Genomic DNA, 111,390 nt, shown 5'->3' with positions numbered 1-111,390 from the left:
CCGACCCCGACCGTCTCAATTAAAATCACGTCAAATCCAGCCGCTTCACATAACAGCATTGTTTCTCTTGTCTTCCGATGAACACCGCCGAGTGTACCACTGGAGGGAGACGGACGAATAAACGCGTTCGGATGCTTGGAAAGCTGCTCCATTCTCGTTTTATCCCCTAAAATTGAACCACCTGAAATCGACGAACTTGGATCGATCGCCAAAACGGCGACTCGGTGGCCATGCTCACATAACATCATTCCAAATGATTCGATGAACGTGCTTTTTCCCGCACCCGGTACACCGGTAATGCCGATCCGAATCGATTGTCCTGGTTGCTTCAGCAGCGATTGAAGCAGCTCCTGTCCATAGCGATAATGGGCTGGGGCATTGCTTTCAATATACGTAATGGCTTTTGCCAGCTCATTCACTGAACCATTCGTTATATCTCTGACAATTGCCGCTAAATCCGGCAGCTGTCCGGCTTTTTTCCGAAACGTCTTGCGGGGCGGCGCTGTCATCCCATCATGAGAAGCGCCCACACCTTTACGCACATGCATATGTTCATCGGTCATTCAACCACTTCCTCGTAGCCAAGGCGCTCATACACTTTTTCTAAAATGACTTGCGCAGATATCGGAATCACTGTGCCTGGACCAAAAATAGCGGCAGCACCATGTTTTCTTAAAAAGTCATAATCCTGTGCAGGGATCACACCGCCGACGAATACAACAATGTCTTCACGGCCGCGTTTTTGCAATTCTTCCACAAGAGCCGGCAGCAGCGTTTTATGCCCTGCGGCAAGTGAACTGAACCCGACAGCATGCACATCGTTTTCCACCGCCTGTTTCGCCGTTTCCTCCGGTGTTTGAAACAGCGGACCGATATCAACGTCAAAGCCGAGATCCGCATAAGCGGTCGAAATCACTTTTGCCCCCCGGTCATGTCCGTCCTGGCCCATTTTCGCCACTAAAATACGCGGCCTCCGTCCTTCCTGCTCTTCAAATTCAGCCGTCATTTGCTGAACGGTTTCAATTTGTTCCGCATCGGAAAAGTTCGCACTATATACACCACTCACGGATCGAATCACCGCCTTATGTCTGCCGCTGACTGCTTCTACGGCATCAGAAATTTCACCAAGAGTTGCCCGAAGTCTCGCTGCTTCGACTGCCAAGTCAAGCAAATTGCCTTCACCTGATTGAGCGGAAGCTGTGATTGCGTCAAGCACCGCTTTTACTTTTTCTTCATCCCGATTTTCACGAACACGCTGAATCCGTTCAATCTGCTTCAAACGAACAGCTGTGTTATCAATATCTAATATATCAATCGGATCTTCTTTTTCAAGACGGTACTGGTTCATGCCGATGATCACTTCTTCACCGGAATCGATTTTTGCCTGGCGGCGTGCGGCTGCTTCTTCAATTTTCATTTTCGGAAGACCTGTTTCAATCGCTTTTGTCATGCCGCCAAGTGATTCAATTTCTTCAATATGTGCCCAGGCACGTTCCATTAATTCATTCGTCAAAGCCTCAACGTAATAAGAGCCGCCCCACGGATCAATGACGTTTGTTATGCCGGTTTCCTCCTGCAAAAACAGCTGTGTATTCCGGGCAATCCGTGCCGAGAAATCGGTCGGCAGCGCAATCGCTTCATCGAGTGCATTCGTATGAAGCGACTGCGTGTGGCCCATTGCGGCAGCATGTGCTTCAATCAATGTCCGCGTCACATTGTTAAATGGGTCCTGCTCCGTCAAGCTCCATCCGGATGTTTGAGAATGGGTGCGCAGTGCCAAAGATTTCGGGTTTTTCGGTTCAAACGGCTTGATCAGCTGTGCCCAAATCCGGCGGGCAGCGCGCATCTTTGCAACTTCCATGAAATAATTCATTCCAATCGCCCAGAAAAACGACAGGCGCGGTGCAAACGAATCAATGTCAATCCCGGCTGCAAGACCCGTTCGGACATATTCAAGACCGTCAGCCAGCGTATACGCAAGTTCCAAATCGGCCGGTGCACCTGCTTCTTGCATATGATATCCGGAAATCGAAATAGAGTTAAATTTCGGCATATGTTTAGATGTGTATTCAAAAATATCGGCAATGATCCGCATCGATGTTTCCGGCGGATAAATATATGTGTTGCGGACCATGTATTCTTTTAAAATGTCATTTTGAATCGTACCGGCAAGCTGTTCTTTTGAAACACCCTGCTCTTCTGCAGACACGATGTAAAACGCCATGATTGGCAAAACTGCGCCATTCATCGTCATCGAAACCGACATTTGATCGAGCGGAATGCCATCAAATAAAATATTGGTATCTTCAACAGAGTCAATGGCCACGCCCGCTTTGCCAACATCACCGACAACACGAGGGTGATCCGAATCATAGCCGCGATGAGTCGGCAAATCAAATGCAACCGACAATCCTTTTTGCCCCATTGCTAAATTGCGGCGGTAAAAAGCATTACTTTCTTCCGCTGTGGAAAAGCCGGCATATTGACGAATCGTCCATGGACGTGATACATACATGGTCGGGTATGGTCCACGAGTGAACGGCGCAACGCCAGGAAAATCATCTATATGAGATAATCCTTCAATATCCTTTGCCGTATACAGCCCTTGCAGCCGGATTTTTTCATTTGTTTCAAAAGATAACGCCTCATAGGATTGCTTTACATCCCGTTCTGCTTTTTCCCGCTCTTTTCCCCCCGATGTTTCCGCTTGGTGTTTAAATGGATTCATGTCTTTTAACGTCATGTCACAGCACCTCCTTTATACAATGAAAGCACATCCATTAATTTTCGAACAATATCATCCCCTGCAGCGATCCGGCCGTCAGTTCCATCCATGCTCCACGTTCCAGCAATATCAATGACTGCACCATTTGCTGCTTCTCTCAGTTCAGCTGCTAATGATGACCCCAATTGATCATATAATTCATCCGGTCCGCAAATACAATAGTATGGAAGGGGATGACGTTGAATAAACTGCACGGCTTCTTGAATGGTTTTACAGCTTTCAGACCGAATGGGTTCAATTCCTGCAACGGCAAGCACGCCAGCGACATAATCGGCACGTGGTTTATACTTTTTCAACTCACCAAGACAAATTAATCCTGCTGCGACAGACTGTTCAGTTTGCGACAGCTGCACTGAAGCAAGACGAAGCGCCTCAAATGGTTCCGCCATTCTTTTTAATTCGAGCGGTTCAATCGGTTCTCCATCAAAAGCCGGTACAGCTTTTTCTTTTTTCATCGAATCAATCTGTTCTGTCGGATTCGCGTATACATTCGTTCCAATCATTTGCTGGTGCCGTACTGCCAAATTCCGTTCTTTTTTTGCTTGGACAGCCGCAATGTCTTTTTGAATCGTTCCCGCTATAAGCGCCTCCCGGATGCCACCCGCTTCTTCAATATCGGCAAATAATTCCCAAGCCAATAGACCTATTTCTTCCGTAAGCGATTCAACGTAATAAGAACCTCCAGCCGGATCAGTCACTTTATCGAGTAGTGCTTCATGCTTTAAAAGCCGTGGAATGTTGTGGGCAATTCGTTTTGAAAGGCCAGTTGTACAGCCGGTCACTTCATCAAATGGCTTGACAGTCAAATAATCAACGTTTCCAATGACAGCTGAAAAAGCAGTACTCCCTGTCCGTAAAATATTGACATGTGGGTCCAGCACAGACAGCATTGCTTCACTTGTTTCCACACTCAGCTTTGGCTTGGCCTTTTCATTTAGGTTATACGCGCTCATAAATGCAGACCAAAGGGTACGAAATGCGCGTATTTTAGCCAATTCGGTAAAAAAAACGGGTCCTGCAGCAAAATGAATAACACATTTTGCAGCGGCTTCATTTTTGTTTTCTGCCATTCCAATAAGGCAAACAGCTTCGGCAAGCGCCAGCGCCAGTTCCTGAACGGCATTTGCTCCCGCTAAATGATATGGAACGGTATTAACGGTGATGATTTCTTGATTATGTATTTCTTGAAGAACGGAATCTGCTGGAAAAATGCCGGCTGCCGCACCTGATGATATCGGATCCACTCCGATCTTCACGTCCGTTTCCGGGAAAGCCGGAACGCGGTTAAATCCTCTTGTAAAAGGCTTTTCGCCTGGCAAAGATAATACGGTCTTCCGATCTTCTTTCGTGTATAAAGGTTTCAGTTCAATTCCTTCTGGTGTTTTTGTTTTCAGCTTTGACAAAGGCTTCCCCTTTAATGATGCCTCTGCGGCCGATCTCCAGTCCGTAAATGAAACCGGCGGAAATGTCTGGTTTTTCAAGATTCTCCACCCCTTTTTCGTTGAAATCGGTTACAATTCAGAAATCCGCAAATAGATTTCTCCTTCATTGTAATATAAAGAGGCATGATGAATCAACGCACTTTGGCCAAAACGTGAAAAATTATTGGCCTCATGCTATTCTATTACTAGCTCATTTGAATGACTTGAGCCAATTTTAAATCAGGAGAGAGAACATGAGAAAACTACTTAGTCTGCTCGGAATTGCCGTTTTCAGCCTTGGTACGGTTGTGTCTGCGGACAGTACACCTGGTGACGTCATTGTAACGCTGGGCGAGAACTTAACACCAGCCCAAAAAGAGCAGCTGCTTGAAGAAATGGACGTGCCGGCGGATGTTGAATCGATTACGGTATCCAATGCGGAAGAACATCAATATTTAGGTGACTATATTCCAAAAGCACAAATTGGCACAAAGGCGCTTTCCTCAAGCAAAATCACAACGGCTGAATCAGGATCCGGATTAAATGTGGAAACGAAAAATATTACATGGGTATCAAAAGAAATGTATACAAATGCACTGACAACGGCTAGTGTAAAAGATGCGGATATTTACATTACTGCTCCATCTAATGTCTCTGGCACAGCAGCGTTAACAGGGATTATTAAAGCGTACGAAACGACAACTGGTGAAACAATTCCAGAAGAGCAAAAACAAGTCGCGAATGAAGAAATGGTCACAACTGCGCAACTCGGTGAAGACATTGGCCAGGAAGAAGCGACCAACTTAATTGAACGAATTAAAGAAGAAGTCGCCGCACAGAATCCGCAGACTGTTCAGGAAATTCAAGTGATTATTAACAACATTTCCAATGAATTAAACATTACGCTGACAGATGCGCAAGTGGACCAGCTTGCTGCGCTGTTTGATAAAATGCAAAACTTGAACATTAACTGGGATCAAGTCAATTCACAGATTGACAAAGCGAAAGAGCAATGGGACAGCTTCAAAGGTTCAGAAGAAGGACAGGGCATTTTACAGTCGATCATTAACTTTTTGCAATCGATTGTCGATACCATTGCCGGGTTATTTAAATAAAAAATGCCGCTTCTCTTTTTTAGAGAAGCGGCATTTTTAATAGACTGGCATTGTTTCTTCCGATGCCGATTCCAGTAATTCTTTCACCCGCTGCATGAACCGGCCGCAAATAAGCCCATCAAGCACCCTGTGATCGAGTGACAAGCATAAATTCACCATATCCCGCACTGCAATCATTCCATCGATAATAACCGGCCGTTTAACAATCGATTCCACTTGTAAAATAGCTGCCTGCGGATAATTAATAATACCCATTGACTGGACCGAACCGAACGAACCTGTATTGTTCACGGTAAATGTTCCGCCGCTTACGTCTTCTGTCGTAAGCGTGCCGGAGCGTGCTTTTTTCGCCAGATCGTTCACTTCTTTTGCGATGCCTTTAATCGACTTATCATCCGCCTGTTTAACAACCGGCACAAACAATTTATCATCTGCTGCAATGGCAATGGAAATGTGGATGTCTTTTTTACGGACGATATGATCACCCGCCCACATCGCATTCATTTCCGGAAATTCTTTCAGCGCCCGGGCAACAGCCTTGACGAAAAAAGCAAAATACGTGACGTTGTAGCCTTCCGCTTTTTTAAATGTGTCTTTAATTGAATCGCGGTAGCGGACGAGATTTGTCACATCTACTTCAATCATCATCCACGCATGCGGCACTTCCTGTTTTGTCTTTACCATATTGGCTGCAACGGTTTGCTTGATGCCATCGATTGGCACAATGATGTCACCGCTGTCTGTCTGGCGATTTTGCGATTTTTCAGCAGCCGGCATTAGAACAGGCTGTAACTGTGGGTTTCCCGATTCGATCAATGCCTGCACATCTTTCCGAGTAACCCGGCCTCCTTTTCCCGTTCCTTTTACAGCAGACAAATCAATTTGATGAAGCTGCGATAATTTCAAGACGGCCGGCGAATAACGCCCGCTTTGATCTCCTGGCGCTTTTTCAAAAAACGTTTTTTCTTTTGTTTTTTCTTTTGTTTTTTCTTTTGTTTCTGCAGCGCCTTCCGTTTCGATCGTACAAATGACATCTCCGACAGCCATTTTCTCATCTTCGTTTGCCCAAATTTCTTTTATAACACCGGTAAAAGAAGACGGAATATCCGCTGTTACTTTGTCTGTCAGCACTTCTGCGATCGGGTCGTATTTGTTGACATGATCACCCGGTGCGACAAGCCATTTCGTAATTGTTCCTTCCGTCACACTTTCGCCGAGTTTCGGCATTTTCACCTGTTGAATCGTCATGCTGCGCCTCCTTTTCCCAGTTAAAATTCAGCAAGATCGCGCATCGCTTTCTCCACTTTTTCAGGGTTCATCATAAAATATTTTTCCATTGGCAGTGCATACGGCATTGCCGGCACTTCCGGACCAGCAAGCCGCCCGATCGGTGCATCCAGATCAAACAAGCAATGCTCTGCAATAATCGCAGCGACTTCGCTCATCACGCTGCCTTCTTTGTTGTCTTCAGTGACAAGCAGCACTTTGCCCGTTTTTGAGGCCGATTCGATAATCGTTTCTTTATCAAGCGGGTAGACAGTCCGGAGATCAACTACTTCCGCATTTATTCCTTCCTGCGCAAGTTTTTCCGCGGCCTGCAGTGCAAAATGAACACAAAGCCCATACGTGATGACCGTAATGTCTTCTCCTTTGCGCTTTACATCCGCTTTGCCGATCGGCAGCACATAGTCATCATCCGGCACTTCTCCTTTAATGGATCGATACGCTTTTTTATGCTCGAAAAACAACACTGGATCTTCATCACGAATAGCTGCTTTCAAAAGTCCTTTTACATCATATGGCGTTGATGGCATGACAATTTTTAGACCCGGCTGATTGGCAAATATCGCTTCAACCGACTGAGAATGATACAGTGCCCCGTGAATGCCTCCTCCGTACGGAGCGCGAATGACAATCGGACAATGCCAATCGTTGTTTGACCGGTAGCGGATGCGGGCCGCCTCTGAAATAATTTGATTAACCGCCGGCATAATAAAATCCGCAAACTGCATTTCGGCGACCGGCCGCTTTCCGACCATCGCTGCACCGATGGCGACACCGGCAATTGCTGATTCGGCAAGCGGTGTATCAAGCACCCGGTCTTCGCCAAATTGCGCATAAAGTCCGTCTGTCGCTTTAAAAACACCGCCTTTTTTTCCGACATCTTCTCCAAGAATAAACACGTTCTGATCTCGTTCCATTTCCTCACGCAGCGCCATGGTAACTGCTTCGATATACGAAATAACTGCCATTATTCATCCACCTCCTGTTCTGCTTCGGCATACACAAACTGAAGGGATGATTCAGGGCTGGCATAAGGCGCTTGTTCCGCGTACTCCGTTGCATCATTAATTACCGTTGCTATTTCTTTCTCCAACTGCTCTTCCCGCTCATCTGAGAGCAGTCCCGCTTCTTTGACGTATGATCGAAAAGAATCAAGCGGGTCCCGCTCCTTTGCCCCACTCACTTCTTCCGCTGTCCGGTACGAACGGTCATCGTCATCGGATGTATGCGGTGTGAGCCGATAGGTCAACGTTTCAATCAGTGACGGCCCCTCGCCGCGCCGTGCCCGGTCAGCGGCTTCTTTTACACATTGATACACCGCAATCGGATTATTTCCATCGATCGTATAACCCGGCATGCCGTAGCCTGCCGCCCGATCAGAAACACGAGGTGAAGCAATTTGTTTATTCAATGGCACGGAAATCGCGTACTGGTTGTTTTCGCACATAAAAAGAACCGGCAGCTTATGCACACCCGCAAAGTTGGCTCCTTCATGAAAATCGCCTTGATTCGAGGAACCTTCCCCAAATGTAACAAGGGAGACAATCGATTTTTGATCCATTTTGGCAGCAAGCGCAATCCCAACCGCGTGGGGAACTTGCGTCGTGACAGGCGACGATCCGGTCACAATCCTGTTTTTCTTTTGTCCGAAATGCCCCGGCATTTGCCGGCCGCCTGAATTCGGGTCTTCTGCTTTTGCAAATGCGGCGAGCATTAAGTCTTTCACCGTCATACCAAAAGCGAGCACGACCCCAAAATCGCGATAATATGGCAATATGTAATCTTGTTCCCGATTCAATGCAAAAGCAGCGCCGATTTGTGCCGCTTCCTGTCCTTGTCCGGAAACGACAAACGGAATTTTACCCGATCGGTTTAACAGCCACATTCTTTCATCCAAACGGCGTGTCAGAAGCATTGTTTCATACATGCTGACGACCGCTTCATCCGTTAATCCTGCTTGTTTATGTTCCATCAAACTCGCTCCTTTCAAAAGTGAATCGCTTTTCCACTCATCATGAGAGCCGCTTCGCCGACGGCTTCCGATAAAGATGGGTGTGGGTGAATCATCGTTCCGAGCTCCCATCCTGATGCATTCAGCATGTGGGCAAGTGTCGCTTCCGAAATGAGCTCCGTCGCATGCGGACCGACAATATGAACCCCTAGTATATCATCCGTCCGGGCATCCGCCACTACTTTCACGAAGCCTTCCGTTTCGCCATATACAAGTGCCTTACCACTTGCTTGAAATGGGAATTCACCTGTTTTAATGTCAATCTTTTTAGAAGCGGCCTGCTGTTCAGTCATTCCGACACTTGCCGCTTCTGGATACGCGTAAATACAGCGTGGAACAGATGAATAATCAACCGGATCACTTGCCTGCCCTGCAATATGTTCAACTGCTGTCGTCCCTTCATAAGAAGCAACATGCGCCAGCTGCAGGCCCCCAACAACATCTCCAACCGCATAAATATGCGATTCACTCGTCTGCATCCATTCATTGACTTGGATAACACCATTTTCAACTTTAATTTCTGCATTTTCAAGTCCAATTCGTTCGATGTTCGCTGTGCGTCCAGCAGCGACAAGCATTTTTTCTGCCGAAAAAGTTTCTCCTGCTGCTGTTTTAATAGAGACAGCGCCGGATTCTTTTTGAAGCGAGTCGAGCTCAATTTCTGCATTCACAACAATTTGCACCCGTCTTTTTATAAGCTGGCGTGCCATTTCTTTTGATATTGCTTCATCTTCAGACGGCAAAATTCGATTCCCGTATTCAAGAACAGTGACGTCACTGCCGAAATCTGCAAGCATGGATGCCCATTCGACTCCGATGACACCGCCGCCCACAATGATAATAGACGCAGGAATTTTTTTCATTTCAAGTGCTTCGTTTGAAGATAAAATCATGTCTTCATCCGGTTCCAGGCCAGTAAGATTTTTTGGGCGCGAACCGGTAGCAATAATGACATGTTTCGGCACAAGCATGACATTTTCTGTGCCGTCGTTCATTTCCACAGAAATCGTGCCGGACATTGGTGAAAATAAAGAAGGACCCATCAACCGTCCGGTTCCTTCATATACAGCAATTTCCCCTTTTTTTATGAGCGATTGTACACCGTTATACAATGTATGTACTATGTTTTCTTTTCTTTCCTGAACACGGCAAAAATGAAGTGCTGTTTTGTTTGCTTCTATTCCAAATACTGACGATTCTTTCACCGTCCGGTACACTTCCGCACTTCTAAGCAGCGCTTTTGTCGGAATGCATCCTTTATGCAGGCATGTACCGCCCAATTTGTCTTGTTCAACAATTGCCGTTTTCAATCCAAGCTGCGATGCACGGATGGCTGCGGTGTAGCCGCCAATCCCACCGCCTAAAATGACAAGGTCATATGCTGTTGTCATATTTTTTCGCTCCCTTATTTATAATTCCCTTACCATTGTATACGGTTTTCAAAACTATGTCATGTGATAAGGTGTATGTTTTTATGTTTTTTATCTGTGCGTACTGTTCTTGACAAATAAAGCGATTACGCTATGATGTGTGGTAGAAGATTTTTTGAAAGAAGGGTTTAATGGATGATCCGGATTATCGCACTGCTTATTCTTGTCATTCCCGGTTTTTTGGCAGGGGTGGGGATTAAATTAATGCGCGATATGCTATTTGGCATCTTACAGCCGCCGTTTCCAGCGCTATGGATGCAGTTTATCGCCGGCTTGCTTCTATTTATTGGCGGCCTTGGATTTGTTGCCGGCTTTATTTTCAGGCGCGACCGTAAACAAAATAAAGTTCAGCCAAAATTTCAAGATAAGAAGTAAAAGCGATCTCACAACGAGATCGCTTTTTGTTTAAGATACCATACATATATTCAATTCGAAGCTTGTCCGCGGCCACGGCGATGAATCCCAAACTGATTGATTAATACTTACAAATGATGAAATAAGAATGTTGATTTATTTACAATGTTTCCAGCCATCTTCTTAAAGATGATCAAGAATTTATCGGTTTTTAAGTTGAGTTCAATGGCACTTTTCATCTTCGATTTTATCATCTTGATAAACAAAACGATAGCCCCTAGTCGGAAAATCTTTAGTCGCGCTCGTCTTTCTTCCAATACTTATATTGAATTTACAATGAATTTTTTGTTTTTAATACAGATACATAAAATAGATCAGACTCATCATTAGTTTATTGCTACACCCCTAGATATTTAATTAAGCGGCTCCTGCACAAGGGCCGCTTTTTTTAATATGGTTTATCTTTCCCGTTTGTTCGATCGCGATAAATGCCATACAGGCGGCTGATTATCGGCTGATCTTCGCCAATGATTGACATTACACGCGACTTAAATCGACGGTAAAACGGACGACATGGCGATTAACTGCTGTTCTTAATTCATTAATATATTTTTAATATATTTGAATTTTACATAATCTTACTTTTGTACTTTATCGAATATAATATCGATCATTTTAAACAGCTCCTTTATGGAACTGTCCAGGACATAGGTTCTTTACGCTAGATATACTAACAGAATTTTCCACAAAAAGACATTTTTGATAAACTGACGTTGGATAGGCGTCGTTCAGTACTTAAACAGCTTCGGCTAATGGGGGCTGGATGACCCTTTTTTTACTTAAAATTCCCAATTATTAAACGGCGAGTGTTGCTGATACTTCTTGACAATCTCATTATGTTGAAAGTCTAAATACGCCTTCATTGTTATATCATTGCCACAGGTGGTCGAAAACAGATATGCACTATCACTAAATCGATCACGGTAATGAAGCCAACGCCTTGATCTGTTGAAAGTCTTGTCCGAAAAGAAAACGTAACGGACACGATGATTCTTCGGATTCACAGTAAGGACAGAACGATTGTGAAAGTTGGCGGGATTCTCCTTTAATTCGTGCTCTCCTACGAGAAAATTCAGAAATACTTTACTGTTACGCAAGTAGTTCGGGATCGTCGTATCGCTTATCGGCTTGGTTCGGTCAGTGCGGCCGTCCGGATTATTTGTATGTTTGGATTGTTCGTCTGCAACGACGGTAATACTTACCCCTGTCGCGTAGATACTGAATGTAAGAACGGATCACCGGGTTTCGTGACGTTGTGGTTGTTGCTCAGGTAAGCGGCAAAGTGCCTTAACGATTGCTCGCAGTTTGGCTTCATTTTGCGCGTGTGAGGTTTTTTGAATCGCAGTACAGCATGTAGTTGTCGATTTGAAAGCCAATTTCGTTGAACAAAAAAAGCGCCCCCTCTACGATAAAGAGGGACGCTTTAATTACTGGGCAGCTTGCCGCATATTTATCGGCTCGCTTCGGCAGTTTATCGGTTATGAGTGTACGCTGTCTTGACGGTTAAAACCGCTCCATCACTGCGTTAAGAGGCCATATATTCGATCCGAAGCTTGTCCGCAACCATGGCGATGAATTCTGAATTTGTGGGTTTCGCTTTGGAAACAGAAACCGTATAGCCGAACAAAGCAGCAATGGATTCCATGTTTCCACGGCTCCAGGCGACTTCGATGGCGTGGCGAATGGCCCGCTCTACCCGGCTCGGGGTTGTGTTATATTTCCGGGCAATTTCCGGATAAAGTACTTTCGTAATCGAGCCAAGCAGTTCAATGTCATTAAATACCATTGTGATCGCTTCCCGTAAATACAAGTACCCTTTTATATGAGCCGGGACGCCGATTTCATGAATAACAGCCGTTATGCTGGCATCGATGTTTTTCTTTTTCTTTTTCGGTTCTTCTTTTCGTTCCATGTGGCGTTGAGGCTGCTCGGCGCCAGCTACCTGACGGATTTGGCCGACGAGGCTCTCCATATCAAACGGCTTTAGCATAAAGTATGAAGCACCAAGTTCAACCGCTTTTTTTGTCACGTCCTCCTGTCCGAAGGCGGTCAGCATAATAACGTGCGGCTGTTTTTGCCCGCTTGTCCGAAGCCGCTCCAGAACCGCCAGCCCATCCATATGAGGCATGATAATATCTAAAATTAACACATCTGCCTCTACTTCAGGCAGCATCGTCAAACATTCTTGTCCATTGAAAGCCGTTCCGACAATTGTCATATCTTCCTGGCTTGTCACTACTTCTTCAAGCAACTGCACGAGCTGCCGGTTATCATCCGCAATTGCTACCTTTATTTCGCTCAAATCATTTCCTCCTTATTCCTTACCCTTAAGGTTATTCTAATGGTTTTTTCGACAAAGAGAAATGAATTCCTTTAAAAAATTCAAAATATTTATTTTATCTGATTTTTTGTCATTTTTCGACTTTTTTCTTATAAATTTTCGTCAAAAAAAGAGCGCAATTGCGCTCTACAATAATCCTGCATCTTTTAGCATCCAATCGATATGCACGCCATATCCGGAGAGTGGGTCATTTACAAAGACATGAGTGACCGCTCCAATTACGCGTCCATTTTGTAAAATCGGACTGCCGCTCATCCCTTGGACGATTCCGCCCGTTTTATTAATGAGCCGGGGATCGGTCATTTTAATAATCATTCCTTTAATCGCAGGTTTCGTTTGCTGAATAGTCCGCGTAATGGAAATATTATACGTTTCAATTTGATTGTTTTTTGTTACCGTCCATATTTGCGCTGGTCCTTCCTCCACTTCATCCGGATGGGCTGCTGGATAAATTTTTGCTCCGTCCATATCATGCTCAAGCTGTCCAAACAAGCCGAACGGTGTATTCGACGTTACGTCTCCCCATTTTTTCTCTGTCGGAATATCAGCAGTTTTTTCTCCTGGAACGCCTTCCGCTGCTTTTTTAATACCGGTTACCCGCGCCGGATACAGTGTGCCTTTTACAGGTGCAAAAGGCTTGCCTGACTGCAGATCACTAATCACATGACCGAGCGCTCCGAATTTTTTTGATTTCGGCTCGTAAAAGGTTAGCGTCCCAATTCCAGCTGTTTTATTTTTAATATATAAGCCAAGTTTAGAAATATTTGTCCCTGAATCTTTAACCGGTTTTACGGAAAGATCCAGCATCTTTTTACCGCGCATCACGGTGAGCTTTACGGATTTTTGCTGGTCAGCCGCTTTCTGCACATACGGCCGGATCGCTTGAGGCTCGGTTACTTTATGGCCATTTACACGAGTTATCACATCTCCTGGCAGCAAGCCCGCCGCTTCCCCTGGTGAAATGCGATCTGTATCAGTTTCAATAAAATGAAATCCCACAACGTAAAGCCCTTTCGTCTCAAGCTGTACACCGACTGATTGACCGCTGGGCACCACAAAAACCCGTTCCCGCTTTTCCTGTACTGCCGGAAAGCCCGCTGACTGGAGCAGTTCTGTTTCCGTTTGTTCTGCTTGAATAGCCGATCCGCCTGCAGTCCATACAGTGAATAAAAGCAAAAATGAAAAAAACCCCCGATTCAATACCGCCATACCACTCCCTCCTTTTCATCTTGCTCTGTTACTTTGTCCGGAGGGGAGTGTTATTATAACGGTAATTAGGGGGCTAGATGGATGGCATTTCAAACAGCCGCATGTTTAATTTTTGCTGATAAGGATAGCAGCTCTCTGGCATGCTCTTTTGTCAAATCCGTCATTTCTGCACCGGAAATCATTCGGCCAATTTCTGCCGCTTTTTCTTCTTCGCTAAGAGGAGACACAGTTGTACTTGTCCGTGCGCCTTCAAGATTTTTTTGAATGTATAAATGTGTATCCGCCATGGCAGCTACTTGTGGCAAATGAGAAATACACATTACTTGCGAGTGGACGGCAATTTTATAAATTTTTTCACCAATTGCCTGAGCAACCCGTCCGCTGACACCTGTATCAACTTCATCAAAAATAATCGACGTCATACCTTGATGACGTGAAAAAATCGTTTTCATTGCCAGCATGACCCGTGACATTTCACCGCCGGATGCAATTTTCACAAGCGGCTTTAAGGGTTCACCTGGATTTGTTGTCATATAAAATTCAATTTGGTCCAAGCCGTCTTTTTTAAACTGCCCTGATTCATTTTTAACATACACATTGAAGACTGTCTTTTCCATATAAAGCTCTTTTAATTCACGGTGAATCGCTTCTTCAAGCTGGGCTGCCGCTTTACGGCGAAGAACAGACAGCTTTTTCCCTTCCACTTCCACGTCGGCTTCTGCTTCTGCTAATTCTTTCTGAAGCCGATTGACATGTGTATCACGATGTGTGAGCTGATCAATTTCTTCGGCAATCGACTCACCGTATTGCAAAATTTCATCAATCGTTGCTCCATATTTGCGCTTTAGCTGGCTGATTTCATTGAGGCGGCTTTGAATTTCATTGAGGCGTTCCGGATTAAATTCAAGTGTATCCAGCAAAGAACTTACATCCCGAACCGTATCTTCAAGCACATAAAAACTATTCGCGGCTGACTCATGAAGCGATTTATACTCTTCATTAATATCTGCTGCAGATTCGAGTCCATTTACACTCAAACCAAGCCAGTCTAATGCTCTTCCATCGCCTGACAATGCATTGTACGCTTCTGATAAAGCACCATACAATTTCTCAAAGTTCGCAAGCTGCTGGCGCTCCGCTTCAAGCTTTTCTTCTTCTCCAGACACCAATTCCGCTTTTTCAATTTCATTCAGCTGAAATTGAATTAAATCAAGCCTGTGGGCCAAATGCTGGTCATTTTCGCTTAAACGGCGGATTTCGGACTGCAAATAAGCGTAGCGGCCGTATACTTCTTCATATTGTCCTCTGGCTTTTAAAATCGGTGCGCCGCCAAAATCATCAAGCAGCCGGATATGACTTGCGGCGTTCATCAATTCCTGGTGTTCGTGCTGTCCATGAATATCCATGAGCCGGGCGCCAATTTCCCGCAAAATAGACAATGTGACCATTTTCCCATTTACCCGGCACACACTTTTGCCTGCTGCTGAAATTTCCCGGCGCAAAATGATCGCTTCCTCGTCCACATCGATGCCAAATTCTCGGCAGACAGGTGCACAGGGGTGATCGCTATGAATGGCAAACAGCCCTTCAATCTCAGCTTTTTTTTCGCCATGGCGGACAAATTCACCTGAGCCCCTTCCACCGGTTAACAGCTGGAGTGCATCAATAATAATCGATTTCCCTGCACCCGTTTCACCTGTCAATACGGTCAATCCCCGTTCAAATGAAAGGGCAAGCGAATCAATAATGGCAAAATGGCGAATTGATAATTCCTGAAGCACAATCGGTCACATCCTTATTAAAGCATTTCTAAAAAGCGGGTCGATACGACCTCTGTATGTTCCGGTGCTCGGCAAATAAGCAGGCACGTATCATCGCCGCAAATCGTTCCCATAATTTCTTCCCAGTCTAAATTGTCGATGAGTGCCCCAACTGCCTGCGCATTACCCGGCAGTGTTTTCATGACCACAAAATGACCAGCAGAGTCGATGCTGACAAAACAGTCTACAAGCGATCGTTTTAATTTTTGCAATGGATTAAAGCGTTGATCGGCGGGTAAGCTATATTTGTAACGCCCATCCATTAATGGCACTTTCACGAGATGGAGTTCTTTAATATCACGTGAAATGGTTGCTTGCGTCACATTGTATCCAGATTCGCGCAGCAAATCGACAAGCTCATCCTGTGTTTCAATTTCATTATTTGCAATCATTTCTCTAATTTTTATATGTCGCTGTCCTTTATTCATATCGTTCACCTCATAATGTATAATTATACTTGTTTATACATTATCATATTGTATATGCAATGAAAAGTATAGAAAAAGCGGCACGTTTCCATTTTATATAGACGGAATCGGCCGCTTTTTTAAGCAAAGATGGTTAGCTTTTTTGATTGAATTCTTCGTGAGCTGCTGCCACAGCCTGCTCTGATGTAACAGGCAGCTTGATGTTCCCGCCGTTTTCTTCACCCGGCCAGCGAATATGCAGCAAAAATTCAATGTTGCCATCACCGCCCGTAATAGGTGAATGCGATACATTCATCACATCATAACCAAGTGTAGATGCAAGCTGCACAATTTTTTCAATGACAGCCTGATGAACCGCACGATCACGCACAATCCCTTTTTTACCGACTTGGTCACGTCCCGCTTCAAACTGCGGCTTTATGAGTGCCATGACATCGGCTCCTGAAACAAGAAGCGTTTTTAAAACCGGCAGAATAAGTGATAGGGAAATAAACGATACATCGATTACAGCAAAATCAGGCATGCCACGCTCTAAATTCGCTGGCGTCACATATCGGAAATTAGTCCGCTCCATAACAACAACGCGCTCATCCTGGCGGAGCTTCCATGCCAGCTGATTATATCCAACATCCAGTGCATAGGACATTTTCGCGCCATTTTGAAGCGCGCAATCAGTGAATCCGCCCGTTGACGCACCAATATCAATTAATATTTTATCCTGAACTGTAAGATCAAATACACGCAGCGCTTTTTCAAGCTTTAATCCGCCACGGCTCACATACGGCATCGTTTTTCCTTTTATCTCGAGCGGCGCATCAACTGGAATTTTTTCTCCCGGCTTGTCGATCCGCTCTTCGTTGGAATAAACAATCCCGGCCATTACAGCACGCTTTGCTTTTTCACGTGTTTCAATTAAGCCTTTTTCAACGAGAAGTACATCAATTCGTTCCTTTTTAGCCATCGTTATGCACGTTCCTCTTGTTTTTCCCGAACGAGAGCTGTTAATTTACGAACCGCTTCTTCCCTCGTTAAGTGAATGTCTTCAAGCAGCATTGTCACACTGCCATGTTCAATAAACTGATCTGGAATCCCCATTCGGTCAATGACTACACCGTGATGACCTGATTCGTGCGCTTCTTCAAGAACCGCGCTGCCGAATCCGCCTTCAAGTATGGCTTCTTCAATCGTTAAAATCGGTATGTGTTGGGTAAATAGTTCGTTCAGCATCGTGTGATCAAGCGGCTTAATAAAACGGGCATTTACAACTTTGACACTCATGCCGCGGGCTTCCAGCTCTTCTGCTGCTTCAAGCGCCATCGAAATAGTTGTACCGAACGTTAAAACAGCCGCATCTGTTCCTTCTTTTAATACTTCCCATGAACCAATTGGAATAACACCAAGCTGAGGATCTATGTCAACACCAAGCCCGTTGCCCCGCGGAAAACGCATTGCGATTGGACCATCGTCATATTGAATCGCGGTGTTGACCATATGGCGCCCTTCATTTTCGTCTTTGGGCATCATTAAAATCATATTGGGCAAGTGGCGGAGAAACGCAATATCGAACACGCCTTGGTGCGTTTCACCATCTCCTCCAACAAGTCCGGAGCGGTCAATACCGATAAACACATTTAAATTTGGACGGCAAATATCGTGGACGACTTGGTCATAAGCACGCTGCAAAAATGTCGAATAAATAGCTAGAAACGGCTTCATGCCTTGTGTGGCAAGTCCGGCAGCAACTGTTGCAGCATGCTGTTCAGCGATGCCGACGTCAAACATCCGTTCAGGAAATTCACTGGCAAATCCAAGCAATTTAGAACCAACCGGCATCGCTGGTGTAATGGCAACGATACGCTCATCAGTCCGGGCAATTTCACGTACCGTCTCACTGACCACTGCACTCCAAGCGGGCGGTTCATTTTTCGCTTTAATCATGTCACCCGTGTCCATTTTATATGGACCTGTGCCATGCCAAGAACCGACTATATCTGTTTCAGCGGGCTTGTACCCTTTACCTTTTTTCGTAATAACATGAACAAGAACCGGTCCCTCTGTCCGCTTCGCCTGCTCCAGGCTTTTGATTAAATCAGCAAAATTATGTCCATCAATCGGACCGAGATACGTAAAGCCGAATTCTTCAAAAAACATGCCCGGAACAAACATATACTTTAAGCTGTCTTTCATCCGTTCTGCTGTTGAAGCTACTTTACCGCCCACGGCCGGAATCCGCTTTAATAAAAGCTCTAAATCATCTTTCAGCTTATTATATTTACCGCCTGTTCTCATTCTTCCAAGCATGTTATGCATCGCACCAACATTTGGGGCAATCGACATTTCATTGTCATTTAAAATGACGATCATATTCGTTTTTTCATGACCGATATGATTGAGTGCTTCCAATGCCATTCCGCCTGTGAGCGCACCGTCTCCAATTACCGGAACAATATGGTCGTCTGATTTTTTCAAGTCACGGGCAATTGCCATGCCCATTGCAGCGGATAACGACGTCGAGCTGTGTCCAGTCTCCCATACGTCGTGTTCGCTTTCATTCATTTTTGGAAATCCACACAGTCCTTTATACTGGCGCAGCGTGTCAAATCTATCCGCCCGGCCGGTTAAAATTTTATGGACATAGGATTGGTGCCCGACATCAAATAAAAATTTATCTTTTGGGCTTGTAAAACAGTGATGGAGAGCAACAGTCAACTCGACAACTCCAAGGTTGGGGCCAATATGCCCGCCTGTTACAGATAGTTTCTCAATGAGAAATCTGCGGATTTCCGAGCTTAGCTGCTCCATTTCATGCACATTCATTTTTTTCACAAAAGACGGGTCTTTAATGGATAATAGATCCAAGTGGATCAGCTCACTTTCCTGACTGTTTCAGTTTTAGTTAAATGTACCGCTATTATAGCACAGGCCGATTGGCGCTAACAATTTTCGTCATTTTACGATGTGCGTTTCGCAATTAAATCAGCAAATGCTTCTAAAAGAGGCGCCGGCCTTTTTAATAAAGCGATGGCTTTTAAAGCACCTTGCAGCTCTTCAGATAGTTTTTCTTTCGCGCCGTCCATGGTCAATAAAACCGGATATGTACTTTTTTCATTTGTTTCGTCACTGCCGACCGGCTTGCCGATTTCTTCTTCCGTCCCTTCTACATCTAAAATGTCATCACGGATTTGAAAAGCCAGCCCGATATGGCGCGCATACGTTTCAAGCAGCACTGTTTCTGCCTTATCTGCACCGCCAATAAGAGCACCAGCCATGACACTAAATTCAAGCAAGCGTCCTGTTTTTTGATGATGAATATATTCAAGTTCAGCAAGGGAAAGCATTTTTTGTTCCCCTTCCATATCGGCAACCTGCCCGCCTGCCATACCAGCCGGACCCGCCGCAAAGGACAGCATGCGGATTAATTGAACAGCCTGCTCCGGTGAATACACATCGGAACGGGCAATGATTTCAAACGCATACGTCAACAGCGCGTCACCTGCTAAAATGGCTGTTGCTTCACCAAACACTTTATGATTTGTCGGCTTTCCACGCCGCAAATCGTCGTCATCCATTGCAGGCAAATCATCATGAATTAACGAGTACGTATGGATCATTTCAAGTGCGCAGGCAACATCAAACCCTTGTTCCGCTTTTTGTCCATACGTTTCAAGCGCCGCAAATAGGAGCATCGGTCTAATCCGTTTTCCTCCCGCTTTTAATGAATACGCCATCGCTTCTTTCAGCACATCCGGTGCCTGTAATGTGTTAACGTACTCAAGCATATACGGTTCGAACAATTCCAGCTTTTCGTCCATATATTTTTTTAAATCCTTCACACGTCCTCACCATCCAAACGAAATGGCTGATCTCCATCGTTTGTTACCAGCTTAGCCAGTTCGGTTTCCGCTTTTTTCAGCTTGCTGTGGCATAAAGCAGACAATTCCATCCCGCGCTTATATTCTTCTAGCGCTTCTTCCAGGGGCACGTCCCCTTCTTCCAGACGCGCAGTGATTTTTTCCAGCTGCTCCATTGCCTGTTCAAAGCTTACATTTTCAAGTTTCATCTTTCTTCCCCCCGATTAAGTCGACATGTGCATGAATCGTGCCGTCAGTCATCTGCACACGAATGCGGTCTCCTTTTTCCACATCTTGGACTGTTTTTATCAATATTTCGTCATCACTGTATATAAGGCTGTACCCTCTTTCCATCACTTTTAGTGGACTGAGGGCATCGAGCATGGCAATATTTTGTTGAAAAGCTGATTTTTTTTCATTTACAGCTGATTGGGTCAGCCAGTGCAGCCGTTTTTTTATTTTTTCAAGCTGTACCGCTTCGAATTCAATACGCGGGCCGGGACCCATTCTTGAGAGACGGAACGATGCATGCTGCACAGCTGTTTTTTTTCGATCGACCAATAATTTTGCACGGTGGATGAGCTGTTCTTGCAGCCGGTCCGCCCGCTCAAATTGCTGTCTGTAAAGCGCTTGTGGGTTACGCATTACGTAGGCGTTTAAAATGGCTTGATGCCGGTTTCTTGAAGAACGGATTTTTTCTGAAGCAGCCCGCATGAGGCGATTTTCTTTCGCCTTAATTCGTTCCGATACTTCTTCAATGTGCGGAACCGCCATTTCTGCTGCTGCTGTTGGGGTCGGTGCCCGTAAATCGGCAACAAAATCAGCAATCGTAAAATCGGTTTCGTGGCCAACGGCAGAGATAACCGGAATCTTTGAGGAACGGATCGCCCGGGCGACTGCTTCTTCATTAAAGGCCCACAGTTCTTCGATTGAACCTCCGCCGCGCCCGGCAATCACAATATCCGCACGGCCATCTTCATTGGCTTTTTCAAGCTGGCTCACAATCGATGCCGCCGCGCGGTCTCCTTGGACAAGTGCCGGATAAATGAGCACTTCAGCAGAAGGATAACGACGGTTAATCGTCGTTAAAATGTCCCGAATCGCTGCACCGGTTGGCGAAGTTACCACAGCGATAGAAGAGGGATAAGCCGGTATCGAGCGCTTGACATCTGTGCGAAACAGCCCTTCCTGCTCAAGTTTCTTTTTGAGCAGCTCAAATGCAGCAAACAAATTACCGGCCCCATCCTGCTGCATTGTTTTTACATACATTTGATATTGACCGCTTGATTCATATATGGTCACGTCCCCCGTCAAAATAACTTCCATGCCGTTTTCAGGACGAAATGTTAACGACTTTGCAGAAGCGGCAAACATCACTGCCATGATGCGCGCACTGTCATCTTTCAGCGTGAAATACAGATGTCCGCTCGAATGGTGCTTCACGTTGGACAGCTCGCCTTTTACGGCCATATTTTTCAAATGCGGGTCCGCATCAAATTTTCTCTTTATGTATTTCGTTAACGCTTTAACGGTCAAATGCTGATTTGGCTCCATCTCTGTTCACCTTTTTCTTCACAAGAAATGCGCAAGGCGCTTTATATTCATAAAAAAACTGTCTTTCCGATTATAACACGATCGAAAAGACAGTTTCATTCATCTACTATGAATTTATTTCGCTGCGAATGCTTTTGCTGATTTCACTGTGTTGTAAAGAAGCATTGTAATGGTCATCGGACCAACACCACCTGGCACCGGTGTAATGGCACCCGCTGTTTCTTTCGCACTGTTAAAGTCAACATCGCCGCACAGCTTGCCTTCTGCGTTTCGGTTAATCCCGACATCAATAACAACTGCGCCCGGCTTTAAGTGGTCTGCTGTTACATAATTGGCAATGCCTACTGCCGCAATAACAACATCTGCCTGACGCGTGATCGACGGCAAGTCTTTCGTACGGGAATGGCAAATCGTGACCGTTGCGTTATGCATTAATGAAAGCAATGCAGCCGGCTTGCCGACAATGTTGCTTCGTCCAATAACGACAACATGCTTGCCTTCAAGCGAAATATTCTCTTTCTCGAGCATTTTCATGATGCCATATGGCGTACATGAATAAAACGTATCTTTACCAATCACCATTTTTCCGACGTTCACTGGATGGAAGCCGTCAACATCTTTTTCAGGAATAATCGCATCGATCACTTTGTCTTCAGAAATATGCTTCGGAAGCGGCAGCTGGACAAGAATACCGTGAATGTTTTCGTCGTTGTTCAGTTCCTCTACTTTTTGCAAAAGCGCTTCTTCCGTCCAACCAGCTGGAAAGCGGTGAACTTCTGAATGAATACCGATTTCTTTGCTGCTTTTTTCTTTGCTGTTTACATACGTATGAGAAGCTGGGTCGTCCCCAACGATCACGACCGCAAGCCCCGGTGTTGTGCCGGATGCTTTCAGCGCATCAATTTCTTCTTTTAGTTCTGCACGAATGTCTTTCGCAATTGCTTTTCCGTCAATAATAGTTGCTGTCATGAAAAAACCCCTCACTTAGTCCATTAATTGATTGATTTTTGATAAAACACCATTAATAAATTTCCCAGCGCGTTCATCACTAAAATACTTCGCCAGTTCAATTGCTTCGTTTATGGCCACTTTAGCTGGAACGTCGTCTGAATAGTTCATTTCGTATACAGCGAGGCGCAAAATGTTGCGGTCAACTTTTGCCAATCGGTCAAATGACCATTTTTCCAGATTATTTTTAATCATTGCATCAATTTCATCACGATGTGTTTCCACACCGGCAACAATTTCCTGCAAATAACTGCTGTCACTTTCATCGCCGTTTAACACGTTCTCAACCGCTTCCGCTGACTCCGCTCCACTTAAATCCATCTGATAAAGAGCCTGTATGCCCTTTTCCCGTGCCGTGCGTCTATTCATTCGATTGCTCCTTTATATTTAATGCCTTTTTGATCATAGCATAAAAAACCCTTGTCGAAAACAATCGAAAAGTGCAAGGCGCCTGTTTATCGGCGACAAGCATAAGATGAGCACTAGCGGAGGCGCTTTTTGCCTGCAGAAGGGCTTGTCTGGATAAAATGAGAAAAACGCCCCGGCAATGCCGGAGCGCTTTTTCTTTTACACTTCATCCTGGTACTCAGGTTCTGGCTGCTTCGTTTCAAATTGAATCCCAACAATATGAATGTTTACTTCGTCTGCTTCTAGTGCCGTCATGTTTAAAAGGGTCTGACGAATCCCTTCTTGCACGAGCTTCGCGACCCGAGGAATGGAGACGCCAAATTTCACAACACAATACACATCCACTTTTATGCCTTCTTCGGTTAACTCAACCCGGACACCTTTGCCATGGTTTTTCTTGCCGAGACGTTCCACAACACCCGCCGCAAAGCTGCCGCGCATTTTTTCCACTCCGTCGACTTCTGATGCGGCAATGCCGGCAATGACTTCAATCACTTCAGGCGCAATTTCAATGCGGCCATGGCCGCCTTCTCCATTACTCATTTCAAGTACCTGATTTACAGCTTGCTGTTCTGACATGCTGTGCACCTCCGAATTAAGATTGAGTTTTCATTACATCGTACGTTTCTAGAAATTTCGTATTAAAATCCCCGCTAATAAATACGTCATGCTCAAGCAGTTTTTGATGGAATGGAATGGTTGTGTGAACACCTTCCACCACAAATTCTGACAACGCCCGCTTCATCCGCGCAATTGCCTCTTCCCTCGTTTTTCCGTGCACGATTAATTTCGCGACCATTGAATCATAAAATGGCGGAATCATGTACCCTGGATAAACGGCAGAGTCGATGCGGACACCAAATCCACCTGGCGGAAGATATCCTTCTACTCTTCCAGGTGATGGCATGAAATTTTTCTCCGGATTTTCAGCATTAATCCGGCATTCAATCGCCCAGCCGTCAAATGTGACATCTTCTTGTTTAACGGACAGTACTTCGCCGGAAGCAACGCGGATTTGTTCTTTGATCAAATCAACACCCGTAACCATTTCAGTTACTGGATGCTCTACTTGGATACGCGTGTTCATTTCCATAAAATAAAACATGCCGGCATGTACATCATAAATGAATTCTACCGTGCCTGCCCCTGTATAATCAACTGCTTTGGCTGCTTTTATGGCTGCTTCACCCATTTCGGCTCTTATTTTTTCATTTAATGCCGGTGATGGTGTTTCTTCAAGCAGCTTTTGCATGCGACGCTGAATCGTACAGTCCCTCTCGCCAAGGTGAATGACATTGCCATGTGTATCAGCCATCACTTGAATTTCAACGTGGCGGAAATCTTCAATAAACTTTTCAAGATATACGCCTGGATTGCCAAAAGCCGTCGCCGCTTCTTGCTGCGTCATGTTGACACCTTTTTCAAGCTCCGTCTCATCACGCGCGACACGGATACCTTTTCCGCCGCCGCCTGCTGTTGCTTTAATGATAACCGGATAGCCAATCTGAGCAGCGATAGACAAACCTTGTTCTACATCCTTTATAATCCCATCCGATCCTGGAACGATCGGCACGCCTGCTTTTTCCATCGTATCGCGCGCGACATCTTTTGTCCCCATTTGTGTAATCGCTTCGGGTGATGGGCCGATAAAAATAATATTGCATTCACGGCACAATTCCGCAAAGCTTGCATTTTCCGCCAAAAAGCCATAGCCGGGATGAATGGCATCTGATTCTGTTAATTTGGCAACGCTGACAATGTTTGTGAAATTTAAATAGCTGTCTTTTGAAGCTGTTGGTCCAATGCAGTATGCTTCGTCTGCTAACTGCACGTGAAGCGCTTCACGGTCTGCTTCTGAAAATACAGCGACCGTTTCAATCTGAAGCTCTTTGCAGGCACGAATAATCCGAACTGCAATTTCGCCGCGATTGGCAATTAATACTTTTTTAATCATGGCAAATTCTCCTTTATTCTGGTTTGACTAAGAAAAGCGGCTGGCCGTATTCAACGAGCTGGCCGTCTTTCACGAGGATTTCGACAATTTCGCCGTCTACTTCTGCTTCGATTTCATTAAAAAGCTTCATCGCCTCAACAATACAGACTACGGAGTCTGATTGGATTTTAGATCCAGGCTTTACGTACGCTTCTTTGTCTGGCGACTGAGACTGGTAAAATGTACCAACCATTGGCGAGGTGATTTTATGTAAACTTGAATCATCTGCTGCTGACTTCGGTGCTTCCGGTACCGGTGCTTCTTGAATAGCTGGCGCTTTCGGCGTCTCCTGCACAGCCTGTGTAGTATGTTGAACATTTGATGCCGGTGCTTCCGGTGTTGCAGCATATGTAGTCTTTCCGGTTGATTTTTTCATTTTCAGCTTGCTTCCCGCTGACTCAAATACAAATTCTTCAATCCCTGATTGGTCGACCAGCTTGATCAACTCTCTAATTTCTTGCACTTTCATGTACCCAACACCCCTTTTAGGAAATAAATAGATGAGCCGTTTTCATCCAGCGAAAAAAGCTCCTTCTCTCATTTTATCTTTTTTTCTTCAATTAGCAAATACAGAATATGAATGAAACAAGCCCGCTTCGTAAAAAAGCGGGTCTTTTTTTTATTTAAATGGCTCAAATTCTACTGAAACAGGCATTTTATCGCCCATTTCTTCTTTTGCCAGCCGGATCAGTTCATTGGCCTCCTCAGTAGAATGGCTGTCCGCTTTTACGGTAATTCGAATCTCGCCTTCCATCGTTCGGACGAGCGCATCCTCATATCCTTTTGACTTAATAACCGTTTCTAGCATCCGTTCGCTTGAAGCCTGTTCATCCAGCTGCTGCATCGTTGTGTATGCTTCATCTTTTTCTTCGGCCGACAAATCAGCAGACGCCACCTTCGCCGTTAATTCTTCTTTCTGGCGGCTGCGTTCTTCTTCTGCTTCAAGGCGAATCATTTCAAACACTTCATCATCCGGCGTTTCTTCAACAGCCACGTCCACATCTTCCGTTGGTTCAGGAACGGTTTCTTCAAGTGTTGATACTGGCAGTAATTTTTCAGGACCGGTCACATAATAAACACCAAGCACAGCAGTTAAACTGACCATTGTAAACAGCCAAACGGTTTGTTTTTTCGGCATTAGTTTTTCCCTCCTGTTTTTCCCGGCATGACGGCTACACGGTGCATTGGAACACCAAGCACACGTGTGACTGCTTCTACCATTCGCTTTTTCACCTGGACCCGCTCAACACCTTTGGCGACAATTAATACCCCTTGAATGTCCGGCTTGCGCGTTTCCCTCATAACCGGACTTTCCACATCTCCGTTCCGAATAACAGCCATTTGTTCATCTGTCGTGTTTTCGCCACTCCCCTTTGAAGAAGCTACATTTTTTTCATAGACGCTTCGCTCCGAGGAAGCAAGATTGACAATGACTGAGACATCTGAGACGCCGTCGATTTTATTAAGCACACGGGTCAGTTCTGATTCATAGTTTTTTTTCAAATCGGTTTCCGCAGCAGCAACAGGCTCTGAGGCGGTTTTCTCAGGTGGTTCAGATCCATTTAAATCACTAAGAGCCATGAGAGCAATCCCGACGCCAAGCATGATGGCCGCCCACTTCAGCGGCTTATCCGCTTTTCCATTTTTCCACCTTGTTAGAAGCGAATGCCGGTCAGCCACCTCCCAGTTCCTCCTTTTCCATCACCATATTCAGCTGATGATCCTCAATATTCCAATTTTCTGTTAAGACATTTCGAATTTTCTCTTCTGGACAGGTCCCTTTCACAAGCACTTGAATGTTTTTTAAATCTTCACCATTCATTTCAGCCCCAACGTCGAGCACTTCACAGGAAGAAAAAGAGGCCGCGGCCATTTTCGCATCCGAATGAAGCTGTTGATTTACATACGTATTAGAAGCAAGTTCAGACACATCTGATAATTGATTCAACTGCTGCTTCGTTTCCAGTTGAAAAGACGACGTGCTTTGTTCATTGAAAAAGGAAAACGACCAGTCGGCTGAAAAAAGTGGATTAATGAGGGCTGCCATAATGACGAGCCCCGCTGCCAGCCTTACATATTTTTTCATCGGTGAGTCGGATAAGAGCATGTCCACCACAGAAGCGCATAAAAGCAGCGCCAGAACAGATGACAGCCAGTCAAAAATGGCCTGCATTGTTTCACCTCATCATATAAGCGGCATTTCCTGCTGACACAACAGCCGCCATAAACAGGAAGTACATAAAAGATACAAGCGCAAGAGACGCCAGCATAAATGACATTGTTTTCCCAATAATTTCGAGAAGAGATGCGGCAGCCGAGTCACCGAGTGGCTGCAGCACAGCAGCGGAGGCTTTATACAAGATAACAAGCACCGCCAGTTTGACAACTGGAAACAAGGCAGTCAAACTCAAAAGGCCAATACCTGCTGCGCCAGCTGTGTTGTGGATCATCAATGCCGCTCCGGATGCTGTATCAGCAGCATCCGCCATCATTCGCCCAACAACCGGCACGAATGTACCGCTTAGAAATTTAGCCGTTTTTACTGTTAAACCATCTGCAGCAGCGGCTGTCATGCCTCTCATCGTTAAAATGGCTAGAAAAACCGCCATGAAAGCGCTGAGAAGAGACAAGCTGACCGTCCGAAGCAGCGACGCGATCCGGTCTGCATTGTAATGATCCGATAACAGACTGACCAAGCTGAAGACGACGGAAAAAATGAGGCATGGCAAAATAATTTGGTCAATTAAAATACCGGATGCATTCATCATAAAAAGCAGCAGCGGCGGAAACAAAGCAGCGGACGCTACAGCGCCGCTTATCGTCAATAAAGCAATCAAAACCGGCATGAAAGCCATCATAAAAACCGTCATTTGCTCAACCGCTGCAGATACAGATTCTACTGCCAGCCGGAATGTATTCATCGCTAAAATAAAGATCGGGATTAACACAGCCGCTTCTGCCGTCTTGGTTACAGTGTGTGTTTCAAGTGCTTGTCCTACTGTTTTTAACACAGAAGCCAAAATCGACAGTAAAAAAATAATCGCGAGACTTTCTGCATGCGTAGTGATTTCAAAAAAAACATAAGATTTTAAAGTGGACAGCCAGCTCTCCAGCGAGAACAAAGAGGCTAGATCCAGATGCTCTGCGTCAAATTCCATTTTTCTCGGCATAAATGGTCCATACAGCTGCTTCAACTCACTCCATCGTTTTTCAAGCGCTGATAAGTCTGCTTGCTCGATTATTGGCTGCCATATGTGTTCCATGGATCACCGCCCTGGAAGCATGTTTAAAACTGTTTCAATCAAGAGGGTCAAAATAGGCAGAATGAGTGCCATAATGATGATTTTTCCTGCGATTTCCATCTTCGCAGCAAGTGCCTGCTGTCCCGCGTCTTTCGCAATATTAGCAATGAATTCCGAAATAAACGCAACGCCAACCGCTTTTAAGACGGTTTCAATATAAAGTGTCTCCACACCCGCATACGCAGCCATTTTTCGAACGGCCGTGATAAGCTTGGCCATTTCATCAGCAAATTGGTAAAAAAGAATGCTGCACGTAAACAAAACAAACAACAGCGAAAAACCCGGATTGAATTCATCGAGCAGAATGGCTAAAAAAACAGCGACGAGTATGATAGCGGCAATATGAGTAATCGCAATGGGTAAACCGCTCCTGTCATTGAAATAAAAAAACCGATTTAATTTTATCGAATAGCTGTCCAACAATTGTCGCGGCCATAAATAAAATATATATAAAGCCGAACAATGTTACCCACTGGGCATATTCTTTCTTGCCAAGCTGTTCTAAAATCGTATGCAAAAAAGCGGCAATGATGCCAATACCTGCAATTTTAAACAATAAATCCACGTCCATATTCATGTTTCGCCCCACCCTATAAAAGCAAAATGGCTGTCATCATGCCGAAGAGCAAACTGACCGACCGGATCATTCCGGAAAGCCGCTTTTCTTCGGCAGCAGCTTCTTCACGCTGCTTTTCAAGCTGTTTTAACACCAATTGAAGCTTTCGTGCTTCTGCAGACTGAGTGACTGCGCCCAGCATACAACCTGCCTGCTCAACAATTTGCACATCCCTTTTTTTTAATGCCAGCCCACTTGCCTGCTTCGTTAGAATATTCGTCCAAAGCTGGCCGGCGCTATCTTCAGATGTAGACAATGCTTCAGCAAATTGATCAAACGCGGCGCTCGCTGGTTTTTCAATTGCTTTTGAAATAGAGCGTGCTGCTGTTTCCATTGACTCAGCCCCATACATAATGGATGATTCAAGCATGATGAAGGCGGTCTCAAACTGGCGAATTTGACGAACGCGTTCGCCATATGAGTTTGATTTATACCAGCCGATAAACAAACTAGCGATAATAATAAAAACTGCTCCAGCCCATTTCATCCGATCACTTGGCTTTCACGTTTTAAAATGGTTAAATGATGCTCGCGGTTTACTTCAATATACGTATCAAACAGACCGCTCTCTTTAATGTGTCGAATGACTGGCCGCCGCAGTGCTTCTTTAAGAGAATGCGCATGAACCGTTGCGATGACCGCAATGCCAGCGTTCAAGGCTTCCGAAAGTGCTTGTGCATCTTCTGCACGGCCAATTTCATCGACTATAAGCACATCTGGGCTCATCGACCGGATCATCATCATCATTCCTTCTGATTTTGGGCACGCATCAAGTACATCCGTACTCGTGCCAACGTCAAGTTGAGGAACACCATGCAAGCAGCCTGCGATTTCAGAGCGTTCATCGACAATGCATGTTTTCATTGGCGGAATACCACGCTTTTCATCTCCTGTGCCAGCCGTACGGGCAATATCCCGCAGCAAGGTTGTTTTGCCGGACCTTGGGGGTCCAATCAACAATGCACTTTTCCATCCATTTTGAAATAATGACGGCAAAAGTGGAAGAGCGGCTCCTTTTTTCTCTTTGGCAATCCGGATGTTAAAAAAAGACAAGTTCGTCATGGAAGCTACTGCCCCTTCTTTAATGACGGCTTGTCCCGCAATACCGATCCGATGCCCGCCTTCAATCGTCAAATACCCACGCTTTAACTGTTCTTCAAGCCGATAAACAGAGTGCTTTGTGATTTTATGGACAAAAGCAGCGCGCTCTTGTTCTGAAAAAAAGGTAGACAGTACGTACGGCTTCGGTCCTGACAGCTCAATTTTCTGTCCGGTTCGAAGCCGGATTTCTTCAATAGCCGGATCGCTTTTCAAAAGAGGACTGACAGCCTGTGATGTCGATTCGGGTAAATAAGGCATAATGGTTTTATAGGGCAATCCGCCGCCTCCTTCCGCTCTTTTCACATTGTATGAATGAAAAAGGCACATTATCCATGAAAAAAAACCGCCAAACGAATTGGCGGTTAACTGGTTTATTGATGGATACGAGCCAGTGCATCTTGTGCAAGCGTCCGGTAGGCAATGTCGTCCATCGGCGGGTTATGAAGACCGGCACGTACATTTTGCCAATAGCGGTGAAGGGGATTTTTCTCAGACAAACTTCTGGCGCCGACAATCCGCATCGCTATGTCGGTCACCTCAATGGCTGTATTAGTAACGAATGCTTTTGCTGCAGCCATTTGCGGCTTAATCGGTTCATTCGGCTCTCGGTCGTAAAGCTCGGCCGTTCGATATAAAAATTGCCGGGCGGTCATCAGCTTCATTTCCATTTCTCCGATTGTTTGCTGTGTTACAGGTAATTCACCAATGGGATGATCAAGTGCAGCCGGTGTATACGATGCTGCAAAATGAAGTGCGTAATCGCGGGCTGCCCCAGCAATGCCAATATAGCAGGCCGGAATATGAAGCAGTGACCCTTTTCGACGGGCACGGTACGAGTCATCGAGCTTTTCAACAATGTAATGGGCCGGTATCCGTACATTTTCAAGAATTAAGTCATGGCTGGCTGTTCCACGCATGGCCACACTGTCCCACGTTTCACGAATCGACACCCCCTCCGTTGACATCGGAACGAGAAATACAGCAGAGTCACTTGTTTCAGCAATCGAAGCGGACACAAACACATAATCAAGAACCGGTGCGGCAGACGTAAATGTTTTTTCGCCGCTCAATAAATATTCATGACCATCGAGTACAGCCTTCGTTTTAAACGCTGCTCCCCGAAGCGGACTTCCAGCATTGCGCTCACTGGCTGCCGCGTTAATGAGTTTTCCTTTTTGCACTTCTCCCACTAAAAAATCAGCAATATCCGGATTCCAGTGCCGGTATTCCGCATACTCCATTAAAATGCCAGTATGCCATCCGATCGAAAGACCTGTTGCTCCGCACCCTTTCGCAATCAGTTCCTGGTGCTGGACAAAATCAACGAGTGACATACCGCCATTTTGTGGCAGCATCGCTTTCGTATAGCCAATTTTTTTCAAATCGTTTATATTTTCAAATGGAAACGAATTCAGCTGATCAAGCGCCGGCTCTCTTGATTGAAAGTCCGGGATCAGCGGTTTTATTTTTTCTTTCATGTTCAACACGATCGACCTTCTTTCTATTTGTCTTCTTTTATCGTACGAAGAAGCGGCCTAGAACGCAAATAAAAAGAACGTACCCGTTAAGGTACGCTCGCTGAAGTGATTATGCGCGTGATACGTATGAACCGTCTGTTGTATTCACAATGAGAACATCGCCTTCGTTTACGAAGAACGGTACGTTAACAGAAAGACCTGTTTCCACGATCGCCGGTTTTGTACCGCCTGATGCTGTATCGCCTTTAATACCCGGCTCTGTTTCGGTTACTTTCAATTCAACTGTGTTTGGAAGCTCAACCCCGAGTGTTTCAGAACCGTACATCATAATTGATACTTCCATGTTTTCTTTCAAGAACTTCAATTCATATTCAATTTGTGATGCCGGCAGCTCAATCTGGTCATATGATTCAGTATCCATGAATACATGCTGGTCGCCGTTGGCATACAAATACTGCATGCGGCGGTTGTCGATCTGCGCTTTTCCGACTTTTTCACCGGCACGGAACGTTTTTTCCTGAATTGCTCCTGTACGAAGATTACGAAGCTTTGAGCGTACAAATGCCGCTCCTTTTCCTGGTTTTACGTGCTGAAAATCCACAACGCGCCAAATGCCGTTTTCTACCTCAATCGTTAAGCCTGTACGAAAGTCATTTACTGAAATCATCTGTGTTCCTCCTGGAGTTTTACAAAATAATAAGTTCTTTAGTGGAATGTGTGAGCAGTTCATTCCCGCCGTCTGTGAGTATTATATCGTCTTCGATCCGGACGCCGCCGATGCCCGGCAAATAAATACCTGGCTCTACTGTCACAACCATACCGGACTGGAGCGGTTTGTCGTTCATGACTGAAAGTCTCGGGCTTTCATGTACTTCGAGTCCGAGTCCATGGCCAGTCGAATGACCGAACGCGTCTCCATATCCTCTTGACGAAATGATATCACGTGTCACAGCGTCTGCTTCCTTTCCAGTCATCCCCGGCTTAATTTGATCGACTGCTGCCATTTGCGCTTCTAAAACGACCGCGTAAATTTCTTTCAGCTGATCTGTTGGTTCGCCCACGGCAACCGTACGGGTAATATCTGACGCGTATCCTTTATAATATGCGCCAAAGTCAAGCGTCACAAAGTCGCCGGATTCAATCTCTTTCTCACTGGCCACACCATGTGGCAGCGCAGATCGGGCGCCCGAAGCGACGATAATATCAAAGGAAGAAGAAGCTGCACCACATTTTCTCATAAAAAATTCAAGTTCATTTGACACATCGATTTCTTTCGCTCCCGGCTTTAAAAAATCTAGAATGTGCTTGAACGCTGCATCTGCAATATCACACGCTTCCTTTAATATCTTAATCTCTGATTCCGTCTTAATCAAGCGCAAGTTTTCTACGAGTCCCGCGACCGGCTCAAGCGTACCGTTAAAATGCTTTTGAAGCAATTCAAACTCCTGATATGAAATGTATTCTTTTTCAAAACCGAGCGTGCGTACACCCAATGTTTCAGCCTGTCCCATCGCTTCTTCAAAAAGCGATTTTGTATGCTGAATAATGGTAAAGCCTTCCGCCTGTGCTGCCGCTTGCTCCGTATAGCGGAAATCCGTTAAAAAGATAGCGGCTTCTCCCGTCACGAGCACAGCACCCGCCGTTCCGGTAAATCCACTTATATATCGGCGATTGTATGGACTCATAATAAAAAGGCCGTCTAATCCTTTTGCAATCATTTGTGAACGCAATTTTTCAATTTGGCTCATTCCTCAGCCCTCCTTATTTACTAAAAAGTCCAGTGCCATTTCGTATCCGTACAACCCAAAGCCGCACATTTGTCCCGCAGCATGGGGCGCGATGACAGAACGTTGCCGGAATTCTTCACGAGCATGAATATTTGAAATATGTACTTCAATAACCGGTACTTTTATGCCTGCCACGGCATCCCCAAGCGCGTGACTGTAGTGTGTAAAAGCGCCAGGATTAAATACAATCCCATCCAGTCCTTCATCTTCTGCAAGATGAAGCCTTTCAACAAGCTCCCCTTCAAAGTTCGACTGAAACGTAATGACTTGCACTCCTGTTTGTTCCCCGCGTTTGACGACTCGGCTTTCAAGCTCCGCAAGTGTTGTATAGCCGTAAATGTGCGGCTCTCGTTTCCCAAGCCGGTTTAAGTTTGCACCATTCATGAGCAGAATTCTCTTCATTGTTTGTCCCCCGCCTCTTCGTTTTTCCCGATAAGTTTATCATATTCAATCGGCTGCTGACTACCTGCCTTGCTCTTGATGCCAGGAAATCGTTACACTGATAAACAGGCAGTAGCCCAAGAGAAGAGCAAAAATAGTGATTAATTGCAAAGGACTGTGATCAGCTATGAAAAAAACGATAAAAAAAAGAAGCACAGTAACAGTTATTCCTGAAAGGAATGGCTTTCTTTTCCGGAGCAGCGCATAGTATAATAAAGAAAGCACGATGGAGATAAATATGATCAAAATAGCTGCAATCCCATACTTCACAATCGTCGATGATGAAACAGCGGACAGCATCGAGATAGGATTCCAGTTAATAAAATGGAATGTATAAGCCAGCCAGCTAAACAGCAAAAGCAACAGACCAGCCGTAATGGCTGTCTCGAAAATACCACGCCTCAAATAATCAGAATGTTTAGACTTATTTTGCTTACTCATCTTCTTTCCTCCTCTGAACAAGTCTCGCTTTTATTTTAGCCGTATTACCGCTAAAATATGATTACTACCTGTCCTGCCTAGGGATGAATGAAAGAAGGAACTGATGAAATGAGTAATGAAAAGCCCGTATACGGCGGCCAGGCCGTTGTCGAAGGCGTCATGTTCGGCGGAAAAAAACATACGGTAACAGCTGTACGGCGAAATGACGGATCAATTGAGTATTTTCACTTGCCGCGCACGATCCGTCCGGCTCTGCAAACGATTAAAAAAATCCCATTTCTTCGAGGCATCGTTGCCATTTTGGATGCCGCCGCGACAGGATCCAAACATTTAAACTTTGCAAATGACCGGTATGATGTTAATCCCGGGGAGGAAGAAACAGAAGCAGAAGAACCGTCCAAGTTAACACTCGTATTCGGTGCGGCTCTCGTCGGAATCCTATCGTTTCTGTTCGGAAAATTTATTTTCACCCTTGTTCCTGTTTTTTTAGCTGTACTCACGAAACCGGTTTTTTCAAGTGATATTTCACAAATTCTAATTGAAGGATTTTTCAAGCTGGTGCTGCTGCTCGTTTACATTTATTTGATTTCAATGACGCCGCTTATTAAACGGGTGTTCCAATATCACGGGGCGGAACATAAAGTAATTAACGCTTATGAAAATGGTTTGCCGCTGACTATTGAAAATGTGCAGAAATCTTCCCGGCTTCACTACCGCTGCGGATCAAGCTTTATTTTATTTACGGTCATTGTTGGCGTTTTCGTGTATATGCTTGTACCAACTGAGCCATTATATGTACGAGTGTTAAATCGTCTGGCGCTTATTCCCGTCGTCCTTGGTATCTCGTTTGAAGTGCTGCAGCTGACGAACAAAGTCCGTGACATTCCAGCATTAAAGTGGCTCGGCTATCCAGGGCTTTGGCTCCAGCTTTTGACGACAAAAGAACCGTCGAATGATCAAGTAGAGGTTGCGATTGCTTCTTTTGAGAAATTAATTTCCATCGAAGAAAGTGCTGAAAAGGGATTAAAAGCAGACGAAATTGTCTAATATGTAAGTAACACTATTTTCCGGGAGGTGGCTTTAATGAATGTTCGTACTGTCGTTGTTTCCGTTATTACTGCACTCGCTGCCATTGGTCTCGTGTCTATGATGATCACCTCTCCCGGGCAGCTCGTGCGTCAGATTGCATATGCCGTCATCACCGTCGTGATTGTCATGTTTTTACTCCGGCTTTTTATGAAAAACCGCGCTGGCGGCAATCGCAGTGAAGACCGCGCTTATTCAAAAGCCGTCAAACAGTCTAAAAAGCGCCGTACGCCCAAAACAAGCTATAAACCGAAGCCATCCCGATCCGTGGCTTTTACTGCCGCCAAGCCGAAAAAGAAAATGGCCCGCCGCAAAAAAGCCTCACATTTAACCGTGATTCAAGGAAACAAAGGAAAACGGAACTCCCGCGCTTCATCTGAATGACTCTGTCCGTACGTTTAGGCAGAGCTTTTTTTGAACAAGTATCTGCTTTTGGTCACGAAAGAGCCGCCTCCTTATTCAGGAGGCGATGTACGTTACAATATGAATCAACATGAAACAGTAAGCCTTATTAAATAAGGGTTATAGCGCATTTCGCATGATAAAAAAATATCACGAACCAAAAATTTGGTCGGCGGATGGTCGGCAAGTTGTCGGCAACAGTCCTCCTCTTTCACATTTGGTGATCAAGTGGGGAAAAAGCGATAAATCGCAACTTTACTATTACAGAAAAGCCGACTATCTTCTATAGTAAAGGAGTTGATCGCATGCATATAGAAAAAATTAATATGGTATGTCCGTTATGTAATGAAGAAATTGCAGAGAGTGACCATGTGGGCATTACGCAAATAAACAGCATCGTTCATTTATATTGCGGTGCTTGGCCGCGACCAGGCGAGAAGATTATTGATGAGGGATCGTTTAAAAAGATGGCAAAGAAGTATTTATGACTGGCTTCGGCCGGTCTTTTATTTTGAAAGCTAGAACGTTTAATGTTCTTAATACTGTCAGTATAGATGTACAAATATCATAATGGATGATCAAAAATCTTAAAGAATCATTCCCTCAAAACAGCTACATATCAATGTTTCAAAATATCAACTTCAAATCTTAACTAAAAAAACGCCCAAATTAGGGCGGGGAAATGGCGGGGAATTCCTCGCCATTTTTATTTTTGTATTCCTTCTATAGATATGAGCATTCTTAATGTCCTCAGCTTCCCTTCCTCCCAAGTCAAGTACCCTTTCTTTTTCAACAAGTCCAGGAAATAAGTTAAGCTTTAATTTAGTTATATTATTGAACAACTTTTTTTACTGTATGGACTAATGTTGTTAGGGAACCTACTGATTGAATATATCCCATATTAGCGGATACAATCTCAATCCCATAAATAAATTTATTAGTATCTTTTCTTTTCCAAACAAGGGTCCCTACCAGTTGTTTTTTGAGACCGAATACTTCGAACTCCATACACAAGGTCATTTCTTTTGTTATGGGAAATTCCAGATTTGATGAAAAACGCAACCCGTTCAAACTAATATTTTCAATGTTAATTAATGCATTGCGATTAGATATACATTTGTTTCCGAATTTATAAATTTTAACAGTTCCTTGAACTGGGAAGTTTAATTCTTTTCTTTCATCTCTTCGATTTTTCACCAGAAATACCCCCCTTCTCCTTTACAATAGATACACTATAATATACCTAGCTTTAAAAAAATTTCAATATTTTTTATAACCTTTAATTTATAAATATTTTCCGTTGGCAGCTATTAAGTATTTAAGCATGGACTTTTCAGATGAATCATGAAAGCCCCGGTACCTAAGCGAAACTGGGACTTTTTATTATGCAGAAAATAATTATATTTTCCACATAATTTCCAATTACTTATACTAAATAATACACACGAACATATATTCCTATAAGGGAGTTATGTTGGCATGAAAAAATTATACGAAGATCGCGGCATGCTTAAATGACGCGGTCTAATTTTACCCGAACAAATTGATTTATCGTGATTTTACAATTGAAAGATTTTACTGGTACCTTATTCGTAAAGGAGCTGATTGTATGTGGAAGAAAAAAGAAATTGATATTATGTTCTGCCCTCGCTGCCAGGAAGACATACAGGAAACAGATCACGTTGGTATTACTCAGATAAACAGCGTCGTACACCTTTACTGTGGTGCTTGGCCAAGATTAGGCGAACGCATCATTAATGAGGGAACTTTTGAAAAGCTGGCGAAGAAGTATTTGTGACTGGCTGCGGCCGGTCTTTTTTGTGTTAGTTCACCTCTTATTCGGGCAATATAATTTCGAGGTGCAGCTATGAAAAATTCAGAAATGATTTTCCAATATGGAGCTTTAGCAACGGTTTTAGTTATGGTCTGTATTTTTATTTATTGGTTGATTCACGAAAGGAATAAAAAATAATTCATCTAGTTACTGTATGCCCTAAACTAGATTGGGAACACTGTTCGTCAACCCTTTCACCCTGAAGCAGCCATTGTTTATTAACGGCTGCTTCTTTATCAGTCTTATTGCATATAAAGTGATTTATTGGGGATTATATCCTTTGTTAAATGATATAAGGGAGGACTTTCAGTGAAGAAAATATCGATTTATGTGACAGCTTTTATGACCATGCTTTTACTCGCGGCTTGTATGAATAACGATAATAATGCTTCAGACAAAGCGGATAATGCTCCAGTGGAAAACATGTCCACAAATGATCAAAAGGCAGACAATAACACAGATAACGCTGATCAGAATTTAGACTTGGCTGAAAATGCTGCTGACCGTGTGGAAGAACTAGAGGAAGTAGATGGCGCGACAGTGCTTGTAACCGATCATACTGCCTATGCAGCCATTGATCTAAAAAACGGTACCGAAGTAAGTGACGACCTAAAAAATAAAATTCAGGAAAAAGTAAAAGAGGCAGATACTTCTGTCGAAAAAGTGTATGTTTCGGAAGATCCAGATTTCACCACACAATTGAAGGATTATGCTGATCGAATAAAAGCTGGCGAACCAGTTGAGGGATTCTTTGATGAATTTAGTGATGCTGTACGAAGAGTATTTCCAAGTTCCTGATTACAAAATGTTTCAATCATTCCATAAAAATAACCCCGGCATAACCGGGGCTTTTTTTATGCACTTTCATTATATGATTTGATTTTCGGATTTAAGCCGAATTTAGCATTAATAAGCGCCCGTGCTTCTTCAGCGGATTCAAGCGACGTGAACACGCCGGTATATACCCGATTGTCCTTCGCGCCTTTCCGAGCATTGAATCCAAGTTCTTTCGCGGCTGCTTCCGCCGCTTCTGGCGTGCCGAATGTGCCAGTAACAACGCGGAATGTGCCCGGCGTCCCGACAAGCGATTTCTTTTCAAGCAGCTGATCGATCTTATCTAGTGTCGTTTTGCCGGCAATTCCATCGATGACTAGTTCAGTACGGCGTTGTAGGATCATTACGGCATTGGTTGTGCCTTTGCCATAAATGCCATCGATGCCGTTTGTATCCAGTCCAAGCTTTGAAAGGTTTTGCTGCAGGGCAAGTACTTCTTCTTTGCTCATGACATTGATCGGTGTTGCAGCTGCTACAGTCAGTGCTTTGTCGGTTCCGTACCCTTTATAATTGTACTGCAGGTGAGGAGCATCCCAGCCCCACCGGTACCCGGATTCAAAACCGATTTTTTCCGCATATTCAATCGCGGTTAGAAACGGCCGCTTTGCATAGTCCGCTTTCCCCCATAACGGTTTGCCGTCTTTAATCGGAACAAAATCCAGGGCTTGTCCGACAAGATGATACGATTTCATGGTTTCAGAAGCGCCCGATTTAACATTTTCCCGCTGCTTTGCAACGGTCCGGATCGTTTCATAAATCAGTACATCGATTTTATTATCAAGACAATACTGGTACCATTTCATGGCTTGCGCCTTTGTATTTGGTGCTAAATCATCCAGGTTGCCGAGATTCCGTTTATGATAAGTCGGTGTCCAGCTCATTTTAATCCCTCCCTCTTTAGCAACTCTTCATTTCGCCGTGCTTTCCGGGTAATGTTGTTATTTTTCCACCAGGCCCATAGAGAGGCACAAAACGTTAAGAATGAGGTTGTGCCCATTTCAACCATTTCACTGTCAAGTGGCAGCGGTGAATAACCGTTAATCACCAAAAACTGATTTCCCCACATAACAAAAAGAACCACCGTACGAACGATGGTTCCTTTATCAAGGTTTTTCATGTTATTGACCTCCTGTGAGTTGACTTAATGCAAACAGCGCAATCGGCATCATGATTGTGACAACAATGCCAATACCCCATTTGACGGATGTTAAAATATCTGTAATATCCTTCTCGTTTTGCTTGGCAATTTGACGTGCTTCTTTTGCGATATCATCCGTTGCATCTAAAGAAGCTTTTGTTTCTTTGATCTCCGCTTTAATATCCATTACATCTTTTTTTAACTCAAGGGAAGCGTCTAATTTCCCTTCCATTCTGGCCATTGTAATTGCTAACTTTTGCACTTGTTGCTCAAGATTTACGTCCATTGTCTCACCGCCCTAAATTTTATCTATTAAAAAATGCCGCCCGACGGCAGCATGGATTTTGATCACAAAAAAGAGCACCCCGATGGATGCTCTGATGGAATCGATTAATTTTGCTTAACTAAACCGATCTTTCTCTCTTACTAAAATAAATGCAATTCTTATTCTTTATCCACAATAATTAACTTCAAATCCATTGCGCCTAATAATTTTATGATTGTTTTCAAAGTAGGGCTCACTTTCATTGCTTCCAGTCTTCCAATAACTGCTTGATTACATCCTACCATTTCTGCTAGCTCTTCCTGAGTGATTCTTCGTTTCTTTCTTTCGTGAATAAGAGTTTGGATAAATTGTGCTTCCTCTTTTGATAATTTCTTTTCTACAGCAAATTCATCAATTTTTACGACTAACGGTCTCTTTGTTTCATCTTTTACTCTCATTATCTAATTCTCTTTCTCGGGCTATTTCTAACCTTTATAAAATAGGCATCATCGTCATCAATCGTTTTGAAAAACCTAATTCCCACCCACTTTAGCGGTGTCCAGATTTCTTTCATAGAATAGAATGGCATAAAAACGTTCCCCCTGTTAAAAATTGTACGGAGATCGTATTCGAAAACTGGCTGGCATAGTTTTTGGCATTAGCCCCTATAGTTTTGCGTCATCGTTTTTCAACGATTTTGCCTTTTCGTACAATATTTGGGTACAATTCCATTATAAATTACTAACAAGTATTTTTTGAGTTTATTCGTTCGACAAATTCCTACAAGTAATAACATTTTGAGCGACATGGATTTTGATCATAAAAAAGAGCACCCCGATGGATGCTCTTTCATTTTGATTAATTAGTTCGTAATTTTTCTAACTGATAACTATAAGTATAATCATGTTCATGATCACCATCATCTTCTCGTAGAAGCCCATAACCAGGAGCATAATACAATAAACTGCTGTCTGAATCTGGACCGACCTGCACAACCACAACATTGTAAAATACACCAGCTGGAACAGTTAATTTTTTCCCAGTGGCAATAATCTCGGCAGGGAAATCATTATACGACCACTTCGTGCCAGGTTTAATAGGTTTTTTCAGATTTACAAACTTACTTTTATCCCCATAACCGTAATCAAGCACTGAATAGTAGCTATTATTATCTTCAGATTCATAGTAATTATAATATTCAGGATCATCTACAGCTAATCTTTCATAATACAACTTCCAATGATTTGTGCCATTTTTAGATGAAATATATCTAAATTTATCAATCATACCTGTACCGCCACGGTATTCATAAATATATTTAGTATTCATCTTATAGCTGAACTGCAAGCCGCTTGTTGCTACATAAGCTACTTTTTTATTAACACGGACTTCTGACCATCCACCATCCCTGCTGCTATAAACAAGAATACTATTTCCTTTTTTAAACGCTCCTAATTTCTTTGATTTTGCATTTGGCTTTTCGAAAGCAGTTAGGGTTGAAGAGCTTACAGATGCATTGGCTGTAAATGTAGCAGCTTTGGTTGAAGAAGGATTCCCTTGAAAAACTGACGAAAAAGTAAAGCTGAGTACTAAAGTAAAAAATAAAAGTTTGGATTTCAAAGAATCATCTCCTAAGTAGATCTTATTAAAAATTTATTTGTCTTTAATGCTCGCTAACTCACTTCCAAAGTCTCCACGAGTCACAACTTTAATTAGTCCTATTCCCTTAACAAAGGTTAATGTCTGGTAGTTATAATCTACGACAACACAATTCCTGAAAGTGCCTGCTTTGACTGTCACTGTTTCATTTGTTGAGATAATCTCTCTCTTATACCAGTCATCACCAACAGTCCATTTATTACCTTTTTTAACCGGGTATGTTAAATACTTCTCCCACATATCTGCACCATTGAAATAAAGACCTTTACTATCCTCTTTCCACAATTCTTGGTTTACAATTTCACCGTTCCAGATATGATCCCAAACTTCACCGCCCTGGGACTTTGAATTGTATTTTTTTGTAATGTAGCTAATATCAATCTTTTTAGACTCTTTTAATTCATACTCCATATACGTATAGATTTTCTTTGGATCCGGCTTATAGCTATTAGTTGAAACAGTGGTTGACAATTGAAGGCCGCTTGTCGCAACAAATGCAACCTTTTTGTTATAGCGAATTTCAGACCACCCACCTGGCTTAGTACCATATACTTCAACAACGGCTCCTTTTTTTAATATACCTACTTTTTTAGCCTTCGGACTTGGTTTTTCTTTAACATCCAATGTAGATACTGTTACTGTTCCTTTGTTTGTCGCTGCAGCAACATTAATACTAATATAGTTTGATTGAGAACAAAGAATCAGTAATACAGTTGCTAGCATTAACAAAACACGCTTTAATGACATAAAAATCCTCCTTTTAGGTTTTTAGATACATTAAGATATTATCACAAAAATACAAAAGAAGGATTTTTTATTAATTATTTACACTTTAAATCTTAAATTTTTCTTAGATAGAAGTGCCGCCTAAAGGCGACACTAAATTAGAATATAAAAAAATACACCTTATTCTGCAGGTGCTGTTTCTGTTCCATTTTCAATTACAGTTTCATTTGTTGGCTCAGTCGCCGGATTCTCGGTCACTTCTGCCGTTTCTTCTGGCGGATGTTTAATAGCCATAGTCTCCTCATATTCCGGCTGTGTGACGTACTGATTGGCCAGGGAAGCATCAATCTGCAGGTCACTATACGTAACAGCTGCATATTCTTTTACCGGTTGGTGATATTCCAGAGGAACGCCGCCTTCGAATTTTCGGTTTCCGTAAATGTAGACGTTTTGTGCATAGCTTTTTGTCATAAATGATAGGACTGCCATTATACTGCTCCCCCATTCGTCATAAATTCCATAAAGTCTAGCAGCATGGCGCTTGTTTCGGCCTGTTGCTGTTCAATGCGCTGCAGTGTTTTTGAAGCATCCGTCTCATTTTTCAGTTCTGCGACTTCACGCTCAAACTCTTCAGGGCTTTTACCTGTTGCTTCTAACACCCGTTTCAACAATTCATCCATTATAGACCACCCGCTTTCAATCGTTTTAATACGTCATACAAGAGCGTTGCGTGAATGCTCACCATTGTGGCATTGTCGCTTGTTTTGGCGTTTAGATCCTCCACCGCTGACCGGACGTTTTGCGCAAAGGATGTATTAACAGCAAGCGGATTCACGGTGAGCAGCTGGCGGTCATACGCAAGGTATGTGACAGTGTACTCCGCGGCTGGATTGAAGGAGGATTCCGGGATGCTCATTCTAACTCCGTTGCCTGTATCCAAAATCCCTATTGGTAGTACCGGAGCAACAGATGTAATAGGTACACTATTTTCATATAAGCCTAATATTGTTCTAACCTTATTTTTCGCTTTTCCCGCAGCGAATGTCGGGCTGTCTCTATTCACTTCGTACACTTTACTCGGAGCGTTGTATACAGGCGTCACTTTCTCCCGCACAATCGCCCCTGCTGTCACTTCAATTTGAGTTGGGCCATTTGCTACAATGTCACCTTCAACATTGACCGTTTCGACAACCGGTGTTGCTAAAACATAACTCAATTTATACGGCGTGTAATTCGGCGCAAGATTCGCTGATACAAATGCAATTGTGTTTGTTGTCGGGTTCGTCGTGCCATCCACAACACTTTTCCATTGGTCCACCGCTGTATTGGCTGCCGGAATAGAGGAACCGATTACTAAAGCCGTTGACTGTGCAAATGTTCCAGTCGTTGTATTTCCTTGTTTTGTTGCATTTCCGGTTTGAGCAATGTAAATATTTGCGCTTGTCACACCTGGCGGAAACGCTGGTAACGTTATATCGATTTGTTGCCCCGCCGTAGTCGTAATGCTTGTTTCAGGCGACACCATCGTTTCGCCACTTGCTGTTACCCATGTATATTTCACGTAATACGTTCCGGCTGGCAATGTTCCTGCTGTTCCGCTGGCTGCTAAATTAGGCGGCGTTGCTGGATTTACAGCGGCGTATGCTGTTTTTTTCCAACCGTTGAAAAAGGCTTTTGTTTCGTTTGCTGTTGGTGTGTAGTTGTCGCTCCAACCGCTATTTGCATTACTTACGGTAATGTAAACCCTGCCCAAAACGACCCTGCCGCTATCTGCTTTTTCTATATAAGTCGCGTAGTTTGTAGGTTTATTAAGAATGGATCCGTCATATTTCGTGAAAAATCCTTGATAGTCTACCGAGTTAAGAAAAACACCTGTTGATGTATCAACAGATTTGAAACCTGTTGTAGAAGTCGTTGCGGTGAATATCCAATTGAGCGAACTATCCAAAACAACATCCTTTTCAACCGCTTTACGTCTTTTCCAAATCCCATCCTGCTTAAACAGCAAATCTTTCACCGTTCCGATTGCACCTAGTTTTGTTGGTGCTAATAACATCGATGGATTGCGCGGGACGAATGGTTTTGCGACTAAACCAAGCGAAAACATTACATTTGAAAAGACAACATCTGTTTTCCCATTATTAACTATTACCTCTGCATATTTAGTTCCTGTTGGTGCCACGCCGCTAGTATTTAAAGAGCCACCAATTCTATTTTTATTCTTATCGGTAAAATAAAAATAAATCGACGAACCAATAGTATCCTTTACCCCGCTTAATACGTACGCCTGACTTTCGATAATAGGTACATAAAATTGATAATAACGATTCACGGCGTCACTTGAAGGGATTCTGACTTTATAAGATTCCGAAATTTGACCAGTTCCACCCGTGATATCTGCCCATTCGCTAAACGGCGGCAGTAAATTTTCCCCTTCTGCAATAATCGCAAGCCCGTTAATATGCTGTGTTCCTTTTGCAGCCGGATAGCGGCGGCGTACTTCATCCTCGTTCCAATCCACTAGGATTTTGGCGTAATCAGCAGCATCCACTTCATAAAGAGGAATGGACGGTTCGCGGAAATCAGCGCCGGCTTTTAGCTCGATTTCAAGATCAATGTAGTCTGTTGAAACCGAACTCGGCGTCACGCCGTCGCTTGGTTCTGCATAGGCAAGAAGGTGAACAAAAGCATTGGCGTCAATCTCTGCGAAATCACCAGCAACCGCATAAGTAATAGCTAATTTTGCGACACTTGCGGAAGTGTGATTGTTTACTGTTCCGTAATTTGTTTTAGTTGGTCTCCAGTAAGCGAAGGACACCTTGTTTCCGCCGACACTCGAACCAGTCCCGTGAAAATTCGCTGTAATTCTGCTTAAATTATCCTTAATCCATTGCACTTTCCCTGCTACATCCGAACGCGGGATTGTGCCGATATGACGCTCGATTTCTGCAATAAGATCGAATGAAAATAATTGTTGGGCGATACCGCCGCTATTTGTGTAAGAAACAACTGTGTTACTCCCGTCTAAAGCTTGATTTCTTACGTATCCGACTACTCCACTATCACTCGACAATTCCATATCAAATCCATTAGGGGGTAAAAGTGAAGTTGACGCTGTACCGGATTTCCGTTTTGAAACATGCGGATTTTCCAACGTACTGCCGGAAACCTTATCCTCAAAATTCGCAATGCGCGTGATCTGCGGCTGTCCGGATTCACCGGTGAATTTCGCAACCCCTTGGTAAACGGGCGTTCCAGCCCCTACTTTAATTTTTGTTCTTTTCGCTGTTAGTACATAATTTTTCGTGTTGTCTAAAACAGAATTTCCCAAACTCGTTAATGTGCGCCCTTCCACTTCCACATTGACCGGCGCGTTCATGGCTGCATTTAAAACGGTGACGCTCTGGCCAATGGTTTGCGCCTGCCGGTTTGCTCCTTCCAACGCTGCATGAGCATCGGCAACCCCTTGTTCAATGCGGTTCATATTTCCGGCGCTGACCGGCGTTCCAGCTTGCACCACTGCCCCGCCTGCATCAACAATTCGATCTTCCCATAATTTCTTTGTGTACGGCATTTACAAATCCCCCTTACAATTTTTTGAGTGTGTACTTGAATGTGACCAAAAGCCCGTTGGTTTCCGGCTTGATAATATTGTCCGGCTGATCGTCAAACACCTGTCCTTTTTGATCCATCAGCTCAAACTTGGTGATCGTGCCTTTCACGGAATCATCCAAATAGAGCTGAATGGTGATGACGTCACCCGTGAGACTGGACTTGTAGATCGGCGCTGTGGTTTTCACCCCCCCTATCGTGTAACGCCCTTCTTTGATAAAGGCGAACAGCCAGTTTTTCATTTCGTTATGACCGGTTGTCGTAATTGGCATCAATATCCCTCCCTTGTTATGTAATCCCCGCAGATTGGATAAGCCTGCAAGGTAGCGGCATATGCGGCTGTGGCTTCCACTGTTGCTTTGTATTCAGCGTTTCGATTGTTGCCAAGATAAAACAATTCATGCACCACTTGATACGGCTGTGGCACTTGTGTATAGGCGGCTGCGGTTTCGGCGGAAGCAGCATAAGCGGCATTCCCGTTGGCGATATGCACCCCGTCCGCTACTGTATCGCCGGCGTAAAATTCAAACGGGTACATCAGCTTGTCGTAGTCATCGTCAAGCGTGATGGCTTGGTTTCGTTCGATGCCTAGTTCAAAGGTCTTGTGAGCGGGAATGGTTCGGCGGAGCTGCTTGTGTGCATCCCGCAGATCCATTGTGGTTCGGTTCCCATCCACAAAGGAAATCATAAACGTGGATTCTCCCTTGAGAAGTTCGACGGTAGCCGTACCCTGCCGGAACGCATCCGCAATGCTGTGGATCAAGCGGATCGTGAACGGACCGGAGCCGCGCTTTTTCGCTTTGATCATGGAGCGCCGCTGTTCATTCGTCTTGGACACATCCGTTGGGATCTTAAATTCTTTTTCCAAGATCGGCAGGGACCATGTCGCACGGTCAATGAAGGTATTGTCCAGTACATCCGTGATGTGGCTTTCCAGCCGGTCCCATATTTTGCCTTCTACCCGGCACATTTCTTGAAGTTCCGGCGATTCCCGCAGAATCGGGGGAAAGTGATTGAGCATCGTTTGTTCACTAGACACTGAACGTCACCGCCCCCACAATCGGTGATTCGTTTTGAGGGAATGGAATATTCACGGCCAGTCCGTTGACGAGCAGATTGTCGTAATCCACCACGCCGGCTATATCCAAGAGCAAAGCCCCCACTTCTCTGTAACGGATAATCGGGGCGACATCTTCTTGGAAAGTCAACGTTTTTAAATACTCTTTCAAGGCGGCTGTGAAGGCTTCTGTCACCAATGCCGCCGTTGTTTCGGTGGTCAATTCCAATTTCGCTGTCACCGCCACGTTAAACGCCACGGCTGCTTCCACTGTGACAAACGCTCCTGCAGGCGCAGCTCCTTCGCCCATGCCCGGCACTGGATCAATGTAGTGCTGAACCTGTTCCACCAACACGGAAGTCGGCGGGCGGTATTCGGCATCGACAATCACGATGCGGATGGTATCTGCCCCGTTCCAATTCGGGAAAATCCGGACAGCTCCAACACCGCTGACTTCCCGAGCCCATTGCCGGTAATGCGCGACATTTCCACTGGCAGCCGGATCAGTCACTCGTTCTTCATAGCGGATTTTCAGATCTGTATCTTCTTCGGCTTCCTGCCCTAAGACCATGACGTCTCCTAAAACGGCGGTTGTCAGCCCATCAATCGTTTCAAGCGGCAGAAGGACCGTGCCGGTTGGGATCGTATTGCCGATGACGCCCACCGTTTCACATTCCAGTAAAGGAGGATTTTCTTGAATGACGGTGAAATACAGGTCATTCGCAAAGAATCGGCTGTCCAGTGCCGGTGCAACATTGAATGTGCCGGAACGGACCGCAGGCGTAGCGACTTCGGCGACCACATCCATTTCAGCCGTTCGCATTTTCAAATATTCGCCTTCACTGGTTGCCGCAAAGGTAAGCTCCAACACTCGATTCAATGACCGGTATTGTTCCGCTGCCTTGGCCGCTGTTTTGGCATAGGACATATACAGAAGCGATGTCTCGCTTAGATCAAGAACCGGATCGGTATCATCAATCATTTCCTGCAATAAGGTTTCATAGGTATATTGTTCAAACATTCGGTGTTAGCACCTCCTCAAATGCCAGTATTCCGGCGACTGTGTCCACTTGGAAGGCGATTTGAAACGTATCGTCCAGGTATTCGATCTCAAACCCGAACACTCTGCGGATCCGTTCATCATAAATGATCGCTTCCTTGACCACCCGTTCGATCTCCGTCATTTTGTATTCCGGTGTGGTGTCCGGATTGGAAATGACGTCATGCAGCTCATTTCCGGTATCGGCTGAAAAAATCGCATGGGCATAGCGGGTAATATTCAATGCCATCATAATGTGTTGCCGCACGGCTTCAAGCCCCGAAATCAATTCCGAGGTCAGTCGTTTTTTTTCAAAATCAAATCGGTACGTTTTTTGTGCGAGCAGAATGGTTTCCAAAGGGATTTCTTCGGTTTCATCTACTTCTTCAATGCTAATTTCCGGCGATAATGCCATCGTAAGCCCTCCTTATTCCCATTGGATGACACGATCTAAAACATAGTATTTGGCGGCATCTAATCCCTGCAAGGAGACCACCATTAATTCATCGCCTGCTTGCAGTTCATTATGAAAGGTGATGCTGTTATTTGTGCCGTTGATCGTCACCTGTTTGGTGTGTTTGGTCAGCGATTCGGGAATGATAAAATGTTCGCCTTCCATAATCAGCTTGTCATCGTTCATCAAGCGGATTTTCAGATTCGGCGCCGGCGTTACCACATCGGCAGGGATCAACCGGACCGGTCTGTTTGCTTCTCCATTTTCCTGCGCCGCTTTTAAGATCGTGCCAAGCATTGTCATCGTGATTCCCCCTTACAGCACCCGTCGGATGTGTGCGAAATGTTTGCCCCAATAGGAATTAGTGGCTTTCGTGTAGCCGTGTTCTTTACATCCACTGCTCCCAAGGCTGACGCAATAATTAGGCCGTGTCACAATCCCAACGTGACTGATCGCATTGGGACCTCGTTCTTCGATTGTGCCTTTGAAGAAAACCAAATCGCCTGCTTGAGCTTCGGACGTTGCAATCTGTCGCCCTTTCTTTACTTGATTGGCGGTGCCATCGCCCAAGTTGATGCCGCTTTTTTGGTAAATAAACTTGGTAAAGCCGGAACAATCCCCCGATCCGCCTGCGATGTTTTTTCCGCCGTATTTGTACGTCAGATCCCCGATGTACGATTTAGCAGCCTTCACCACTTCGGCGGCTTTTCCAGTGGCTTGGGTTGTGCCCGATGCGCCTGCCGATCCGGACGCAGTAGCGGCTGTTGGTTCTTCCACTTCCGGATAATCGTTGGTTTCGATCAGCTTCAAGCTCATGGTGTGACTGCTGCCGGAAAAGGTGTGCGAATCGGTATCGACAAAAAAGGTGCGGGTTAAGCGAAGGTCCGCTATTTTCACATACACGGCCAGTCCGCTTGTCACATCGGCAATGCCTAGCGACTCTATATCCAAGGTTCGTTTTGTCCCTTTTTTCTCCGCCAAGACTTTGTTTGCCCGTGCCTTCAACGCCGCTTCATTCATTTTTTCCGATACCTTTTCATAATGCTGAAGAACGCCGAATTGTTTCTTTCCTTTGTCATCCACCACTGTGACCGTCACCGGTTTGGCGTCATCGCCTGCCCTCATTTTGACTTTCGTCGCTGTTTCTTGAATGGATGTGGTGTAATTGTAATCAATCATGTTCTGCCCAAATTCCAAGATCCATTGAATGTCGGCTTTTTTCAATTCGTTTATATGCACTTTCCCAAGCCGCGAATAGATCGCGTAGCGCTTTTTCGTGGCTTTGTGGGTTTGGATCATGCCCCGAAGCAAAATGTCGTACAGGGCGGTTTCCGTATCCACAAGAAGTGTCTTGATTTTATGAGATGTGTTGGGGAAGGCGGCATGGGGGATCTCAAAGTCTTTGCAGATCCTTAGTGCCACTTCATTCAGACGCTTCCCATTCAAAGAAGATCCATATAATTCTTTGTTCAGCAGGAAATATTGAAGCAGATCAAAGGCGACAATGCTGATCATTCCGCTTTTGCTTCGGCTTCGGTCCATCACCGTGCCCCTAAACTTCTCCACGCCTTTCCATTTGAACAAAACGGTATTGCCTTCAATGACTTGGGGCGGGTTGTGATACCCAGACTTGTCATAAAAGATCGTGGCTTCAATTTTTCGGGCGGCTTGGAAGCGCTGACCGCTCCACACGATTTTTTCTGTCGGGATTTCCAACATTGAGCCCGCCTGTACCAAAAACAATTCCATCATGGGATCGTCAACACCTGTCCGGCATAGATCCATTGCCCGGGCTGTCGGATGTTCCGTGCATCCCGTTTAATGAGCATCGCCTTGTTGGCATTCCAGATCTTTGTCCACTGGTTGCTGTCCTTGTAAAGAGCTTTGGCGATACTCCACAAGGCATCGCCGGATTTCACCTTGTAGGTTTTCGGCTTTGTGGCTGCCTTTTCATCCGGACGTTTGCCGGTGGTACTAGTCGGCTTGCTTTTCTTTTTCGTATCAATTTTTTTCGCTTTGATGAAGGTGTATTCTTGCAGGGATAAGGAATAATTCAAATCCCCGATTGCCCCGCCTTCTTCATTGTGGTCAAACGATTCGATAGACACAGCATAATTGATCGGTGTCCTTGTCACGATGAACCGGCACGGCAGACCGCTTTCCCGCCATCTCTCAATCGCTTCAATGTAATTCCACGGCTTTGAAATCAGTGTCGGGCGCATTTCTGCCAATGACGTTGTCGCTATGCGTGGGAAATACGATGAAAACGTAAAGGTTTTCGCCCCAGCCTTTTGCAAACTGGTCACATCTCCGAACTTCGGAATGTAGACCGTTTCATTATGAGATGGACTGCTAATATCAATAGAGGATGGCAGAATGGGCAGGCGTATTTTCTCGTCTCCCTGTGATAGCCAAAACTCATAAATACTTTTTTTACCCATCGACTGCCAAACCTCCCGTTGCAAAATATTCGTTTTCTAAATGAGTTTCTACCGCTTGAACGGCGATTTTCCCGACTTTTTCAGCGTCCATATCGTTGCTGTAATGGCTTGCCCCCGTGATTTGGACAATCACATCACGGACGCCGCTTTTGACCGTCTGCACCGTTTTGCTCATGACCGATTGAACCGTCGATACATCTTCTTTCGGCAATGTCACCGGCGATTCACCGGCTGCTAGCTGAACAGTCGGTTCCGGTGTTACCCCTAAAGCGTTTTGAGCATAGTCTAGCAAGCCCATAGCGCGGTTTCGGTGCTGTTCGAGAGGGATAATAACCTCTTTCTTGTTTTTCTCCCCTACACGGGCAATGTGTTCGCTTGTGATGACGCCGCCTTTTGCATACGGCTTATACCCGCCACCTTTTTGCATGCTCTTAATGCCCGGATGATTCATGATGCCGCCGTATCGTCCGTCCATATAGCGGATCGCCGCCAATGCTGAATCCAATGGATTTGTCCGGTCATCAAAGCCCGGCAATTTCCACCGTTTGAAGGTTTCTCCGATAATTTGGAACAATCCAATACTAGGATCGCCCCGTTGAGCATTGATGTCCCAATCATTTATCGCCATCGGGTTAAAGCCCGACTCTTTTTCAGCGATCTTCATCATTGGATTCAATAAACTCATAGGCTTTCCGGTCATCATTAACGCCTGCATGATCGCTTGTTGTGCCATCGCTGCGCCGCCGCCACTGTAATTTCCGCTGAACGCTGCCATCAATTCGCTTGCTTTGTTTTTGGCGATGTTCGATACATCCACGCCGCTAAATCCTTTGACAACCCCCATCGCTGACCAGTACCCTAAATCAGCCATAACACGGGAAGGCGAATGGATGCCGAGTTCAGAACGGAACGCTTCTTCGACTCGTTTTGCCAAGTCTCTTGCTGTTTCTGTGACATTGCTTCCCTTTTTGTTCATACCGGTGACAAAATAGCCGATCATGCCCGAGCCCCAACCATAGGCTTTCGGCACAAATTCCCTCATTGGCGATTCGACATGGTTTCCAAGCCATACGCTCATGCCAACTGGAATGGCTTTGATGCCTTCTTTGAAGTTGTACACAAGGGCAGATCCATAAGGACGTGCGCCGGCTGCCGCTGAATTAAGCGGTTGGTACAATTCCTTGCTGATCCATGCGTCCATTGTGAGTGGCGAAGTAGACAATCCATTCATGAATCCGTAAGCGAAAGCGTAGCCGTAATGTTTGGCTCCTAGCGCTGCATTGCCTAATGGGGCATACACTTTTTCCAAGAGCCAATTCGTCACCGTGATCGGTGCGGTATTCAGCCCTTCTGCAAAGCCATACGCGAACGCATAGCCGAAATGATTGGCGCTTGTTGCGGCATTTCCCATCGGCATATACACTTTTTCAGACAGCCATCCCGTCACATTGATCGGGGATGTATTCATGCCTTGAACAAAGCCGTATGAGAAGGCGTAGCCGAAGTGATTCGCACTTACAGCGGCGTTGCCCATTGGTCCGTATACTTTTTCGGACAGCCATGTGACAACGTTGATTGGCGCTGTGTTTAAGCCGCTGACAAAGCCATAGGAGAAGGCATAACCGAAATGGTTTGCGCTTGTGGCTGCATTGCCCATTGGTGTGTACACTTTGCTTGTCAGCCATGTGGCCACTGAAACTGTTGCCCCGTTCAATCCTTTAGAAAAATTCGTGGCAAAAGCTTTACCGTAAGTGCTTCCTTTTTCAGACAAGGCTTTTAATTCTTTTTCCACGCCTGCCATAGCTGATCCGGATTGTCCGGCAGCCACAGGTTTCTTTTCATCACCGCCGCCGAACATGCCGCCGAGCCAACTGCCGAGCTTATCACCGCCGAAGTAGCCTGCTGCCCCACCGACAAGACCGCCGATGGCTGTTCCAATGCCCGGCACAATAGAGCCCATAGCCGCGCCTGCTGCTGCGCCTGCCATGCCGCCGCCAATACCACCAATCGCGCCGCCAATGGCTTGATTTCGTTCTTTGCCGGCAGATGAAGTGAAAATATCGTATGCTCCCAGTGCAATACCTGCAGGTAACAGTAAGCGGCCTGCTCCTTTAGCAAGCCCGCCCAGCTTTCCAAGCTTCCTGCCTGTTTTTATGGCAGCTCCTCCGCCAGACAGTGGACTGTCCTTTGGCGCTTTGATTTTAAAGAGATCCTTTAGCTTAGCTGATAAAGAGCCGACGGACTTAGCGCCATCTTTTGATTTCCTCTCCATTCGGCTCATGCTGTCTGTTACATCGTCAAGCCCACCTTTACCTTTGCCCTTGCCTTTGCCGCTCAAGCCTTTCATAAAGTCCAATGCTTCCCCGAATTTCTTAATGGTCGGGATGACAATTAAAGCAGCCGTTCCTAACGCCACGATAGCCACTGTTCCAATCCCAATAGCCGGACCGAGCACATTAAAATGATCGACACCAAATTGGATGGCCGGCACTAATTTGTCACTGAAAAAACCAACAAAATCGGAAATGGAGGTAGTCATATCCTCGATGGCGGCTTTGCCTTCTGTTGATGCCATCCATGTGTTGAGCTTTTCAGCAGCCGGCACAAGTCCGGTCATGATGCCAATGCCCACTTCACTGATAATCCCTTTCATTTCCCGTCCGGCATCGTTAATCGGTATCATCGGATTGTTTTTGAGCATTTCTTCGTACTGTTTATTTAATTCACCCGTCGCTTTTGCTGGTTCGTCAACCGCCCCTGCCATATCCAAGATCGGCTGTTTGAGATCCTCATATTTTGTTCCGATGAGTGTGGTTGCAAGCGCCGCTCGTTGGCTTTTATTTTCAATTTCTGATAATCCTTTAGCCATGCGGAACATCGCTTCCTGCCCTGTATACGAGCCATCCTGGAAGCCCTTAAACATTTTGGCAGTTTCATCAGCGCCAAGAACCTTTTTGAACGCCGCTACTTGATCATCGGACATTTCGTTACGTTTAAGATTAAATTCACGCATGGAATCAGCCATATCATCAAAATTTCGAGCGCCGCCTTTTGTTCCGGCCACAAAAGCAGCCGCTACTTGTTCCGGTGCCAGTTGCATATCGACAAAACTGGAAGAATATTCATTAAACGTATCGAGTAGATCGTCATATTGATCCCCTGCATTTTTAAATACATAAGCCAAATTGTCTCCGGCACGACCCGAATCCATGTTGAAGTTTTTAATCATGCTTCCTAAAGCACGATCCACTTCGGGTACATCCTTCTGGTACAATTCAGCGATCTGATTAGACGTTACGACGGCTGTCTTCAATCCGTTTCCGCTAAGATCCGTCTGCTGTGCCATGTTTTGCGTAGACGTAGCGACTTCTTCACGGGAATTTCCGACTTTTTCGTTGTAATAAACATCATTCACAAGGGTATTTACGCCATTTGCCGACATGCCGGTAGTAGCGGCTGTTCGGGCGTTTGTTTCAAGTACCGATGCGCCAACCGATGCCGATATGCCGCCCGCCGCTGCCCCGCCTGCCGAGATTGTCAAGGTAAGATCCTTCAATCCTTGCAAACGAGCTTCGATGTTTTCAATCGCAGAAGTCGCTTGATCATCCACGGACACTTTCGCTTGAGCGTGTGTACCGCTGATTCCATTTGCTTTTTTCTGAACAGCATCCATTTTAGCGGATGCTTTGTCATTTACATCAGCAGTTGCTTTTGCTAGGACTTTTCCATATGCATCTATTTGTCCACGAATTTCTTTGATTTTGCCCGTAGCCCCATCAATCACCGAAAGGGTTGGACGAGCTTTGGATTTATCCAACCGGTCAATTGCTTTGCTGGACGCCTGTGTCATGGACTCTACTTTTTCCAGGCTGCCATATAATCCTTTTAGCTTGCTGGATATATTGTCTTTCATTTCAAACGTTGCGGTTAATTTGGCCAAGTCGTCACCCCCTATTTCTTCGGCTTATGATCCTTGAGATATTTTTCGATGGAAGCGTAGATATATGCCTTCATCCCCTTTGGCATCTCCCACAGGTCTTTCAGGTCTCGCGGCTTCCATTCTCTTTCATGCAATAAAAAATGAGCGTAGACCGCATCACGATCACCGCTCAAAATTAGTTTTTTGCTTCTTCAACAAGATCCTCAAACGTTTCAGTGTAGCCATTAATGCGCTGTGCTGCCTGCAAAAATTCCGCATATTCGCCGCCGACTGATAATACTTTTTTCAAGACTTCCACTGGATCTTCTGAACCGTAGGATTTCCGAAGTTCTGCATCACGGAAGTTTGGATAAACTGTCGATTCAATCCCCATACGGGCGATCCAACGTGGACGGTCAAATTCTTCCCCTGCTTTTTTGCCGTTTTCATAGACAGGTTTGTAACATTCTTTCTCTAATTCTTCAATGCGTTCTGTTGTGATCGGCTTCATGATGAATGGAATGATTTTGCCTTCCTCGTCCACGTAACGTCTTGAAACTGGTACTTCTTCCTCTGTTACCGGTTTTGCCTTGCCTGCTAAGAAAAAGCTCATATCACGTTTAGTTGTAGCTGCCATTTGTTTTTCCTCCTGTTTAATAAATGTTTTTTTAATAAAGGGAAAAGGCGACTAAATAGCCGCCCCTTCAATCAAAATCCTTCTGCTAATTCTTCTGGAAGCTCAATGCCTTCAAATGTGAATGGCAATTCTTCTTCCAAGACTTCGCCTTCTGCGTTCAACCCTGCGACTTTTGCGCTGTCAAAGTTGACGTCGGAAATCGTGACACGTTCCGTTCCACGACCAGAAGCCTTGTCATCCAATACTTCTTGGAAAGTGAAATAAGGATCTTCCCCTTTGTTCACGTAATCCGCCATCAAACGAACGAATTTAGACGTCACTTTGTAGACCACCAATGTGCCCGATCCACTTGCGCCGATGGTTTTATGCCCCATCATGCGGCGTCCAAGGACCGGCACTTCTGTTTTGTTCTTTTCAATCGTGGCTTCATAAGACTTGGTGTACGCCACTTCATCGCCTTCAAAAAACAGGCGACCTTCTCTTCCATTGATTGTATTTCCAGAACGAAATGCCATATCTTATCGCACCTCCATATCGAAATAAAGTTTTTCAGCCGAATCGACCGGCTGTGCGCCAACGCTGATCAAGAATCCATCGGCATCGTCTGTGATCACGATGTTAATGTCTGTCTGCGGATCAAAGTTAGTGAGTGCATTGCCTTCTTGCAGTGTCGTGAGGTATGTAGATACCGCTGACCGCACGATTTGAGCGCCATCGCCATTCACTGGAATATCCTGCCCACGATCTTTCTTCTCTTTGATCAAGGCTTTCAGATTTACAATTAAATCATTGTTGATCGCATCCAAAATACGGATGATTTTATTCTTTGCAAAGCGCTTGTTTTTCGCCGTCGTGAATGACGTGAAGGAGTTAATGTCTTTTTCAACCGAGACCTTTTTATCACGGGGATCAAGTGTCAAAAGAAATTCTCCTGCTTTCAAGCGGGAAATGATTTGGTCATTGTCAAACTTAGGTGTGACGTCCACAGCTCCCTCATATTCTATGAATGTAAGGGATTGATACATCGTCGCCCCTGCGCTTGCGCCTGCTACCCATGCTACATTTTGCGCTGGTGTGAGCGTTTCGCCCGTTGCTAGGATCGGACCATTCGTGACATTGATAATGCCCTCGAAATCGCCTGGATGATTCGGCATAACACCGACCACTTTGATCCCGTGCGTGTCACGAAGTCGTTTGATATACGACACAAACGTCGCTTTCAGCGCTGTATCGCTGTCCAATGGAAGGGCGATAGTATCAAAGTATTGCGTTTCAGCAGCCGCCAAGAAATCAGCGTACTCTTGATTCGTCGTTGTGCCATCAGCACCGCCGGTTAATGTCACGCCTGCCGTTACCGTCAAGGCGCCTGTTCCAGTGAATGCCACCCATTTGTCGCTTTTTAATTCAGCAGCCGTGGCTACCGTTTGTTTGCTCACTTGCGTCACGCCGAAATAAACCGTTACATCTTTTTTCGTTGGCTCAAGCACGTTGTCTTGGATCACAATTTTGATGGAGTTCCCCAATGCGCCGCCATGAGCTGCCGTAGCTGTGACACCTGTTGAAATTGTGCCTGTTGCTTTTGTGCCGGTATTCAATCGGTATACAAGGACCGTCCGAGCTTGCTTCTTCGCTTCTTTAATCAGCAAAGCAGAAGAATCAGTAATGTCCACGCCGAGCTTGTCAAAGAAATCCGATCCCTCTGTGATTTCCGAAAACGTTTTTGATGGTCCCCATTTCAAAACAAGAGGAAGGACGACACGCCCTCTTACTCCGACTGCTAAACGGCTTTGAGCGGCTGATGTGAACCGGAAGTAAATACCGGCCCGTTCTTTTGGTACTCCTGGCGTAAATGTTCCGCTAATCATGGTTATTTAACCTCCTTCTTCAAAAACGCTGTAATGCGCTTTTTGGCTTCTGTTTTTGTGATTGCTGCTTCTGTTTCTTCTGCAAACACACCATCGAAAATCTCCGGCTTTACGCCAAATAATTCACTGGCATGTTCTCTTAATTGATACAAGGGAAATGCGGTTTCTGTTTCTTTTACGACTTCATTCTCTTTCGCTGCCATTATTTCACCCCGCTTTCCACTTCAACTCTAGTGAACGGTTTAAATTCTTCCTGCTCATAGTAATAGCGGCTGTCCCATGTTAAAACAATAAGGGCCATGCCGTTGCTTCCTTGCCTTGTTTCAATTCGATTTAAACGTACATATTCGCCTGTAAGCACTCCCTTTGGACTCAGGATAGGGACAAGCAGGCGCCGGGAACGAATGGCGTCCGCAATCCGCTCCGCTTCTGCATGAGCCTGCAGTGTGCTTTTGTGAAAGAGCTTGACGGATAGGCTGTACGTTTTTTCGAAAGTTGACAGTGTGCCCGGACCATCAAACGAAAAAGCCGGCGGAAAATACATGGATGGCACAATCAGCTCTTCCGGTACTTCCTCATCATAGAGTTTTACCGGAAACAGCTGATAAAAAGAGGTTCTGATCGATAACACTTCCGGATTCATCGTGTACCCCCTAACGAGTCAAGCCATCTCTGCAAGCGTTTCTCCAGGCTCTTATCAAATATTTTTTCAAAGATAGCCATGGCATTATCCCAATAGCCGGAACCGTCCACCCATTTCACCTTTAGCAGCATGCCGCTTTCCCGCTCGCTCGGATCATATTCAAAGCGGTCCCCTACCCAGCGGCCCGGTACCCAGCGACGGTCTTTCCCGGAATTAAGATCAACCGTTGTGTGCCCGTCATTAGCAAAAGAAGCATAGGTAATGTTTGTGCCGACTTCAAGTGTCAGACCGCCTTGTGAAATGCTCCAAGTACTGTCACTGTCACCGCGATTAAATGAGTTCAGCAAGCGGCGGGTATCGACCGTTTCGGTCCGGATGATCTCGTCTTGAATGAGTTCTAAAAACTCCATGCCGGACGCTTCAAGCCACAGGGCAAATTCCTTTTTCACTTCCGAGTTGGCTGCTTTTTCAACCTGCTTGATAAACTGCTTTAAGCCCTTCATTTTCACGCTCATAGCCGCACACTCCCTACTGCCGTTACTTCCTGATGGTGATTCCTAATCTTCCGCGGCTTCTGCAGAACAAATTCCACGCCATCCCATACCACTTTGTCATTCAAGCGGATGTCCTCATTCGGCAAAAAGTGAACCAGATAACTTTGAAAAACTGCCTGGGCAGGCTCTCCCTGCACGACCGATTGATTTTTTTCGGTAAAATAGCAAGGAACTTCTTGATCGATCGGAACTTCCGAATAGTCAGGCTTTTTCACAATAGATGCGGCAGGCAAGCCATACGTCGGCGCGCCATTTTCCTTTGCTTCAAGCCGGAATATGTCACATCGATGAGTAAGCAGCTTTTTGTAACTCATAGCGCCCGTATCCTTAACCGAACATTGCCTGGATCAACCGGCTCTTCTTTTTTAATGAAGGATTTGAGCAATCCGGACACATCCGGTTTTGAATTGGCACTCGTTTCAGAAACGGTATAAGAGTAGTCACCGATCTTTTCACTCTTAATTCCTTTTGCAAGGGACTCATCGGAATTCGTGAGCGCGTAATATTGAGCCAGCTTTAACAAGGCAAGCCTCGCTTTTGGCGGAAGCGGTACATATTCTTCACCCGTAAAATCGTGACCAACTATCTGTTCAACTTCTGTTTCCGCTTCTAAGATATCTTGATCTAGCAGCTCCGTCGGCCGTTCTTTCACCACATCAAACTCCGTGTAGCTTGTTAGATCGGTCGGATCGATCAGCATGGCTGTCACTCTCCTGCTTCATCTTGAAGCTTTAAGATCAGATCGATGCGCTCGTCCTCATTGTTGGTGTCAGATGGATCGCCATTGAGTAAAACAATGACCTCTTTTTGCTGTTCAGCATTCAATTTTTTCAGCGACGTCTTTGTATGTTTCTCACTAGAAGGCAGTTCTGCTGCCTCTGATTCAACCACTTCAAAATAGCCCGTTTCCATAATCTCGTCGGCTTCTTCCTGCGTTTTGGCGATAACAAAAGGATTGCGAGCATCCGCACTCACAATCCCGCTATACGACAACATATTTTTCAGCTTTAACTTATAAGCCATTGTTTGCCCTCCCTATTAGGCTAATCCTTTGATAAGGACCGCCGCGTCTTTTTCCTCAATGACCGGATCGAAATCCAAATGCACGACGTAGAAACGCTTGTCCTGCATAATGGCATCTTTGCCTTCAGTCGTTTTACGAATCTTTACATCATAGGAGTTCACAACGATTAGGTTCTTTGGATTCACTAACATAATCTGATCTGCTGGCATTCTCGGAACGGCAACAGATGGAATGCTTGCTGGTGCATTCAGAATGGATTCAGACAAGCCACCACCATTTTGAATGCTTTGACTGAGCAAGTACCGCTCCCATTTTTGTTTCATGGAAGGAGCCATCAACCAGCGCAATGTACCGTTATTATATTTATCCGGCAATTGAGCCAAAGCATCATAAAACACATTCAGTGAAATAGCTCCCGCTTCTTTCGCAGTGCGGTCCTCCACATGGGAGCCTGTCGCTAATTGTTTCAACCATCCGTTATTGATTTTCAAGAAATCATAGTCTACATCGGTATTCAACGTCGCTTCATCACCATTTAAGTAAAGGTCTTCAAGATCAACGCCAAGCTGTCGTGTCATAAGGCTAGTAACTGTATCTTCAAAGCCCTGGCCCTCGATGTTTTCACGCAGCGATTCTTCTGTAATTTCCCAAGGAAGACGTACAGCTGTAGTCGCATACTCTACCTTGCTGAATTTTACTTCCTGGCGGTTTCCATCATCTGTATTCTCTGTTTTTTTACGAAGAATACGAGAGTCAATACCGATTTTATCAATTTCTCCTGTTTTGGCTGTTCGCATTTCTGTACGGATAAGACCGCCAAGCACTGTTGCTTCAAATGTCTGCTGAACGAATTTTTTCGACTGCTCAGGATTTAACAGCCCGGAAGTAACCGTACCTGTTGTAATTGTGTTTTTCATAATCGCTTGATTAGTTGGCATGTGTGTTCCTCCTTATAGGATTCCTTTTAGGAAATGTGTTTCATTTTCATTTGGCGGTGGATCTTCATGAGACTGCTTTGTAATACCGCGCGATTTTTCCAAAGTTTCTAAGCGGCTGGTGATTGGCTCAAGGCTTTTCGCCAGGACTTCTGCAACCTGGTTAAGTGTCTCGTCCTCTCCGGCTGGTGTAACAGCTGTTCCTTCTTCTTTTTCAAAAGCGGTTAGTTTGTCAGTGATCGGTGTCAATGCAGCATCAATCATTTTCTGGATGTCTTCTTTTTTCACTTCTTCTTCCTCCTCATCTACTTCCGCTTTCAACTCAGCCAATGCGTCGTAAGCCGCATTGATCTTGTCCATACGGGCAGCAGAAATCTTTTTGCCGGCTTTTTCAATCGTTTCTGGCGGCTTGCCGATAGCTTTTGCAATGTTTTCTTCAAGCAAAACTGATTGAGCAATATCTATGAAGTCCTGCAGCGCTTCACGGATTTTTTCCGGATCCGACTCCATATCCTCGTCGTACCAGCTATCCCAATTAAAGATTGCCGAATTAAGCGCATCCTGGGCCGCCCAAAATTCCCGACGCCGACGATCGCGGTTATATTTATCCGCTACTTCACCTTTTTGAATAGTGGCACTGCCAGTAAAGAAGCTTTTCATTGCAGTAAAAAAGCCTTTTACTTGATCGTCATTTGACGTAGTAACAGGCTCTTGTGCGTTCTTTTCAATTGTTTCAGCTTTACCGGCCATCGAATAGCCCGTAATATTGCCTTTTTGGATTTCTTCCCAAATTTCATCGGACGCTTTTGTGACCATGATCCATGATCCCTTTGTAATTTCCTGCTCTCCAAGTGTGAAGTCTGCAGGGGCGATATATGACTCAACCACTTCACCCACACCAGCTTCGAAGTTGTGCTGCTTGTCAATGTTGCGGGCATCCTTCATAAATCCATGAGCAGCTTTCTCAATCTCCTCAGCTGTCATAAAGTCACCGTGAGCATCTTCCACGTTCGGCTCATATACAAGCCCGTATACGAGCTGCTGTACCGCTTCCTCTTTATTGATAAAAACCTTTATTTCCTTTTGAAACGTTGGCGCTGACTGATCAGCTGATTTTGTGAAGAAAAACTGCTTCTGATTAGCGGCTTTATCAACGTAAGACACATGTGTGATTGTTGCGTTTACTAATTCTCTTGGCATTTATTTTTTCACCTCCTTTCAGTTTAGTTGAATGCTCTTATGTTTCTTGTACATCCAATTCATTTCTTTGCTCCTTTCCAAGTTTAAATACATTCATTTTGATTATTTTAAGTCAAAAGAAAAAGACCGACTTTGTCGGTCTCCACTGAATATTTTCTTTCTCATTTCAGCTAAATTATAGAAGCTGTTAACCTTTTATGGTAGAAGAACCTACGGCCCTAGAGAGCGTAGATGTAATCGATACGTTATCAAAGCTAAGTCCCAGCTGAACGGCAGTCTGTGCTACTTCTGGCCGGATTCCAGAAAGAGTTGTCTTCACTCCAATTAAACTTAGTGCATCAATTAGCTGAAAAATTTGGTGGGCTACCATGGTATCAATCATCACTACGCCGGATAAATCTATGAGGAGGTGGTTCACCCTTTTTTCGGAACATTGCTCCAACGTCTTTTCGAGTATAAGCTTCGCTCGTGCTGTATCAATGTCACCTACTAGTGGAAGCAATCCTATACTGTTATTAAGCTTGATTACTGGTGAGCTTAATTCATTAATCATTTCCTGCTGGCTTTGCAACCTAGTGTTTGAAAATTCATGATGTTTTTCCATGAACCAGGTTATAACGTCATCCATCGTTTCTAAAACGGTTTGGTTCCATAAATCAATCTTTTCCTGCGGATATTTTCCTTCATGTAGAGAGACAAACTCTTTTATTAATTTCAAGTACTGATTTCGAACGTTAAAAAATTCTCTCACGATAAAATGAATAGGCGTTGCCAAATGTTGCCCGTCGTTTGCTAAATAAGTTAGCCACTCCTCAAGCTCCCGTTTGAACTTGGATTCTTCCTGAAGAAACAATTGGAAAAAATGCCTATGAAATTCATAATTTTGTGTTTTTAATACTTTAACATCTTCTGGATTAGTACTGGAATAAACCCCGAACGCTTCACTTTTGTCTAAGGTTTCATACCATTCCTCAGTCACTTTCCATGCTTTTTCTAACAGATACTCACCTAGCTCTTTATTTCTGTACACCTTAATTCCCTCCATGACTTGTCGAAAATGGTCTCTTATCTTAAGGATTATTCTAACCTAACGGGGAAAAAGTAGCTATTTCTCAGCCTTCTCTAAAGCTTGGCGCCGCAATTCTTCTTTCTCTTCCTTGCTCAGCCCTAATATTTCCTCATTTACAACAGGTGACAGCACACAATGGCAATTCACCCGCTCGCCTGCAGGTAAAGAAGTGTCACGCGGATGATCGGCGTCATGTCCATTTACATCAAACATTTCATCAACATCGACTTCTTCTCCATCCAGGTCAACATGCGCTTCACGCGGATTGTTTTTCTTGCTGCCTGAATGCCTCCACTGCTTCTTTTCGACTGCTGGGCTTTGCCGGTATGATTCCGCCTGCGCAACAGAAGAGGCAGTCAGTATTTCGGTAATAGCTGTTGTACGTGCTCGCTTCCGATCAAACTGCGGCAGATCCTTTATAGCCAGCTCGGCGTCCTGGATAGATCCACCGTCTTTAATAACCTTTTTCAATTCTCTCTCCAATGCATCATGAGAGTTCAGCTTCATCAGCTTACCTAAATCAGCGGACCATTCTTCAATCCATGTAACGGATCGGTTAGACAGAACCTCAAACGGTACGTCTTTATCGAGGGAATCCATCAGTTCAGCGGCAAGCCCTGCTACTGTCAGCTGCAGAAATTCCGATGTCTCTTCTTCCATCTCTTCTTCAAACTCATCAGCGGCAAACAGATCACCTGTGAGATAGATCAGTAAGGCGGCAAGAGTAATATCCTTGCTGACAAATGATTTCATGCCATCCAAAAAATGCTTCCGCTGTTTTCGTAGAAGCTTGGCCACTTTCTTTTCATAATCCTCAACAAAGCCTGGTATTTGCTCCAGTCCGGGGAAGTCTGGTACAAGGTCCGTCAGCTTTTCCTCGTCCTCTTCATCCGCTTTTGCAATATACTCATTCAGGCTTTTTAAAAGTTTTTCTGCCTTGCTCATGACTGTAGCTCCTCGAGCATATCGCGCATATCCTTCATAACGTTCAGAATATCCATATCCGGTGCCGCTTTCGATTTCATGAGAGCTGACAGCGGGTTCGTTTGCTGTGCCTGCTGTAGTGCGTTCATAACCACCGGGAAAGGCACGTTATAATCGTCAGGGAGCGCTTCAAGGTCTTTCCCTAACAATTCCCCCAGCAAATCCCTTAAATCGTTAGGAACAGCCGCTCCGCCGGTTATAAATGGCGCTAATGCTTTTGCCGTTTCGATCGGATCGCCGAAATTTGGTCCTTTTAGTGCTGCTTCCACTTGGTAAATCTCTAAATCGGGCAGAAAAAGCGTGTTCAACTTCCCCGTAATGGCTTGCCTCTCTGGCTCAAAGACCTGCTCTTCTGTGATTTTACGGGCCGTGTCTGCCGTTGCTTTGTTATAATCCTTCGATTCACCGGTATAAATTGGCGGCAGACGAAAGGCTGAACGCAGCTTGTCACGGCTTTTTGTATCGTATTCAAGAAAGAGAGCGTCTTGCTGCAGTATTTCAGCCAGTGATTTAATTTCTACCTTAACTGGCGTAGTAGATTCCTCACCTGGCTTAATCCCATCCTGTGTAATCCCTTCTGCTTCAAGGACTAGAAACTTATGCGCATTTTCAACGCCTTCAATCCCATTCATGTATTCTTGCAGATGCGTATACGATTCATCTGTTAGCATTCCGTTTGAAATTGTAATGGCAGCCGGTGTGTGCCTGCCCTGCTTAAAATACAGATAGTTGAGCTCTTCCGCTTTACGGGCACCGTACTGGTGGACGATATGCCCGACCCATCGCGGAATGCCATACGTACCGCTCCCCAGCTTAAAATGAATGATTTCAGAAGCAAGCAGGTTTTCCGGTGTACTCTCATCAAATTTTCCATTGGTGAGATTCATCGGCCGTGGATCTCCGTACTCTTTAAAATAAACTTTCTTTCCATTGATCATTTGAACGAATTTACGGAAGCGGCGCCATCGCTTGATTTTTTTGGGCTGTCCGTTTTCCGTAATGGTGTATTCGACTTCCTCTGGTACCGTCCGCTTGCATACCCGGACATATTGGCCGTCTACATATTCCATGCCCACCGGTCGATTTAAGCCATCCCGCAACATCTCAACATAGCCGTTACCCATTTTCTCGCGGTCTTCTAAGCCATAGCCAAGGATGGTTTCTGCTTCTTCATCGTAATTAAGATACCGGTAAACCTCTTCCAAACGAGTCCATTCAGCATCTGCCGTTTTCTTCCGCTCGTCCGGTGTATCTTTCGCATTGTAGTCAAACCGATATTCCGGCACCAGGCCAAAGCCTAAAATGTTCACTCGGTAAGCTTCTACGCATTGCTGCAGAATGGTGGAATACTCCCCAATCAGTTTTAATTCAACCAGGTTGTATGGCGGCGGAATAATTTCACCATCGTAAGTAAATGGATCTTCATAAATTTGTTTCGTTGTGGAAGAAACATTTTCCGCTTTGATTACCCGGGCTTTCATTTGACTGGCCACAATCATCTACCTCCTTTCTCTCCGCGGTCTTTCACGGCTTGGCCGGTCGCGGTCTTTTTTATCAGTTCCATATCGCTTGTCGTACCACTCAAAATAGCGTGCCGCTTCCTGTCGAACCTGCAGCGCAATTGCATACGCCATAATGCGGTCATCGTGGCAGCCATTGTCCGCTTCTTCTTTTCCGTTATTGTCAATCAACGTTAAGCACTCTTTATACAACTCAAGGTCATATATCGGATACAGATTATCGCGGATGGCTTCTTTAAAGTCGCTCATCATGACCGGCCGGGTTGCTTTATTCGTATTCCAGCCATAATCCCGCTTGTTATACACATACATAAGCGGATACTTGCAGGTGTTTTCTAATGTGTTGAGCACCGAATGTCCGGTGTTGTTTTCCTCTACCGCTAACAGTGCGGTGTTGTAATACCTGCCCAATACATCAAGCCGCTTCCCATATTGATCCGTGTCCCAGTGGCCGTGAAGAACAGCGCACATTTCGCCAGTCCGCCATTCAAGAACATAGGCGGCTTGATAATCGCCTTTTTTCGACGTTCCCTTTGAGGTATCCGCACCGATCACATACCGCTTGCCTTCTTCTGGCAAACGAAAAAGAAGCAGCTTCCCGTTTTTCTTTTCGGAAATATGCTTCTTTGGTACATCGATATCGTAATGAGCTGGCTTTGTTGTGAACCGGTCCATCTTCCGCTGAATCTCTTCATTGTCAAATACACCCTCACCGGACAGCAAGAATGCTTCTTCCGGTACCGACGGATATTCCTGGCGAAACTGCCGGACATCGCCATTAAAGTCATTTCGAATGGTATAGCGGCGCCATTGCAGCTGCTCGTTATCTACTCCGTACCGCTCTCTTAATTCTTCTTCTTCCGTAGTCAGATCAAATTCATCGGGTACCGGCATGCGGTAAGTCGGCATGGCAAACCACGGGAAGAACAGCGGTGTGTATTCATTTTCGCCTTTTTCGGCGCTGTCCCACATTTGCTTGAAGTCTTCCATGCCGTTTGCTGTACTTTCGATAATGCCGATTGTGCCCGGCTCCTTTGAGAGAGCAGCAAAAAGGGAAGTGGAATGCTTTTTCTTTTTACTGGCTGGCCAGAACGCGTATTCAGAAGCATGCAAGTAATGGATTGTTTCAGAACGAGCCAGGACTTTATTTTCCGCTGAAGCAACGGTGATTTTTGATTTTAAGCCCGGATTCTTTTTCCGTTCGTCCTCTTTAATAGAGGGATTTTCAAACGTTAAGCGGCGCGCATTGTTCCGCTTACGCATTGGCTTGATATGATCCGGTATATTCTCATAGTAGAGACGGAACATATCGTATAAGTTTTCAGAAGCGGATGAATCCTGCGCCACGATGAAAGCATTTTTCGCTTCCTGCAGGGAAGACAGGTAATAAATAATTGCTTCTGTAACGGTTGAGAAGCCCATTTGGCGGGCTTTAAGAATGATGACACGTACAGGCTTACCCGCTATAAGTCCTTTTAAGACGATGCGTGCAAACTCCCTCTGTGCCTCATTAAGCAAGAATGGAGACAAGTCACCTTTCTTGGTTTTGATCTTCAAGCACTTATTACAAAAGTGCTCAAATTCATTCAGCGTGAGTTTTAAATCCTTCACACCGGCTGGCTCTAATATGTCCAGTTTCCGCTCATGCTCTTCTGCCAAGCGGATGTACGTCAGGTCATTCCATTTATTTTCTTCTTTTGGTGCGGATACATCGGCATCCGCTAAAATTTGTTTGTGAATAGCCGCTAACACATTAGCCGTCACCCCTTATCAATTCCTGCTGCTCGACAATCTTCTGCATCCGGGGATTTGCCGCAATCTTTTGAATGGCTACCAGGTAGGCATCTGGAGAAGCTTCTTTAAAAATGTCCATAAAAATAGAGAGGTACTCTTGAATTAAGCTAAATTCAAAAGCCTTTCCTCTCATTTCAGCAAGAAATTTGCTGTTTTCCCGCAGCTCCCTGTTGAGTGTCGCAATTTCAAGCACTTTCCGCTTCATTTCTTTTTCAAACGTTTCCTGCCATCCTTCAAGATATTCGAGCGGTACCACGCCTTCATCTTCATGAACGGTAGCAATCTTATCGATCAGCTCATCCATCCGGTCTTTAAAATATTCCGGCAGATCATCCAGCAGCTCAAATCGTTTAAACAGGCGTTCTGTGGTTTGATATTGCATTTGGATAATATCAAACTCCTGGTTCACTTGCTTTAAAATCCGCCGCTTATCCTCCGTAGCGACAACCCTTTTCCCTTGCCGCTCATGCTCTTTCAGCATATCAATGTAGCGGGAAACAGCTGTATGAGAAATTTTCTCTCCTGCCCATTCGGAACACTCTTCTGCAATCTGCCGAATGGACTTAGGAGGAGCAGAGCGGATGCCTGCCTGCACAATCTCCTGGCAGCCAAATTTTTCGATTTTTGTTTGTTTGGCCACTGTAACGTTACACCTCCTTTTTTGTAACGGCTGTAACGGTTTTTTAGCGTTACAAGCGATACAGTCTCCGAGACATTAGATGAAGTAATTTTTTCAGCGGCTGTTTCGCTACAGCTTTTGTAACGTTACACTTTGTTATTGAGCAAAGAAAAAAGCACCGCTATGGGTGCAATTTAATACAAAATACTATTTAAAATTGTTATACCACGTATATCTTCAAGAATCTGTTTTGGTACTTTTTTTACAAACTCCTTATAAATTTTTTGATTCGGTAAAATCACATATGCTGATTTTATATCAAATGTAAAATCTCCCTTGACTCTCCACTCTCTTTCATGTGTCCAGTCTATTATATTATTTTTGTCACTTAGATCATACGTTACTACTCGCCAAAGGTCATCAGGATAATTAATTATACCTAAACTTTTTTGTTCATAAATGACAGGACGCCCTCCTCGCTTGAATACATACGGCTTAGGAAGAGCAATTCCATACCCTTGATATCTGACTTTGTTACCTAATTTAGTTTTATTAAGTTCTTCATGACGAACATTTTGACTAACACCATATAAAGGGACGTCTTGAAAGCATACTGCTTTTTCATGTCCACTTATAAATCCTGCATTATTACTACCAATTAATTTTTCTTCCGTTAAAATTTTAATAAGTATATCTACTGCTGGTACTGCAATATTACCATCTTTATCAAATACCGACCGAGTAAGATGTGTTAAGAAAACACTCATATCAGATCTTGATTGGTGTCGGTTTTTCCATTCTGTTTGTGTATAAGGCAAATTAGACCCTCCTTTTCTCTTTAAACTTTATTTTTCGACAAAAGGAGATAATTTCCTGCTCCATACGTCACCAATTCGATGATATGATTATCCAGGCGAGGTGAACATCATGGAAACGAAACAGGAATATGATTTAAGCATCACATATAATATTAAAGAATATCCAGACATCAAAAGCGGCCGTTGCGATAATTGTGATAACGCTCAATTTAAGAGCTCCATTAAAAATGCTATTTTCTTACGTGAGTGCCGAAACTGCGGCATGAAAAAGATTATTTAACCTTGTCAGCTGGCAGGGTTTTTATCGTTTAGGGATTAATTCATTGCCCTTCACTTCAAAATCAATTGTATCCCCATCTACGCCTTGCGGATGAATGTAGATGCTGCCATCCCCATTTACAGATAAAACATGATGATGAATATGCCTTTCTTGATTTTCTTTGATGTACTTTTCTAATGTTTTCATAAAACCTCTCCTTTTAATGAATTTTGAGCAAAGAAAAAAGCACCTTATTAAAAAATAAAGTGCTTAGCCTTTCATATTAAAAATTCAGGTCTTTAATTTTTTTAAAGTGTTTATCGTCCTCTTCTCTTTTCCATTGTTGTTCCTTTGCAATTGTAAACTCTTTTGCAACAATCTGACGCCAAGTATCTATTTGATCTTCTGATTGAAGGATGTATTCAAAAGTTTTGATCCGGGAAAGAGATTTTTTGGCTGTTTCAACCAGATGATCTTTCCCTTTTTCTTCACCAATCTTCAAAAGACCTTCATTAATTCTAATTGCGTTTCCTAAACCAAAAAGGCGATCCTCTAATATCTTTGTAACACGATTAACCAGAGAAGTGATCAAAAAACCTTCTTCTATGTGTTGATTAACTACCAAGTCAGTAATTCTCTTTTCAAGTAGCTCTAAAGAAGGGTCCTCAAGAATTTCTGAGATGCCAATCTCCATGCCTAAAAACGCTACTAATTCAATAAGATCTATACTCTTAGAAGGCAATGCTTCATTCCATTCTTCCAATGCCTTAATAAACGTTTCAGTTCTTGTCACTTTTGTCTCTCCTCTCCACATCTAAGTAAAGTATTTCGACAAAAGGTGATAATTTCCTTCTTTATTTCCTGTTAATGCTTCTAATCCGTCCGCTTACCCGCTTTGAGGTAGTCATGTTCTTGCCCATTAATTCTTCAATTTCTCTTGTTGAGTAGCGTTTCTTACGTTTAGGGGGAGCCGCTTTTGGTACTTCTTTTTTCTGGCCAATAGCAGCTAATTTCTTTTTCACATCAGTTGACAGAAGAGCTGCAATTTTTGTCATGATTCTATCTCCTTATGAAAGCACCGCCTTGCGCTATTTGCTTTTTAGATTTTTAAATAAAAATATCCCGTTCATCCACAATCACCCGGGAGGTTGGCCAGGATTGCAGTAACGGTCGCTGTCTACGTCGACAATCGGTTGTTTGCAAAGGACTTTCACACTTTGCATCCCCGTGGCTATCGTACGCAATACAGCTAGACTCCAGTTGTTCCCCCGTAATTTCAGCCGGCAACCTTCATAGTCATTCGATACACCCGAGTACGTCTTGATAAGGGAAAGGCGCTTCTCCCATCGGCTGGCACAGTGTGCGTTACCCGATAAGAAAATGTTACCTTGATTGGGAAAATAAAAAGGTGCCCAAAATGGTACCCGTTTTGTCCGGTTTTTGTTCGCTTTTTGTCCGGTTTTTGCCCGGAAAATTAAATGATGCCAAGAGCCGTAGCAAGGCGGTAAACAGCTGATCTTTTTTTGTCATAGTACTTTCCTTTCTTAAGGCCTAGTTCCATGTAAATGTTAATGTCTTTAGTTTCCTCTGAAGTGAAGTACTTCTTTTCGATGATTTGGCGTTCAATGAAATCCAGGCTTCGATCCAGTGCACGATCAATCTGCTTTACTTTTAATTCGCTCAACTGATCCTGTTGTCTTACTGAAGGGAAAAGGTCTACAATGCCTGCTGCTTCTCGTTCCTTCTTGTTTTCAATTTGCACCTTCAAAGCACGATAATCACGCAGCTCCATGATTATTAAGTTTTGGACTTCTTTTTCATCTATGTCTGTAAAAAGCGTGAGTTGATTTGCAACCATTTCATTCTCTCCCTTGATAAAAAATAAAAAAGAGCACCAAATAAACGCCGCGTGTGCGTCTATTCAGTGCCCTCGGTTTTTCCGTTAAGGCGGTTTATTTATTCTCTTTTAATTACAATGTGTGCTAAAATGATTTTGTATTTCAGCCCCTATGACGTCATCCCCAGTCAGGAGGATGATATGTTTGGAAAATTTAATATTAATCATTATTTTTCCGAGCTGGATTTTAAAAAAGCTGGTTAAGCTTCTGAATCGTTGAAAAGATTCGGACTCTGCTTTAACTCAACTCTGCAAGGTGCTTTGTAAGTCATTAAAAAACTAAAAATTTTTAGTCATTGTATCGTCATGGAAATATGAGGGCGATGACTGATACGGGGCCGACATTCCTCCATTCATGGGGTGAATGTCGGCCCTTCTTAAATAAGTTAAAAATAACGCTTAAAATATACCCCCTGTTTTTAACTTACTCGGTCAACTCACACAAATTTAGGGTCATCTACTCCGTTTTGTATAATGCATATCAAACCCCACGGGCTTGCCGTGCTGCCATACGATTGTTTGAGAACCGTGTCCATATGGTGGGGAATCCACTTTTTCAAGGACGCCATCTTTCACGTAATACGTAGCATTTTCCATCAGATCAATTTCCTGCGTCATTTTAATTTCAGATGTTTCTTTCACAAGGACGCCCCCAGTCTGTTAAAATAAAGTTGCGAGCAATATTTTAAAGAGCCGGGGACTTTTTCTCGGCTTTTTTGTATAAATTTTTCTAGAGTGGTTCATACTGGTACTGACATTTGCAAAACCCAACTTGTACAACGCAAAACCATTTCTGCAGTCAGGTACTTGCCTGGCTGTTTTTTATTGTTCTCTCCAACGCTTCTTCGCCATTTCCAATCGTTCCGGCGTCCACTGCTGCTCAATTACTGCTCCACGATATGCCATTTTTGTTTTCCTCCCGTCAATTCATCAAACCACTGCTTGTCCTCCGTTAAAAGGGCCAGATCAATCAGCATCGACTTATCCCTTATCCTCGTGCTTGTCCCAAAAGTCGCCGACCGGTTCCAGTTGCTCTTCTGTGAAGATGCCGGGCGATGGTTTTTTTAACAAGTAATTACCTTTCGCACTCCAAATCACTTTTGTTAATTCAATCCTGTATCCGTAAAATCCGCTTTGCACGATATTGCTCACATAACCGATGGCTGTCATATCGCCAATTTTCACTGTTTTCCATTCTCCAATGTTTATCAAGTGCTTCACTCCCAATCTGCTATATTTTCATTTTCATCATTTCCTTTTTTTTCTAGATTTATACATCGCCCAATTTATTAGAATAGTTTCATTTGTTCGAAAAACTCCGGTTCTATTGGCTGATCAAAAATGTCTTCTTCCATGACTGAATCTGGTACGATTTCTACACTTTCGATTTCTGTCTCCTGATCTACCAAATCAAAATTCCCAAACCAGTGAACCGGATAACAGGCTAACATCCCTTTTAATTCTGCTGACGGGTACATGTCTACATGTAGACCTGCCCCACGAGCAATGACAAAGTACGTTTTGTCGATCAACTTTTTTGAATGCTCCCCGCACGAAATGAGCTTTGCAGAATAGATTTTATTTCTTTCGATTTCAACCGTTCGTTTTGGCGGCTCTGGCTGCCATTCTGGCGTTTCATTTACTTCCTTGATCTTGTGAAAGTGCTTCTTTTCAAAACAGCCCGTGTGCGCACCTTTCCGTGGGAATCTAGATGCATACACATAATCGGTGCCGGCCGGAAAAAGAAAGAATGTTTCACCGGTTGGAAGTATTTCCGGATCGGAGCATATTCCTTGCAGCATCATGCTTACCTCCTTTCTTAACTAAAAGAACGCAATTTACTCAAAAATACTTATCTGACAATCCACTTTAATGACTGGTTGCTTCTTTTTTTCATGCCATTTGTTTGCTACGACCACACAGCCCTCTGGTAAAAAATCCAGAAGCTCGTGGTAATAACCTTTAAATACTGTGCCACCGCCAGTATTCGATATGAACCATTCATCAGGCGGTTTAATACCGCCCGGACAGCAATATCCGATACAAAACAAAGAATAGGTTTTTCTATTCGGAAACAGCAGTTTATCCCCGTGCTCAAGCATCTTCAACGCTCCTTTATGACGTGATATGGACGTAAGACTGATTTTCTTGTATAAAATCAGTTTCAATGGTTCATATTACTAATGGAAATTCAAATTCCAAAATAGTCTCGATTTCTTAGCTGGGTTCTCAACCCAGCTTTTTTGTGTCATAAGGCTGTCAGCAGAATATGATGAGAATAGGAGGAAGGAAAGCACGGTTAGCCCTTTCTTTCTTCCTCTACATATTGGACGTACTGTTGAATAAAATTTCGAAATTTCAACATGATATCATTAAAAAAGGATGATATCTCAATGGATTTCCCCACAATACATACAAATTTCTGGGATGTTGTCATTGCGGTCCCTGTCGTTCTTATCCTGACGCAGTTAATCAAAATATTTTTTAAGCCTTCGAAACCCTTGGTTCCCTTCATTGCATTGATCATAGGTTTACTTATTTCTGTTTTCATCAGCCACCGAGGGCATCTAGTTGCCGGTATTTTCATGGGCTGGTTTTACGGATATGCTGCAATCGGTTCTTACGCCTCATTAAAAACAAGCATTGTATCGTATTTAAAGAAAGTTCGCCGTGAATAACTTCAATGTACTGTTCATTAAGCAATTTTGCTTTCTTTTCTCATTAACTGTTCAATCAATTTCTATTAATTAACAAATGCCTGAGTTACTTCATACAATAATCAAAAAATGGAGTTGATCTTCATGGCAAGATGGATTGACGTATCAACATCACAACATCAATTAAAACTTTTTGATGGAAACAAACTTATAAAAGCTTATCCAATTGCAGTTGGGAAAATATTGTCACCAACACCTTCTGGGACATACACGATTATCAATAAACAACTTCATCCCGGCGGACCATTTGGAGTGCTTTGGATGGGATTGTCAAAACCTCATTACGGCATACACGGAACAAATAACCCAGCTTCAATTGGTAAGAATGTCTCACATGGATGTATTAGAATGTTTAATCATGATGTTCTAGAATTATCCTCTAGCGTTCCGATTGGCACTAGGGTTTCTATTCATAAATGACTCTGTTAATCTCCTCCCTCTGCTACATAGTTTGCGTCAACTGCTGATCACCGCTTGCACTGATCCGCCATGTCCAAGTGCATTTCTGCCCGGACTAGGTTGCCGGCTTTTTCGTGCTTGGCTGCCTGCGCTATGTGATATTCGTATTGAGACATTATCGTTTTCTCCTCCATCCTGCTTTCGTGTATTCCATTATGGTTACTTCCTGCCCGATCGCCTGCTCAAGCAACTTACGCCGGAGTGAAAAGTCTCTGGAAGCTGGTCCGCCTTTCACATCAACAATCTCTGTCCGGCCATTCTTCCAGTAAACTTTGAAATCTGCCGTGTATTTCGCCCCTGCCTTCGTTTTTGAGCCTTTTCCGGAACAGAGAGAACAATTAATCTCGCGTTTTGTTTTCGTGCTGATTTGGCGGCCTGAGCCCTCACAGCGACGGCATATTACAGAATACGCTGGAATAATCTCAAATACCGGCTGCACGTCGACTTTTCCGACTGCTGGATCTGCGAGAAGCTTCATGTAATAATCCGCCTCGGATCGGCTATCAAATTGAATCCCGTATGCGAATGTTTTCTTTGCGTTCCAGTTACGAGGCGTTTTCGATCTTCCCATCGTTCAACACCTCATCGATCGTCAATTGATTCCGTTCAAATTCAGCCTGTGCTTCTTCCTCAGCCTGCTTTTTCTTGCAAACTGGACCCATACCGGCATCCATGCTCTTTTGCGATTTCAGAGGGCGGTTACAGCGTTCACAGAGTTTCATCAACCACAATCTCCTTCACCATTACTGCAGTAACTTTTTCGACCTTCGTCGCATTGTTCGCCTGATAGCCAGCCATAAGCTTTTCGCGTTCCTTGAAAGACGGCTTTTCTAGCCCCGTGTGCTTATTTAAAGCAAGCGCCATTTCATACGTTTGTGGTGTGTAATAATCCATCAATACCACGCCCCTTTCGCTGTATACTGCCGTTTCTGCCCGTTTACAAACTGAACATCAATGGCTGCTTCCTGCGGGTTTGATTGAACCTTCACAACACTTCCAAGCCCGTACTGGTCACGCTCATTGCTTTTTAACGATGACAAGTGCTTTTGATGCGCCTTGATAAACAGCCGGCGTTCAGCATCGGATAATTTTTCATAGCCTGCGATTGGTGTCACGCTGTTTTCCTCCCTTGAGTTGATAAATAGGTGTCGAACATCCGGCGGCCAGCCATAACCTCTGCTGGATCTGTTTTTCCGAAAGCGACGAGTAATTCAACGAGTAATTCAACCGCATTCAAGACTTTGCCGGTGTTCTCATAATGATTTTTCAGCAATTGATAAACGTTTGAGCGGTTCATGGTTGATTGCCCTTTCTGAAATTATTTGCCTGCGGACACGTTGCAAAGTGCGATGTGAAGCCATTTACGACTTGGCCAGAAGCCGTAATGATTGTTTGCTTTTGCATATCTGCCGGCATTGCTTTGCCTGAGTCGGTCTTAATCCATTGAATTTCTGCGCCGCAGCCTCTGCATTTACTCATGCCGCATTACCGTCTGTCTTTTCTTCCGCTTCAATTCGCTTCCACGCTTCATCCAGATGCTTTTTAAAAGCTGCGTCTTTTTCCTGCTGCTGTTTTATCGATAATGGCTTCCGTCCAGCTTGCGGCTGGAACATATACATGCCCGATCCCGGATACATTACCTGGCGAACGCTGCTGGTTTGTAAAATGATTGAGTCTTGGTTAGCCATGCTTTTTTAGCCTCCAGTCCTGACCCTCTGCATCCATCAGGAATTTGTATTTTTCATCACTGCACTGCCCGATTAAACGACTGGCAGCTGCGTAACCGATCTTATCCGCCAAAGTGCCACGGTCCTCATTACTGTTAAAAACAATTGGCATCTGCTTGCGGTACCGCTCATTGATAATCCGGTAGTACATCGTTTCACGGGCTTCCGTCCATTTCGATTTGCCGATATCGTCCCAAATGAGCACGTCTGCTTCGAGCGCCGGGCCAAGCAATTGATTTAGCTGCTCTCCTTCGTCTCCTGACCGTTTCGCCTGCATTAAGTCGTCGATGAAAACAGCATCTGATACGACCAACACCCGAAATCCTGCTTTTAGCAGAATCTTTGAAATGGCAATTTGTAAATGCGTCTTGCCGATCCCGAAATTGTTATGCTGGTTTTTAATTTCCGTCCGGTCCGAAGCTGGCAGTTCTTTTAAGCGCTGCTCACCTACAGAAGCGATAAGACCAAAATTGTGCGGAGGGATGATCTTTTTCTTTCGCCCTTCATTGTCGGTATCAAAGCGGAATAGATTCACATAATCAGCAGCCATCTTTTTCATCTCGCGTTGATACTGTGTGTCTGTAACATAGTTTCCAAAATTCGCTTTCTGGAATTCATCCGGGATCATGGATTGCTTAAAGCGGCGCTTCCAAGCTTTTTGTTCCTTGCATTCGCAAAACGTAGCATATTCTTGCATGATCTCTTTTCCTTTTTGCATCACCGGTCTTTTGCGGAAGATGAGCTCTGTGTCTTTGCAAACAGCGCACTCATACTGCTGTTCATCCGCCCCAGGCGTCTCTAGCGGCTTCGAGGTCTTTAAAGAGCTGCTCTTTTGATTTGCCTTTGCCTGCAGATCCGCCATTACGTCCGCGATACTGGTGAATCGGGGTTGTTCCGGTTTCGCCATGTGGGTTCCGCTCCTTTTCTTGATTTTCGATATGTCTGTCTAAAATGTGCCCCACGCAATAGGAGAGGCTGTTTATGTGGTCACGCGGATGTTTAGGCTGATAGCTATCAAACTTTTCTTTAAGCCATATCAGCGCGTCATTAAGTGAAACACCTTCAGCTAGGATTTCTTTTGCTGATTCAAAGTCATCTTGTGTTGTCAGCAAGCCTTTATTCCTGAGCTGGACATATCCGTTAAGCAGCTGCTGAATATCGTTTTGAGGAATATGTGATATTTCTCCGACTGGAGCTTGTCCAGTCAAATCACCACGTATTGGGTCGGTTGTAGGCACCCCGTCACTGTTTCCTTCGTGCGCGCTATTAGCAGAAGCATTGTATTTAATATTGTTTTTAATCTTTCTTTTATGGGTGGCGGATTGCCCACTAGCACTAGGGGGTGTTTCGCCACTACGTCTAGGGGGCATTTCGCCACTAGTGTCATCTTGACCACTAGTGGGCAAAACGCCACTACCTTTGTAATGTTTGATCGTCCACTCTTCATAGTTTTTATTAAAAGAAACAATTTTTGTTTTCGTTCTAGAGCCTGGATTCAATTCTCTAATCACGTTGTTCTGTATGAGTGTTTTTAACGCTTCACTCACTCGTTTGCGCTCCAGATGTGTGACAGACTCAATATAGGAAAGGGAAAATTCACATTCTTTCCGGTTCCATCCGTATGTGTTCCGCCACAGGGCCATCAGCAGCTTATATTGGTTTTGCGTGAATTGGAAATGCTGAATCACATCCAGAATCTCGTTGGCAATCTTGGTGTATCCGTGCTCCAGCTGAACATCCGCCACCTGTTATCCCTCCTCCCTTTCTCTCTTTTTAAGAACTGCCTGCTTTTCAATCCGTACGAGCACCAGATGCGGGTGAGAGGATTTGAAGTAGCTCCTCACCCACCGGACATACTCATCATTGTTTTTGCTCATCTGCCGGATAAGATCCGGAATGACCATTTTATATTCCATTACTGCTTGCCGAATGGAAGGTCTTCTTCAGCAATGTCGATCGTTTCAAAATCAATGTCTTTTGCTGACGGCTTTTTCGTTTCTTTTTTCTGTTCCGGTTCTGCTGGCGGTGTTTCCTCCGGCAGATCAATCAGCTCATGCTGCATGTCGATTACTTCGCTCATGTCCGGCGCGATTTCTTTTTTAATAGTAGAGTCAGCTTCAACTGTCTTTTGAAACTCAATCGATTTTGGTGCGTATTTCAGCACTTCTTTCAAAACGGTTTTCTTGGCCATTGCGTCATAGTTTGTTTTCCAAGGGCTTGTCCATCCTTTTTGCACTGCCTGGCTGAACTTTTTGGCGTGTTGATCAATGCGTTCTCGTGTCCAGTAGACGAAATCAAAGCCGCCATTCTGCAAGTGATAAACCGCATAGTAGCCAATTGGCTCACCTTCTGGAATGCTGGCCGGCACGTGTTTTAAATCCTTATACAAACCGTACTCAAAAGTTAATTCATCGTTTGGATACACCTCATGGGCATAAATGGCTTTGTACTGACCGCTACGGACTGCTAAATCGATAAGACCTTTATAGGAAAGCTGAAACTGTACCTGCTTGCCGTATGGGATTAAGTACGCCTGGCCAAGTCCTGTATTCGGCTCAACGCCCAGCTGGGCGGACTGCATAAGAGCTGCAAGGAATGACATTTGATCACATTCCAGAAGCTTTGGCGTGGTGCGGACAGCGGTTAAAGCAATGCGTGCCATGCGGTCGGCGTCCATATGTTTCGGAAGAGCCCGCTGAATTTCGGGCCCCATCCGTTTTAATAAGCCGTTCAGTGACTGTTCCGGTGACACTTGTTTCGCTGGCGCATTTTGTTGCTTCTTTGCCAGTTCGTTTTTGATCGTATTATTTGTTGCCACGGTAAAACCTCCAGTTATTTAATTTTGAAAGGACGAGATGTGCTTTGTTTGACGTACGCTTCGTAAATATCCGGCTGCTCTTTCTTGAGCCGGCTTGTATCAATCCGGTTGGAAACCTGCGTTTTCCACGTGATCTTTTGTTCACCGATAAAGGCTGTTTCGTTTTCCTGCATGGCGCCTTTTAACACGTTCTGGCACTCTGTCATTTTTAAATCAATTTCTTTCTTTTCTGCTTCCAGCACTTTGTATGAATCAATGTACACCTGCAGGTCAGACGTTAATTCAATCGTGCTGTCCGGCTCATGCTGCGGGTACATGGCTTTTAGTAAGTCACTGGATGCAACGGATCCATCGAACGGCGGCGGATTATTCGCTAAGACGTGATTTTCCCAAAACTCTTTTTCGATGTTAATGAGATAGTCGATCAGCTCTTCATCACGCTCGATGCGCTTATGAATGAATTTGTTGCCGCCGACCAGTACCGCAATCCACCACGCTTCATAGCCGGTCACGGCCATGTAATGCTGGCACTGGAGCAGATAAGAAGCCGGGATCTCATCGCCTTCCCACTCACCTTTCAGAAATTCGGAAGCTGTTTTGCATTCAAGCCCTTCTTTTTTGCCGGCAATCAGCCGGTCCACATTCGCATAAATGAAGTCGTATTCCGGATGCTTCAAGATCGCGTTTCGCCGGCGCACCTTTAATCCGGTACGGCGGGAAAATTCCTGTGCGACAAGATCTTCATTTAGTACACCAAAATAGGCTGCTTCACTGCCTTCTTCAAATCCGCCTTGTTCATTCACAGTAAAGATTTCTTCTGATTCAATTTGATTCGTTTTTTCAAGGTACACTTTCATCGGTGAACTGTATTTATTGACGCCGGCAATGGCAGCACAATCACTGCCTCCAATACCGTTACGTCTCTCCATAAGCCAGTCATGGCGTGTCAGGTCAATTGTTGAAATGGCGTTCATGTTCTTTGCCAAATTCTTCACTCCCTTGATTCAGTTTTAAATGTGCAGTACAATGGATGTATCTTATAAATTTTTAAACCACTGACTCCTGCTACCAACAGGGGTCTTTTTCATGCTTCCAGACAAACGATGCAGTAATCAGATCCGGAGGCTTTCTTCCGCGCCTGACATTCTTCGCAAAGATCGTTGACTTCAATAAATGATTCATCTTCGCTGGGCTTGTCCATCAATGGGTAGCCTGTGTGCATGATCTGAACAATTTCAGGATGTTCCACACTTTTCATCTCCTTATCCAAGTTTTCTCACTGGGTCCATCGGGATCTGCCTGATCTTCCCGGTATGACGATGTTCGAGCGTGTACATATCATTTACTTTCTTGCAGATCAGCCAGTTCGCTGGATTCAAGTTGTAAGAAGCAATGACCGCTTTTTCAGCGCGTGTTGGATTCTTTCCTCGCTTCATGCTTTCACCTTCTTTCTGATGGATGAAGCCCATCGATAGCAGCCGGAACAGGTACAGGGGGAGAAACCTGATCCGATTGCTATCGACGAGCACCGAAGTGCCCACCCTAAAAATGTGTGATATAATATCAGTAGAATAATTAGCTGTTGATTCGACGTCTGCATTCCTGTGCAGGCGTTATTTTTTTTCATCTTCCTTGTACCGATCCCACACACCTCGGCAGATCCAGCTGATACCGCAAAGACACAATCCCATGGACGTTAAAAGAATCGTTTGTGCTGCATCAAACACCCAATACATGACGTTTCTTCACCACTTTCTCTTTTATTCCTTGCTGATTAAGTCTTTTGACGATCACTTGATATGGTCGGCGACGCTTCCTTGGCTTGTCCTTTTTCATTTCTAAATCCACCCCTTTGCTGTCACCCGACTCAGCGTCTCATCCCGTACAATCTTCGCATCAATTAAGTAAGCTTCGTGCAGATGGATTCTAAAATTAGCTGCCGCCATTTCCATTTCGTTTAGCTCAATAATTAAATCTTTAATTAAATTCTTCTCTCGTTCTGTTACTTGATCTGGAGCTTTCGACCAATCGAAGTAATACATTTCGTCTTCTTTCTCAGACTTGATAATCTTTCTAGCAACATCAGCCCATTCGTTTAGCAAAAATTCTTTGAACGACAGCCTGTGCTGTTCCAGAGCCTTGCCTCTTAAAACGGGTGATGTGAATCCCGAGCTAAATTCGAATATTAAGTCCATCGCGAAAGCTGGGCAATCGCTAAACTGCTTGATCGCCTGCTCTGCGATATCTTTCTGCATCGGACGCCGATCACGTTTCATATGGCTAACGAGCTGTTTTGAAATGTTTAACACATAAGCAATCTGCTCATTTGTGAGTTCTTGGGTTTCAATGAATGTTGTAAGCGCCGCACTGACGCTGGCTGATTCTTTAATAACCAACTAAATTCCCCCTGTCTGTATCTTTTTGTTAATTGGTAGATACAAAGAATGACTGTACAATAAAATTAAGCCGCTTACGGTTTCAGAATTCGTAATTTTCCGTAATCCTGCTGTTCTGCCGGATACAAAAGGACGGGTTTTGATCGTTCTTCCATCCATTGATCAACCATGTCTTTTCGGAAGATCCACTTTCGTCTTCCGGGAAAGCGGAGAACGGGCAGCCCTTCTTCATGAACGTACTTTCTGACCGTCCCAAGAGAGACCCCGATATATTCAGCTGCTTCTTTTGTGTTCATTGAATCTAAGTTATTCATTAAATCACCGCCTTTCGGGGCACCCAATTTTCAACGTAGCGGATTGCCGACTGTAACTCTTTTTGCTTTACATCTTTATAAGAAGAAACACCGAATCGATCTTTAATTTCGCGGTGCAGCTCCTTGAATAATCGCGGCCGTACAGCTGGGTCTGATTCAAGCGCATAAATTTTAATCGCAACAGCTTTTTGTAAGCGACGCTGCTCGCCGGATGTGAGCGTGATCTGCTCTTCAACTTTTGTTTCAAGTTCGGAAATTTTTACGGAATGTGTATTAACCACTTCCTGAATTTGATCTTGGCGTTCTGCCGTTTCAATGGTCAGCTTCATGGATTGAATTAATGAAGTGCGTTCGTCAAGGACATGAACTTTATTTCGAAGTTGCTCTTCCATTTCGTTAAACTTTAGAATGAATTTTTCTTTATACTCGGAAGCGGTTTTTCCTGTGTAACCCATCACTAGAAAAGCAAGTCCGTCACGCTTGATTAAATATTTGTTGTAGACTCGGTTCCGTACATCTGTGTAATCAACCAGCGCAAAATTGCGCCGATTAAATTCTTCACTGCATTCAAGATTTCGGATGTCGCGCATTACATCTTTGTGTTGTTTTTCGAAAACTGCTGCGACCGTCAAGCTGTCTGTAAGTACACTGCCATTTTGGATGAAAACAAGTTGATTCAATGCAATTCCTCCTATCCGTAATATGTCGATACTTCTGAAAGCAATCGACAAAACTCTTTTTGTTCTCTATTAAGAATATTTAATTCTCAAATGGGAACAATGTTACGACAGCAAATTTCGCCGTTTGAGGAAGGTGAGGCCGTGGAGCGCCTCTATTCTGGATCACCTCCTTAGCTGACTTCTTTAGTATTTTGTTCCTTTAAGGAACATTCATTTTTAAAAAAAAGAGTCCATTCAAAACTTAAAACCTTAGCAATTCTTTTAGCCACATTAACACTTGGATTTTTAATTCCTGCTTCAATATTAGTGTAGTAACTTCTCGAAATTTCTGCTGCTTCTGCAACCTCATCATGAGTCATATTTGTTGAATAACGTGTATTTTTAAGCCAAGTACGTTCCAATATTATCACCCCCTTTGTTCCTTCAAGTAATTATCTTAAGGTTATTATATGTTCCTTTAAGGAACTTGTCAACGTAAAAGTTTCTTTTAGGAACATTTTATAAAAGTTTCTCTGGGAAACATTATAATTAAGATGTATTCCTCAAGGAGGATGTAAAAGATGAAACAATTTGCAAATAGATTGAAGAAGCTAAGAGAAAGCAAAAAAGAAACGAATCCTACTTTTACACAGAGTCATGTTGCTGAGATTTTAGGAGTCGCACGTACCACTTACACGGCTTATGAAAACGGTACAAAGCAGCCGCCAATGGAAACAGTAATCAAAATTGCTTCTTTATTTGAAACATCTGTTGATTATTTATATGGGCTGACAGAAACGAAAAATAACTCGGTTCCTAATGCTGAACCTACCGATGATGAAAAAGAAATGATGGAATTTTTCAACAATCCAAGGCTAAACCTTTTCTTTAAAGAAATGGCCGATTCACCAGAGGAACAACTTGAAGAATTACAGGAGTTCTGGGAGATCATCAAAAAACGAGGATTAAACAAAAAATAACACGCTGCGGCGTGTATTTATTTTATAATCATATTAGTACTTTTTTCTTGCTACATATGAATTAGCAAATAAAAAAGATGTCCAAGAGGGGGAATGAAGGGGAAAACAAATTTTCTCAACTAATTAAAGAGAGCGACAGTGTTCATATTTTTATGGCATGACTGAAATGCAACCTTATATAACTAACCTTGTTTCATATATTCTTTCGGCCATTAAGCAAAATGAATACTCAGAAATCGTTGATCTTATTAAAAGACAGAAACTTTATCAATAAATTTAAATTACATAAAGAATCTTTAGGAGTGTTTATAGATGTCTCAACAGAAGTTAAATAGACTCATGAAAAAATCTAAAACCCTGGAAGAGAAGCATAAGAAGCTTAATAAGGAAGTTTCAGACTTAAGAAAAGCTAGTAAGCCTTTATTAGAGCGACCTTGCTCTAAATATAATAAAAGGGATCTAGTTTTAAGAAAAACTGTAGTCGATCCAGAATTCGACAGAAAAACTGTGCTAACAGACTCTCATTGGCATTATATTGAGCTACTTCTGCGTGCTGGAAGAGGTGAAAAATGTCTCGAAGCCGCAAACTATTGGAATCAAGCGAAAAACTTCTATGTAGCAACTAAAAATCTAGATTTAGTTGCTAAACCTTTAACTACATATTATTGTTTCTTGAATGCTACAAAAGCATTACTCACCTATAAAGGTATTGATTTTGATTTACAACATGGAATATCAGCAAAATACGAAGAAGGTGGTCAGATTAAATTACAAAATGAGCATATCAGTATTCATAAAAAAGGTGTTCTCGCTGGTTTAAGTAAATATTTAGATGAATCTATAAACCTAATACAACAAGATGTAAATACATTTGGATCTAAACAAGCTAACAATCTTACTAGAGAGATCTTTAACGAAACTAAATTATTAATTTCAGAAGCTAATCGTCCGGTTTTTGAAAGTGAATTAAAAAACTTTTTAGTTAATCGTAAAAAAATAAAATCTCTCCCAGAAACTTATACTTTGAAAAATATTTTATATAACCTTGAGTTTATTCATCGTGCATATAAACTTTCTTTTAACACCGATCCTGAATTATTTATTCCTATTATAAAACCAAGATTTGTTTTTGATAAAAATAATGATGAAAGCTGGCTAGAATTTCAATTAGAGATTGGTGATTCAAACGTACGCACACTAACAAATATAGAAGGTTTCGAAAGAGACGATTATTACAAGACAGATGCCTACTATTTACGTACAAGAGATGTTTTTAAGTGGTCAAGTAGAAATAATGAAGCAAATCTTGATGGATTCAAGAGTTATTATAAAAAATACAGAAAAATGTTTGTGTACATATATAGCACGAACGAATTGTGGTATTTTAAAAGAACTAATCTAACAGCAGGAATTATTAACAAAAATTCTATGGTACTAACTTTTGCCGCCATGCACAGATTAAGTGAAATGTCAAGATATGATCCCAATCGATTAGATGCACATTTAGCCAGTCAACATGGTTGGTTGCTTTCAGAGTTTATTAATAAATCCCTGTATCAATTTATTGATATGATTTCATCTGAAATTTCTGGTGATGATTTTAGAGCAACTGGTTTTAGAAATTAGTTTGTAAGTCAAATAAGTATCTAACCATATTAAAACTATTTTATTTCACTCTTTTTTTGGGGGCTTTTCTAAAAGAGTTGGTTACCTAATTAAATGGCTTAATAATTAATTATTCTTGATAAAATAAATAGAACTCCGTTGGATTTAGTCCCAGCGGAATTCTATTTGTCGAAGATTATTCTTTTCTTACTTTTTCTCGTAACCAACGATAAATATTTGGAATATTAACTTGAAAACCTTTCACGTCAAGATTAGTAAGCGATATAGTGCCTCCAAGAATTTCTTCTTTGTCTGGTGAATCATTATTTGTTGAATCTTTTAGGAGCGACTGCTGAAGTATTGTGGCATCTATTATTTGCCGTTGTTGTTCAATCATAACTCTTTGATTTTGCATTGTTTCATTTTGGGTTTGCATTATAGCATTCGCAAGCATGAGTTGTCCCTGAAGATGTTGAATATTTGCTGCTAACTGTTGTTCTTCAGGTTTCATATGTACATTTATCAAATCTGAACTGACAAAATTATTAGGAAGTTGGAGGTAAACGTTTAATGCTTCTCTTATTTGCTGTAATGCAGTTCGCTTTGATACGGGTGTAACAGAAAAAAGAACCCTTCCAGCTTGGTGACTAATGTCTGTTGTTACATCAATCCCAATATTCTTTAAGAATTCTGAAAAATAAACAAGATACTGTTCACATGGAACCCTTACATGTTCAGGAAAATCAAAGAAGTTAACCACAGACCCTTTTCTGGAATCTGTAATAAGTAATCTATCTACTTTTTCGAGAATTTCTTTCACAATTATGATTTTCTTTTCAAGTTCTACTTTGATTTTTTCGTTTCTATCAAAATCATGAAAAGTAAGGTCGCAGCCGTTACTTAAAAATTCACTATCTTCCATCCACTCCACTGCTTCACCCTTGTAATCTAATAATATTTCTTTAATCGCTCCTGCAAATTCTTCAATGCTAAATGGTTTTTTCCACTTTTCAAAATCCCATGAAAATTCAAATTTAAGTTCAGTAAATTCTGTTTCATTAAGATCCCGCCAAAGCTGAATCTCTTTAATATACTCTGTAAAATCTAAAGGATAGTAAAGATATATACTAGAAATTTCTTTTGGGATTTCCTTAAAGGTGGCTTCAGTTATTTTTTTCGAAAGATTGTAGTCTTTAATACGAGCCCATTCATTTTCAGTCCCATTTGACGAAAAATGACCTACATCTCCCGTAATCGTTACTCCATCTACTAGTAGTTTACTTTTGGATTTTTCATTTTCCGATACTATTACCTTTAACATAATCCTCCACCTCTCTAGTATTTGCAAAAGCACTGCTGATTCTTCTACATACAACCAAACTAAAACTCTAGATACTCCGATTATATATTTAGCAAAAAATAATTGATATGACATTTTTTGTCGTATTTTGTCGATCAATTTTAATAGGATTTACACTTATCTTGTAGGAAAATAGAAATAAGTGTCTACTTTAATGAATTGATTTTTACGGAAGGTGGAAGCTCTTTGAGGAGGAAAGTCTTATTATGACCCCTCCCAATCTTTTTAAGCAGTAATAGCAGCTGATAGTAATGATTCCATTGGGTTTTGTTCAAATGCTGAAAAGAGAGATAACAGCGTTTTAATAAATAGTTTCTTAATAAAAACTTGTACAAAGCAGAATTAACAAACGGAAAAGGTCTTTTATATGTTCTAGTTCTTCAATATAAACCGTTTCTAAAGATTGAATCAGCGAGATGGGGGAATATTTATGATAAAGCACTACAATGAGCTCAGTGATGAACAACAAAAAAATCTCTGTTTGTTTCTAGATAAAGCTCAAAACCAAGAACTTTATAAAATAAAAACCGCGTTCGATATCAAATCAGGCAGGAATCTTATTGAAACTCGTCAAAATGTATTACATGGGTTGATGATGGATCTAGTGGATTTTAAGTATTTCGTAAATTGGTTAAACCATGTTTATTTAGAAGGATACAATACGTTATTTGTATACGAAACGGACGATAAAAATTCGTTTTCTGAAAAAACCAAAAAAAGAATCCTTCAAGTATGCAGTAAGCTAAAGACCAATGTTTTTGATCTTAACAAAGATAGCCTTAAAGAGATCCATCTAACTGATGTAGTTGAGTATGATGATCAAATATTAATCACTCTGGCTGCTCCCGCTTTTGTTATCAAACAAAAAAACTTTGGTGAAGTCCCCGATATCGTTAGAGATATTTACTTGGCTTATGTTCTGGTTGACTTTAACAGCGAACAATTCGTCCTGTCACTTAATCCTATAACCAATCTTTACTCTGTTTGTGGAGTAAAGAGAAAAAAGGAACTTGATACAATTTCAACTAAATTTATCGATTATTTTAGAAAAAATGTACTACCATTTAATTTTTCTGATCCGGATTGGGTAATTGATGCATTATTTGATATAACCGAGGAATATTATGACCATAATAATCCAATGGTTCACAAAAAGTTGGAGGTATTTAAGAGTACTTGTTTGGATGAAATTGTTGATCTCATTGGAAAAACTGAGGAATCATTTAAAGCAGAGCCTTCAAGTCTGCGAATAAAAAAATCTTTAATCGATTTACTTGAAATTCAACTGATTTCCCGTTATGGTACAATGCCAAAAGAAACAAATTTTAAAGTATTCCTTCATGAAGCCGGTAAAGGCATAACCTCTTTCAAGGCTGATTCAAGAGGAAAAGCTCTCAGTTTTGCTGATTCATATGAAATAGTAAAAAAAATGATAGAAAATGCGGAAGTTGCTTCTCTTGGAATTACTTATTTAAGTAATCATAAAGAATATCCGTACAAAGTCGTTAAAGAAGCTAATTACTATTCATTAAAAAGGATCACGACGGCGAGTACGGAAAAGGAGATTGTTGACAATGTATTACGTCAGCTTAAGCAATATAAACCAAGAAAAGAATTTCCAAATCCCTCCGAACAAGCTCAAGATAATTAATGAACATTTAAATATTCTTATGCCTGATCAAACCGTATCACCTAGATACATTTCTAGGAAATCTAAGGTAGATGATCAGATAGTGAAGAGGATATTAATGGAGTTATCGTTTAGGGATATGCTTGGTGTCAAATTTATCATATATTGTGATAATGATGATCCAGACATGATACATGCCTTTGAATTTAATTCCGATTTAGATATGATCGAATTCATACGAAAACAGAGTGAATTATGTCCGCATTGTGAAAATAACCTTGTAACATCAAAAGTGCAAATTGCATTTGTAAAAAAGAACTTTGAATACGAACAGGGTGAAATTTATGGATGATACAATCAATTACAATGAGTATATTGATTATTCTCCCGATGATAATATTTGGTTGCCGATTCCCCAAGAAGAATATGTTTTATTCGATTCATTAATTGGTAACGTACAGAACGCTTATAAAAGTGGAAGCAAAAAAGAAAAAGGCGATACTCTAGAAGATCTTATGACTTACGTTTATGGCCGTTTTAAGCATAAAAAAGTTTACCACAATATAAGAAGCTCTGATAACCAAATTGATCATGTTTTGGAATTTATAGATGGAATTACTCCATCTTTTATCAACCAACATATAGGATTAAGGCTAATTGGAGAATCTAAAAACCATAATAAATCTATTGGTTCGCGAGAAGTAAATAATTTAGACGAGTTGTTAAGAGACAAAAAATCAAAGCTTGGTATTTTTTCTTCCTATAAATCCTTTAGTCAGGGAAAAACAATGTGGGTTAATGCTGAAGGAAAAAGAAGAAAATTAGCATTATGGAATTGTTACGAAAGAATTGTTATAGGCTTCACTATAGCAGAGCTTGCAACATTGAAAAGCAATAATTTTTACACCATGTTAAAGCAAAAATACAATCAAATAATTGATGAGTTAGAGGACGACCATACGGATAATGACTTGAAGTTACCGTACCAATATCGTTTATACTACTCAATGCTGGAACTACATAAAAAGGGTTTAATAAATGATGAAGCTGTTGTTGCTGGAAAAGAAAAAATAGAATCCCAGTATGGTGTTCTTGATCTCCACGATTAATCTTCATATATCCCCTTTACAATTATCTCTTAATCTGTCCTTCATCGTGACAGATTTTTTCTTTTCCTGACAATTTTCTCACTTACCTCTTTTCTCCATGGTATGTTTTATTATATACTCAAAAGAACATACATTCCCATAATTGTAAATTGGAAAAGAGGCGTCCCTTATGACCTACGTGAAATCCCATCTTGAAGACTTTATTGAGAATTTATACACAAAAATTGCGATTACTTCTCCTGATCAGCTAGATATAGAGCTAATTTCCAGGAGGCTCAATATAGAGGTGGGATATAGTTATAAGAAAAGCAAGTGCGCAGAGATCGGTGGCATTATGATGATTATACTTAATGAAACCCTACCTAAAACGGAACAGTGGCAGGAATTTGGACATGAGGTTTGTCATTTATTACGTCATTCTGGAAACCAGACCGAACTGCCCTTCCCTTTTGTTCAGCTGCAAGAGTGGCAGGCAAATACTTTTGCTCTTCATTTTTGTGTCCCTACTTTCATGCTTCCGAACTTAAATCTACCGGACACTGAATATGCTGCAGCAAGGGTAATAAGCGAAGTTTTTAATGTAGAATATGATTTTGCTTTGGAACGTCTGCGCCGATGGATCATTCAAAAAGCGATTATTCAATACTCTTAATCAGATTATGTCGGTATTTGTTGAACGAAAAAGATAGTCATCACCCTTTTTTGATAGGAAAATGGGATTAAATCTGTTAATTTTTAAAAAAGGAGAATAACCATGTTAAAGAAGAAATTATTTAAGCCTTTTGCCGCGTCCCTTCTGTCCTTCTCGCTACTTGCTGGATCATTTGCACCGATTGCTGCAGATCAATCGCTTCAGACAGTTGAAGCAGCTGCACCGAAAACAGCTACAAAAGTAACAGTAAATGAAGTCGTCGATGGCGACACGATTAAAGTCACATATAAAGGAAAAAAAGAAACAGTCCGTCTTATTCTGATCGATACGCCGGAAACGAAAGATCCTAAGAAATGTGTACAGCTATTTGGTCCAGAAGCTTCTGATTTCACGAAGAAAAGCCTCTTGAACAAAGAAGTAAAGCTTGAACTCGGCATTCAGACACGCGACAAATACGGCCGTATTTTGGCATACATCTACCTGAACGATGTAATGTTCAATAAAACGCTGCTCGAAAAAGGGCTTGCTCGAGTTGCGATCTTCCCACCAAATACACAGTACTTAGAAGAATTGCAAGCAGCCGAAGCAAAGGCGAAGAAAGCTAAACTCGGTATCTGGTCAAGTACGAATGCTATTAACGGCGGCTGTGCTCCGAAACCAGCTCCTGCACCTGTTAAGCCTGCTCCGAAGCCAAAGCCTGCTCCAGCACCGAAACCAGCACCAAAACCGACTACACCACCTAAGAAAGAGTCATTTAAGAACTGCACAGAATTGCGTAAGAAGTACCCGGATGGCGTTAAAAAAGGCCACCCAGCTTATGATTCAAAGCATGACCGTGATAAAGATGGATGGGCTTGCGAAAGATAATTAAATAAAATTCCAATTCTCACCCAACCTGTCCCTTTTTGAGACAGGTTTTTTCTTTTACAATAAAAAGAACATAGGTTCTAACAGAAAAATGTATTTTTTGTCTCTATGAAAATATAATATGCTTTAAAAGTCTTCTTAACGGCACGACATTAAAGCGCTTTTGTAGCCTTCTCCCCCTTTCAAAACACCGATGTAAAACAGATGCTAGGGAGGGGGTGCTATCTCCTTAATAAGAAAGGAATGAACAATTATGGCGACAGGACACGTAAGACCGCGCGGGAAAAATAAATACCAACTAGAAGTCGACTTAGGTACTTCTTATACCAATCCGGAAACAGGCAAACGGAAGCGGAATAAAAAGTATAAGACCATTACCGCAAGAGGCATCCGAGAAGCAGAATTGGCTTTGTCAAAATTCTTAGTAGAAGTCACAGGAAAAGATTATCATGAGCCATCAAAAATGAAGTTTGTTGATTTTGTATATAATGAATGGCTGCCGAAGCATGCGCGAAAACATTTATCTCATACGACGCTGCAAAAGCATATGGACTACCTTGAAAAGAGGATCCTTCCTGCTTTTCAGTATTTACGGATGGACCAGGTGAAGCCCATGCACCTGATTGATTTTCTCCACAACCTTGAAGAGGATGGAATGAGATTGGATGGCAAGGCCGGAAAACTCTCCAGCTCCACTATCTTTTATAACTACCGTATTTTAAATAATCTTTTCAATTTTGCGGTTACATGCCGGATTGTCAGCAAGTCTCCTGTAAAAGAAATTGATAAACCAAAAGTCGAATACAAGGAGTCTGAAGTTTACACGCTCGAAGAAGCAAGCGATTTACTGGATTGCTTAGAATCCGAACTGCTGCACTGGAATATCATCGTTAAACTGGCTATAACAACGGGCATGCGGCGCTCTGAGCTGTTTGGATTGGAGTTTAAGCACTTTGACTTGGATAAACGTATTCTCCACGTCAGACAAGCCCTCACGCATTCCAGGAGTGGCGGATATCAAGTCCATGAGATCAAAAAAGGAAACCGTAGTGCGAAGAAGCGGGATATTATTTTATCGGAAAGCTTGATCGCACCTATAAAGAAATTGCACTTGCTTCGAAAAAGAGAACGAGTGGCTGCGAAAGAATTATGGGGAGAAGGAAAATATGATTTTTTATTATGTGATGAAAATGGAAAGCCCTATAACCCAGACTCGATGAAAAATTGGTGGTCACGCTTCATTAAGCGTCATGAGTTGAAATACATCAACATTCACGCACTACGTCATACGTCCGCCACCCTTCTCATTAATGAAGGTGTGCATGCTAAAATTATTGCCGAACGACTCGGTCACTCCAACATTACGACGACCATGAACGTGTATGGCCATGCGCTGAAACAAGCAGACACGGTTGCCACAGATAAACTAGATGCTGCCTTCTCCAAGCGGAAATTGAACCAATAAAAAGCATTAAAAATCATTATGTTTTGCCGTTTGGTCGGCAGATGGTCGGCAAAGCCGCCCTTTTTATTCATTCGGGCGTAGACAAGAAGAGGCGATAAACCTTAATGTACCAATGCTTTCAGTGTATTCTTCCTAATCAATACAAAACAAAGAGCCGCCTCCTTATTCAGGGGCGGCTCTTTAAATTGCTTTATTTCAATTTTATAACCCGCATTTCAGCTGAGCGCCGCAATTTGTGCATGTGTTGCAGCCGCCAAGCTCTTCAACTGTTCCTTTGCGGCAGACCGGGCATGTATTGCCGACTTCGCTGCCGATTGTCACATTTGTTGAACGCAGATCTTGAATCGTATCAATTAAAACAACATGGTTTTCATGTTCTTTCGGTTCAGTTTTTTCTTCTTCATCCCAGTTGTTTTCTTCCGCTTTCAGTGTCAACACCTGAGAGTCACGGCTTCCATCGACGTAAACCGTTCCGCCTTTTGCTCCGCCGTTGTAAAGGCGTTCGTATACACTTTGAACCTGCTCTACTGTGTATCCGCGCGGTGCATTAACTGTTTTAGAGATCGAGCTGTCGATCCAGCGCTGAATAACACACTGGACATCCGCATGCGCTTCAGGTGCGAGACCCATCGCTGTTACGAAATAGTCAGGCAGTTGATCCGGATTGGCTTCAGGATTGCGCTCTAAATAATCTCTCACAATATCCGCTTTGACTTCGATAAACTTGCCGAGGCGTCCGCTGCGATAGTATGTGAATGAAAAGTACGGCTCTAAACCTGTAGACACACCCACCATCGTTCCAGTTGATCCCGTCGGTGCCACAGTCAGCAAATGAGAGTTGCGAATACCGTTTTCAACAATCGCTTCACGTACATGTTCAGGCATTTTCTTCATGTAGCCAGTGTTGATGAAGGCATCACGCAGGCGGTTTGTTTCTTCAAGCGTTTCCCCTTCAAGGAATGGGAAGCTGCCTTTTTCTTTCGCCAGCTCAACAGACGTTTCGTACGCCGTTACAGCGATCGCTTCAAATACTTCATCGACAAGCGTATTGCCTTCTGCCGACCCGTATTCTTTTTCACAATAAATCAGCAAGTCCGCAAGTCCCATTACACCAAGACCGACACGTCGTTCACCGAGCGCCTGCTTTTTGTTTTCTTCTAAGAAGTACGGCGTTGCATCAATAACATTGTCCTGCATACGGACACCGGTGCGGACCGTTTCTTTCAGCTTGTCGAAATTCACTGTTTTTGTTTCTTTGTCTGCCATTTGGGCCAGGTTAACGGCTGCTAAGTTGCAGACAGAAAATGGTGCGAGTGGCTGCTCACCGCATGGGTTTGTTGCTACAACCTGCTGACCGTATGCTTTTGCATTCGTCATGTCATTTGCATTGTCGATAAAGAAAATACCCGGTTCCGCTGAATACGTTGCGCATACGTTGATTAAGTTCCACAATTCACGCGCTTTAATTTTGCGGTACGTGCGAATTTCGTACCCTTGGCGCTGCCATTCACGAACGTCACCGACTTTATGCCAGTTCTCGTTGTAATGCACCATTTCTTCCTTGCTGTACTTTTCAACAGCCGGGAAGCGAAGGTCGTAATCAGCATCTGTTTCAACTGCTTCCATAAATTCTTTCGTCAAGCAGATCGAAATGTTGGCTCCCGTTAAAAACTCAGCATTGTGCACGCTGTATGTGCCGCCTGTCTGAAGCTTTGCTTCCGCTTCTTTAAAGATTTCAGGGCTGAAACCGCCGTAGCCAGGAATGTTTTTGTAATTGACAACCCCTTGGTACATCTGCTCTTCACGTTCTGTGAGCGGTTTAAAATTCAGCTTGTCTTTCGCGGCTTTTTTAATTTGCTCATCCTCTGTGTTTTCAAGAAGATAGCGCAAAATACGCGGATTTTGCATTTTTGAAATAATAAATTCAACAATGTCTGGATGCCAGTCAGCTAACATAATCATTTGGGCGCCTCTGCGCGAACCTCCCTGCTCAACAAGGTGTGTCAGCTTTGCAATGTCATCCAGCCATGATACAGAGCCCGAGGATTTGCCGTTGACGCCGCGTGCGAGCGTATTTCGTGGGCGAAGTGTCGATCCGTTCGTGCCGACGCCGCCGCCACGGCTCATAATTTCCATTACTTGCTTGCGGTGCTCAGAAATGCCTTCGCGCGAATCAGCCACAAATGGCATCACGTAGCAGTTAAAGTACGTTACGTCCGTGTCTGCTCCTGCCCCGTATAAAACACGGCCGGCGGGAATGAAATTTAGGTTCACAAGTTCGTTGTAAAATTTGCCGAACCATTCTTTTTTCTTTTCTTCTGTTTTTTCTACGGAAGAAAGACCTGCTGCGTTACGCTTAGCAATCTGTTCATAAAATACTTCGAGTGGTTTTTCAATAACATCAAGCCCGCGATGAACGATGCCGGTTTCAGCTTCTTTTGGATCATCAATGGCACTGCGGTATTCTTCATCGATTAAAATCGATGCTTTTTTTGCTTCACGGTCGAGTGACACGATAAAGCCCGTTCCCCGTGCAGGGAATTTTGGGTCTTCTTTAATTGTCAAAACGACAAAATCGCCTTCAGACAATGTAATTTTTTGCGTATCTTTGAATGAGTACCGGTCAATCATGACAAGGCGGGAGACGCCTTTGTGTGTAATCTTCATTTCCGGTGTGACAGGGAAAACCTGCGGAAAAATGCTGATGTCCTTGTTTAAATTGTCGATGTTAAGCGACATGTGCTGTGTGGACGTAGCGGACATAGAAACAACCCCTTTAGTATTCTGTTGTAACAAAAAACGAAAACAAACACAATATATTGTGTTTGTTTTTTCGATTATACTCTATATATTGATTGAGATTACATAGTTTGTCAAGCCGCCAGATCTTGCCTAAAACAAGGAAAAGCCTTGGACTTCAACTAAAACCGACAAAAAAATTTTATTTTTTTGCTACAAACTATTCTTCTTATCTGCGGAAATTCCAGTTATCACTTTCATACCGCTCATGCTGAATTTTATCAATCTGACGTTTTTGATCGTCTGTTAAAACGAGCGGTTCAAGATGAATATTTAATCCTTCTTCAAACCCTTTTTTAAAGGCGGCCCGCGCTTCATCAAGCGTAACCCGTTTGGCACGCAGAGCATTGATCGCAACAGCCTTATCCTTAAACGCACGTTTCATTCGATCTTTTAACCGGTCACTTGAATAGTGAAACAAGCTAAACAATTTGTCTTCATCAATATCAAGCAAAATGGAGCCGTGCTGTAAAATGACACCCTTTTGCCGTGTCTGTGCGCTGCCGGCTGCTTTTCTTCCTTCGACAACGAGCTCATACCAGCTCGGTGCATCAAAGCAAACACTCGAACGTGGATTTTTCAAACTGGCTTTTTCTTCTTCGGTTCGTGGTACAGCAAATTCTGCAGCCAGTCCCAGCGCCCGAAAGCCTTGAAGCACACCTTCAGAAATCACTCTGTACGCTTCTGTCACGCCCGCCGGCATATCCGGATGCTCTTCACTGACGATGACGCTGTATGTCAGCTCATGCTCGTGTAGTACCCCTCTGCCGCCAGTTGGACGTCGAACAAAACCAATTCCATGTTCTTTAAGTGCCTCAAAGTTCACTTCTTTATACGCTTTTTGAAAATATCCAATTGACAGTGCCGCCGGCTCCCATCCGTAAAAACGAACAACAGGTGGAATTTCGCCTTGGCTGTGCCAATCTAAAAGCGCTTCGTCCACGGCCATATTATAAGCCGCGCTTTGATTTCCAGTATCCAGAAAAGCCCACGTTTCTTTTGTCATGTTATACGCCTTCTTTTCGTTGTAAATTCCCTCAACTAGTCTATCAAATTGAACCGGAAAATCAAAGGCGAACATACTTCTTTTTTTAAAAGAGAATTTTCTTTTCATCTGATGACCGTATGGATATAATAAAAGAAGCAGTTTATTCGAAAGGGGAACACGACGTTGCTTTATTCTATTGCCGCAGTACTCGGCGTGATTATTTTGTATGCAATCTTCATGTACTTTTCTCAAAAGCGTGCGGTGAAACCGCTCAGCCAGGAAGAATTTATACAAGGATACCGGAAAGCGCAGCTGATTGATGTGCGCGAACCGAATGAATACAATGGCGGCCACATTTTAGGCGCCCGCAATATTCCTGTAACACAAATGAAACAGCGTATGAAAGAAATTCGTGCGGACAAGCCTGTTTATTTGTACTGCCAAAGCGGCCTTCGCAGCGGCCGTGCCGCCCAAATGCTCTACAGAAAAGGATACCGGGACATCCATCATTTACAAGGTGGATTTAAAAAATGGACAGGAAAAGTAAAAACAAAATAAAAAACAGTTCTGCATATGCAGAACTGTTTTTTTGTCTGTATTTTATGTATTTCATTTATCCTTTAAGGACAGACTAGGTGCACTACTTAAAAAACAGAGGAGGCTCTGAATAAGATGAAGCCCGCCATTTTGTACGACGATTCATGGGAAAAATTTCTTGAAAAGGAATTACAAAGTGCGTCTTCACCTGGAAGCTTGTCCCTTTTCAAGTTAACAGCCGAGACGAAAAATCGCATTCTTCCTTCTGATTTCAATGGGCTGCTGGCACCTGATTTTCTTCCGCACATTCAGTTTCTTCCCCATCAAATCAAGACGGCTCAAACGGTCATGGAAGAAATGAATGGCACTGCCATTTTAGCCGATGAAGTTGGGCTTGGCAAAACCATTGAAGCAGGCCTCATTTTAAAAGAATACATGTTACGGGGACTTGTTTCCCGCGTGCTCATTTTAGCTCCCGCCTCGCTCGTGAGCCAGTGGGCAAAAGAACTGCGCGAAAAATTTCAGATTTTTGCACTGGTGCAGCGAAAAAAACCGGACTGGTCGTGGAATGGTGTTCAAATTGCATCGATCGATTCAGCCAAGCAGTCAAAATTCGCTGATGTATTTTCCGATACACTGTTTGATATGGTCATTATTGACGAAGCACACCGATTAAAAAATCCAGCAACGAAAAATCATCAATTTGTCAATGGTCTAAATAAAACCTATTGTTTATTACTGACGGCCACTCCAGTTCAAAATAATGCGGATGAATTATTTCATCTTGTTTCTCTGTTAAAACCCGGACTGTTTGGCAACAATGGATTCTTTCAGACCCAATTTAAAGATGGAAAGCGATCAATGCAAAATCGCGATGCTTTTCATGCCCTGCTCAAACAAGTAATGATCCGCAACGTTCGAACCAATGTAGAAAAAGAGCCGATTAAACGATTTGTGCAGACGATTCGTATTACTCCGTCGAAAGAAGAAAAAGCCTTTTATGAATCGCTGTCTGACTGCCTGCCAGGTGCTATCACACTGCTGACACTGCAGCGGGAAGCGTGCAGCAGCAAATATGCCGCCCTCGCTACCTTAATAAAGCAGGAAGGGTTCGCCCAGACAAACACTGCCGCTCTTGCGGGTGCCATTAAACAAAACTCAAAAGCGGACAAAGCACTCGACATCGTCAAACAGCTAAATGAAAAAGTACTTATTTTCACACAATACCGGGCGACACAGCAGTATTTGGAGCTGTTTTTTCGTTCACATGATATTCCTGCCGTATCGTTTCAGGGAAACTTTAAAAAAGGAAAAAAAGACTGGATGATCGAGCTTTTCAAAGGACCCGCCCGTGTGTTGATCGCAACCGAAGCCGGAAGCGAAGGACTGAACCTGCAATTTTGCCGTCACGTAATTAATTTTGATCTGCCGTGGAATCCTATGAAGCTTGAGCAGCGAATTGGTCGTGTTCATCGTTATGGGCAAAATCAAGACGTCTATATTTATCATCTTGCTTATAAACAATCGATTGAAGACCGCATGCTGGCATTACTTTATGAAAAAATCGCTCTTTTCCAAACGGCGATCGGAAAGCTTGATACTATTTTGGATCAAAACTGGATTGAAGACCACTTGAAAGACGCTTTTCATACTTCGAAAAGTGTTGGTGAGTGGGAAATAAAAATGCAAAACCTTGCCGCTGTATTGGAGTGATCAACATTGATGCCTTTTCTTCGCACATTTTTTAACGCTTGTGAATGCCGTATCCTTGAAGAATCGAATGACTCACTGACCGTTCAGTTAACCGAGGAAGCAGACCGCGCTTTAATGAACAGACCATTTTATTGGCATTATAAAGATCAGCTAGGACAGCCTGGCGATCCGCTCGCCTTCACTTTTTTCACAAAAGACCCCGGCCGGCTGCTCAAGTATCAGGAAGAATATATTACATTTGGCTCGCCGCGTTTCCATCAGTTTCTTTTATACGCCCAAAAAAGAGCTTCATTTATTAAAATGTACGAAACAAGTATATCTTCAAAAACTGTACAGCTTGAACCTTGGTTATTTGTCCATTTTCATCTTTCGTATGAAGCAAACGGCAAAAAAGAAAAGCTTGTCCCGCTTGCTCTTCATTTAATTAGCGGAACTTTTTCAAACAACTTTTCAGAAAAATTAACTTCCTTATCTTTGAGCCATATGATCGCGCCGTATCACTATGTGCTCTCACCGCTTATTACACCGGCAAGCGGCTTAAACAGAATGAAAAAAAGACTGCGGCAGGACATAATACAAGAAGAACATGATTGGGCCAAATCCGCCCTAGAAAAGAAAAAAATAGAATTAGCGCTTCTTGACTCTTTTTTTGAACAAAATGAGGAAAACAATGCACATTTTGAACGCGAGAAAGCGGCGATTATACGCCGCTTTGAACCAGTGATCCGTATCTCAGTCTTAAACGGCGGCCTGTTTTATATTGCTCAAAATGGACGTTAATTATATTCAGTCCGCTTCACAATCAAATGGTTTTTCATATTATAATAATAAGTGGCGTGAAAAAAACCGTCTTCATGAATGGTCGTAATGCGAATCTGGCGATCTTTTTCTGACGTCTCTATTATATCAACACTAGTTGTTCCTTTATTTGTCTGCATCGTAAACGAAGCCGGATCTGACTGTGACAAAACGTCCCGAAGCGCCATCAATTCGATAATCCGCATTTCATAATAATCCGTTAAGTAATCCGCCGTTTCCCATTTTGTTACAGCAGAATCCGCGGCTGAAACAGATGCTGCTGTTATCAACACAAGAATAAGCAGAATGTGCGGATAAATCATACCATGCTCACTATTAAGGGGCTTCTTTATGAAATGGATAAATCGATGCGCCTTCTTGTTCGCCATTTGAAAACGTAACGTGAATATATACTTTCCCTCCTTCAATTGAAAATATGGCACTTTTTACATTTTGCAGTAAAACTTCATGTCCCTGTCCGTTCACCTGCCGCCTGATTTTGTCGTTATATTTGCTAATCGACACCATGGAATCATTTGAACCGACAGCTGAATATTGCAGCGTTGTTCCAGACAGGTGCCAGCCTTGCGAAATTTGCATTTCATTGCGCAGTTGAATGATGAAAAGTTCCCATTCCGTGTTTTTTTCTGCTTTACCAACTTCGGTTGTCCGGTACACACCATCGTATAAAAGCGGGATAGAAGCAGCACAGGCAGTGAATACCGTTAAAACAATTAATGACTCCAGCATTGTAAATCCATTATTGTTCCACCACACATGTTGTTTTTTCTCCGATCGCCACACATGCTTCCGATTTTCCTTTTGTCTCTTTCCAAACAATTTCTCCTTTAACAGTTGATTGATCCAGTTTGTAAAAAAATGAAGCTTCTGAAAAGATTCGGGATTCTGCTTCCTCATACAGCTTTCTCATTCCTTCCTGCTTCTCCCAACGCCATGATGTTTCTTCAAATAATTTCATACAAAAAGGCAGAAGAACAGCCGCTGCTATGAAAAAAACCGTTAATGCCAGTATGCTTTCTGCGAGTGTCATTCCGTGTTCATTCTTCCAAAAAATAAAAACGGCCCCTTCCGATTAAAAATACAAGTCTGGTGCTCTTTTCTTCGGTCGTAAAGTAGATGATTCCAAACCGATTTGTCATGCCCGTCCGCAAAAAAGTGATTGCGCTCATATTTCTTTCATCACGAATGAAACGGTTTGGAATCTCACGTTTTATTAGCGTCTTCCTTGACTGCTCAAATGTATAAATATGATAGTTGTTACGCCCATTTTCAAAGAAGTGAACAACAACGTTCGTCCCTTTAGCAATCGCATACGCCTGTGCCGCAAATAAATCTCGCTCGATTTGCTGAAAAAATTGGCGATCGCTTACATCATTTGCTATGGTTCGAAGCGGAATCAATGCTGCGGTGAGACATACTATAAAAATCGTTAGCACGATCATCATTTCGAGCAGCGTAAACCCGTTTTCTTTATGCACCACCAGCTGTTACAGTCCCTTCCGCATCAATCGTTACGGCACCGCCGCCCGGGCAAGTCGTTTCATCATCTCTTAAGTACCCGTCGGTCACAAGTGTATCAATTGAAGAAGGCAATGAGTCCTTGTCAATTCGATAAGCCTGTACTTGACCCTGCACCATATGCACAAATGCGTCGCACCCTTTTGCATTAATATTTTTGCTTTGCTTCGCTACATTTGGAATAGCAATAAAAAGCAATACCGTAATCACCAAAAGGACGATCATCATTTCAATGAATAGGAGTGATAACCCATGTATAACTTTTATATAAATTGAGCAAACAAAAAAATGCTTCATTCTATACTAAATGAAACCCCTTTCTTCTATATTAAAGAGCTCTATTCATTTGGACAGGCTTTTGTGTCTAATCTTATACTGTTTTAAATTCCTAATGTTTTTGATCTGCTACTAATGCTTAAAGGAAAGCCTAACTTGATTTGACCTGGCCAATACATATAAGACATTTAGTTTTTAGTGAAAGTTAACATTGTATTGGAGAGGTGGAGTATTTGGTTAATCATCTAACTGAGGTGTCGGGAGATTCGGCCTGTTTTTTGCTAAGCGCAGTACAGCTTCATATTGGGCTTTAGCTATTTTACGCTGGCCAATAGGCATTAAATTATTGTTGAAGGTTCGAGCACATTTCTGAAGTTCTTTGTACTCTTGAGGAGTAACATTTATTTTGTTTCTCATTTGTCTTTCCCCCCTTTCTAATTAATATTATTAACTTCTTAAAAATAAAGTTCTTTAACTAAGTTCAATCATTTTGTTTCGTTTCTGGACTTGTCGGTTCCTTTTCTGTTTCATTTAGGTGTTTGGTTAAATTAGCGCTTTTACTCGGATCTAGATTGTTTTCCATATCGTCGGGTCCATGAATGCCTAAATCTTTGTGTTGACGGTCTTTGATGTATGATAAACCTAAAAATCCTGCTATAAATGCGGTGCTAATTTCTGCATAGATATTTTTAGTATCAGTAAGCTCAATTGCGGTTTTAGCTAAAATCCCGGTTCCTATCCCAATAAGAATATCTCCAAAGAAACCCAACTCCACATATATTCTTTTATCCGCCTGATTTTCATCAAATCTAATGCCAATAAGAAATCCTAAAAAATCAATTACCACTAAAACAGGTGAAATAATTATGCTTGCCCATTTCCACATCTTAGCAGAATTGTTTTTAACCCAATTGCTTTTGCTATAAGGTATGAGAAAGATTGGCAACTGGATAACGCCATTCTTTGCATAATGTCCAATTAGCGCCCCCAACAAACTAACCATAATTGGCAGCCTAAACATATGCCAAAAATTATTCCATTGAGTTAAGTCCATAATATTTTCATTCCCCAAATTGAAATCTCCCTTAATATTTTTCAATTAAAAATATTTATTTCAATAATATTATCTATACTCTCTCTACTGAAAAGATTCTTTGAAAAACATATTAAATTTTCCAGCACGAATATTTTGGCCGCTGAACAACTGAAAGTAGACAATGAAAAAAGACAAAAAGAAGCACCTCTCTACCTAGATGAGCAAGCATTGGAAAAGATGCAAAGGATTGTAATGGAGTCTTATCACGAACAAAAAGAAGTGGAACTGCAGATTAACACATTTAGGCTTCTTTATATTGAAGGGTGCGGTATTGTGAAATCACTGAACCCAGAAGGAGGACGATTATATTTAACAGATGGGTCCTATTGCATCAAGGATATTGTGACGATCAAATTTGCAGATGGGAATTAAGTCAGAAATCAGCTCCTTTACTCAAAGTAGATGTGCCGTTATCTTTTTTTGTAAAGGAGCTGATTTTATGTGGAAGAAAAAAGAAATTGCTGTTATGTTCTGCCCTCGCTGCCAAGAAGACATACAGGAGACTGATCACATAGGCATCACACACATGCGCACCGTCGTACACTTATATTGTGGTGCTTGGCCTCCGCCGGGTGAGAGAGTTATTGATGAAGGTTCATACAGGAAGATGTTTAAAAAGTATTTATGACTGGCTGTGGCTAGTCTTTTTTTACTTGTTTGATCTATACATATTCCGGATTTACCATTTTCAGTTATTTTGTTATCTTAAATACAGGGGCGAATGCCATGAAAATATTCGAAAACAAGAACTGGCCAGATTGTTACTTATTGAAAGATGGTTCGGAATCATTGCTTTTAAAATATCGGCATAATAGTAGTAATAACAATGAGTGCCTAGAGACTGGGATAGATATGGATGAATGGATTGAAATTATAGAACCGAAAAAATAACCCCGACCGAAATCGGGGCTCTTTCTCATACCCTTTGGATGTATGATTTATATGTTTTGGTTCGTGGTAACTTTACCACATCATTTGTGGTAATAATTATACCGTTACTTATATTTAAAACTTCGCTCTCACGAGTTTGTAATCACCCTCAGCTAGATAACTATCAAAATTCAGTCCCCATGGATATTCTATCTTTACATGTACATAGCTACCAATTAATTTCACTGTTGCCACTCCTGTGTTTTCTCCATAGGTCTCTGTAAATTCCACTTTTCCCACACCATTTTTATCAAATTTAATGGTATAGCCAAGTGCATCAGATTCCCTTAAATTTGATCCGTCTGGCGCTGACCACCAAACACCATACAGGTCAATTTTTGCTGTATTACTACTTGTAAATTTCAAATTGGCTCCAACGCCTGGCAGAAAACTCGATGAAGTAAACCACTTACCATTATAATTTTTAAAACTTTCTGCGGGTAAAGTTGAGGAATTACTTGAATCTTTAGCTTTCAAGCCGCTCGTAGCTACATACCCAGCTTTATTATTGTATTTAATTTTCGACCAACCACCTGGTTCAGTGTTATAAACAAACACAACTGTACCATTTTTTAGTGATCCCACTATTTTTGCTTTTGGACTTGGTTTTTCACGTACATCCAATTTTTTTACGTTTACTGTAAAGTGTTTGTTTACGGTGCCTGCTTCTGTCTGTTGAACGTAGAACACTGTGGTTAGCAATACAAAAGCAATAATAAATGCCATGAAGTTTCTCATCATAATTCCTCCTATGTATTATTTAAACATCACAACTATTATACCAAACCCCTTTCTCTTTTCCTTTTTATCCCTTCGACAAATAATGACATTTATTTAGCCATAAAGAACTTACAAAAAGAATTTAATAAATAGATAAAATCCAGTAATTTAAAGCTTTATCGCTTCATAACCTTTAATTGCTCTTACCTCTTTATTGTTATTATGTCGTAATATGTCGATCGATTTTTCACTTTTTTATATCTTTATACATTAAAATATAACCATTACATTTGTAAGGAGCGAATTAACTTGAAGAGAGTACTCAAAACTGCAATTATTATGTTTGGTTTATTAGCAATCGCTTTTCCTTTTTCTTCTACAGTAGAAGCTGCTAATCCGATTAAACCTTCACAAAGCCGCGTAACTCATACACTTAAGGACATGAATGGCGTGTCTTACAAAGTATATTTTGCTGGTGTAAGAGAAAAGAAAGGTTATGGATCTTATGACCATTGGCCGTATGCTTGGGCTGGTGTTAATGAAGGCGATTTAGTGTACGAAGGAAATTATACTCTCTATACCCATAAAGTAGGTACAAGCCATATTAAAAAATCAAGGTTTTATTTCCAAGACTATACATTAAACGCTACAAGAAAAATGGTCCATGTCTACCCATCAAGTGTTAAAGGACAGCCAGATATCTTAGCAGCTGCTGAAACTGGTAGCTCAAATGTAGAAGAAGCTCAGTGGTACTACATGAAAAACGGCGAATTGACTAAAATCATTGACGCAGCTTATACACAACGCGCAAAGCGTATTTCAAAGAACGAGTTCCAGGTAGCAAGCTATGATAATTCTGATGGTACCTGGTATTTTCATGACTTAGTGTTCAACCCTAAAAATAATACATGGGAAGATTATGATGTAGCTCCTAAAAATCCGAGTCAAGTAATTAAAAATTGGCCGAAACACTGGCAATAAAAAAGACCCGTCTACTCGTTAGGAGTAGACGGGCTTTGTTGTTATGCACTGTATGATTTGATTTTTGGATTGCAGCCATGTTCAACGCTAATAAGCGCCCGCGCTTCTTCTGCAGACTCAAGCGATGTAAATACACCTGTGTAAACTCGGTTGTCATCTACTCCTTTGCGTGCATTGAAGCCCATTTCTTTCGCGGCTGCTTCTGCCGCTTCTGACATACCAAACACATTGTTTTGAATAAGAAAACGCCCGGAGTTCCAGCAAGTGAATTTACTTTAAGCAGCTGATCGATCTTGGCCAAAGCCGAGAAAAGGCGAACCGCCAGCACGATTTTCTGGGCACTACCGAAAAAACATTATGGATGACGGTTTTCTTCAGCCATTTCCACACACCTTCCATCAAGTTAAGCTAAGGACGGAGGGTGACAGAAAAACAAATTTCAGACGTTGCCGATTCTTTTCCCGAAAGTGTTGGCGGAGTTTCACATGGTGAATACTTGTATTGTCCAGAATGATAACACATAAACGCTAATAGCATGTTTCTATAAACACTGGCATTACATCACAAAGCCACCATCCACAAACAAGGTCTGCCCCGTCATGAACTTGCTCCAATCAGAAGCTAGAAACAAAACCGGCCCAGCCACATCTTCTGGAAGCGCAATTCTGCGAAGGGGCGTTTGCGCAATAATCATTTCTTTCACCTCTTCTTTTGTATACTTGCTGGCACTCGTAGGATATACGAGCCCTGGTGCTACACAATTGACCCTTATGCCGAAAGGGCCGAGCTCCGCTGCTAAATTACGGCTATACCCCTGCAGTGCCGCTTTTGCAGTGTTATATTCATGATAGGGAACAATCGGCCTTTCAACTAAATTGCTGATCATGTTGATGATGCTTCCCTGGCTCTGTTTTTTCATAAAGGGAAGAACTGTCTGGCACATATAATGAGTGGAACGCAAAGCCCCATCAATTTGATTCTGGTAATCTTCCCATTTTAGCTCCCAGGCTAATTTACGCTCATCAGGATTAAAGGCATACGGTGTAAAAGCATTATTGACGACGACGTCAATTTTCCCCATTTCTAACAATACCCGTTCGATCAATTCTTGTACGGCGCTTTCAGATGTGACGTCAGCTTGAATGGCCCAGGCATCCCCGCCAAGTTTCAGACAGGATGCCACAACCTGTTCGGCGGCCTCTTTGTTTTGAAGGTAATTGACGACGACAGATGCTTCCTCTGCTGCGAAAGCGCGAGCAATAGAAGCGCCAATTCCCCGGCTAGCCCCTGTGACAAGGACAACTTTCCCTTGAAATTTCCCCATATTGTCCTCCATTATTTTGTAGGAAGCAGTTCCTCTGTTACAACCTCTTCCATATTGAGTTTATTTTCAACCAAGCCTAGTTTTTGATACGTGTCTGCACCCTGCTGCAAGATAGCGGCATCAAGTGCACCCAATCCCTGCTCTTCTGTTAGTTCTGAAATGCTTGATGCATTGCGAAGCTTAATGATTTCTAGGTTTTGCTCCTCATTTTTCCCGTCAATCGCATATTCTTTTGCTAAAGAAGCTGCTTCTTCGGGGTTATCGATCATCCACTGGGTGCTCGTTTGATAAGCTTTTAAAAACTTCTCCAGTTCGTCTTTCTTTTCTTCAAAGGTTTTTTCTGTTACGACAAAAACATCACTTGGAATATTTAAATAATCTTTTACTTCTAATACATTAACGTCACCTAAGCCTTTTTGTTTACCAACGACAAGTCCAGTGTCAGTTGCTGCTGTGGCATCTACTTGCCCCTGCATGAGAGGTGCAAAGTTTAGAAGGCCTGTTTCAACAATATTGACATCTTTTTCGGAGAGGCCGACTTGATTCAGCATCACAAGCAGGTTCTGGCGGGTTCCGCTTGACAGGCTATATACACCAATCGTTTTGCCTTTTAGATCTTCAGGTTTTGTAATATTTTTTTCTTTAAGTGAAACAATGTTAAACACGTTTTGAGGATAGACATTATACATGACTTTCAATTTTTCACCTTTGTCTAAAGCAAAATATAATGAGCCGGGATCAGTAAAAGCAACATCTGCTTGTCCGGAGAGAATATTTTTAATCGCATCTCCTCCGCCAGCTCCAGGAATGACAGTAACATCCAAGCCATTTTCTTTAAAAAACCCTTTTTCCTCATCTACCAGCAAGTTTGTTTGCTCTGTAATTGGCTGACTCCAGCTGGCTACCCGAAGAATGTCCGTCTCTTCTGTTTTAGGTGCTTCCGTTTTTTGTTCCTGTGCACCGCAAGCTGTCATAAATACTGCTGCGGACAATAGTAAAGCAAATAAATTTTTGTTTTTCATTTTTTCGTCTCCTTCATATAAGGTTTTGACCATCTTTTTTCTGCTATATTAACGAGCTGGTAGAGGACCATGCCGATAATGGTTAGTAAAATTAAAGAAGCAAACATTAATGGCGTATCCATCATCCCTTGGGACGCAATAATCAATGCCCCGAGTCCCTCACTGCCGCCTATAAATTCTCCTACCACCGCACCTACTACGGCCAGGACAACCGCTACACGGAGTCCGGCCAGAATGCCCGGCAGGCCAGCCGGGATTTTTAAATGAATTAAGGTTTGCCACCGGCTCGCTTTAAGCATGCGAAACAATTCTAGTTTTTGTTTATCAACATATTGAATGGAAGACATTGTGTTTTCCAGCAGCGGGAAAAAGCAAATTAGCGCTGTAATGATGACTTTAGACGTCATATCAAAGCCAAACCATAGAATAAACAAGGGAGCCAAAGCGAGTTTAGGAACTGCTTGGCTGGCGATGATGTATGGAGAAAGAAGCTTGCGTAAAAATTCGCTTTCTCCCATCAAAATACCGATGATAAATCCAAAAAGGCTACCTAATATCAGGCCCAGTACAATCTCTAGGGTCGTCCGAATAATATGAGCTGTAAAATATCCAGTCATTAGTCCATCTATCAGGGTATGAAAGATGACAGATGGGGCAGGGAGTACAAGTTCTGACATGTTTCCGGCTGCTATTTCCCACAAAAGAAGCAGGAAAATAAAAAGCAGCAATGAATAAAATCGAATATTTTTCATGATCGCCCCTCACTCATGGTTTGCCGCAACGTTAAACAAAGATCGTTAAAGTACGAACCGTATCTCATTTCCATGGTGCGCGGCTTTGCGAGATCCACTTCTTCTTCATAGATAATGCTGCCTTTATCCATAACCGCAACACGGTCTGACAAGTAGACAGCTTCTGAAATATCATGTGTGATAAACAGTACCGTAGTATTCTGCAGCTGGCAGATTCTTAATAAATCTTCCTGCAACTCTTCTCTTGTGATGGCATCTAATGCAGCAAAGGGTTCGTCTAAAAAGAGCATAGACGGCTTTTGGATCAGCGCTCTCGCTAAGGCCACACGGCTTTGCTGTCCTCCCGAAAGCTGAGTTGGATACCGATTATCATATGCAGACAGGCCAATCATTTTAAGCAAAGCAGTGGCATACTCCCGGTTCTCTTCGGTCAACTTTCTTCTAAGAGAAACAGGGAGAAGAACATTATCCATAACCGTTTTCCATTCTAAGAGGGTGGGAGACTGAAAAACAAACCCGCATTCATAAGAAGGATCGGTCATGCCTTTTCCATTCAAAAGGATACTTCCTTTATCCGGCTGAAGTAAGCCTGAGGCAAGCTTTAGCAAGGTGGTTTTCCCACAGCCGCTTTGCCCTAGTAAACAATGAAACTCTCCTTTTTTAATAACCAAATTTACTCCATCGACGACGGGACTTGTTCCTTGATATCCATAGGTAATATCTTTTATTGTTAAAAATTCCATTCCGCGGCCTCCTAATCTACATAAGGCGCAAACTGTTCGCTTGATTCTTCCGCAGCTGCTTCTATATCTACCATGTTCACTAAGTCTAATAAATTAAAGCGGCCGTCATGATGCCACCCAGCTTCCGGAGACGTCATTGATCCTAAAGCCGTAATCCGTGTAACGCCGGTTTTTCCTAGTAATTCAGCCCACTCAAAAAGTTCATTTGGATTTGCGGCGATCCCAACGGTCTGAAGCAGGGATCGGTGGGGGGCAATATAAGGAAGAATGTCTTCAATCGTTTCAAATGCAATCACTTTGATTACACGATTTAAACTGCTTGGCGTAAAATGAATGTTATTTTCTTCATATACAACCGTCCAGTCATTGGCCTGATTGCCGAGCACTTCATTATTCGGGTTAGAAAAAATGGTCATTTCTTCTCTTTGCCGCCATGCAGCCATGGATGCAGACTCTTCCATAGAAAGCTCCCGCCGCGGATGTCTTTTTTGAAAGTTTTCTAATTCATTTGCCAGAAACCGTGCAAATTCTTTTGGAGAAACCTTTCCTCCATGCTGAACATAAAAAATGTGAGGGGAATAGCATCCTTGCTGATCGTATCGAATCACATCCAGTGCGGCCTGGTGGACCGACTGCCATGTTTTTCTCGAATCAAGGCTCGCTTGAGACACGACGCCAAAACTGATTTTATGACCAAATGGCAAAAAACGCGTCGTAACCGGCATGCGGTTTTGCAGAGACTGCAACGACTCATTGCCGCCATAGCCAACGACAACATCTGATTGTTCAAATATAGAACTCTCCCGTTCTTCATCGCCGCCTTTCCACCAAACAACAGCCAAACAGTCAGCTAACCTCGGTTCTACTTCCACTAATAAATGAGCAAACCAGCCCGAAAACAGAGGCTCAGTGCTCGGAACTTTTCCGATATTGCCTGCTTTCACAAGCAAGCCTGAAATCAAGCTCCAAAAAGGCAGAGCAGGAACATTGCCAGACCAAATATGGGTAACGACGTTCGGTCCCATGGCTTTCGAAAAACCGCCTTTGACACGAGGCTGGAAGTCGTCTAAAAGCAACGGATTGCCTAAATCCTCTATAAGAAAACGCTGAAGTTCTTTTTTTCGGAAGGTTTTCAAGTATGAGGTAAGACCCAGCCGAATAATTTCTTCATCGTAGCCTGTCACAATCGGCAGCAGCTTTTCTGCTTTTTGCCGGTATAGGGAATCGCGGTCCAGCAGCCGGTCGATGGCTTGGTCAATGATGCTGACAATCTCTGAAATAGAAAATGACTTTAAAGTTTCAGCACTGGCTTTTTTTACTTTTTCAATTACCTTGTCCATTTGCTCTGTTGTAAGAAAAGGTATTTCGACTTCGACCGTTTCATTTTTGCTCTGAAAGGTTAAAATTTTTGTCTCAAATTCTGTTTCGCCTATATCCGGAAGGTAACCTGCAAGTTCCCTCATTCTGAAACCCCTTTTGATGCGGATTTTAAAAATTCTTCTACAGCAATTGAACAGCCTTTTGCTTCGGTGCCTTGTACCCGGCCTAGAAGAAAAAATCCGTTTTCGAGCTCGATTCCAACGTCTTCTGTCAAAATGGTCGTAACCGAATTAAAGTTGCCTAAATCACAGTGAACAAGGACACCGCGCTCTCCTTTCGGTACCTCTTCACCAGTTAACGGGTTAATGACCCGGGTCCGTATCCAATGAGGCCCCGATTTAACAGAAGGAACAGATTCATTCCCTTTATCGTAAAATTGTGTGCTGAGCTCGGTCACTCCATACATATTGATGCACTCTGAGCGCTCTACACCGAGAGTAGTCGACAGTAGAAGATAAAACTCATTTAATTCCAGTTCCTTTGACTGGTTTTTAAATCCACCGGTATCCAGAATCCTGCTTCCTTTTGGAAGTGAAAAAGTTTTCCCCATACGTTCTAATTCCTCGAGCATGTGGACAAAACTATAGCTTGCACCTAAGAGAGCATACGGTTCTCCTGTTTCCTCAGCATGATGCAGTTCATCCAGCAGACGATTCATATCAACACCATTTTCATTCACCAGATAATGGCTTTCCTTTGTACCAAACTCTTTTACTGCCAAAGCTAGATAATGAGCCAATGACGAATTCGGCAATTCTTTTTCTTTAGGAAAAAGAATCCCCATCCGAATGTGTTCTATGTCTCTCATAAATCGTTTCTTAAAGTTCAACGTCATAGATTGGTCATAGATTTGTAAAGTGGGATGGTAGTGCTTTCCTTTTATTCCTTTCGTTGTGCCGCTTGTCATAAAAACGGCTTCCGCTTTTTCCGGTCCTATACAGCTAAGTGTGGCATCTTTAAATGCATTGATGGGAACAGGCGGAATATCTTTCCATGTCTTTACCATTCTTGGCGTTTTTCCTTTTTGCATGCAAAAAGATCGGTAAGGAAGATTGTATTGATATTGATAGGCATACAGCCGCAAGGCCAATTCATTAAAATCCTTTTCTTCAGAAGCATCTGCTTGAATGAAGCGAAAAACATGCTGAACGATTTCTTGCTGTTGATTCATAATTCCCTATCCTTTCCAAACAAAATAAAAACACTTTGCATAAGCAAAGTGTAAATAATAAATTATTCTTCATCACTTTCCCTACGCTGGCATTACCCAACAGGTTGTAACGGTCTACAACAGATTAGTTGTACTCTCAGCCTGATTCCACAGACTCCCGACGAATCATTTTGAAAAAAGTCTACTCTTTTTAAAAGCAGAATGCAAGATTTTTCTCTACCGGAACAAAAAACCAACGTTCCGTTTATCCGAATGAAGTCGGAAATTTAATTGAAAAAAGGGTGCAGTGCTCCAAACGAATAGTTCACCTTTAATCTTTATGTATCAATGGTTGAGCATGCAACCTTTCCTTTGCTGTTCCGTTTCGGAAAAGTAATGTTCTACTACAAAAGTACAACAAACGCTGCCATTGAGCATTACCATTTAAAATGTTGATGCAGCGCTGCTTATCCCTTATCAACAGCCACTTTGTTTGTTTTGGAAACGGCTAGAAAGGGGGCAACCTTTGCGGTATTTGAGTTTTGTTTCGGAAAAAACCTTAACATTTCTTAACATGTACTACGTAAAAGTACTACGTAAAGGTTTCCCAAAAACCCTTATGGGACTAGGGTTAGCAGATGTATTTTTTGTTGTACAACATTTGGAGTACAACAAATAAATACGGAGTACTCCATTCAAAATACTCCAAATAAAGAAGCGTTCCAATCGTAACGTTACCATTCAAAAGGAGCGTCGTTGTAACGTTTCAGCGCCCTCTCAACCCGCACTGGCAAGCGGTTTGTAACGATAAGTTTTAGCGTTACAGCAAGAATTGAATTTGAGTTTGTTTTTTAAAACATCTAGTTTTGCCTAGTTTTGTAGCACAAGAGAAAACTTAGCATTTACTAACTTTTGTAGCATTTTAAATAAAAGGTTCTGCAAGGGTTTGTAGCATTTGTATTTGGCAATTAAAAACTGCTGTTTACGGCAGTATGTTTTTGAATGTAAGAAAGCCAAAAACATACAAAGAATGAATAAAAACTTGCATATTTTCGGTTTATGATAACTTTGGATATTAAACTAAAGCCCCCGTTACTTTAAGTACATTATTTTACAAACTTTTACTGGTAGAGAACCTTCAGATCGAATCCACGCTGTTTTTCCCTTTTCTGGCAACCATAAAAACCCCTCTTTTTTCATTCATTTTGTTACATTAAATATAATATAAATATCCAATATGTCGCATTCAAAGACCGCCATCCAAGCGAAAACAGGCATGATCCCTTGATAACCATGGGATCACGCCTGTTTTCTCGTTCATTTCCTAATGCAACATAATATGTTGATATGCTCCCCTTTAAG

The 111,390-nt window shown here is 43.0% G+C and carries 136 protein-coding genes and 1 riboswitch (1 of these 137 only partly in view); of the genes, 24 read left to right on the top strand and 112 right to left on the bottom strand.

Features of this window, described 5'->3' with window-relative positions; translation table 11 throughout:
• The 3 genes in view from meaB to VQ00_RS19185 are tightly spaced (each overlapping or abutting the next) and all read right to left on the bottom strand, a layout consistent with a single transcriptional unit that may run on beyond the window.
• Window positions 1-563, bottom strand: partial view of a methylmalonyl Co-A mutase-associated GTPase MeaB gene (meaB, locus tag VQ00_RS12355; protein WP_046180439.1) — the 5' portion only. The gene continues 520 nt to the left of window position 1, outside the view; 563 of the gene's 1,083 nt are visible here — the first part of the coding sequence; its start codon is at window positions 561-563; the stop codon falls past the left edge of the window.
• Window positions 560-2,743, bottom strand: coding sequence for a methylmalonyl-CoA mutase (scpA, locus tag VQ00_RS12350; protein WP_046180438.1), 2,184 nt, complete (start codon window positions 2,741-2,743; stop codon window positions 560-562). Before scpA ends, meaB begins: the two co-directional genes overlap by 4 nt.
• Window positions 2,740-4,266, bottom strand: a complete 1,527-nt coding sequence (locus VQ00_RS19185; protein WP_052728523.1) for a methylmalonyl-CoA mutase family protein — start codon at window positions 4,264-4,266, stop codon at window positions 2,740-2,742. Before VQ00_RS19185 ends, scpA begins: the two co-directional genes overlap by 4 nt.
• Window positions 4,267-4,460: 194 nt before the next feature.
• Here VQ00_RS19185 and VQ00_RS12340 point away from each other — a divergent pair, with 194 nt between their 5' ends.
• Window positions 4,461-5,321, top strand: a complete 861-nt coding sequence (locus VQ00_RS12340; protein ID WP_046180437.1) for a DUF1002 domain-containing protein — start codon at window positions 4,461-4,463, stop codon at window positions 5,319-5,321.
• Between the two features lie 36 nt (window positions 5,322-5,357).
• On the opposite strand, the gene VQ00_RS12335 is transcribed toward VQ00_RS12340, so the two are convergent.
• Genes VQ00_RS12335 through lpdA form a run of 4 tightly spaced genes read right to left on the bottom strand, consistent with a single transcriptional unit; the run spans window position 5,358 to window position 10,007 of the window.
• Window positions 5,358-6,569: a dihydrolipoamide acetyltransferase family protein gene (locus VQ00_RS12335; RefSeq protein WP_046180436.1), complete on the bottom strand. Its 1,212-nt coding sequence runs from the start codon at window positions 6,567-6,569 to the stop codon at window positions 5,358-5,360.
• A gap of 20 nt (window positions 6,570-6,589) precedes the next feature.
• Entirely contained in the window at window positions 6,590-7,573 is a 984-nt protein-coding gene (locus tag VQ00_RS12330) for an alpha-ketoacid dehydrogenase subunit beta (RefSeq protein ID WP_046180435.1), read from the bottom strand.
• The gene (locus VQ00_RS12325) at window positions 7,573-8,577 is read right to left on the bottom strand and encodes a thiamine pyrophosphate-dependent dehydrogenase E1 component subunit alpha (protein ID WP_046180434.1); all 1,005 of its coding nucleotides are present in this window, start codon (window positions 8,575-8,577) and stop codon (window positions 7,573-7,575) included. Before VQ00_RS12325 ends, VQ00_RS12330 begins: the two co-directional genes overlap by 1 nt.
• A 14-nt stretch (window positions 8,578-8,591) precedes the next feature.
• Entirely contained in the window at window positions 8,592-10,007 is a 1,416-nt protein-coding gene (lpdA, locus tag VQ00_RS12320) for a dihydrolipoyl dehydrogenase (protein ID WP_046180433.1), read from the bottom strand.
• Window positions 10,008-10,181: 174 nt separating this feature from the next.
• On the opposite strand from lpdA, the gene VQ00_RS12315 reads away from it, so the two are divergent.
• Complete coding sequence (locus VQ00_RS12315) at window positions 10,182-10,421, top strand: DUF2627 domain-containing protein (RefSeq protein ID WP_046180432.1); 240 nt, start codon at window positions 10,182-10,184, stop codon at window positions 10,419-10,421.
• 1,564 nt (window positions 10,422-11,985) lie between these two features.
• Here the strand turns inward: VQ00_RS12315 and spo0A are convergent.
• The 27 genes from spo0A to VQ00_RS12180 form a co-directional block, all read right to left on the bottom strand.
• A complete protein-coding gene (spo0A, locus tag VQ00_RS12310) occupies window positions 11,986-12,762 on the bottom strand; it encodes a sporulation transcription factor Spo0A (RefSeq protein WP_046180431.1) in 777 nt (258 codons plus the stop codon).
• 165 nt (window positions 12,763-12,927) lie between these two features.
• Window positions 12,928-14,010 carry a SpoIVB peptidase gene (spoIVB, locus tag VQ00_RS12305; protein WP_052728521.1) on the bottom strand — a complete coding sequence of 361 codons (1,083 nt, stop codon included), beginning with the start codon at window positions 14,008-14,010 and terminating at the stop codon, window positions 12,928-12,930.
• An 89-nt stretch (window positions 14,011-14,099) separates the two neighbouring features.
• Entirely contained in the window at window positions 14,100-15,791 is a 1,692-nt protein-coding gene (gene recN / locus VQ00_RS12300) for a DNA repair protein RecN (RefSeq protein WP_046180430.1), read from the bottom strand.
• Window positions 15,792-15,808: 17 nt separating this feature from the next.
• Window positions 15,809-16,258 (bottom strand): transcriptional regulator AhrC/ArgR, encoded by a 450-nt coding sequence (gene ahrC / locus VQ00_RS12295; protein ID WP_046180429.1) that lies wholly within the window; start codon window positions 16,256-16,258, stop codon window positions 15,809-15,811.
• A 133-nt stretch (window positions 16,259-16,391) separates the two neighbouring features.
• Window positions 16,392-17,219 carry a TlyA family RNA methyltransferase gene (locus VQ00_RS12290; protein WP_046180428.1) on the bottom strand — a complete coding sequence of 276 codons (828 nt, stop codon included), beginning with the start codon at window positions 17,217-17,219 and terminating at the stop codon, window positions 16,392-16,394.
• 2 nt (window positions 17,220-17,221) lie between these two features.
• A complete protein-coding gene (dxs, locus tag VQ00_RS12285) occupies window positions 17,222-19,117 on the bottom strand; it encodes a 1-deoxy-D-xylulose-5-phosphate synthase (RefSeq protein WP_046180427.1) in 1,896 nt (631 codons plus the stop codon).
• Window positions 19,118-19,209: 92 nt separating this feature from the next.
• The gene (locus tag VQ00_RS12280) at window positions 19,210-20,070 is read right to left on the bottom strand and encodes a polyprenyl synthetase family protein (protein WP_046180600.1); all 861 of its coding nucleotides are present in this window, start codon (window positions 20,068-20,070) and stop codon (window positions 19,210-19,212) included.
• A 17-nt stretch (window positions 20,071-20,087) separates the two neighbouring features.
• The gene (gene xseB, locus VQ00_RS12275) at window positions 20,088-20,318 is read right to left on the bottom strand and encodes an exodeoxyribonuclease VII small subunit (protein ID WP_046180426.1); all 231 of its coding nucleotides are present in this window, start codon (window positions 20,316-20,318) and stop codon (window positions 20,088-20,090) included.
• On the bottom strand, window positions 20,308-21,663 hold the full coding sequence (gene xseA, locus VQ00_RS12270; protein ID WP_046180425.1) for an exodeoxyribonuclease VII large subunit: 1,356 nt from the start codon (window positions 21,661-21,663) through the stop codon (window positions 20,308-20,310). The genes xseB and xseA overlap by 11 nt, the downstream gene beginning before the upstream one ends.
• A gap of 114 nt (window positions 21,664-21,777) precedes the next feature.
• Window positions 21,778-22,632, bottom strand: a complete 855-nt coding sequence (folD, locus tag VQ00_RS12265; RefSeq protein ID WP_046180424.1) for a bifunctional methylenetetrahydrofolate dehydrogenase/methenyltetrahydrofolate cyclohydrolase FolD — start codon at window positions 22,630-22,632, stop codon at window positions 21,778-21,780.
• Window positions 22,633-22,647: 15 nt separating this feature from the next.
• Entirely contained in the window at window positions 22,648-23,040 is a 393-nt protein-coding gene (nusB, locus tag VQ00_RS12260) for a transcription antitermination factor NusB (protein ID WP_046180423.1), read from the bottom strand.
• Between the two features lie 198 nt (window positions 23,041-23,238).
• A complete protein-coding gene (locus tag VQ00_RS12255) occupies window positions 23,239-23,658 on the bottom strand; it encodes an Asp23/Gls24 family envelope stress response protein (protein ID WP_046180422.1) in 420 nt (139 codons plus the stop codon).
• Between the two features lie 16 nt (window positions 23,659-23,674).
• The gene (accC, locus tag VQ00_RS12250) at window positions 23,675-25,033 is read right to left on the bottom strand and encodes an acetyl-CoA carboxylase biotin carboxylase subunit (RefSeq protein ID WP_046180421.1); all 1,359 of its coding nucleotides are present in this window, start codon (window positions 25,031-25,033) and stop codon (window positions 23,675-23,677) included.
• Between the two features lie 13 nt (window positions 25,034-25,046).
• Window positions 25,047-25,541, bottom strand: coding sequence for an acetyl-CoA carboxylase biotin carboxyl carrier protein (accB, locus tag VQ00_RS12245; protein WP_046180420.1), 495 nt, complete (start codon window positions 25,539-25,541; stop codon window positions 25,047-25,049).
• Between the two features lie 150 nt (window positions 25,542-25,691).
• Window positions 25,692-26,210, bottom strand: a complete 519-nt coding sequence (locus tag VQ00_RS12240) for a SpoIIIAH-like family protein (RefSeq protein ID WP_046180419.1) — start codon at window positions 26,208-26,210, stop codon at window positions 25,692-25,694.
• Entirely contained in the window at window positions 26,210-26,752 is a 543-nt protein-coding gene (locus VQ00_RS12235; protein ID WP_046180418.1) for a hypothetical protein, read from the bottom strand. Before VQ00_RS12235 ends, VQ00_RS12240 begins: the two co-directional genes overlap by 1 nt.
• Window positions 26,745-27,245: a stage III sporulation protein AF gene (locus VQ00_RS12230; RefSeq protein WP_046180417.1), complete on the bottom strand. Its 501-nt coding sequence runs from the start codon at window positions 27,243-27,245 to the stop codon at window positions 26,745-26,747. The genes VQ00_RS12235 and VQ00_RS12230 overlap by 8 nt, the downstream gene beginning before the upstream one ends.
• A 4-nt stretch (window positions 27,246-27,249) precedes the next feature.
• Window positions 27,250-28,335, bottom strand: a complete 1,086-nt coding sequence (gene spoIIIAE / locus VQ00_RS12225) for a stage III sporulation protein AE (RefSeq protein ID WP_052728519.1) — start codon at window positions 28,333-28,335, stop codon at window positions 27,250-27,252.
• 3 nt (window positions 28,336-28,338) lie between these two features.
• Complete coding sequence (locus tag VQ00_RS12220; RefSeq protein ID WP_245618113.1) at window positions 28,339-28,797, bottom strand: SpoIIIAC/SpoIIIAD family protein; 459 nt, start codon at window positions 28,795-28,797, stop codon at window positions 28,339-28,341.
• Entirely contained in the window at window positions 28,748-28,951 is a 204-nt protein-coding gene (gene spoIIIAC, locus VQ00_RS12215) for a stage III sporulation protein AC (RefSeq protein WP_046180415.1), read from the bottom strand. The genes VQ00_RS12220 and spoIIIAC overlap by 50 nt, the downstream gene beginning before the upstream one ends.
• A 13-nt stretch (window positions 28,952-28,964) precedes the next feature.
• Complete coding sequence (locus VQ00_RS17765) at window positions 28,965-29,477, bottom strand: hypothetical protein (protein WP_052728517.1); 513 nt, start codon at window positions 29,475-29,477, stop codon at window positions 28,965-28,967.
• Complete coding sequence (gene spoIIIAA, locus VQ00_RS12205; RefSeq protein ID WP_082091555.1) at window positions 29,474-30,367, bottom strand: stage III sporulation protein AA; 894 nt, start codon at window positions 30,365-30,367, stop codon at window positions 29,474-29,476. The genes VQ00_RS17765 and spoIIIAA overlap by 4 nt, the downstream gene beginning before the upstream one ends.
• 95 nt (window positions 30,368-30,462) lie before the next feature.
• Window positions 30,463-31,569 carry an acyl-CoA dehydrogenase family protein gene (locus tag VQ00_RS12200; RefSeq protein ID WP_046180597.1) on the bottom strand — a complete coding sequence of 369 codons (1,107 nt, stop codon included), beginning with the start codon at window positions 31,567-31,569 and terminating at the stop codon, window positions 30,463-30,465.
• Between the two features lie 109 nt (window positions 31,570-31,678).
• Complete coding sequence (efp, locus tag VQ00_RS12195; RefSeq protein ID WP_046180413.1) at window positions 31,679-32,236, bottom strand: elongation factor P; 558 nt, start codon at window positions 32,234-32,236, stop codon at window positions 31,679-31,681.
• 19 nt (window positions 32,237-32,255) lie between these two features.
• Window positions 32,256-33,317, bottom strand: a complete 1,062-nt coding sequence (locus VQ00_RS12190; RefSeq protein WP_046180412.1) for a M24 family metallopeptidase — start codon at window positions 33,315-33,317, stop codon at window positions 32,256-32,258.
• A 3-nt stretch (window positions 33,318-33,320) separates the two neighbouring features.
• On the bottom strand, window positions 33,321-33,758 hold the full coding sequence (aroQ, locus tag VQ00_RS12185; protein WP_046180411.1) for a type II 3-dehydroquinate dehydratase: 438 nt from the start codon (window positions 33,756-33,758) through the stop codon (window positions 33,321-33,323).
• A gap of 60 nt (window positions 33,759-33,818) precedes the next feature.
• Window positions 33,819-34,238, bottom strand: a complete 420-nt coding sequence (locus VQ00_RS12180; RefSeq protein ID WP_046180410.1) for a YqhR family membrane protein — start codon at window positions 34,236-34,238, stop codon at window positions 33,819-33,821.
• Between the two features lie 108 nt (window positions 34,239-34,346).
• Between VQ00_RS12180 and VQ00_RS12175 the strand changes: the two genes are divergently transcribed.
• The 3 genes from VQ00_RS12175 (at window position 34,347) to VQ00_RS12165 (ending at window position 36,214) form a co-directional block, all read left to right on the top strand.
• Entirely contained in the window at window positions 34,347-35,285 is a 939-nt protein-coding gene (locus VQ00_RS12175) for a DUF1385 domain-containing protein (protein ID WP_046180409.1), read from the top strand.
• A 36-nt stretch (window positions 35,286-35,321) separates the two neighbouring features.
• On the top strand, window positions 35,322-35,708 hold the full coding sequence (locus VQ00_RS12170) for an SA1362 family protein (protein WP_046180408.1): 387 nt from the start codon (window positions 35,322-35,324) through the stop codon (window positions 35,706-35,708).
• Window positions 35,709-36,031: 323 nt separating this feature from the next.
• The gene (locus VQ00_RS12165; protein ID WP_046180407.1) at window positions 36,032-36,214 is read left to right on the top strand and encodes a hypothetical protein; all 183 of its coding nucleotides are present in this window, start codon (window positions 36,032-36,034) and stop codon (window positions 36,212-36,214) included.
• A 343-nt stretch (window positions 36,215-36,557) separates the two neighbouring features.
• Here VQ00_RS12165 and VQ00_RS12160 read toward each other — a convergent pair whose 3' ends face one another.
• Window positions 36,558-36,923 carry a PilZ domain-containing protein gene (locus VQ00_RS12160; protein WP_046180406.1) on the bottom strand — a complete coding sequence of 122 codons (366 nt, stop codon included), beginning with the start codon at window positions 36,921-36,923 and terminating at the stop codon, window positions 36,558-36,560.
• 412 nt (window positions 36,924-37,335) lie between these two features.
• Here VQ00_RS12160 and VQ00_RS12155 point away from each other — a divergent pair, with 412 nt between their 5' ends.
• Entirely contained in the window at window positions 37,336-37,524 is a 189-nt protein-coding gene (locus VQ00_RS12155) for a hypothetical protein (protein ID WP_046180405.1), read from the top strand.
• A gap of 345 nt (window positions 37,525-37,869) precedes the next feature.
• Window positions 37,870-38,358 carry a YhcN/YlaJ family sporulation lipoprotein gene (locus VQ00_RS12150; RefSeq protein ID WP_046180404.1) on the top strand — a complete coding sequence of 163 codons (489 nt, stop codon included), beginning with the start codon at window positions 37,870-37,872 and terminating at the stop codon, window positions 38,356-38,358.
• 56 nt (window positions 38,359-38,414) lie between these two features.
• On the opposite strand, the gene VQ00_RS17760 is transcribed toward VQ00_RS12150, so the two are convergent.
• The 34 genes from VQ00_RS17760 to VQ00_RS11980 all read right to left on the bottom strand — a co-directional run bounded on the left by VQ00_RS17760 (window position 38,415) and on the right by VQ00_RS11980 (window position 68,366).
• Entirely contained in the window at window positions 38,415-39,275 is an 861-nt protein-coding gene (locus tag VQ00_RS17760; protein WP_052728515.1) for a peptidoglycan-binding protein, read from the bottom strand.
• Window positions 39,272-39,511: a phage holin gene (locus VQ00_RS12140; RefSeq protein WP_046180403.1), complete on the bottom strand. Its 240-nt coding sequence runs from the start codon at window positions 39,509-39,511 to the stop codon at window positions 39,272-39,274. Before VQ00_RS12140 ends, VQ00_RS17760 begins: the two co-directional genes overlap by 4 nt.
• Before the next feature lies 1 nt (window position 39,512).
• Window positions 39,513-39,818 carry a hypothetical protein gene (locus VQ00_RS12135; protein WP_046180402.1) on the bottom strand — a complete coding sequence of 102 codons (306 nt, stop codon included), beginning with the start codon at window positions 39,816-39,818 and terminating at the stop codon, window positions 39,513-39,515.
• A 158-nt stretch (window positions 39,819-39,976) separates the two neighbouring features.
• A complete protein-coding gene (locus tag VQ00_RS12130) occupies window positions 39,977-40,255 on the bottom strand; it encodes a helix-turn-helix domain-containing protein (protein WP_052728513.1) in 279 nt (92 codons plus the stop codon).
• A 170-nt stretch (window positions 40,256-40,425) separates the two neighbouring features.
• Window positions 40,426-40,509: riboswitch (cyclic di-GMP riboswitch) on the bottom strand.
• A gap of 146 nt (window positions 40,510-40,655) precedes the next feature.
• Window positions 40,656-41,417 (bottom strand): SH3 domain-containing protein, encoded by a 762-nt coding sequence (locus tag VQ00_RS12125; protein WP_046180401.1) that lies wholly within the window; start codon window positions 41,415-41,417, stop codon window positions 40,656-40,658.
• A 33-nt stretch (window positions 41,418-41,450) separates the two neighbouring features.
• The gene (locus tag VQ00_RS12120) at window positions 41,451-42,203 is read right to left on the bottom strand and encodes an SH3 domain-containing protein (RefSeq protein WP_046180400.1); all 753 of its coding nucleotides are present in this window, start codon (window positions 42,201-42,203) and stop codon (window positions 41,451-41,453) included.
• Between the two features lie 159 nt (window positions 42,204-42,362).
• Entirely contained in the window at window positions 42,363-42,671 is a 309-nt protein-coding gene (locus tag VQ00_RS12115) for a hypothetical protein (RefSeq protein WP_046180399.1), read from the bottom strand.
• The gene (locus VQ00_RS12110; protein WP_046180398.1) at window positions 42,671-42,862 is read right to left on the bottom strand and encodes a hypothetical protein; all 192 of its coding nucleotides are present in this window, start codon (window positions 42,860-42,862) and stop codon (window positions 42,671-42,673) included. Before VQ00_RS12110 ends, VQ00_RS12115 begins: the two co-directional genes overlap by 1 nt.
• Window positions 42,862-45,756: a hypothetical protein gene (locus tag VQ00_RS12105; RefSeq protein WP_046180397.1), complete on the bottom strand. Its 2,895-nt coding sequence runs from the start codon at window positions 45,754-45,756 to the stop codon at window positions 42,862-42,864. Before VQ00_RS12105 ends, VQ00_RS12110 begins: the two co-directional genes overlap by 1 nt.
• A 13-nt stretch (window positions 45,757-45,769) precedes the next feature.
• Window positions 45,770-46,066 carry a hypothetical protein gene (locus VQ00_RS12100; protein WP_046180396.1) on the bottom strand — a complete coding sequence of 99 codons (297 nt, stop codon included), beginning with the start codon at window positions 46,064-46,066 and terminating at the stop codon, window positions 45,770-45,772.
• Window positions 46,066-46,833, bottom strand: a complete 768-nt coding sequence (locus VQ00_RS17755) for a putative phage tail protein (RefSeq protein ID WP_052728511.1) — start codon at window positions 46,831-46,833, stop codon at window positions 46,066-46,068. The genes VQ00_RS12100 and VQ00_RS17755 overlap by 1 nt, the downstream gene beginning before the upstream one ends.
• A complete protein-coding gene (locus VQ00_RS12090; protein ID WP_046180395.1) occupies window positions 46,826-47,872 on the bottom strand; it encodes a baseplate J/gp47 family protein in 1,047 nt (348 codons plus the stop codon). The genes VQ00_RS17755 and VQ00_RS12090 overlap by 8 nt, the downstream gene beginning before the upstream one ends.
• The gene (locus VQ00_RS12085; RefSeq protein WP_046180394.1) at window positions 47,865-48,305 is read right to left on the bottom strand and encodes a DUF2634 domain-containing protein; all 441 of its coding nucleotides are present in this window, start codon (window positions 48,303-48,305) and stop codon (window positions 47,865-47,867) included. The genes VQ00_RS12090 and VQ00_RS12085 overlap by 8 nt, the downstream gene beginning before the upstream one ends.
• A gap of 12 nt (window positions 48,306-48,317) precedes the next feature.
• The gene (locus tag VQ00_RS12080) at window positions 48,318-48,647 is read right to left on the bottom strand and encodes a DUF2577 family protein (protein ID WP_046180393.1); all 330 of its coding nucleotides are present in this window, start codon (window positions 48,645-48,647) and stop codon (window positions 48,318-48,320) included.
• Between the two features lie 12 nt (window positions 48,648-48,659).
• Entirely contained in the window at window positions 48,660-50,096 is a 1,437-nt protein-coding gene (locus tag VQ00_RS12075; protein ID WP_172645577.1) for a C40 family peptidase, read from the bottom strand.
• A complete protein-coding gene (locus tag VQ00_RS12070) occupies window positions 50,093-50,785 on the bottom strand; it encodes a LysM peptidoglycan-binding domain-containing protein (protein WP_046180392.1) in 693 nt (230 codons plus the stop codon). The genes VQ00_RS12075 and VQ00_RS12070 overlap by 4 nt, the downstream gene beginning before the upstream one ends.
• The gene (locus tag VQ00_RS12065) at window positions 50,778-54,725 is read right to left on the bottom strand and encodes a phage tail tape measure protein (protein ID WP_046180391.1); all 3,948 of its coding nucleotides are present in this window, start codon (window positions 54,723-54,725) and stop codon (window positions 50,778-50,780) included. Before VQ00_RS12065 ends, VQ00_RS12070 begins: the two co-directional genes overlap by 8 nt.
• Before the next feature lie 175 nt (window positions 54,726-54,900).
• Complete coding sequence (locus tag VQ00_RS12060; protein WP_046180390.1) at window positions 54,901-55,341, bottom strand: phage tail assembly chaperone; 441 nt, start codon at window positions 55,339-55,341, stop codon at window positions 54,901-54,903.
• Window positions 55,342-55,412: 71 nt separating this feature from the next.
• Window positions 55,413-55,856, bottom strand: a complete 444-nt coding sequence (locus VQ00_RS12055) for a phage tail tube protein (protein ID WP_046180389.1) — start codon at window positions 55,854-55,856, stop codon at window positions 55,413-55,415.
• Between the two features lie 3 nt (window positions 55,857-55,859).
• Window positions 55,860-57,206 carry a phage tail sheath family protein gene (locus VQ00_RS12050; protein ID WP_046180388.1) on the bottom strand — a complete coding sequence of 449 codons (1,347 nt, stop codon included), beginning with the start codon at window positions 57,204-57,206 and terminating at the stop codon, window positions 55,860-55,862.
• 2 nt (window positions 57,207-57,208) lie between these two features.
• Complete coding sequence (locus VQ00_RS12045) at window positions 57,209-57,409, bottom strand: YqzN/YkzM domain-containing protein (RefSeq protein ID WP_046180387.1); 201 nt, start codon at window positions 57,407-57,409, stop codon at window positions 57,209-57,211.
• Window positions 57,409-57,849, bottom strand: coding sequence for a phage portal protein (locus VQ00_RS12040; protein WP_046180386.1), 441 nt, complete (start codon window positions 57,847-57,849; stop codon window positions 57,409-57,411). The genes VQ00_RS12045 and VQ00_RS12040 overlap by 1 nt, the downstream gene beginning before the upstream one ends.
• On the bottom strand, window positions 57,846-58,358 hold the full coding sequence (locus tag VQ00_RS12035; protein WP_046180592.1) for an HK97 gp10 family phage protein: 513 nt from the start codon (window positions 58,356-58,358) through the stop codon (window positions 57,846-57,848). Before VQ00_RS12035 ends, VQ00_RS12040 begins: the two co-directional genes overlap by 4 nt.
• A 2-nt stretch (window positions 58,359-58,360) precedes the next feature.
• The gene (locus VQ00_RS12030) at window positions 58,361-58,717 is read right to left on the bottom strand and encodes a DUF3599 family protein (RefSeq protein WP_046180385.1); all 357 of its coding nucleotides are present in this window, start codon (window positions 58,715-58,717) and stop codon (window positions 58,361-58,363) included.
• Entirely contained in the window at window positions 58,714-59,103 is a 390-nt protein-coding gene (gene yqbG, locus VQ00_RS12025; protein ID WP_046180384.1) for a protein YqbG, read from the bottom strand. The genes VQ00_RS12030 and yqbG overlap by 4 nt, the downstream gene beginning before the upstream one ends.
• Before the next feature lie 5 nt (window positions 59,104-59,108).
• Window positions 59,109-59,426 (bottom strand): hypothetical protein, encoded by a 318-nt coding sequence (locus VQ00_RS12020; protein ID WP_046180383.1) that lies wholly within the window; start codon window positions 59,424-59,426, stop codon window positions 59,109-59,111.
• Window positions 59,427-59,441: 15 nt separating this feature from the next.
• Window positions 59,442-60,365 carry a phage major capsid protein gene (locus VQ00_RS12015; RefSeq protein WP_046180382.1) on the bottom strand — a complete coding sequence of 308 codons (924 nt, stop codon included), beginning with the start codon at window positions 60,363-60,365 and terminating at the stop codon, window positions 59,442-59,444.
• Window positions 60,366-60,377: 12 nt separating this feature from the next.
• Entirely contained in the window at window positions 60,378-61,562 is a 1,185-nt protein-coding gene (locus VQ00_RS12010) for an XkdF-like putative serine protease domain-containing protein (RefSeq protein WP_046180381.1), read from the bottom strand.
• 187 nt (window positions 61,563-61,749) lie between these two features.
• Complete coding sequence (locus tag VQ00_RS12005) at window positions 61,750-62,592, bottom strand: STAS domain-containing protein (protein ID WP_046180380.1); 843 nt, start codon at window positions 62,590-62,592, stop codon at window positions 61,750-61,752.
• A 75-nt stretch (window positions 62,593-62,667) separates the two neighbouring features.
• The gene (locus tag VQ00_RS12000; RefSeq protein WP_046180379.1) at window positions 62,668-63,576 is read right to left on the bottom strand and encodes a phage minor head protein; all 909 of its coding nucleotides are present in this window, start codon (window positions 63,574-63,576) and stop codon (window positions 62,668-62,670) included.
• Window positions 63,573-65,114 carry a phage portal protein gene (locus tag VQ00_RS11995; RefSeq protein ID WP_046180378.1) on the bottom strand — a complete coding sequence of 514 codons (1,542 nt, stop codon included), beginning with the start codon at window positions 65,112-65,114 and terminating at the stop codon, window positions 63,573-63,575. The genes VQ00_RS12000 and VQ00_RS11995 overlap by 4 nt, the downstream gene beginning before the upstream one ends.
• Window positions 65,115-66,899: a terminase large subunit gene (locus VQ00_RS11990; protein ID WP_156154061.1), complete on the bottom strand. Its 1,785-nt coding sequence runs from the start codon at window positions 66,897-66,899 to the stop codon at window positions 65,115-65,117. It lies immediately after the preceding gene.
• Complete coding sequence (locus tag VQ00_RS11985; RefSeq protein WP_046180377.1) at window positions 66,889-67,569, bottom strand: hypothetical protein; 681 nt, start codon at window positions 67,567-67,569, stop codon at window positions 66,889-66,891. Before VQ00_RS11985 ends, VQ00_RS11990 begins: the two co-directional genes overlap by 11 nt.
• A gap of 173 nt (window positions 67,570-67,742) precedes the next feature.
• Window positions 67,743-68,366 carry a hypothetical protein gene (locus VQ00_RS11980; RefSeq protein WP_046180376.1) on the bottom strand — a complete coding sequence of 208 codons (624 nt, stop codon included), beginning with the start codon at window positions 68,364-68,366 and terminating at the stop codon, window positions 67,743-67,745.
• Between the two features lie 109 nt (window positions 68,367-68,475).
• Between VQ00_RS11980 and VQ00_RS18860 the strand changes: the two genes are divergently transcribed.
• A complete protein-coding gene (locus tag VQ00_RS18860) occupies window positions 68,476-68,646 on the top strand; it encodes a DUF8096 family protein (RefSeq protein ID WP_172645576.1) in 171 nt (56 codons plus the stop codon).
• Window positions 68,647-68,667: 21 nt separating this feature from the next.
• On the opposite strand, the gene VQ00_RS18645 is transcribed toward VQ00_RS18860, so the two are convergent.
• From VQ00_RS18645 to VQ00_RS11945, 8 genes are all read right to left on the bottom strand, one after another.
• Window positions 68,668-68,832: a hypothetical protein gene (locus VQ00_RS18645; RefSeq protein ID WP_156154060.1), complete on the bottom strand. Its 165-nt coding sequence runs from the start codon at window positions 68,830-68,832 to the stop codon at window positions 68,668-68,670.
• Between the two features lie 76 nt (window positions 68,833-68,908).
• Window positions 68,909-69,418: a hypothetical protein gene (locus VQ00_RS11975; protein ID WP_046180375.1), complete on the bottom strand. Its 510-nt coding sequence runs from the start codon at window positions 69,416-69,418 to the stop codon at window positions 68,909-68,911.
• A 61-nt stretch (window positions 69,419-69,479) separates the two neighbouring features.
• Window positions 69,480-69,680, bottom strand: a complete 201-nt coding sequence (locus VQ00_RS11970; protein ID WP_046180374.1) for a hypothetical protein — start codon at window positions 69,678-69,680, stop codon at window positions 69,480-69,482.
• A 419-nt stretch (window positions 69,681-70,099) separates the two neighbouring features.
• Window positions 70,100-70,483 (bottom strand): ArpU family phage packaging/lysis transcriptional regulator, encoded by a 384-nt coding sequence (locus tag VQ00_RS11965; protein WP_046180373.1) that lies wholly within the window; start codon window positions 70,481-70,483, stop codon window positions 70,100-70,102.
• Window positions 70,484-70,975: 492 nt separating this feature from the next.
• Window positions 70,976-71,164 (bottom strand): DUF3954 domain-containing protein, encoded by a 189-nt coding sequence (locus VQ00_RS11960; RefSeq protein ID WP_046180372.1) that lies wholly within the window; start codon window positions 71,162-71,164, stop codon window positions 70,976-70,978.
• 339 nt (window positions 71,165-71,503) lie between these two features.
• Window positions 71,504-71,734 (bottom strand): hypothetical protein, encoded by a 231-nt coding sequence (locus VQ00_RS11955; protein ID WP_046180371.1) that lies wholly within the window; start codon window positions 71,732-71,734, stop codon window positions 71,504-71,506.
• 77 nt (window positions 71,735-71,811) lie between these two features.
• Window positions 71,812-72,324 carry a hypothetical protein gene (locus VQ00_RS11950; RefSeq protein ID WP_046180370.1) on the bottom strand — a complete coding sequence of 171 codons (513 nt, stop codon included), beginning with the start codon at window positions 72,322-72,324 and terminating at the stop codon, window positions 71,812-71,814.
• A gap of 36 nt (window positions 72,325-72,360) precedes the next feature.
• Window positions 72,361-72,624 (bottom strand): hypothetical protein, encoded by a 264-nt coding sequence (locus tag VQ00_RS11945; RefSeq protein WP_046180369.1) that lies wholly within the window; start codon window positions 72,622-72,624, stop codon window positions 72,361-72,363.
• A gap of 291 nt (window positions 72,625-72,915) precedes the next feature.
• Here VQ00_RS11945 and VQ00_RS11940 point away from each other — a divergent pair, with 291 nt between their 5' ends.
• Together VQ00_RS11940 and VQ00_RS11935 are read left to right on the top strand one after the other, a co-directional pair.
• Window positions 72,916-73,200, top strand: a complete 285-nt coding sequence (locus VQ00_RS11940; protein ID WP_046180368.1) for a hypothetical protein — start codon at window positions 72,916-72,918, stop codon at window positions 73,198-73,200.
• A gap of 123 nt (window positions 73,201-73,323) precedes the next feature.
• The gene (locus VQ00_RS11935) at window positions 73,324-73,659 is read left to right on the top strand and encodes a L,D-transpeptidase (protein WP_046180367.1); all 336 of its coding nucleotides are present in this window, start codon (window positions 73,324-73,326) and stop codon (window positions 73,657-73,659) included.
• A gap of 154 nt (window positions 73,660-73,813) precedes the next feature.
• Here the strand turns inward: VQ00_RS11935 and VQ00_RS11930 are convergent, their stop codons facing one another.
• The 17 genes from VQ00_RS11930 to VQ00_RS11860 form a co-directional block, all read right to left on the bottom strand.
• Window positions 73,814-74,269 (bottom strand): DUF1064 domain-containing protein, encoded by a 456-nt coding sequence (locus VQ00_RS11930; protein WP_082091552.1) that lies wholly within the window; start codon window positions 74,267-74,269, stop codon window positions 73,814-73,816.
• Window positions 74,244-74,420, bottom strand: a complete 177-nt coding sequence (locus tag VQ00_RS18855; RefSeq protein WP_172645575.1) for a DUF6011 domain-containing protein — start codon at window positions 74,418-74,420, stop codon at window positions 74,244-74,246. The genes VQ00_RS11930 and VQ00_RS18855 overlap by 26 nt, the downstream gene beginning before the upstream one ends.
• Window positions 74,407-74,592, bottom strand: a complete 186-nt coding sequence (locus VQ00_RS11925; protein WP_046180365.1) for a hypothetical protein — start codon at window positions 74,590-74,592, stop codon at window positions 74,407-74,409. Before VQ00_RS11925 ends, VQ00_RS18855 begins: the two co-directional genes overlap by 14 nt.
• Complete coding sequence (locus VQ00_RS11920) at window positions 74,592-74,813, bottom strand: hypothetical protein (RefSeq protein WP_046180364.1); 222 nt, start codon at window positions 74,811-74,813, stop codon at window positions 74,592-74,594. The genes VQ00_RS11925 and VQ00_RS11920 overlap by 1 nt, the downstream gene beginning before the upstream one ends.
• Window positions 74,810-74,995 (bottom strand): hypothetical protein, encoded by a 186-nt coding sequence (locus VQ00_RS11915; protein WP_046180363.1) that lies wholly within the window; start codon window positions 74,993-74,995, stop codon window positions 74,810-74,812. Before VQ00_RS11915 ends, VQ00_RS11920 begins: the two co-directional genes overlap by 4 nt.
• Complete coding sequence (locus VQ00_RS11910) at window positions 74,992-75,177, bottom strand: hypothetical protein (protein ID WP_046180362.1); 186 nt, start codon at window positions 75,175-75,177, stop codon at window positions 74,992-74,994. Before VQ00_RS11910 ends, VQ00_RS11915 begins: the two co-directional genes overlap by 4 nt.
• The gene (locus VQ00_RS11905) at window positions 75,174-75,386 is read right to left on the bottom strand and encodes a hypothetical protein (RefSeq protein ID WP_046180361.1); all 213 of its coding nucleotides are present in this window, start codon (window positions 75,384-75,386) and stop codon (window positions 75,174-75,176) included. Before VQ00_RS11905 ends, VQ00_RS11910 begins: the two co-directional genes overlap by 4 nt.
• Window positions 75,379-76,122 carry an ATP-binding protein gene (locus VQ00_RS11900; protein WP_245618112.1) on the bottom strand — a complete coding sequence of 248 codons (744 nt, stop codon included), beginning with the start codon at window positions 76,120-76,122 and terminating at the stop codon, window positions 75,379-75,381. Before VQ00_RS11900 ends, VQ00_RS11905 begins: the two co-directional genes overlap by 8 nt.
• A gap of 82 nt (window positions 76,123-76,204) precedes the next feature.
• On the bottom strand, window positions 76,205-77,170 hold the full coding sequence (locus VQ00_RS11895; RefSeq protein ID WP_046180360.1) for a replication protein: 966 nt from the start codon (window positions 77,168-77,170) through the stop codon (window positions 76,205-76,207).
• 170 nt (window positions 77,171-77,340) lie between these two features.
• Window positions 77,341-78,243: a recombinase RecT gene (locus tag VQ00_RS11890; RefSeq protein WP_082091550.1), complete on the bottom strand. Its 903-nt coding sequence runs from the start codon at window positions 78,241-78,243 to the stop codon at window positions 77,341-77,343.
• A gap of 14 nt (window positions 78,244-78,257) precedes the next feature.
• Complete coding sequence (locus VQ00_RS11885) at window positions 78,258-79,217, bottom strand: YqaJ viral recombinase family nuclease (RefSeq protein ID WP_046180588.1); 960 nt, start codon at window positions 79,215-79,217, stop codon at window positions 78,258-78,260.
• A gap of 110 nt (window positions 79,218-79,327) precedes the next feature.
• Entirely contained in the window at window positions 79,328-79,492 is a 165-nt protein-coding gene (locus VQ00_RS18640) for a hypothetical protein (protein ID WP_156154059.1), read from the bottom strand.
• 13 nt (window positions 79,493-79,505) lie between these two features.
• Window positions 79,506-79,679 carry a DUF6906 family protein gene (locus tag VQ00_RS18850; RefSeq protein WP_172645574.1) on the bottom strand — a complete coding sequence of 58 codons (174 nt, stop codon included), beginning with the start codon at window positions 79,677-79,679 and terminating at the stop codon, window positions 79,506-79,508.
• A gap of 402 nt (window positions 79,680-80,081) precedes the next feature.
• Window positions 80,082-80,639 carry a hypothetical protein gene (locus VQ00_RS11875; RefSeq protein ID WP_046180358.1) on the bottom strand — a complete coding sequence of 186 codons (558 nt, stop codon included), beginning with the start codon at window positions 80,637-80,639 and terminating at the stop codon, window positions 80,082-80,084.
• Window positions 80,640-80,713: 74 nt separating this feature from the next.
• A complete protein-coding gene (locus VQ00_RS11870; protein ID WP_046180357.1) occupies window positions 80,714-80,953 on the bottom strand; it encodes a helix-turn-helix domain-containing protein in 240 nt (79 codons plus the stop codon).
• Window positions 80,953-81,633, bottom strand: a complete 681-nt coding sequence (locus tag VQ00_RS11865) for a Rha family transcriptional regulator (protein WP_046180356.1) — start codon at window positions 81,631-81,633, stop codon at window positions 80,953-80,955. Before VQ00_RS11865 ends, VQ00_RS11870 begins: the two co-directional genes overlap by 1 nt.
• Before the next feature lie 170 nt (window positions 81,634-81,803).
• Complete coding sequence (locus VQ00_RS11860; RefSeq protein ID WP_425388380.1) at window positions 81,804-82,034, bottom strand: helix-turn-helix transcriptional regulator; 231 nt, start codon at window positions 82,032-82,034, stop codon at window positions 81,804-81,806.
• A 159-nt stretch (window positions 82,035-82,193) separates the two neighbouring features.
• Between VQ00_RS11860 and VQ00_RS11855 the strand changes: the two genes are divergently transcribed.
• On the top strand, window positions 82,194-82,592 hold the full coding sequence (locus VQ00_RS11855) for a helix-turn-helix domain-containing protein (RefSeq protein ID WP_046180355.1): 399 nt from the start codon (window positions 82,194-82,196) through the stop codon (window positions 82,590-82,592).
• A 312-nt stretch (window positions 82,593-82,904) separates the two neighbouring features.
• The gene (locus VQ00_RS11850) at window positions 82,905-84,218 is read left to right on the top strand and encodes a YaaC family protein (RefSeq protein WP_046180354.1); all 1,314 of its coding nucleotides are present in this window, start codon (window positions 82,905-82,907) and stop codon (window positions 84,216-84,218) included.
• Between the two features lie 175 nt (window positions 84,219-84,393).
• Here the strand turns inward: VQ00_RS11850 and VQ00_RS11845 are convergent, their stop codons facing one another.
• On the bottom strand, window positions 84,394-85,518 hold the full coding sequence (locus VQ00_RS11845) for a hypothetical protein (RefSeq protein WP_046180353.1): 1,125 nt from the start codon (window positions 85,516-85,518) through the stop codon (window positions 84,394-84,396).
• A 469-nt stretch (window positions 85,519-85,987) separates the two neighbouring features.
• Between VQ00_RS11845 and VQ00_RS11840 the strand changes: the two genes are divergently transcribed.
• From VQ00_RS11840 to VQ00_RS11815, 6 genes are all read left to right on the top strand, one after another.
• Window positions 85,988-87,208, top strand: a complete 1,221-nt coding sequence (locus VQ00_RS11840; protein ID WP_046180352.1) for a hypothetical protein — start codon at window positions 85,988-85,990, stop codon at window positions 87,206-87,208.
• Window positions 87,209-87,305: 97 nt separating this feature from the next.
• Window positions 87,306-87,539, top strand: a complete 234-nt coding sequence (locus tag VQ00_RS11835) for a hypothetical protein (protein ID WP_046180351.1) — start codon at window positions 87,306-87,308, stop codon at window positions 87,537-87,539.
• On the top strand, window positions 87,532-88,296 hold the full coding sequence (locus tag VQ00_RS11830; RefSeq protein WP_046180350.1) for a restriction endonuclease: 765 nt from the start codon (window positions 87,532-87,534) through the stop codon (window positions 88,294-88,296). Before VQ00_RS11835 ends, VQ00_RS11830 begins: the two co-directional genes overlap by 8 nt.
• Before the next feature lie 169 nt (window positions 88,297-88,465).
• Window positions 88,466-88,948, top strand: coding sequence for an ImmA/IrrE family metallo-endopeptidase (locus VQ00_RS11825; RefSeq protein ID WP_046180349.1), 483 nt, complete (start codon window positions 88,466-88,468; stop codon window positions 88,946-88,948).
• Between the two features lie 102 nt (window positions 88,949-89,050).
• Window positions 89,051-89,815 (top strand): thermonuclease family protein, encoded by a 765-nt coding sequence (locus VQ00_RS11820; RefSeq protein ID WP_046180348.1) that lies wholly within the window; start codon window positions 89,051-89,053, stop codon window positions 89,813-89,815.
• A gap of 253 nt (window positions 89,816-90,068) precedes the next feature.
• Window positions 90,069-91,280, top strand: coding sequence for a site-specific integrase (locus VQ00_RS11815; RefSeq protein WP_046180347.1), 1,212 nt, complete (start codon window positions 90,069-90,071; stop codon window positions 91,278-91,280).
• 201 nt (window positions 91,281-91,481) lie between these two features.
• Here VQ00_RS11815 and VQ00_RS11810 read toward each other — a convergent pair whose 3' ends face one another.
• Window positions 91,482-94,043 (bottom strand): vitamin B12-dependent ribonucleotide reductase, encoded by a 2,562-nt coding sequence (locus tag VQ00_RS11810; protein WP_046180346.1) that lies wholly within the window; start codon window positions 94,041-94,043, stop codon window positions 91,482-91,484.
• A gap of 205 nt (window positions 94,044-94,248) precedes the next feature.
• Window positions 94,249-95,085 carry a lipoate--protein ligase family protein gene (locus VQ00_RS11805; RefSeq protein ID WP_046180345.1) on the bottom strand — a complete coding sequence of 279 codons (837 nt, stop codon included), beginning with the start codon at window positions 95,083-95,085 and terminating at the stop codon, window positions 94,249-94,251.
• Window positions 95,086-95,304: 219 nt separating this feature from the next.
• Between VQ00_RS11805 and VQ00_RS11800 the strand changes: the two genes are divergently transcribed.
• The 3 genes from VQ00_RS11800 (at window position 95,305) to VQ00_RS11790 (ending at window position 98,097) form a co-directional block, all read left to right on the top strand.
• A complete protein-coding gene (locus VQ00_RS11800) occupies window positions 95,305-95,625 on the top strand; it encodes a rhodanese-like domain-containing protein (protein WP_046180586.1) in 321 nt (106 codons plus the stop codon).
• A 114-nt stretch (window positions 95,626-95,739) separates the two neighbouring features.
• Entirely contained in the window at window positions 95,740-97,317 is a 1,578-nt protein-coding gene (locus VQ00_RS11795; protein ID WP_046180344.1) for a DEAD/DEAH box helicase, read from the top strand.
• A 9-nt stretch (window positions 97,318-97,326) separates the two neighbouring features.
• Window positions 97,327-98,097 (top strand): YqhG family protein, encoded by a 771-nt coding sequence (locus VQ00_RS11790; protein WP_046180585.1) that lies wholly within the window; start codon window positions 97,327-97,329, stop codon window positions 98,095-98,097.
• Here the strand turns inward: VQ00_RS11790 and VQ00_RS11785 are convergent.
• The 7 genes from VQ00_RS11785 to VQ00_RS11755 all read right to left on the bottom strand — a co-directional run bounded on the left by VQ00_RS11785 (window position 98,094) and on the right by VQ00_RS11755 (window position 101,002).
• Window positions 98,094-98,438 (bottom strand): hypothetical protein, encoded by a 345-nt coding sequence (locus VQ00_RS11785; protein ID WP_046180343.1) that lies wholly within the window; start codon window positions 98,436-98,438, stop codon window positions 98,094-98,096. The genes VQ00_RS11790 and VQ00_RS11785 overlap by 4 nt on opposite strands.
• Window positions 98,439-98,451: 13 nt before the next feature.
• Window positions 98,452-98,892, bottom strand: coding sequence for a competence type IV pilus minor pilin ComGF (comGF, locus tag VQ00_RS11780; RefSeq protein ID WP_046180342.1), 441 nt, complete (start codon window positions 98,890-98,892; stop codon window positions 98,452-98,454).
• Window positions 98,876-99,166, bottom strand: coding sequence for a hypothetical protein (locus VQ00_RS18845; protein ID WP_046180341.1), 291 nt, complete (start codon window positions 99,164-99,166; stop codon window positions 98,876-98,878). The genes comGF and VQ00_RS18845 overlap by 17 nt, the downstream gene beginning before the upstream one ends.
• A 7-nt stretch (window positions 99,167-99,173) precedes the next feature.
• Window positions 99,174-99,617 carry a competence type IV pilus minor pilin ComGD gene (gene comGD / locus VQ00_RS11770; protein ID WP_046180340.1) on the bottom strand — a complete coding sequence of 148 codons (444 nt, stop codon included), beginning with the start codon at window positions 99,615-99,617 and terminating at the stop codon, window positions 99,174-99,176.
• On the bottom strand, window positions 99,607-99,882 hold the full coding sequence (gene comGC, locus VQ00_RS11765; protein ID WP_046180584.1) for a competence type IV pilus major pilin ComGC: 276 nt from the start codon (window positions 99,880-99,882) through the stop codon (window positions 99,607-99,609). Before comGC ends, comGD begins: the two co-directional genes overlap by 11 nt.
• A gap of 285 nt (window positions 99,883-100,167) precedes the next feature.
• A complete protein-coding gene (locus VQ00_RS11760; RefSeq protein ID WP_046180339.1) occupies window positions 100,168-100,347 on the bottom strand; it encodes a hypothetical protein in 180 nt (59 codons plus the stop codon).
• Between the two features lie 64 nt (window positions 100,348-100,411).
• Window positions 100,412-101,002 carry a hypothetical protein gene (locus VQ00_RS11755; RefSeq protein WP_052728507.1) on the bottom strand — a complete coding sequence of 197 codons (591 nt, stop codon included), beginning with the start codon at window positions 101,000-101,002 and terminating at the stop codon, window positions 100,412-100,414.
• A gap of 117 nt (window positions 101,003-101,119) precedes the next feature.
• Between VQ00_RS11755 and VQ00_RS11750 the strand changes: the two genes are divergently transcribed.
• Both VQ00_RS11750 and VQ00_RS18635 read left to right on the top strand, forming a co-directional pair.
• The gene (locus tag VQ00_RS11750; RefSeq protein WP_046180338.1) at window positions 101,120-101,398 is read left to right on the top strand and encodes a YolD-like family protein; all 279 of its coding nucleotides are present in this window, start codon (window positions 101,120-101,122) and stop codon (window positions 101,396-101,398) included.
• A gap of 354 nt (window positions 101,399-101,752) precedes the next feature.
• Window positions 101,753-101,917 carry a hypothetical protein gene (locus VQ00_RS18635; RefSeq protein ID WP_156154057.1) on the top strand — a complete coding sequence of 55 codons (165 nt, stop codon included), beginning with the start codon at window positions 101,753-101,755 and terminating at the stop codon, window positions 101,915-101,917.
• 114 nt (window positions 101,918-102,031) lie between these two features.
• On the opposite strand, the gene VQ00_RS11740 is transcribed toward VQ00_RS18635, so the two are convergent.
• Window positions 102,032-102,697, bottom strand: a complete 666-nt coding sequence (locus tag VQ00_RS11740; protein ID WP_082091547.1) for an SH3 domain-containing protein — start codon at window positions 102,695-102,697, stop codon at window positions 102,032-102,034.
• Between the two features lie 288 nt (window positions 102,698-102,985).
• Here VQ00_RS11740 and VQ00_RS11735 point away from each other — a divergent pair, with 288 nt between their 5' ends.
• The gene (locus VQ00_RS11735; protein ID WP_046180335.1) at window positions 102,986-103,657 is read left to right on the top strand and encodes a hypothetical protein; all 672 of its coding nucleotides are present in this window, start codon (window positions 102,986-102,988) and stop codon (window positions 103,655-103,657) included.
• Between the two features lie 41 nt (window positions 103,658-103,698).
• Here the strand turns inward: VQ00_RS11735 and VQ00_RS18630 are convergent, their stop codons facing one another.
• The 7 genes from VQ00_RS18630 to VQ00_RS11705 form a co-directional block, all read right to left on the bottom strand.
• Window positions 103,699-103,875 carry a hypothetical protein gene (locus VQ00_RS18630; protein WP_156154056.1) on the bottom strand — a complete coding sequence of 59 codons (177 nt, stop codon included), beginning with the start codon at window positions 103,873-103,875 and terminating at the stop codon, window positions 103,699-103,701.
• A 338-nt stretch (window positions 103,876-104,213) separates the two neighbouring features.
• Window positions 104,214-104,981, bottom strand: a complete 768-nt coding sequence (locus VQ00_RS11730) for an SDR family oxidoreductase (RefSeq protein WP_046180334.1) — start codon at window positions 104,979-104,981, stop codon at window positions 104,214-104,216.
• Between the two features lie 11 nt (window positions 104,982-104,992).
• Window positions 104,993-106,003: an ABC transporter substrate-binding protein gene (locus tag VQ00_RS11725; protein ID WP_046180333.1), complete on the bottom strand. Its 1,011-nt coding sequence runs from the start codon at window positions 106,001-106,003 to the stop codon at window positions 104,993-104,995.
• Window positions 106,000-106,680, bottom strand: coding sequence for an ABC transporter permease (locus VQ00_RS11720; RefSeq protein WP_245618110.1), 681 nt, complete (start codon window positions 106,678-106,680; stop codon window positions 106,000-106,002). Before VQ00_RS11720 ends, VQ00_RS11725 begins: the two co-directional genes overlap by 4 nt.
• 71 nt (window positions 106,681-106,751) lie before the next feature.
• Window positions 106,752-107,498: an ABC transporter ATP-binding protein gene (locus VQ00_RS11715; protein ID WP_046180331.1), complete on the bottom strand. Its 747-nt coding sequence runs from the start codon at window positions 107,496-107,498 to the stop codon at window positions 106,752-106,754.
• Window positions 107,499-107,509: 11 nt separating this feature from the next.
• On the bottom strand, window positions 107,510-108,961 hold the full coding sequence (locus VQ00_RS11710; protein ID WP_046180330.1) for an acyl-CoA reductase: 1,452 nt from the start codon (window positions 108,959-108,961) through the stop codon (window positions 107,510-107,512).
• Window positions 108,958-110,049 (bottom strand): LuxE/PaaK family acyltransferase, encoded by a 1,092-nt coding sequence (locus VQ00_RS11705; RefSeq protein WP_046180329.1) that lies wholly within the window; start codon window positions 110,047-110,049, stop codon window positions 108,958-108,960. Before VQ00_RS11705 ends, VQ00_RS11710 begins: the two co-directional genes overlap by 4 nt.
• Window positions 110,050-111,390: the final 1,341 nt, after the last annotated feature.

Origin of the sequence: Domibacillus tundrae, from assembly GCF_000970675.1 — a bacterium.
Classification (GTDB): Bacteria; Bacillota; Bacilli; order Bacillales; family Domibacillaceae; genus Domibacillus; species Domibacillus tundrae.
The sequence above is the reverse complement of the archived record's forward strand: the minus strand, read 5'-3'. Positions and strand labels throughout refer to the sequence as shown.

What these genes read in the sequence shown, in the direction of transcription:
- scpA (WP_046180438.1), bottom strand. Translation starts at nt 2,743, where the DNA reads ATGACGTTAAAAGACATGAATCCATTTAAACACCAAGCGGAAACATCG.
- VQ00_RS12340 (WP_046180437.1), top strand. Translation starts at nt 4,461, where the DNA reads ATGAGAAAACTACTTAGTCTGCTCGGAATTGCCGTTTTCAGCCTTGGT.
- VQ00_RS12335 (WP_046180436.1), bottom strand. Translation starts at nt 6,569, where the DNA reads ATGACGATTCAACAGGTGAAAATGCCGAAACTCGGCGAAAGTGTGACG.
- VQ00_RS12330 (WP_046180435.1), bottom strand. Translation starts at nt 7,573, where the DNA reads ATGGCAGTTATTTCGTATATCGAAGCAGTTACCATGGCGCTGCGTGAG.
- VQ00_RS12325 (WP_046180434.1), bottom strand. Translation starts at nt 8,577, where the DNA reads ATGGAACATAAACAAGCAGGATTAACGGATGAAGCGGTCGTCAGCATG.
- lpdA (WP_046180433.1), bottom strand. Translation starts at nt 10,007, where the DNA reads ATGACAACAGCATATGACCTTGTCATTTTAGGCGGTGGGATTGGCGGC.
- VQ00_RS12315 (WP_046180432.1), top strand. Translation starts at nt 10,182, where the DNA reads ATGATCCGGATTATCGCACTGCTTATTCTTGTCATTCCCGGTTTTTTG.
- spoIVB (WP_052728521.1), bottom strand. Translation starts at nt 14,010, where the DNA reads ATGGCGGTATTGAATCGGGGGTTTTTTTCATTTTTGCTTTTATTCACT.
- ahrC (WP_046180429.1), bottom strand. Translation starts at nt 16,258, where the DNA reads ATGAATAAAGGACAGCGACATATAAAAATTAGAGAAATGATTGCAAAT.
- VQ00_RS12290 (WP_046180428.1), bottom strand. Translation starts at nt 17,219, where the DNA reads ATGGCTAAAAAGGAACGAATTGATGTACTTCTCGTTGAAAAAGGCTTA.
- VQ00_RS12280 (WP_046180600.1), bottom strand. Translation starts at nt 20,070, where the DNA reads ATGGACGAAAAGCTGGAATTGTTCGAACCGTATATGCTTGAGTACGTT.
- xseB (WP_046180426.1), bottom strand. Translation starts at nt 20,318, where the DNA reads ATGAAACTTGAAAATGTAAGCTTTGAACAGGCAATGGAGCAGCTGGAA.
- xseA (WP_046180425.1), bottom strand. Translation starts at nt 21,663, where the DNA reads ATGGAGCCAAATCAGCATTTGACCGTTAAAGCGTTAACGAAATACATA.
- folD (WP_046180424.1), bottom strand. Translation starts at nt 22,632, where the DNA reads ATGACAGCAACTATTATTGACGGAAAAGCAATTGCGAAAGACATTCGT.
- nusB (WP_046180423.1), bottom strand. Translation starts at nt 23,040, where the DNA reads ATGAATAGACGCACGGCACGGGAAAAGGGCATACAGGCTCTTTATCAG.
- VQ00_RS12255 (WP_046180422.1), bottom strand. Translation starts at nt 23,658, where the DNA reads ATGTCAGAACAGCAAGCTGTAAATCAGGTACTTGAAATGAGTAATGGA.
- accC (WP_046180421.1), bottom strand. Translation starts at nt 25,033, where the DNA reads ATGATTAAAAAAGTATTAATTGCCAATCGCGGCGAAATTGCAGTTCGG.
- accB (WP_046180420.1), bottom strand. Translation starts at nt 25,541, where the DNA reads ATGAAAGTGCAAGAAATTAGAGAGTTGATCAAGCTGGTCGACCAATCA.
- VQ00_RS12240 (WP_046180419.1), bottom strand. Translation starts at nt 26,210, where the DNA reads ATGCCGAAAAAACAAACCGTTTGGCTGTTTACAATGGTCAGTTTAACT.
- VQ00_RS12230 (WP_046180417.1), bottom strand. Translation starts at nt 27,245, where the DNA reads ATGCAGGCCATTTTTGACTGGCTGTCATCTGTTCTGGCGCTGCTTTTA.
- spoIIIAE (WP_052728519.1), bottom strand. Translation starts at nt 28,335, where the DNA reads ATGGAACACATATGGCAGCCAATAATCGAGCAAGCAGACTTATCAGCG.
- spoIIIAC (WP_046180415.1), bottom strand. Translation starts at nt 28,951, where the DNA reads ATGAATATGGACGTGGATTTATTGTTTAAAATTGCAGGTATTGGCATC.
- VQ00_RS17765 (WP_052728517.1), bottom strand. Translation starts at nt 29,477, where the DNA reads ATGAAATGGGCTGGAGCAGTTTTTATTATTATCGCTAGTTTGTTTATC.
- VQ00_RS12200 (WP_046180597.1), bottom strand. Translation starts at nt 31,569, where the DNA reads ATGAAAGAAAAAATAAAACCGCTGATCCCGGACTTTCAATCAAGAGAG.
- efp (WP_046180413.1), bottom strand. Translation starts at nt 32,236, where the DNA reads ATGATTTCAGTAAATGACTTTCGTACAGGCTTAACGATTGAGGTAGAA.
- VQ00_RS12190 (WP_046180412.1), bottom strand. Translation starts at nt 33,317, where the DNA reads ATGAGCCAAATTGAAAAATTGCGTTCACAAATGATTGCAAAAGGATTA.
- aroQ (WP_046180411.1), bottom strand. Translation starts at nt 33,758, where the DNA reads ATGAAGAGAATTCTGCTCATGAATGGTGCAAACTTAAACCGGCTTGGG.
- VQ00_RS12180 (WP_046180410.1), bottom strand. Translation starts at nt 34,238, where the DNA reads ATGAGTAAGCAAAATAAGTCTAAACATTCTGATTATTTGAGGCGTGGT.
- VQ00_RS12175 (WP_046180409.1), top strand. Translation starts at nt 34,347, where the DNA reads ATGAGTAATGAAAAGCCCGTATACGGCGGCCAGGCCGTTGTCGAAGGC.
- VQ00_RS12170 (WP_046180408.1), top strand. Translation starts at nt 35,322, where the DNA reads ATGAATGTTCGTACTGTCGTTGTTTCCGTTATTACTGCACTCGCTGCC.
- VQ00_RS12165 (WP_046180407.1), top strand. Translation starts at nt 36,032, where the DNA reads ATGCATATAGAAAAAATTAATATGGTATGTCCGTTATGTAATGAAGAA.
- VQ00_RS12155 (WP_046180405.1), top strand. Translation starts at nt 37,336, where the DNA reads ATGTGGAAGAAAAAAGAAATTGATATTATGTTCTGCCCTCGCTGCCAG.
- VQ00_RS17760 (WP_052728515.1), bottom strand. Translation starts at nt 39,275, where the DNA reads ATGAGCTGGACACCGACTTATCATAAACGGAATCTCGGCAACCTGGAT.
- VQ00_RS12140 (WP_046180403.1), bottom strand. Translation starts at nt 39,511, where the DNA reads ATGAAAAACCTTGATAAAGGAACCATCGTTCGTACGGTGGTTCTTTTT.
- VQ00_RS12135 (WP_046180402.1), bottom strand. Translation starts at nt 39,818, where the DNA reads ATGGACGTAAATCTTGAGCAACAAGTGCAAAAGTTAGCAATTACAATG.
- VQ00_RS12130 (WP_052728513.1), bottom strand. Translation starts at nt 40,255, where the DNA reads ATGAGAGTAAAAGATGAAACAAAGAGACCGTTAGTCGTAAAAATTGAT.
- VQ00_RS12120 (WP_046180400.1), bottom strand. Translation starts at nt 42,203, where the DNA reads ATGTCATTAAAGCGTGTTTTGTTAATGCTAGCAACTGTATTACTGATT.
- VQ00_RS12115 (WP_046180399.1), bottom strand. Translation starts at nt 42,671, where the DNA reads ATGGCAGTCCTATCATTTATGACAAAAAGCTATGCACAAAACGTCTAC.
- VQ00_RS12110 (WP_046180398.1), bottom strand. Translation starts at nt 42,862, where the DNA reads ATGGATGAATTGTTGAAACGGGTGTTAGAAGCAACAGGTAAAAGCCCT.
- VQ00_RS12105 (WP_046180397.1), bottom strand. Translation starts at nt 45,756, where the DNA reads ATGCCGTACACAAAGAAATTATGGGAAGATCGAATTGTTGATGCAGGC.
- VQ00_RS12100 (WP_046180396.1), bottom strand. Translation starts at nt 46,066, where the DNA reads ATGCCAATTACGACAACCGGTCATAACGAAATGAAAAACTGGCTGTTC.
- VQ00_RS12090 (WP_046180395.1), bottom strand. Translation starts at nt 47,872, where the DNA reads ATGTTTGAACAATATACCTATGAAACCTTATTGCAGGAAATGATTGAT.
- VQ00_RS12085 (WP_046180394.1), bottom strand. Translation starts at nt 48,305, where the DNA reads ATGGCATTATCGCCGGAAATTAGCATTGAAGAAGTAGATGAAACCGAA.
- VQ00_RS12080 (WP_046180393.1), bottom strand. Translation starts at nt 48,647, where the DNA reads ATGACAATGCTTGGCACGATCTTAAAAGCGGCGCAGGAAAATGGAGAA.
- VQ00_RS12075 (WP_172645577.1), bottom strand. Translation starts at nt 50,096, where the DNA reads ATGATGGAATTGTTTTTGGTACAGGCGGGCTCAATGTTGGAAATCCCG.
- VQ00_RS12070 (WP_046180392.1), bottom strand. Translation starts at nt 50,785, where the DNA reads ATGGGTAAAAAAAGTATTTATGAGTTTTGGCTATCACAGGGAGACGAG.
- VQ00_RS12060 (WP_046180390.1), bottom strand. Translation starts at nt 55,341, where the DNA reads ATGGCAGCTACAACTAAACGTGATATGAGCTTTTTCTTAGCAGGCAAG.
- VQ00_RS12055 (WP_046180389.1), bottom strand. Translation starts at nt 55,856, where the DNA reads ATGGCATTTCGTTCTGGAAATACAATCAATGGAAGAGAAGGTCGCCTG.
- VQ00_RS12050 (WP_046180388.1), bottom strand. Translation starts at nt 57,206, where the DNA reads ATGATTAGCGGAACATTTACGCCAGGAGTACCAAAAGAACGGGCCGGT.
- VQ00_RS12045 (WP_046180387.1), bottom strand. Translation starts at nt 57,409, where the DNA reads ATGGCAGCGAAAGAGAATGAAGTCGTAAAAGAAACAGAAACCGCATTT.
- VQ00_RS12040 (WP_046180386.1), bottom strand. Translation starts at nt 57,849, where the DNA reads ATGAATCCGGAAGTGTTATCGATCAGAACCTCTTTTTATCAGCTGTTT.
- VQ00_RS12030 (WP_046180385.1), bottom strand. Translation starts at nt 58,717, where the DNA reads ATGAGTTACAAAAAGCTGCTTACTCATCGATGTGACATATTCCGGCTT.
- yqbG (WP_046180384.1), bottom strand. Translation starts at nt 59,103, where the DNA reads ATGCTGATCGATCCGACCGATCTAACAAGCTACACGGAGTTTGATGTG.
- VQ00_RS12020 (WP_046180383.1), bottom strand. Translation starts at nt 59,426, where the DNA reads ATGGCTTATAAGTTAAAGCTGAAAAATATGTTGTCGTATAGCGGGATT.
- VQ00_RS12015 (WP_046180382.1), bottom strand. Translation starts at nt 60,365, where the DNA reads ATGCCAACTAATCAAGCGATTATGAAAAACACAATTACAACAGGTACG.
- VQ00_RS12010 (WP_046180381.1), bottom strand. Translation starts at nt 61,562, where the DNA reads ATGCCAAGAGAATTAGTAAACGCAACAATCACACATGTGTCTTACGTT.
- VQ00_RS12000 (WP_046180379.1), bottom strand. Translation starts at nt 63,576, where the DNA reads ATGAGCAAGGCAGAAAAACTTTTAAAAAGCCTGAATGAGTATATTGCA.
- VQ00_RS11995 (WP_046180378.1), bottom strand. Translation starts at nt 65,114, where the DNA reads ATGATTGTGGCCAGTCAAATGAAAGCCCGGGTAATCAAAGCGGAAAAT.
- VQ00_RS18860 (WP_172645576.1), top strand. Translation starts at nt 68,476, where the DNA reads ATGGAAACGAAACAGGAATATGATTTAAGCATCACATATAATATTAAA.
- VQ00_RS18645 (WP_156154060.1), bottom strand. Translation starts at nt 68,832, where the DNA reads ATGAAAACATTAGAAAAGTACATCAAAGAAAATCAAGAAAGGCATATT.
- VQ00_RS11970 (WP_046180374.1), bottom strand. Translation starts at nt 69,680, where the DNA reads ATGACAAAAATTGCAGCTCTTCTGTCAACTGATGTGAAAAAGAAATTA.
- VQ00_RS11965 (WP_046180373.1), bottom strand. Translation starts at nt 70,483, where the DNA reads ATGGTTGCAAATCAACTCACGCTTTTTACAGACATAGATGAAAAAGAA.
- VQ00_RS11950 (WP_046180370.1), bottom strand. Translation starts at nt 72,324, where the DNA reads ATGCTGCAAGGAATATGCTCCGATCCGGAAATACTTCCAACCGGTGAA.
- VQ00_RS11945 (WP_046180369.1), bottom strand. Translation starts at nt 72,624, where the DNA reads ATGCTTGAGCACGGGGATAAACTGCTGTTTCCGAATAGAAAAACCTAT.
- VQ00_RS11940 (WP_046180368.1), top strand. Translation starts at nt 72,916, where the DNA reads ATGGATTTCCCCACAATACATACAAATTTCTGGGATGTTGTCATTGCG.
- VQ00_RS11935 (WP_046180367.1), top strand. Translation starts at nt 73,324, where the DNA reads ATGGCAAGATGGATTGACGTATCAACATCACAACATCAATTAAAACTT.
- VQ00_RS11930 (WP_082091552.1), bottom strand. Translation starts at nt 74,269, where the DNA reads ATGGGAAGATCGAAAACGCCTCGTAACTGGAACGCAAAGAAAACATTC.
- VQ00_RS18855 (WP_172645575.1), bottom strand. Translation starts at nt 74,420, where the DNA reads ATGAAACTCTGTGAACGCTGTAACCGCCCTCTGAAATCGCAAAAGAGC.
- VQ00_RS11925 (WP_046180365.1), bottom strand. Translation starts at nt 74,592, where the DNA reads ATGGATTATTACACACCACAAACGTATGAAATGGCGCTTGCTTTAAAT.
- VQ00_RS11915 (WP_046180363.1), bottom strand. Translation starts at nt 74,995, where the DNA reads ATGAACCGCTCAAACGTTTATCAATTGCTGAAAAATCATTATGAGAAC.
- VQ00_RS11910 (WP_046180362.1), bottom strand. Translation starts at nt 75,177, where the DNA reads ATGAGTAAATGCAGAGGCTGCGGCGCAGAAATTCAATGGATTAAGACC.
- VQ00_RS11905 (WP_046180361.1), bottom strand. Translation starts at nt 75,386, where the DNA reads ATGGCTAACCAAGACTCAATCATTTTACAAACCAGCAGCGTTCGCCAG.
- VQ00_RS11900 (WP_245618112.1), bottom strand. Translation starts at nt 76,122, where the DNA reads ATGCAAGAATATGCTACGTTTTGCGAATGCAAGGAACAAAAAGCTTGG.
- VQ00_RS11885 (WP_046180588.1), bottom strand. Translation starts at nt 79,217, where the DNA reads ATGAACGCCATTTCAACAATTGACCTGACACGCCATGACTGGCTTATG.
- VQ00_RS18850 (WP_172645574.1), bottom strand. Translation starts at nt 79,679, where the DNA reads ATGAAGCGAGGAAAGAATCCAACACGCGCTGAAAAAGCGGTCATTGCT.
- VQ00_RS11870 (WP_046180357.1), bottom strand. Translation starts at nt 80,953, where the DNA reads ATGAATAACTTAGATTCAATGAACACAAAAGAAGCAGCTGAATATATC.
- VQ00_RS11855 (WP_046180355.1), top strand. Translation starts at nt 82,194, where the DNA reads ATGAAACAATTTGCAAATAGATTGAAGAAGCTAAGAGAAAGCAAAAAA.
- VQ00_RS11850 (WP_046180354.1), top strand. Translation starts at nt 82,905, where the DNA reads ATGTCTCAACAGAAGTTAAATAGACTCATGAAAAAATCTAAAACCCTG.
- VQ00_RS11845 (WP_046180353.1), bottom strand. Translation starts at nt 85,518, where the DNA reads ATGTTAAAGGTAATAGTATCGGAAAATGAAAAATCCAAAAGTAAACTA.
- VQ00_RS11840 (WP_046180352.1), top strand. Translation starts at nt 85,988, where the DNA reads ATGATAAAGCACTACAATGAGCTCAGTGATGAACAACAAAAAAATCTC.
- VQ00_RS11835 (WP_046180351.1), top strand. Translation starts at nt 87,306, where the DNA reads ATGGAGTTATCGTTTAGGGATATGCTTGGTGTCAAATTTATCATATAT.
- VQ00_RS11830 (WP_046180350.1), top strand. Translation starts at nt 87,532, where the DNA reads ATGGATGATACAATCAATTACAATGAGTATATTGATTATTCTCCCGAT.
- VQ00_RS11825 (WP_046180349.1), top strand. Translation starts at nt 88,466, where the DNA reads ATGACCTACGTGAAATCCCATCTTGAAGACTTTATTGAGAATTTATAC.
- VQ00_RS11820 (WP_046180348.1), top strand. Translation starts at nt 89,051, where the DNA reads ATGTTAAAGAAGAAATTATTTAAGCCTTTTGCCGCGTCCCTTCTGTCC.
- VQ00_RS11815 (WP_046180347.1), top strand. Translation starts at nt 90,069, where the DNA reads ATGGCGACAGGACACGTAAGACCGCGCGGGAAAAATAAATACCAACTA.
- VQ00_RS11810 (WP_046180346.1), bottom strand. Translation starts at nt 94,043, where the DNA reads ATGTCCGCTACGTCCACACAGCACATGTCGCTTAACATCGACAATTTA.
- VQ00_RS11805 (WP_046180345.1), bottom strand. Translation starts at nt 95,085, where the DNA reads ATGACAAAAGAAACGTGGGCTTTTCTGGATACTGGAAATCAAAGCGCG.
- VQ00_RS11800 (WP_046180586.1), top strand. Translation starts at nt 95,305, where the DNA reads ATGTACTTTTCTCAAAAGCGTGCGGTGAAACCGCTCAGCCAGGAAGAA.
- VQ00_RS11795 (WP_046180344.1), top strand. Translation starts at nt 95,740, where the DNA reads ATGAAGCCCGCCATTTTGTACGACGATTCATGGGAAAAATTTCTTGAA.
- VQ00_RS11790 (WP_046180585.1), top strand. Translation starts at nt 97,327, where the DNA reads ATGCCTTTTCTTCGCACATTTTTTAACGCTTGTGAATGCCGTATCCTT.
- VQ00_RS11785 (WP_046180343.1), bottom strand. Translation starts at nt 98,438, where the DNA reads ATGATTTATCCGCACATTCTGCTTATTCTTGTGTTGATAACAGCAGCA.
- VQ00_RS18845 (WP_046180341.1), bottom strand. Translation starts at nt 99,166, where the DNA reads ATGACACTCGCAGAAAGCATACTGGCATTAACGGTTTTTTTCATAGCA.
- comGC (WP_046180584.1), bottom strand. Translation starts at nt 99,882, where the DNA reads ATGATGATCGTCCTTTTGGTGATTACGGTATTGCTTTTTATTGCTATT.
- VQ00_RS11760 (WP_046180339.1), bottom strand. Translation starts at nt 100,347, where the DNA reads ATGAGAAACAAAATAAATGTTACTCCTCAAGAGTACAAAGAACTTCAG.
- VQ00_RS18635 (WP_156154057.1), top strand. Translation starts at nt 101,753, where the DNA reads ATGAAAATATTCGAAAACAAGAACTGGCCAGATTGTTACTTATTGAAA.
- VQ00_RS11740 (WP_082091547.1), bottom strand. Translation starts at nt 102,697, where the DNA reads ATGATGAGAAACTTCATGGCATTTATTATTGCTTTTGTATTGCTAACC.
- VQ00_RS18630 (WP_156154056.1), bottom strand. Translation starts at nt 103,875, where the DNA reads ATGTCAGAAGCGGCAGAAGCAGCCGCGAAAGAAATGGGCTTCAATGCA.
- VQ00_RS11730 (WP_046180334.1), bottom strand. Translation starts at nt 104,981, where the DNA reads ATGGGGAAATTTCAAGGGAAAGTTGTCCTTGTCACAGGGGCTAGCCGG.
- VQ00_RS11725 (WP_046180333.1), bottom strand. Translation starts at nt 106,003, where the DNA reads ATGAAAAACAAAAATTTATTTGCTTTACTATTGTCCGCAGCAGTATTT.
- VQ00_RS11720 (WP_245618110.1), bottom strand. Translation starts at nt 106,680, where the DNA reads ATGTCAGAACTTGTACTCCCTGCCCCATCTGTCATCTTTCATACCCTG.
- VQ00_RS11715 (WP_046180331.1), bottom strand. Translation starts at nt 107,498, where the DNA reads ATGGAATTTTTAACAATAAAAGATATTACCTATGGATATCAAGGAACA.
- VQ00_RS11710 (WP_046180330.1), bottom strand. Translation starts at nt 108,961, where the DNA reads ATGAGGGAACTTGCAGGTTACCTTCCGGATATAGGCGAAACAGAATTT.
- VQ00_RS11705 (WP_046180329.1), bottom strand. Translation starts at nt 110,049, where the DNA reads ATGAATCAACAGCAAGAAATCGTTCAGCATGTTTTTCGCTTCATTCAA.